At 73.1% G+C, this 115,343-nt stretch carries 101 protein-coding genes and 1 tRNA gene (2 of these 102 running past the window's edge); 70 read left to right on the top strand and 32 right to left on the bottom strand.

The window, feature by feature from the left end; translation table 11 throughout:
- From AC6CH9_RS09115 to AC6CH9_RS09105, 3 genes are all read left to right on the top strand, one after another.
- Positions 1-1,306 carry the 3' portion of a phosphomannomutase/phosphoglucomutase gene (locus AC6CH9_RS09115; protein ID WP_498154590.1) on the top strand. 167 nt of this gene lie to the left of the window's left edge, so only the last 1,306 of its 1,473 coding nucleotides appear in the window; its start codon lies off the left edge, out of view; its stop codon occupies positions 1,304-1,306.
- A complete protein-coding gene (locus tag AC6CH9_RS09110) occupies positions 1,303-1,491 on the top strand; it encodes a Trm112 family protein (protein ID WP_141389178.1) in 189 nt (62 codons plus the stop codon). The genes AC6CH9_RS09115 and AC6CH9_RS09110 overlap by 4 nt, the downstream gene beginning before the upstream one ends.
- 88 nt (positions 1,492-1,579) lie before the next feature.
- The gene (locus AC6CH9_RS09105) at positions 1,580-2,278 is read left to right on the top strand and encodes a phosphocholine cytidylyltransferase family protein (RefSeq protein ID WP_498154589.1); all 699 of its coding nucleotides are present in this window, start codon (positions 1,580-1,582) and stop codon (positions 2,276-2,278) included.
- 67 nt (positions 2,279-2,345) lie between these two features.
- Here the strand turns inward: AC6CH9_RS09105 and AC6CH9_RS09100 are convergent, their stop codons facing one another.
- Genes AC6CH9_RS09100 through AC6CH9_RS09090 form a run of 3 tightly spaced genes read right to left on the bottom strand, consistent with a single transcriptional unit; the run spans position 2,346 to position 5,148 of the window.
- Entirely contained in the window at positions 2,346-3,275 is a 930-nt protein-coding gene (locus AC6CH9_RS09100) for a glycosyltransferase family 2 protein (RefSeq protein WP_498154588.1), read from the bottom strand.
- A 49-nt stretch (positions 3,276-3,324) separates the two neighbouring features.
- Positions 3,325-3,561 carry a DUF6752 domain-containing protein gene (locus AC6CH9_RS09095; RefSeq protein WP_498154587.1) on the bottom strand — a complete coding sequence of 79 codons (237 nt, stop codon included), beginning with the start codon at positions 3,559-3,561 and terminating at the stop codon, positions 3,325-3,327.
- A gap of 12 nt (positions 3,562-3,573) precedes the next feature.
- Positions 3,574-5,148: a LicD family protein gene (locus AC6CH9_RS09090; protein WP_498154586.1), complete on the bottom strand. Its 1,575-nt coding sequence runs from the start codon at positions 5,146-5,148 to the stop codon at positions 3,574-3,576.
- Positions 5,149-5,419: 271 nt separating this feature from the next.
- Between AC6CH9_RS09090 and AC6CH9_RS09085 the strand changes: the two genes are divergently transcribed.
- The 3 genes from AC6CH9_RS09085 to AC6CH9_RS09075 all read left to right on the top strand — a co-directional run bounded on the left by AC6CH9_RS09085 (position 5,420) and on the right by AC6CH9_RS09075 (position 8,922).
- Positions 5,420-7,273, top strand: coding sequence for a glycosyltransferase (locus AC6CH9_RS09085; RefSeq protein ID WP_498154585.1), 1,854 nt, complete (start codon positions 5,420-5,422; stop codon positions 7,271-7,273).
- 78 nt (positions 7,274-7,351) lie between these two features.
- On the top strand, positions 7,352-8,170 hold the full coding sequence (locus tag AC6CH9_RS09080; protein WP_231581751.1) for an ABC transporter permease: 819 nt from the start codon (positions 7,352-7,354) through the stop codon (positions 8,168-8,170).
- On the top strand, positions 8,170-8,922 hold the full coding sequence (locus tag AC6CH9_RS09075; RefSeq protein ID WP_498154584.1) for an ABC transporter ATP-binding protein: 753 nt from the start codon (positions 8,170-8,172) through the stop codon (positions 8,920-8,922). Before AC6CH9_RS09080 ends, AC6CH9_RS09075 begins: the two co-directional genes overlap by 1 nt.
- Before the next feature lie 49 nt (positions 8,923-8,971).
- Here the strand turns inward: AC6CH9_RS09075 and AC6CH9_RS09070 are convergent, their stop codons facing one another.
- From AC6CH9_RS09070 to AC6CH9_RS09055, 4 genes are all read right to left on the bottom strand, one after another.
- Positions 8,972-11,131, bottom strand: a complete 2,160-nt coding sequence (locus AC6CH9_RS09070) for an acyltransferase family protein (protein ID WP_498154583.1) — start codon at positions 11,129-11,131, stop codon at positions 8,972-8,974.
- Between the two features lie 74 nt (positions 11,132-11,205).
- Complete coding sequence (locus AC6CH9_RS09065) at positions 11,206-12,150, bottom strand: glycine betaine ABC transporter substrate-binding protein (RefSeq protein WP_498154582.1); 945 nt, start codon at positions 12,148-12,150, stop codon at positions 11,206-11,208.
- A 104-nt stretch (positions 12,151-12,254) separates the two neighbouring features.
- Positions 12,255-13,124, bottom strand: a complete 870-nt coding sequence (locus AC6CH9_RS09060) for an ABC transporter permease subunit (protein WP_471697397.1) — start codon at positions 13,122-13,124, stop codon at positions 12,255-12,257.
- Positions 13,121-14,479 carry a quaternary amine ABC transporter ATP-binding protein gene (locus AC6CH9_RS09055; protein WP_498154581.1) on the bottom strand — a complete coding sequence of 453 codons (1,359 nt, stop codon included), beginning with the start codon at positions 14,477-14,479 and terminating at the stop codon, positions 13,121-13,123. Before AC6CH9_RS09055 ends, AC6CH9_RS09060 begins: the two co-directional genes overlap by 4 nt.
- Positions 14,480-15,048: 569 nt before the next feature.
- Here AC6CH9_RS09055 and ahcY point away from each other — a divergent pair.
- The 5 genes from ahcY to AC6CH9_RS09030 all read left to right on the top strand — a co-directional run bounded on the left by ahcY (position 15,049) and on the right by AC6CH9_RS09030 (position 21,197).
- Positions 15,049-16,611: an adenosylhomocysteinase gene (ahcY, locus tag AC6CH9_RS09050; RefSeq protein ID WP_498154580.1), complete on the top strand. Its 1,563-nt coding sequence runs from the start codon at positions 15,049-15,051 to the stop codon at positions 16,609-16,611.
- A gap of 35 nt (positions 16,612-16,646) precedes the next feature.
- Complete coding sequence (locus AC6CH9_RS09045; protein WP_498154579.1) at positions 16,647-17,264, top strand: hypothetical protein; 618 nt, start codon at positions 16,647-16,649, stop codon at positions 17,262-17,264.
- A 93-nt stretch (positions 17,265-17,357) separates the two neighbouring features.
- The gene (locus tag AC6CH9_RS09040) at positions 17,358-18,878 is read left to right on the top strand and encodes a sensor histidine kinase (protein ID WP_498154578.1); all 1,521 of its coding nucleotides are present in this window, start codon (positions 17,358-17,360) and stop codon (positions 18,876-18,878) included.
- Between the two features lie 115 nt (positions 18,879-18,993).
- Complete coding sequence (locus tag AC6CH9_RS09035) at positions 18,994-19,653, top strand: response regulator transcription factor (RefSeq protein ID WP_498154577.1); 660 nt, start codon at positions 18,994-18,996, stop codon at positions 19,651-19,653.
- Between the two features lie 335 nt (positions 19,654-19,988).
- Entirely contained in the window at positions 19,989-21,197 is a 1,209-nt protein-coding gene (locus tag AC6CH9_RS09030; protein WP_498154576.1) for an acyltransferase family protein, read from the top strand.
- On the opposite strand, the gene AC6CH9_RS09025 is transcribed toward AC6CH9_RS09030, so the two are convergent.
- A complete protein-coding gene (locus tag AC6CH9_RS09025; protein ID WP_498154575.1) occupies positions 21,170-21,988 on the bottom strand; it encodes an RDD family protein in 819 nt (272 codons plus the stop codon). The two genes, AC6CH9_RS09030 and AC6CH9_RS09025, sit on opposite strands and share 28 nt — an antisense overlap.
- A 138-nt stretch (positions 21,989-22,126) precedes the next feature.
- Between AC6CH9_RS09025 and AC6CH9_RS09020 the strand changes: the two genes are divergently transcribed.
- The gene (locus AC6CH9_RS09020) at positions 22,127-23,116 is read left to right on the top strand and encodes a stage II sporulation protein M (RefSeq protein WP_498154574.1); all 990 of its coding nucleotides are present in this window, start codon (positions 22,127-22,129) and stop codon (positions 23,114-23,116) included.
- A 54-nt stretch (positions 23,117-23,170) separates the two neighbouring features.
- Here the strand turns inward: AC6CH9_RS09020 and AC6CH9_RS09015 are convergent, their stop codons facing one another.
- The 7 genes from AC6CH9_RS09015 to AC6CH9_RS08985 form a co-directional block, all read right to left on the bottom strand.
- Positions 23,171-24,481, bottom strand: a complete 1,311-nt coding sequence (locus AC6CH9_RS09015; protein WP_498154573.1) for a winged helix DNA-binding domain-containing protein — start codon at positions 24,479-24,481, stop codon at positions 23,171-23,173.
- A 7-nt stretch (positions 24,482-24,488) separates the two neighbouring features.
- A complete protein-coding gene (locus AC6CH9_RS09010; RefSeq protein ID WP_498154572.1) occupies positions 24,489-24,611 on the bottom strand; it encodes a hypothetical protein in 123 nt (40 codons plus the stop codon).
- 976 nt (positions 24,612-25,587) lie between these two features.
- Positions 25,588-26,880, bottom strand: coding sequence for a DUF58 domain-containing protein (locus tag AC6CH9_RS09005; protein WP_498154571.1), 1,293 nt, complete (start codon positions 26,878-26,880; stop codon positions 25,588-25,590).
- Positions 26,881-26,890: 10 nt separating this feature from the next.
- The gene (locus AC6CH9_RS09000; RefSeq protein ID WP_498154679.1) at positions 26,891-27,979 is read right to left on the bottom strand and encodes an AAA family ATPase; all 1,089 of its coding nucleotides are present in this window, start codon (positions 27,977-27,979) and stop codon (positions 26,891-26,893) included.
- A 98-nt stretch (positions 27,980-28,077) separates the two neighbouring features.
- On the bottom strand, positions 28,078-29,358 hold the full coding sequence (locus AC6CH9_RS08995; protein WP_498154570.1) for a DUF4350 domain-containing protein: 1,281 nt from the start codon (positions 29,356-29,358) through the stop codon (positions 28,078-28,080).
- Entirely contained in the window at positions 29,355-30,029 is a 675-nt protein-coding gene (locus AC6CH9_RS08990; protein ID WP_498154569.1) for a DUF4129 domain-containing protein, read from the bottom strand. Before AC6CH9_RS08990 ends, AC6CH9_RS08995 begins: the two co-directional genes overlap by 4 nt.
- Positions 30,026-31,408 (bottom strand): glycerophosphoryl diester phosphodiesterase membrane domain-containing protein, encoded by a 1,383-nt coding sequence (locus tag AC6CH9_RS08985; RefSeq protein WP_498154568.1) that lies wholly within the window; start codon positions 31,406-31,408, stop codon positions 30,026-30,028. Before AC6CH9_RS08985 ends, AC6CH9_RS08990 begins: the two co-directional genes overlap by 4 nt.
- 189 nt (positions 31,409-31,597) lie before the next feature.
- Between AC6CH9_RS08985 and mtrA the strand changes: the two genes are divergently transcribed.
- The 7 genes from mtrA to secA all read left to right on the top strand — a co-directional run bounded on the left by mtrA (position 31,598) and on the right by secA (position 42,440).
- The gene (gene mtrA, locus AC6CH9_RS08980) at positions 31,598-32,281 is read left to right on the top strand and encodes an MtrAB system response regulator MtrA (protein WP_047232133.1); all 684 of its coding nucleotides are present in this window, start codon (positions 31,598-31,600) and stop codon (positions 32,279-32,281) included.
- Entirely contained in the window at positions 32,278-34,119 is a 1,842-nt protein-coding gene (mtrB, locus tag AC6CH9_RS08975) for an MtrAB system histidine kinase MtrB (RefSeq protein ID WP_498154567.1), read from the top strand. The genes mtrA and mtrB overlap by 4 nt, the downstream gene beginning before the upstream one ends.
- Positions 34,116-35,846 carry an LpqB family beta-propeller domain-containing protein gene (locus AC6CH9_RS08970; RefSeq protein WP_498154566.1) on the top strand — a complete coding sequence of 577 codons (1,731 nt, stop codon included), beginning with the start codon at positions 34,116-34,118 and terminating at the stop codon, positions 35,844-35,846. The genes mtrB and AC6CH9_RS08970 overlap by 4 nt, the downstream gene beginning before the upstream one ends.
- Positions 35,847-36,007: 161 nt before the next feature.
- Positions 36,008-36,826, top strand: coding sequence for a ComF family protein (locus tag AC6CH9_RS08965; protein WP_498154565.1), 819 nt, complete (start codon positions 36,008-36,010; stop codon positions 36,824-36,826).
- Between the two features lie 272 nt (positions 36,827-37,098).
- Positions 37,099-37,752 (top strand): ribosome hibernation-promoting factor, HPF/YfiA family, encoded by a 654-nt coding sequence (hpf, locus tag AC6CH9_RS08960; RefSeq protein ID WP_047232136.1) that lies wholly within the window; start codon positions 37,099-37,101, stop codon positions 37,750-37,752.
- A gap of 139 nt (positions 37,753-37,891) precedes the next feature.
- Complete coding sequence (locus AC6CH9_RS08955) at positions 37,892-39,136, top strand: winged helix-turn-helix domain-containing protein (protein ID WP_498154564.1); 1,245 nt, start codon at positions 37,892-37,894, stop codon at positions 39,134-39,136.
- Between the two features lie 244 nt (positions 39,137-39,380).
- Positions 39,381-42,440: a preprotein translocase subunit SecA gene (gene secA / locus AC6CH9_RS08950; protein WP_498154563.1), complete on the top strand. Its 3,060-nt coding sequence runs from the start codon at positions 39,381-39,383 to the stop codon at positions 42,438-42,440.
- 100 nt (positions 42,441-42,540) lie between these two features.
- On the opposite strand, the gene AC6CH9_RS08945 is transcribed toward secA, so the two are convergent.
- Both AC6CH9_RS08945 and AC6CH9_RS08940 read right to left on the bottom strand, forming a co-directional pair.
- On the bottom strand, positions 42,541-43,119 hold the full coding sequence (locus AC6CH9_RS08945; RefSeq protein WP_498154562.1) for an Rv3235 family protein: 579 nt from the start codon (positions 43,117-43,119) through the stop codon (positions 42,541-42,543).
- A gap of 28 nt (positions 43,120-43,147) precedes the next feature.
- A complete protein-coding gene (locus AC6CH9_RS08940; RefSeq protein ID WP_498154561.1) occupies positions 43,148-44,158 on the bottom strand; it encodes a LysM peptidoglycan-binding domain-containing protein in 1,011 nt (336 codons plus the stop codon).
- Positions 44,159-44,324: 166 nt separating this feature from the next.
- Here AC6CH9_RS08940 and AC6CH9_RS08935 point away from each other — a divergent pair, with 166 nt between their 5' ends.
- The gene (locus AC6CH9_RS08935; protein WP_498154560.1) at positions 44,325-44,864 is read left to right on the top strand and encodes a hypothetical protein; all 540 of its coding nucleotides are present in this window, start codon (positions 44,325-44,327) and stop codon (positions 44,862-44,864) included.
- Between the two features lie 80 nt (positions 44,865-44,944).
- Here AC6CH9_RS08935 and AC6CH9_RS08930 read toward each other — a convergent pair whose 3' ends face one another.
- Positions 44,945-45,160 carry a helix-turn-helix domain-containing protein gene (locus AC6CH9_RS08930; RefSeq protein WP_087472469.1) on the bottom strand — a complete coding sequence of 72 codons (216 nt, stop codon included), beginning with the start codon at positions 45,158-45,160 and terminating at the stop codon, positions 44,945-44,947.
- Between the two features lie 127 nt (positions 45,161-45,287).
- On the opposite strand from AC6CH9_RS08930, the gene AC6CH9_RS08925 reads away from it, so the two are divergent.
- Genes AC6CH9_RS08925 through AC6CH9_RS08915 form a run of 3 tightly spaced genes read left to right on the top strand, consistent with a single transcriptional unit; the run spans position 45,288 to position 47,897 of the window.
- Positions 45,288-45,989, top strand: coding sequence for a CpaB family protein (locus AC6CH9_RS08925; RefSeq protein ID WP_498154559.1), 702 nt, complete (start codon positions 45,288-45,290; stop codon positions 45,987-45,989).
- Complete coding sequence (locus AC6CH9_RS08920) at positions 45,986-47,362, top strand: CpaE/TadZ family protein (RefSeq protein WP_498154558.1); 1,377 nt, start codon at positions 45,986-45,988, stop codon at positions 47,360-47,362. Before AC6CH9_RS08925 ends, AC6CH9_RS08920 begins: the two co-directional genes overlap by 4 nt.
- A 4-nt stretch (positions 47,363-47,366) precedes the next feature.
- Complete coding sequence (locus AC6CH9_RS08915; RefSeq protein WP_498154557.1) at positions 47,367-47,897, top strand: DUF6912 family protein; 531 nt, start codon at positions 47,367-47,369, stop codon at positions 47,895-47,897.
- Between the two features lie 61 nt (positions 47,898-47,958).
- Here AC6CH9_RS08915 and hisN read toward each other — a convergent pair whose 3' ends face one another.
- The 5 genes from hisN to AC6CH9_RS08890 form a co-directional block, all read right to left on the bottom strand.
- Positions 47,959-48,753: a histidinol-phosphatase gene (gene hisN / locus AC6CH9_RS08910; RefSeq protein ID WP_237843429.1), complete on the bottom strand. Its 795-nt coding sequence runs from the start codon at positions 48,751-48,753 to the stop codon at positions 47,959-47,961.
- Positions 48,754-48,810: 57 nt separating this feature from the next.
- A complete protein-coding gene (gene rsgA, locus AC6CH9_RS08905) occupies positions 48,811-49,881 on the bottom strand; it encodes a ribosome small subunit-dependent GTPase A (protein WP_498154556.1) in 1,071 nt (356 codons plus the stop codon).
- On the bottom strand, positions 49,881-51,236 hold the full coding sequence (gene aroA, locus AC6CH9_RS08900) for a 3-phosphoshikimate 1-carboxyvinyltransferase (RefSeq protein WP_498154555.1): 1,356 nt from the start codon (positions 51,234-51,236) through the stop codon (positions 49,881-49,883). The genes rsgA and aroA overlap by 1 nt, the downstream gene beginning before the upstream one ends.
- Before the next feature lie 71 nt (positions 51,237-51,307).
- On the bottom strand, positions 51,308-52,012 hold the full coding sequence (locus AC6CH9_RS08895; RefSeq protein WP_498154554.1) for a DoxX family membrane protein: 705 nt from the start codon (positions 52,010-52,012) through the stop codon (positions 51,308-51,310).
- A 127-nt stretch (positions 52,013-52,139) separates the two neighbouring features.
- Entirely contained in the window at positions 52,140-52,685 is a 546-nt protein-coding gene (locus AC6CH9_RS08890; RefSeq protein WP_498154553.1) for a ferritin, read from the bottom strand.
- An 88-nt stretch (positions 52,686-52,773) separates the two neighbouring features.
- Here AC6CH9_RS08890 and AC6CH9_RS08885 point away from each other — a divergent pair, with 88 nt between their 5' ends.
- On the top strand, positions 52,774-53,646 hold the full coding sequence (locus tag AC6CH9_RS08885) for a sigma-70 family RNA polymerase sigma factor (RefSeq protein ID WP_498154552.1): 873 nt from the start codon (positions 52,774-52,776) through the stop codon (positions 53,644-53,646).
- Positions 53,643-53,978 carry a mycothiol system anti-sigma-R factor gene (gene rsrA / locus AC6CH9_RS08880; protein ID WP_244286228.1) on the top strand — a complete coding sequence of 112 codons (336 nt, stop codon included), beginning with the start codon at positions 53,643-53,645 and terminating at the stop codon, positions 53,976-53,978. The genes AC6CH9_RS08885 and rsrA overlap by 4 nt, the downstream gene beginning before the upstream one ends.
- 108 nt (positions 53,979-54,086) lie before the next feature.
- Here rsrA and AC6CH9_RS08875 read toward each other — a convergent pair whose 3' ends face one another.
- Entirely contained in the window at positions 54,087-54,161 is a 75-nt protein-coding gene (locus AC6CH9_RS08875; protein WP_099052597.1) for a 50S ribosomal protein bL37, read from the bottom strand.
- Positions 54,162-54,352: 191 nt separating this feature from the next.
- Here AC6CH9_RS08875 and AC6CH9_RS08870 point away from each other — a divergent pair, with 191 nt between their 5' ends.
- The 3 genes from AC6CH9_RS08870 to AC6CH9_RS08860 all read left to right on the top strand — a co-directional run bounded on the left by AC6CH9_RS08870 (position 54,353) and on the right by AC6CH9_RS08860 (position 56,750).
- A complete protein-coding gene (locus tag AC6CH9_RS08870; RefSeq protein WP_498154551.1) occupies positions 54,353-55,276 on the top strand; it encodes a DUF4097 family beta strand repeat-containing protein in 924 nt (307 codons plus the stop codon).
- Entirely contained in the window at positions 55,276-55,875 is a 600-nt protein-coding gene (locus AC6CH9_RS08865; protein ID WP_498154550.1) for a PadR family transcriptional regulator, read from the top strand. The genes AC6CH9_RS08870 and AC6CH9_RS08865 overlap by 1 nt, the downstream gene beginning before the upstream one ends.
- A 71-nt stretch (positions 55,876-55,946) precedes the next feature.
- Positions 55,947-56,750 carry a DUF4097 family beta strand repeat-containing protein gene (locus AC6CH9_RS08860; protein ID WP_498154549.1) on the top strand — a complete coding sequence of 268 codons (804 nt, stop codon included), beginning with the start codon at positions 55,947-55,949 and terminating at the stop codon, positions 56,748-56,750.
- A 95-nt stretch (positions 56,751-56,845) separates the two neighbouring features.
- Here the strand turns inward: AC6CH9_RS08860 and AC6CH9_RS08855 are convergent, their stop codons facing one another.
- Complete coding sequence (locus AC6CH9_RS08855) at positions 56,846-57,469, bottom strand: GDSL-type esterase/lipase family protein (protein ID WP_047232150.1); 624 nt, start codon at positions 57,467-57,469, stop codon at positions 56,846-56,848.
- Positions 57,470-57,563: 94 nt separating this feature from the next.
- The gene (locus AC6CH9_RS08850) at positions 57,564-58,478 is read right to left on the bottom strand and encodes an aldose 1-epimerase family protein (protein WP_498154548.1); all 915 of its coding nucleotides are present in this window, start codon (positions 58,476-58,478) and stop codon (positions 57,564-57,566) included.
- Positions 58,479-58,586: 108 nt separating this feature from the next.
- On the opposite strand from AC6CH9_RS08850, the gene AC6CH9_RS08845 reads away from it, so the two are divergent.
- Complete coding sequence (locus AC6CH9_RS08845; RefSeq protein WP_498154547.1) at positions 58,587-59,582, top strand: aldo/keto reductase; 996 nt, start codon at positions 58,587-58,589, stop codon at positions 59,580-59,582.
- Positions 59,583-59,773: 191 nt separating this feature from the next.
- Here the strand turns inward: AC6CH9_RS08845 and AC6CH9_RS08840 are convergent, their stop codons facing one another.
- From AC6CH9_RS08840 to AC6CH9_RS08830, 3 genes are all read right to left on the bottom strand, one after another.
- The gene (locus AC6CH9_RS08840) at positions 59,774-63,550 is read right to left on the bottom strand and encodes a multifunctional oxoglutarate decarboxylase/oxoglutarate dehydrogenase thiamine pyrophosphate-binding subunit/dihydrolipoyllysine-residue succinyltransferase subunit (RefSeq protein WP_498154546.1); all 3,777 of its coding nucleotides are present in this window, start codon (positions 63,548-63,550) and stop codon (positions 59,774-59,776) included.
- A 395-nt stretch (positions 63,551-63,945) separates the two neighbouring features.
- Complete coding sequence (locus AC6CH9_RS08835; RefSeq protein WP_498154545.1) at positions 63,946-65,148, bottom strand: sensor histidine kinase; 1,203 nt, start codon at positions 65,146-65,148, stop codon at positions 63,946-63,948.
- Positions 65,145-65,948 carry a response regulator transcription factor gene (locus tag AC6CH9_RS08830; protein ID WP_498154544.1) on the bottom strand — a complete coding sequence of 268 codons (804 nt, stop codon included), beginning with the start codon at positions 65,946-65,948 and terminating at the stop codon, positions 65,145-65,147. The genes AC6CH9_RS08835 and AC6CH9_RS08830 overlap by 4 nt, the downstream gene beginning before the upstream one ends.
- A 150-nt stretch (positions 65,949-66,098) precedes the next feature.
- Between AC6CH9_RS08830 and AC6CH9_RS08825 the strand changes: the two genes are divergently transcribed.
- The 4 genes from AC6CH9_RS08825 to AC6CH9_RS08810 all read left to right on the top strand — a co-directional run bounded on the left by AC6CH9_RS08825 (position 66,099) and on the right by AC6CH9_RS08810 (position 70,073).
- Positions 66,099-67,475: a hemolysin family protein gene (locus AC6CH9_RS08825; protein ID WP_498154543.1), complete on the top strand. Its 1,377-nt coding sequence runs from the start codon at positions 66,099-66,101 to the stop codon at positions 67,473-67,475.
- The gene (locus tag AC6CH9_RS08820; RefSeq protein WP_498154542.1) at positions 67,472-68,515 is read left to right on the top strand and encodes a hemolysin family protein; all 1,044 of its coding nucleotides are present in this window, start codon (positions 67,472-67,474) and stop codon (positions 68,513-68,515) included. The genes AC6CH9_RS08825 and AC6CH9_RS08820 overlap by 4 nt, the downstream gene beginning before the upstream one ends.
- Before the next feature lie 132 nt (positions 68,516-68,647).
- Positions 68,648-69,457: a M15 family metallopeptidase gene (locus AC6CH9_RS08815; protein ID WP_498154541.1), complete on the top strand. Its 810-nt coding sequence runs from the start codon at positions 68,648-68,650 to the stop codon at positions 69,455-69,457.
- A gap of 52 nt (positions 69,458-69,509) precedes the next feature.
- Positions 69,510-70,073, top strand: a complete 564-nt coding sequence (locus AC6CH9_RS08810) for a hypothetical protein (RefSeq protein ID WP_498154540.1) — start codon at positions 69,510-69,512, stop codon at positions 70,071-70,073.
- Between the two features lie 13 nt (positions 70,074-70,086).
- On the opposite strand, the gene AC6CH9_RS08805 is transcribed toward AC6CH9_RS08810, so the two are convergent.
- On the bottom strand, positions 70,087-70,719 hold the full coding sequence (locus tag AC6CH9_RS08805; protein ID WP_498154539.1) for a CYTH domain-containing protein: 633 nt from the start codon (positions 70,717-70,719) through the stop codon (positions 70,087-70,089).
- A 119-nt stretch (positions 70,720-70,838) separates the two neighbouring features.
- Positions 70,839-70,911: transfer RNA gene (locus AC6CH9_RS08800), tRNA-Arg, on the bottom strand.
- Positions 70,912-71,062: 151 nt separating this feature from the next.
- Here AC6CH9_RS08800 and argS point away from each other — a divergent pair.
- The 22 genes from argS (at position 71,063) to nucS (ending at position 93,749) form a co-directional block, all read left to right on the top strand.
- The gene (argS, locus tag AC6CH9_RS08795) at positions 71,063-72,748 is read left to right on the top strand and encodes an arginine--tRNA ligase (RefSeq protein WP_498154538.1); all 1,686 of its coding nucleotides are present in this window, start codon (positions 71,063-71,065) and stop codon (positions 72,746-72,748) included.
- Complete coding sequence (gene lysA, locus AC6CH9_RS08790) at positions 72,745-74,133, top strand: diaminopimelate decarboxylase (RefSeq protein ID WP_498154537.1); 1,389 nt, start codon at positions 72,745-72,747, stop codon at positions 74,131-74,133. The genes argS and lysA overlap by 4 nt, the downstream gene beginning before the upstream one ends.
- Positions 74,134-74,296: 163 nt before the next feature.
- The gene (locus AC6CH9_RS08785) at positions 74,297-75,661 is read left to right on the top strand and encodes a homoserine dehydrogenase (RefSeq protein WP_498154536.1); all 1,365 of its coding nucleotides are present in this window, start codon (positions 74,297-74,299) and stop codon (positions 75,659-75,661) included.
- Positions 75,661-76,764, top strand: a complete 1,104-nt coding sequence (gene thrC, locus AC6CH9_RS08780; RefSeq protein WP_498154535.1) for a threonine synthase — start codon at positions 75,661-75,663, stop codon at positions 76,762-76,764. Before AC6CH9_RS08785 ends, thrC begins: the two co-directional genes overlap by 1 nt.
- Positions 76,764-77,690: a homoserine kinase gene (gene thrB, locus AC6CH9_RS08775; protein WP_498154534.1), complete on the top strand. Its 927-nt coding sequence runs from the start codon at positions 76,764-76,766 to the stop codon at positions 77,688-77,690. Before thrC ends, thrB begins: the two co-directional genes overlap by 1 nt.
- A 262-nt stretch (positions 77,691-77,952) precedes the next feature.
- Positions 77,953-80,094: a transcription termination factor Rho gene (gene rho, locus AC6CH9_RS08770; protein ID WP_498154533.1), complete on the top strand. Its 2,142-nt coding sequence runs from the start codon at positions 77,953-77,955 to the stop codon at positions 80,092-80,094.
- A 166-nt stretch (positions 80,095-80,260) separates the two neighbouring features.
- On the top strand, positions 80,261-80,479 hold the full coding sequence (gene rpmE / locus AC6CH9_RS08765; protein ID WP_253053345.1) for a 50S ribosomal protein L31: 219 nt from the start codon (positions 80,261-80,263) through the stop codon (positions 80,477-80,479).
- 161 nt (positions 80,480-80,640) lie between these two features.
- On the top strand, positions 80,641-81,744 hold the full coding sequence (prfA, locus tag AC6CH9_RS08760) for a peptide chain release factor 1 (protein ID WP_498154532.1): 1,104 nt from the start codon (positions 80,641-80,643) through the stop codon (positions 81,742-81,744).
- The gene (gene prmC, locus AC6CH9_RS08755; protein ID WP_498154531.1) at positions 81,737-82,726 is read left to right on the top strand and encodes a peptide chain release factor N(5)-glutamine methyltransferase; all 990 of its coding nucleotides are present in this window, start codon (positions 81,737-81,739) and stop codon (positions 82,724-82,726) included. Before prfA ends, prmC begins: the two co-directional genes overlap by 8 nt.
- Positions 82,723-83,451 carry an L-threonylcarbamoyladenylate synthase gene (locus AC6CH9_RS08750; protein ID WP_498154530.1) on the top strand — a complete coding sequence of 243 codons (729 nt, stop codon included), beginning with the start codon at positions 82,723-82,725 and terminating at the stop codon, positions 83,449-83,451. The genes prmC and AC6CH9_RS08750 overlap by 4 nt, the downstream gene beginning before the upstream one ends.
- A complete protein-coding gene (locus AC6CH9_RS08745) occupies positions 83,448-84,704 on the top strand; it encodes an MraY family glycosyltransferase (RefSeq protein WP_498154529.1) in 1,257 nt (418 codons plus the stop codon). Before AC6CH9_RS08750 ends, AC6CH9_RS08745 begins: the two co-directional genes overlap by 4 nt.
- Positions 84,701-85,195 (top strand): Cg1360 family ATP-synthase-associated protein, encoded by a 495-nt coding sequence (locus AC6CH9_RS08740; RefSeq protein WP_498154528.1) that lies wholly within the window; start codon positions 84,701-84,703, stop codon positions 85,193-85,195. The genes AC6CH9_RS08745 and AC6CH9_RS08740 overlap by 4 nt, the downstream gene beginning before the upstream one ends.
- 229 nt (positions 85,196-85,424) lie before the next feature.
- Positions 85,425-86,219 carry a F0F1 ATP synthase subunit A gene (gene atpB, locus AC6CH9_RS08735; protein WP_313664203.1) on the top strand — a complete coding sequence of 265 codons (795 nt, stop codon included), beginning with the start codon at positions 85,425-85,427 and terminating at the stop codon, positions 86,217-86,219.
- A gap of 108 nt (positions 86,220-86,327) precedes the next feature.
- A complete protein-coding gene (locus AC6CH9_RS08730; RefSeq protein WP_141389322.1) occupies positions 86,328-86,561 on the top strand; it encodes an ATP synthase F0 subunit C in 234 nt (77 codons plus the stop codon).
- Complete coding sequence (locus AC6CH9_RS08725) at positions 86,561-87,163, top strand: F0F1 ATP synthase subunit B (RefSeq protein WP_313664223.1); 603 nt, start codon at positions 86,561-86,563, stop codon at positions 87,161-87,163. The genes AC6CH9_RS08730 and AC6CH9_RS08725 overlap by 1 nt, the downstream gene beginning before the upstream one ends.
- Positions 87,163-87,978 (top strand): F0F1 ATP synthase subunit delta, encoded by an 816-nt coding sequence (locus tag AC6CH9_RS08720; protein WP_498154527.1) that lies wholly within the window; start codon positions 87,163-87,165, stop codon positions 87,976-87,978. The genes AC6CH9_RS08725 and AC6CH9_RS08720 overlap by 1 nt, the downstream gene beginning before the upstream one ends.
- A 108-nt stretch (positions 87,979-88,086) precedes the next feature.
- Positions 88,087-89,718 carry a F0F1 ATP synthase subunit alpha gene (gene atpA / locus AC6CH9_RS08715; RefSeq protein WP_498154526.1) on the top strand — a complete coding sequence of 544 codons (1,632 nt, stop codon included), beginning with the start codon at positions 88,087-88,089 and terminating at the stop codon, positions 89,716-89,718.
- A gap of 2 nt (positions 89,719-89,720) precedes the next feature.
- The gene (locus AC6CH9_RS08710; protein ID WP_047232901.1) at positions 89,721-90,617 is read left to right on the top strand and encodes a F0F1 ATP synthase subunit gamma; all 897 of its coding nucleotides are present in this window, start codon (positions 89,721-89,723) and stop codon (positions 90,615-90,617) included.
- A 91-nt stretch (positions 90,618-90,708) separates the two neighbouring features.
- The gene (atpD, locus tag AC6CH9_RS08705; protein ID WP_047232902.1) at positions 90,709-92,190 is read left to right on the top strand and encodes a F0F1 ATP synthase subunit beta; all 1,482 of its coding nucleotides are present in this window, start codon (positions 90,709-90,711) and stop codon (positions 92,188-92,190) included.
- 102 nt (positions 92,191-92,292) lie between these two features.
- Positions 92,293-92,559 (top strand): F0F1 ATP synthase subunit epsilon, encoded by a 267-nt coding sequence (locus AC6CH9_RS08700; protein ID WP_047232903.1) that lies wholly within the window; start codon positions 92,293-92,295, stop codon positions 92,557-92,559.
- A gap of 13 nt (positions 92,560-92,572) precedes the next feature.
- Positions 92,573-92,989, top strand: a complete 417-nt coding sequence (locus AC6CH9_RS08695; protein ID WP_498154525.1) for a DUF2550 domain-containing protein — start codon at positions 92,573-92,575, stop codon at positions 92,987-92,989.
- A gap of 64 nt (positions 92,990-93,053) precedes the next feature.
- On the top strand, positions 93,054-93,749 hold the full coding sequence (gene nucS, locus AC6CH9_RS08690; RefSeq protein ID WP_498154524.1) for an endonuclease NucS: 696 nt from the start codon (positions 93,054-93,056) through the stop codon (positions 93,747-93,749).
- A gap of 72 nt (positions 93,750-93,821) precedes the next feature.
- Here nucS and AC6CH9_RS08685 read toward each other — a convergent pair whose 3' ends face one another.
- Positions 93,822-97,202: an MGH1-like glycoside hydrolase domain-containing protein gene (locus AC6CH9_RS08685; protein ID WP_498154523.1), complete on the bottom strand. Its 3,381-nt coding sequence runs from the start codon at positions 97,200-97,202 to the stop codon at positions 93,822-93,824.
- Between the two features lie 186 nt (positions 97,203-97,388).
- On the opposite strand from AC6CH9_RS08685, the gene AC6CH9_RS08680 reads away from it, so the two are divergent.
- From AC6CH9_RS08680 to AC6CH9_RS08610, 15 genes are all read left to right on the top strand, one after another.
- The gene (locus AC6CH9_RS08680) at positions 97,389-98,120 is read left to right on the top strand and encodes a TetR/AcrR family transcriptional regulator (protein ID WP_498154522.1); all 732 of its coding nucleotides are present in this window, start codon (positions 97,389-97,391) and stop codon (positions 98,118-98,120) included.
- Positions 98,117-99,169, top strand: a complete 1,053-nt coding sequence (locus AC6CH9_RS08675) for a YndJ family protein (protein ID WP_498154521.1) — start codon at positions 98,117-98,119, stop codon at positions 99,167-99,169. Before AC6CH9_RS08680 ends, AC6CH9_RS08675 begins: the two co-directional genes overlap by 4 nt.
- Positions 99,166-99,687 (top strand): DUF1990 domain-containing protein, encoded by a 522-nt coding sequence (locus AC6CH9_RS08670; protein WP_498154520.1) that lies wholly within the window; start codon positions 99,166-99,168, stop codon positions 99,685-99,687. The genes AC6CH9_RS08675 and AC6CH9_RS08670 overlap by 4 nt, the downstream gene beginning before the upstream one ends.
- Positions 99,688-99,767: 80 nt before the next feature.
- Positions 99,768-101,045, top strand: coding sequence for an N-acetylglucosamine-6-phosphate deacetylase (locus AC6CH9_RS08665; RefSeq protein ID WP_498154519.1), 1,278 nt, complete (start codon positions 99,768-99,770; stop codon positions 101,043-101,045).
- A 332-nt stretch (positions 101,046-101,377) separates the two neighbouring features.
- Positions 101,378-102,433 (top strand): LacI family DNA-binding transcriptional regulator, encoded by a 1,056-nt coding sequence (locus AC6CH9_RS08660; protein WP_498154518.1) that lies wholly within the window; start codon positions 101,378-101,380, stop codon positions 102,431-102,433.
- Positions 102,434-102,540: 107 nt separating this feature from the next.
- Positions 102,541-103,806, top strand: a complete 1,266-nt coding sequence (locus AC6CH9_RS08655; RefSeq protein WP_498154517.1) for an ABC transporter substrate-binding protein — start codon at positions 102,541-102,543, stop codon at positions 103,804-103,806.
- Positions 103,807-103,900: 94 nt separating this feature from the next.
- On the top strand, positions 103,901-104,890 hold the full coding sequence (locus AC6CH9_RS08650; RefSeq protein WP_498154516.1) for a carbohydrate ABC transporter permease: 990 nt from the start codon (positions 103,901-103,903) through the stop codon (positions 104,888-104,890).
- The gene (locus AC6CH9_RS08645; protein ID WP_498154515.1) at positions 104,890-105,819 is read left to right on the top strand and encodes a carbohydrate ABC transporter permease; all 930 of its coding nucleotides are present in this window, start codon (positions 104,890-104,892) and stop codon (positions 105,817-105,819) included. Before AC6CH9_RS08650 ends, AC6CH9_RS08645 begins: the two co-directional genes overlap by 1 nt.
- A 57-nt stretch (positions 105,820-105,876) precedes the next feature.
- On the top strand, positions 105,877-108,174 hold the full coding sequence (yicI, locus tag AC6CH9_RS08640) for an alpha-xylosidase (RefSeq protein WP_498154514.1): 2,298 nt from the start codon (positions 105,877-105,879) through the stop codon (positions 108,172-108,174).
- Positions 108,175-108,294: 120 nt separating this feature from the next.
- Positions 108,295-109,785, top strand: a complete 1,491-nt coding sequence (locus tag AC6CH9_RS08635) for a GH1 family beta-glucosidase (protein ID WP_498154513.1) — start codon at positions 108,295-108,297, stop codon at positions 109,783-109,785.
- 712 nt (positions 109,786-110,497) lie between these two features.
- Positions 110,498-110,743, top strand: coding sequence for a glutaredoxin-like protein NrdH (nrdH, locus tag AC6CH9_RS08630; protein WP_498154512.1), 246 nt, complete (start codon positions 110,498-110,500; stop codon positions 110,741-110,743).
- A 79-nt stretch (positions 110,744-110,822) separates the two neighbouring features.
- The gene (nrdI, locus tag AC6CH9_RS08625; protein ID WP_021480850.1) at positions 110,823-111,254 is read left to right on the top strand and encodes a class Ib ribonucleoside-diphosphate reductase assembly flavoprotein NrdI; all 432 of its coding nucleotides are present in this window, start codon (positions 110,823-110,825) and stop codon (positions 111,252-111,254) included.
- A 14-nt stretch (positions 111,255-111,268) separates the two neighbouring features.
- Positions 111,269-113,428, top strand: a complete 2,160-nt coding sequence (gene nrdE / locus AC6CH9_RS08620) for a class 1b ribonucleoside-diphosphate reductase subunit alpha (protein ID WP_064314889.1) — start codon at positions 111,269-111,271, stop codon at positions 113,426-113,428.
- 137 nt (positions 113,429-113,565) lie between these two features.
- Positions 113,566-114,546, top strand: coding sequence for a class 1b ribonucleoside-diphosphate reductase subunit beta (nrdF, locus tag AC6CH9_RS08615; RefSeq protein ID WP_498154511.1), 981 nt, complete (start codon positions 113,566-113,568; stop codon positions 114,544-114,546).
- 75 nt (positions 114,547-114,621) lie between these two features.
- On the top strand, positions 114,622-115,343 hold the 5' portion of the coding sequence (locus tag AC6CH9_RS08610; RefSeq protein WP_498154510.1) for a fructosamine kinase family protein. Its footprint extends 148 nt past the window's final position; the window shows 722 of its 870 coding nt (coding positions 1-722); the start codon lies at positions 114,622-114,624; its stop codon lies beyond the right edge, outside the window.

Below are 115,343 nucleotides of genomic sequence, written 5' to 3'. Positions count from 1 at the left end.
CGTCCTCGGGCACGACATGCGCGACTCCGGGCCCGAGCTCGTGGACGCGTTCGCCGCCGGCCTCACGGAGGCCGGGGTCGACGTCGTGCGGATCGGCCTGTGCTCCACGGACGGGCTCTACCACGCGTCCGGCGCCCTGGGCGTACCGGGCGCCATGTTCACGGCGAGCCACAACCCGGCCGTCTACAACGGGATCAAGCTGTGCCGTGCGGGGGCGCGCCCGGTGGGCCAGGACTCGGGGCTCGCGGAGGTCCGCAGGCTCGCGGAGGGGTATCTCGACGACGGCCTCCCGGCCGCCGCGGCCGAGCCGGGATCGGTCACGGACCGCGACACGCTCGCCGACTACGCGACGTTCCTGCGCGCGCTCGTGGACCTGTCCGGGATCCGGCCGCTCAAGGTCGTGGTCGACGCCGGGAACGGGATGGGCGGCCACACCGTGCCGGCCGTCCTCGGCACCGCCGCGGGCCTGCCGGCGCTGCCGCTCGACGTCGTGCCCCTCTACTTCCAGCTCGACGGCACGTTCCCGAACCACGAGGCGAACCCGCTCGACCCGAAGAACCTGCTCGACCTCCAGTCCGCCGTCGTGGAGCACGACGCCGACCTCGGGCTGGCGTTCGACGGTGACGCGGACCGCTGCTTCGTCGTCGACGAGCACGGCGACCCGGTGTCGCCGTCGGCGATCACCGCGCTCGTGGGGCTGCGCGAGGTCGCCAAGGAGGTCGAGGCGGGGCGCACGCCGACGGTGATCCACAACCTCATCACCTCGCGTGCCGTGCCCGACTTCCTCGGGGCTGCGGGCGCGCGGACGGTGCGCACGCGCGTCGGGCACTCGTTCATCAAGGCGCAGATGGCCGAGAACGACGCCGTGTTCGGCGGCGAGCACAGCGCGCACTACTACTTCCGCGACTTCTTCTTCGCGGACACGGGGATGCTCGCGGCGATGCACGTGCTCGCCGCGCTCGGGTCGCAGCCGCACCCGCTGTCGGCGCTGGGGGAGATGTACGAGCCGTACGTCGCCTCGGGGGAGATCAACTCGACCGTGGCCGACGTGCCCGCCGCCCGTGCGCGCGTCGTCGAGGCCTACGTGACGCAGCAGGGCGGTGGCCCGGTCGAGGTCGACGAGCTCGACGGGCTGACCGTCTCGCACTGGGACTCCCACCCGCAGTGGTGGTTCAACCTCCGGGCCTCGAACACGGAGCCGCTGCTGCGGCTCAACGTCGAGGCCGCCGACGAGGACATCATGGAGAAGGTGCGCGACGACGTCCTGTCGCTCGTGCGCACGCACGACGACGAGGAGCGAGCATGAGCCTGCAGATCGACCCCTGGGTGCGCGAGGCCCTGCGCTGCCCCGTGACCGGCGCCCGCCTCGTGGACGGCACCGGGCCGTCCGGAGAGCCCGAGCTGCACTCCACCGACCCCGACCGCCCGCTCGCGTACCCCGTGCGCGACGGGATCCCGGTCCTGCTGGAGGACGACGCGCGCGAGCTCTGACCCGGCAGGACATGAGGGGCGCAGTCGGTAGAGTCGGTCCGGTGCTCCGCTCGTCGGCGAGCCGGAGCCAGAGACGAAAGGACACACCGTGAGCAACGCGCCCCAGGTCGTCATCCTGGCCGCCGGGATGGGGACCCGCCTCGGACGGCCGTTCCCCAAGCCGCTGACCGAGCTGAAGGACGGGCGCACGATCCTCGCCCAGCAGCTGGGCAACGTCCGCGGCGCCTTCGGCCGTGACGTCCAGGTGCTCGTCGTCGTCGGGTTCAAGCTCGAGCAGATCCTCGAGGCGGCGCCCGACGTGACGTTCGCGTACAACGAGATCTACGACCAGACGAACACGTCCAAGAGCCTGCTCAAGGCGCTGCGAGCCACCGCGGACCGAGGGGTCCTGTGGATGAACGGCGACGTCGTCTTCGACCCGCGCGTCCTCGAGCGGCTCAAGCCGTACATCGAGTCGGGGCAGTCGTTCGTCAGCGTCAACACGGCGGCGGTCGGTGACGAGGAGGTCAAGTACACCGTCGACGCCGACGGCCGGATCGACGAGCTCTCGAAGACCGTCCAGGGGGCGCTCGGCGAGGCGGTCGGCATCAACTTCGTCGCCCCTGCCGACAAGGCCGCGCTCGTGACGCGGCTCGCCGAGGTCGGCGACCAGGACTACTTCGAGCGCGGCATCGAGGTCGCGATCGAGAAGGACGGGCTCCAGGTGGTCCCCGTCGACGTCTCCGACCTGTACGCCGTCGAGGTGGACTTCGCCGAGGACCTCGAGCGGGCGAACGAGTTCCTCTGAGAGGACCGTCCCAGGACGCGCGAAGGGCCGATCTCCCCCGGGAGACCGGCCCTTCGCGCGCTCGGCGTCAGCTCGCGCTCGGCGCCTTCGGCGACGACCGGGGGAACTCGGGCTGCGGGTTGAAGCGGATGCCGGCGAGGAGCTGCCGGACCATCTGGACCTGGAGGCTGCGAGAGACCCCGCCCTGGCGCATCTTGCCGACCACGTTCTTCACGTAGGTGATCCACGAGAGCTTGCCCTCGTAGTGCCAGCGGTACGACGACTGGTTGCGGGCGCCGTACTTGAACTTCCAGACGTTCTGCGCGGTGATCTGGCCGTAGTTGACGCCCTTGTTGTCGCCCATGTCGTGCACGACGTAGCTGTCGAGCACCTGGATGCCGGGACGCGTGCGGCCCGACAGGCGCTTCGTGTACTCCTTGTCGTCGTACCAGATGAAGTACTCGGCCAGGGGCAGCCCGTGCTCCTCGACCGTCCACCGGGGCAGCAGGACGGAGACGAACGTGCACTCGCGGACCTTGACCGCGTTCAGGCCCTGCACCAGGTAGCGCGGCCAGTCCCAGGTGGTCACGGCCTCGTTCATCTCGCAGAGCTGACCGTCGACGAACTTGACGACGGAGCAGGCGAAGGGCACCCGGTCGTGGACGTGCTCCTCGACCGCACGGTGCTCGTCGAGGAGCCGCTCGAGCGCGTCCGGCTCCGGGTAGCAGTCGTCGTCCATGATCCAGAAGAAGTCCGCCCCGAGCTCGTGGGCGCGGCGCAGCCCGGCGGCGAACCCGCCGGCGCCTCCGACGTTCTTCGGCAGCGACAGGACGTGGATGTCCTCGTCGTCCGCGATGGTGCGCAGGTAGTCACCGGTGCCGTCCGTGGAGTCGTTGTCGACGAGCAGGATCGTCTGCGGCGGGACGCTCGACGCGCGGATCGCGGCGATGCCCTTCTTGAGCTTTTCGAGACGGTTGAACGTCACGACGACGGCTGCCACGTGGGGGGTCTGGGTCATAGGGGTGCTCGCTGTTCCGTCGAGGTCGGGCCGGGGCGGTGCGGGTCGATCAGTCGTCCACCGACCGAGGTGTGGCGAGCCGCGTCTCGACGATGTCGGTCAGCTCGGCGATGCGGACGTTGTCCCGGCGGCACTCGTCGATCTCCGCGCGCAGGTCGCGCACGTCCTCGCGCAGCTGCGCCAGCTCCTCGAGCACCTGCGCGTGGTTCGGCAGCGGCCTGCCCCGCAGGCGTGCCATGAGGGAAGGCGCCACGCGGTCGCCGACGGCGATGATCTTCTGCTTCATGTCGTCCTCGTCTCAGCTCTGGGCTGCGGTGGTCAGGTAGGTGAGCACGGGCCGCCGGACGTCGTCGCGTGCGGTCCCGCGCAGGGGTGTGGTGCCGTCGAGGGAGAGGCCCAGGGGGGCGAGCTCCTGCTCGATCTCCTCGAGCGTCAGGTGCCAGGTCGTCGGGTCGCGGAACGTCACCTCGGGGTCCGGCACGGTGTCGACGACGAGCGCCACGACGCTCCCGGCTCGTGCGTACTGGCGCAGGGTACGCCAGACGGTGGCCCTGCCGTGGTGGCCGAGTCGCTCCAGCAGGTGGTTGGCGAGCACGTGGACACGGCCCTCCTCCTCGGCGAGGAGGGCGATCACGTCCGCGGCCTCGCGGAAGTCGATGAGGTTGCGACGCAGCCACGTGACCCGCTCCGCCTCGGCGGCGCCGGTGAGGCCGCGGGCGCGCAGCAGCGCGGACTCGGCGTAGTCGACGCCGACGACCCGACGACCGTGCGCCGCCAGGTGCCGTGCCGCCGCACCGGCGCCGCAGCCCAGGTCGACCACCAGCTCGCCGTCGTCCGTGCGAGCGAGCAGGGCGTCCGCACCGCGCAGGTCCGTGCCGCTCCCGCTCGTCGGGTCGTAGAGGTAGCGGTCCTCCCAGAAGTCGCGCTGGAAGTTGTACGAGCCGAACCAGTTACGAAAGCGGCGCGCCGTCGCGCGCGGGGTCCGGAGCTTGTACCCCGGGAGCGGCGTGCGCCAGTTCTCGTCGTAGTTGACGACGAGCCAGTCCTCCGGGACGGCCGGCGCCGGGTAGTCGCGGCCCTCGAGCGTGACGGTCGAGAACGGGAGCATCGAGTCCTGGCGCATCGGCCCGCGCACGTGGAACGGCTGGTTGATCTGGCCGTCGGAGGTGAAGAAGGCCGTGAAGATGTCGATGTAGCCGTCGACGAGCCCGTCGTCGCGCCGGAACGTGATCTGGAGGTGCGCGTTGCTGTGCCGGACGACCTCGTACCCGCGCGACGTGAGGTCGGTCGCGATCCGGGCGTTCTCCAGGGAGAGGTCCGCGGGGTGGCTCAGCTCCGACAGGTAGGCGAGGTCGGCGTCGTCGTCGTGCGGGAGGATGTGGCCCGAGCGGACGGCGCCGAGCAGCGTGCCGCCGACCACGAACGGCCGCAGACCGAGCTCGTGCAGGAGCTCGACGAGCACGTCCAGCCGGTCGAGCAGGCGCTGCTGCAAGCCTTCGTCCGCGCCGTCGAACGTCTTCCCGAGCCGGCCCCACTTGTTGAGCGCGACGTGCCGCCCCAGGGCGTCCACGACCTCGACGGGCCGCTCGCTCCGGCCGAACCGGACGGAGGTGCTCCACAGGACGTCCCCGGTCGTGGAGTCAGCGACGTCGATCTGCGCCGTGCCGTCGAGGAACGGCGTGATCGGTGCCGGCCACGAGTGGTCCAGCCGCTCGCGGAGCGTCTCGTCCGAGACGAGGTCGATCGACCACACCCGGTGGTCGTTGACGAGGACGTCGAGGGAGGAGACATGGTCCGGGACGCGTGCGGGGAGTCGGAGGAGGGTGCGGCTCGCGCGCAGCTCACGGGACGTCGCGGTGGGACGACGCGGCATGGGTGCCCTTCGGATCGGAGGTCTCGACGAGTGCCGCGGGTGCAGGAGGACCGCCCCGGGGCCGACCCGAGTTTACGTCAGCGTCGTGCGGCGGACCTGTCCCCGACGTGTTCGTGAACGCGATCTGCACATTCTGTGAACCGCGCCGATTTCGCCCGTCCCGAACGGTCGGCCCGGTAGCCTGTGCCATCGAGCCGACGCGCCGCCTCTGCGGGTGCTGCGCACGTCTTCGGCCGTCCGGATCTTCGACCCATCCTGCGAGGCGCCCACCGTGATCACCGTCCAGCACGTCGTCTACCCCACGGACCTGGACAAGCTCCCGTTGTACGTCGAGAGCCCTCGTGGTGCGACGTCGTCGATCGACGTGGTCTCGCGCCGCACGGCCCGGCTGGTCGCGGGGAGCGACGTCTCGTTCGCCTCCTACTTCAACGCCTTCCCCCTGATGCACTGGGCGGCGAACACCGCGGTGAAGACCGTGACGCTCGAGATCGAGCTGGCCGGACGCGGGCAGGTCCGCCTGGTGCGCACCGACGCCCGCGGGCACGCCACGCGGCTCGAGGCGGTCCGGTTCGACGGCGAGGAGACCGTCCGGCTCGAGGTGGCCACGGCGGGGGCGGCCGACGGCGGCTGGTGCTGGTTCGAGATCACGGCGTCGACCGACGTCGAGATCGGCCCCGGGCGCTGGGACGTGGACGGGACCGCGGCGGACGGCACCGTGACCGTGGCCGTGACGACCTTCAACAAGCCCGACTACTGCGTGCGGACGCTGCGGGCCCTGGGCACGGACGACGACGTGCGCCAGGTGCTGGACCGGGTCGTCGTCGTTGACCAGGGCACCCAGAAGGTCGCGGCGGAGCCGGGCTTCGACGAGGCGCGCGAGGGCCTCGGGGACCGCCTGAAGATCGTGGACCAGCCCAACCTCGGCGGCTCGGGCGGCTTCTCGCGCGGCATGCTCGAGGCGGTCGCGCACGGCTCCACGCACGTCCTGCTCCTCGACGACGACGTCGCGGTCGAGCCGGAGAGCATCTTCCGAGCCGTGCGCTTCGCGGACGCCTGCTCGCGGCCCACCATCGTCGGCGGCCACATGTTCGACATGTACCGGCCCACCAACCTGCACGCGGTGAGCGAGGTCGTGCAGCAGTCCAACTTCATGTGGGGCCCCGCCGACCCCGACCACCGCCTCGTCGACTTCTCGGACGAGTCGCTGCGCGCGACCCGCTGGCTGCACCGCAGGCCGCGTGCCGACTACAACGGCTGGTGGATGTGCCTGATCCCGGTGGAGGTCGTCCGCGAGATCGGGCTGTCGATGCCGTACTTCATCAAGTGGGACGACGCGGAGTACGGGCTGCGCGCCAAGGCGGCCGGCATCCCGACGGTCTCGCTCCCCGGCGTCGCGCTGTGGCACATCACGTGGCAGGACAAGGACGACGCGATCGACTGGCAGGCGTACTTCCACGCCCGCAACCGCGTGGTCTCGGGGCTGATCCACTCGAACGAGGAGCACGGCGGCGCGCTGCTCGCGGACAGCAGCCGGCTCAACCTCAAGCACCTCCTCTCGATGCAGTACTACGCCGTGACGCTCCGCAACGCGGCCCTCCGCGACGTGCTGAAGGGCCCGGGCGAGCTCCACGCGACGATGGGGACGCGCCTCGGTGAGCTGCGGGCGCTGGCCAAGGAGTTCGGCGAGGCCCGGAGCTACACCGTCGATGCCCCGGCCCCGGTGCCGGCCCGCAAGGACGTGCCGCCCACCGCCCGGAGGCACGGTCCCCGAGGTGTAGCGCTCGCCGTCTTCACGCTGCGCTCCGTCGCGCGTCAGCTCCTCGTCCCCGTGCGCCCCGAGAAGCGGAGCCGTCCCGACACCCAGCTCGAGCGGGGCCAGGGGGTCTGGTGGGAGCTGCCGCGGTACGACAGCGTGCTCGTCCTCGCCGGCGAGGACCGTACGGGGAACTGGTACGTGCGAGACCGCAAGGCGTTCGTCGCGCTCTGGCGGGAGTCGTTCGCGCTGCACAGAGAGCTCAAGCGGCGCTGGCCCGAGGTGCAGAAGGCGTACCGCGACCAGGCGTCCGCGCTCGTCGCCCCCGCGGCATGGCGCGCGACGATCGGGATCACCGATGGCGACGACTGACCGTCCGTCCGCGGGTTCCCGCGACGGTAGGGTGTGCGACGGCCTCGGGTGCGAGGCGTCCAGCGCGTGGAGGAACAAGTGAGTGATACAGGCGTCGTCGCGGCCGTGAACAGGCCGATGGCGCTGTGGAAGGCCCGTTCCGTCCTGGGCCTCCTGGTCCGGCGTGATCTCAAGGTCCGGTACGCGGACTCGCTGCTCGGGTACTTCTGGTCGATCCTCGACCCGTTGCTCATGGCGGCCGTCTACTGGTTCGTCTTCACCAAGATCTTCCCGCGCTCGGTCGGGGAAGAGCCCTACATCATCTTCCTGCTGGCCGCGCTGCTGCCCTGGACCTGGTTCCAGAACTGCGTGGGCGACAGCGCGAACTCGCTCCAGCACGACTCCCGCCTGGTGCGGTCGACCCGGCTGCCCCGCGAGGTCTGGCCGTTGCGCGTGGTGATGTCGAAGACCGTGGAGTTCGGGTTCTCGATGCCGGTGCTCGCGGTGTTCCTCCTCATCTTCCAGCCGGAGATCAACGGCCACATCTGGCTCTTCCCGGTGGCGATCCTCATGCAGCTCGTCCTGCTCGCCGGGGTCGGTCTCCTCCTGGCGCCGCTGCAGGTGCTCCTGCGCGACATCGAGCCGCTCATCCGAGTCGCGATGCGTGTGCTCTTCTACGCGTCGCCCGTGCTGTACGGGATCCAGGACGTCTACAACGCGAACATCCCCCAGCTCCTCAAGACGCTCTACCTGCTCAACCCCATGAGCGGGATCATCACGGCGTTCCGGGCGGGGTTCTTCCCCGACGCCGTGCACTGGGACGCGATCGCCATCGCCGGCGGGGTCTCGGTGTTCACCCTCGTGCTCGGCTGGATCGTCTTCGCGCGGACCGAGCGTTCCATGCTGAAGGAGCTGTGATGGCAGCGACCACGTTCTCCGGGCTGCCCGACCCCATCATCTCGGTGAAGGACGTCGGCGTGCAGTTCGACCGCGGCCGCCGCAGCGCGGGCCTGCGGCAGATGATCCTGCGTCGTGACAAGGGACCGGCCCGCGACTCGTTCTGGGCGCTGCGCAACGTCTCGTTCGACGTCTCGCCGGGCGAGGCGATCGGGGTGATCGGTCGGAACGGGCAGGGCAAGTCGACCCTCCTCAAGGTCGTCACGGGCGTCCTCCTCCCGGACGAGGGCCGGGCGACGGTCAAGGCCGACGTCTCCCCGCTCATCGAGATCACGGGAGGGTTCGTCCCCGACCTCACGGGCCGGGAGAACATCTACCTCGCTGCGGGCCTGCACGGGATGTCGAAGAAGGAGATCGACGAGCGCTTCGACGAGATCGTCGACTTCGCCGAGATCCACAAGTTCCTCGACTCGCCGTACCGGCACTACTCCTCGGGGATGCAGGTCCGTCTCGCCTTCTCCGTGGTCTCGCAGCTCGACGGTCCCATCCTGCTCGTGGACGAGGTCCTGGCGGTCGGGGACAAGGCGTTCCGCGACAAGTGCTACCAGCGGATCGGCGAGCTGCTCTCCGCCGGGCGCACCCTGTTCCTCGTCTCGCACAACAACGACGACCTGCGGAGGTTCTGCACCCGCGGGCTCTACCTGCGCGGTGGTGAGCTGCGCGCCGACGGGCCGCTCGACGACGTCCTGGAGCAGTACGCGAAGGAGCGGTGACGCAGGCGGGAATTCCCCGTCTCGGCGGGACCTCTCCGTCAGGGGGCGGTCACCCGTCCAGCCCGGCCCGTGCCGTGATCTCGGGGACGAGGCCCAGGGCGTACTGCTTGTTCAGGTGGTCCCGGTCCGCGTAGACCGGGAGCCCTCCGACGACGGCGTAGCACCGGTCGGCGTCGCAGAAGCGGTCGCTGAGGTCGACGGGGACGAGCCGCCCCGGCCCGTCGCTCGGCGTGCTCGCCGCCTCGAGCATGGGGTCGGCGGGCTGGGCGACGCCCCGGTCGACCGCGCACTCGACCGGTGACTGCGGGTTGAGGATCGCGCAGTCCTTGTCGCGGACCATGCCGTTCATCGGCGGGTCGCCGAGCACGTACACGTCGGTCCCGGCCTCGAGCCACGGCCGCCAGTACGATCGGAAGCCCTCGACGTACTGCTCGGTCGCGCTCCGGCCGGTGCCGTCGTCGACCTGCTCCGCACGGGCGAAGCTCGACGTGAACACCATGTCTGGCCTCTCGGCCGAGATCTCGTCGTGCACGGCGTCGCGCCACTCGTCGCACTGCGCGCGCTTCTCCCGGGTCGCGGGGTTCCCCCGGTACCCGACGTACTCGACGTCGGCCGGCGGACAGGCGCCCAGGAAGCTGAGGGTCACCTGCCAGCCCTGCTCGTCGGCGATCTCCAGCAGCGGTGCCTGCCACTGCTGCGCATGGGAGTCACCCATGACCCACACCCGAGGTGAGTCGGGCCCCCCACCGAAGTCGCACCGCACGGTCGTCCTGGTGCCGTCGATCTCCAGCCAGGACCCGGCCTGCCCGCACGCGTCGGGGTGGTCGAGGACGTAGTACTTGCTCTCCTCGCCCAGGACGGGGTTGACGGCAGGGCCGAACGGGTCGTCGCACGGCGCGCCGGGGGCGAGCGCGGCCGGCCCGTGGCACGCGGCGTCGGCGGCAGCCGCCTCCTGCGCCGCGCGCTCCGCCTCGGCCGCGGACCGTCCCGCGGCGGCGTGCAGCGCCAGGGCGAGCGCGCCGACGACCGCCATGCCCGCCAGCATGAGGACGAACGACCGGCGCGGCCGGACCGACGCCCAGCGCCACGTCCGTCCCTTGTCCTCGACCAGGGTCTTGGTGACCCACGCGAGCGCGACGGACGCGACGGCGATGCCGAGCTTGTCCACGGTCGTGAGCGATCGGCTCAGCGCGAACGGAGCCACGACGATCAGGGGCCAGTGCCACAGGTAGACGGAGTAGGAGACGTCGCCGAGGACCTGGACCGGGCGTAGCGCCGTGACCCGGTCGTGGAGCAGCGGACGCCGTTCGGTGCCGGCCAGGATCACGGCGGCCGTGCCGAGCGCGGGGATCGCAGCGAGCCAGCCGGGGAACGGCGTGGCGTGGTCGTAGACGAGCGCGGTGGCGGCGATGGTCGCGAACCCGACCAGGGCGAGCGCGTTCGCCGCCGCGCCGTGCAGCCGCACCCGGGTCGCGCCGAGCGCCAGGAGACCACCGAGCGCGAACTCCCAGAACCGGACCGGGGTGACGAAGTACGCCTCGCTCGGGGAGCGGACGGTCATGACGACGCTCAGGACGAGCGAGAGCGCGCCGACGGCGAGGACCCCGACGGCGACGACGCGGCGCGGCCGTGCCGCCGTGCGTCCGCCCCGGACGGCCACGAGGTAGAGGCCGAGCAGCAGGAGCGGCCACAGCAGGTAGAACTGCTCCTCGACCGAGAGCGACCAGTAGTGCTGGGCGACGGTGGCGTCGTCGTTGAGCGCGGAGTAGTTCACGGAGCGCGCGGCGAGCGCCCAGTTCTCGACGTAGAACGCGGACGCCGCGATCTCCTGCGCGCTGCGTGACCATGCCGTGTACGGCAGGAAGGCCCACACGGCGACGGCGGAGACCGTCAGGACGAGGAGCGCCGCGGGAAGGAGGCGGCGGACGCGACGCGCGTAGAACGTCGCGAGCCGGACACGTCCCGTCGAGAGCAGCTCCTTGAGCAGGTGCGACGTGATGAGGAAGCCGGAGATGACGAAGAAGACGTCCACGCCGACGTAGCCGCCGGGGAGCCGGTTCGGCCAGAGGTGGTTGAGGACGACCGCCCCGACCGCGATCGCGCGGAGCGCCTGGACGTCCGTCCGGGGCGCTGCCGGCGTGCCGCCGGACGCACGGGGCGCGGCGTGCCGCGGGGGGTGCGTGCGGAGCTCGGTCTGGGGAGAGGTCACCGCACGATGATAGAGAGGCGGCGGCCGTCCCCCGTACGGGAGGCGGCCGCCGCGCTCGTGCTCCGGTCGGGGCGTCAGACGCCCGCGGCCTCCTTGAGGTCGTCGACGAACGTCGGGTTCGCCTCGAGCCAGGCCTGGACGGCCTCGGCCTCGTCGGCGTACTCGTCGGAGTTGAACATCATGTTCTCGAGCGAGAAGAGCTGCTCGTCATCCAGCGTGAAGGCGCCGAACAGCTTGGTCAGCGTCGGGTAGCGCTCCTCGAAGTCGGACGAGCCCCACATGTGGATCTTCTCGGCCTCGCCGAGCGCGCCCTCGGGGTCCTCGAGGTCGCGGACGGGGAACTCGTCGTAGGCCCAGTGCGGGCGCCACAGGGTGACGGCGATGTTCTCGCCGGCGTCGGTCGCGCCCTTGAGCTCGGCGAGCATCGCGGGGGTCGAGGAGATGGAGTAGTCCATGCCCTCGAGCCCGTAGGTCGGGATGACCTGCTCCTGGGTGATCTTGGTGAGGCCGGCGCCCGCCTCGATGCCCACGAGCTTGTTGCCGTACTCGTCGGCCATGCCGGCGAGGTCCTCGAGCGACTGCGCGGGCGAGTCCTCGTTCACCGCGATGGTGAGCTTGGCGTCGTCGTACCAGTACCCGAGGTCGGTGACCTGGTCGCCGTACTCCTCCTCGTAGGAGGCGTGGGTGTAGGGCAGCCACACGTCGAGCGTGACGTCGAAGTCGCCGCCGGCGAGGCCGGTGTAGATGACGCCCACGTCGGCGGTCTGGGAGGAGACGTCGTAGCCCTCCTCCTCGAGGATCGCCGTCCACAGGTGGGAGACGGCGATGCCCTCGTCCCAGCCGGAGGGGATGCCGATGGAGACCGACGTCTCGTCCTCCCCGGTGGAGCCGCCGTCCGAGCCACCGGAACCGGAGTCGGAGGCGCAGGCGGTGAGGGCGAGGCCGAGGACGGCGGTCGCTGCGACGGCGGCGGAGCTGCGGACGGTACGGCGGGTGGTGCGGGTGCGTGCGGGGGTCATGCTGTCCTTCCCTGGGTCCGAGCGGACCCGGTCGGTGTGCCCGACGGCGGGGGCGCGGCGGGCGGCTTCCCGGCGCTTGCGGCCGGGCACGGTGCGGGACGCGCTCAGACGCGCGCGGCGGCGAGGGCGCGCGAGACGGGCGCGCGGTCGCCGAGGGCGGAGGTCACGCGGTCGAGGAACATCGCGAGGATGACGACGGCGAGACCGGCCTCGAAGCCGAGCGCGACGTTGACGCGCTGGAGCGCGGCGACGACGTCGTTGCCGAGGCCGCCGGCGCCGACCATGCCCGCGATGACGACCATGGAGAGCGACAGCATGATGACCTGGTTGACGCCCGCCATGATGGTCGGGAGCGCGAGCGGGAGCTGGATCTGGCGCAGGATGCGCCCCGGGGTCGACCCGAACGCCTGGCCCGCCTCGACGACCTCCTTGTCCACCTGCCGGATGCCGAGCTCGGTGAACCGGACGCCGGGCGCCATGGCGAAGATGATCGTCGCGATGATCCCGGGCACGGGCCCGGTGAGGAAGATGACGACCGTCGGGATGAGGTAGACGAACGCCGGCATGGTCTGCATGAAGTCGAGCACGGGTCGCACGACCGTGGAGACGCGGTCGTTCCGCGCGGCCCAGATGCCGAGCGGGATCGCGACGACGAGGGCCAGGACGGCCGACAGCAGGACGAGCGCGAGCGTGTCCATCGCGTTGTCCCACTGGTCGACGCCGGCGATCACGACGAACCCGACGAGCGATCCGAGCGCGAGCTTCCAGCCCTTCGCCAGGAGCGCGAGTGCGGCGAGCGCGAGCGCGACGACCCAGAACGGCGGGCTCGACAGGACGGCGTCGAGGCCGTCGTAGATGCCGACGAGCACGTCCTTCACGAAGCGGAAGAGCGGTCGGAACGTCGTCGTCATCCAGTCGACGAACGTGTCGACCCACTCGCCGAGCGGGATGCGGGGGACGAGGGTGTCGTTCACGCGGCACCTCCCTCGGTCGTCGGGTCGGCGTCCACGGCGGCGTCCGTCAGGGTCTCGTCCGGCACGACCGGCGTGCCGAGGTCGATCTCGCCGGTGCGCGGCTGGTCCGGCGGGACCATGGCCTCGAGCAGCGTGACGCGGGGGACGACGCCGACGAGGCGACCCTCGGAGTCGGTCACCGGCACGGGGAGCGAGGACTCGGCGGCGGGCGCGAAGATCTCCGCGAGGGGCGTGTCCGGCGAGACCGGGGCGACGCCGTCGTGCACGAGGTCCCCGATGGACTCCTTGCCGGCCTTGAGCGCGGCCACGGCGTCGTCGTCGCGGACGACGCCGTGCAGCACGCGCTGGCGGTCGACGACGTACGCGGCCGACACCTGCGCCTCGCGCATGGCCCGGCTCGCCTGGCGCGGCCCGCCGCTCACCGGCACGACGACCGCGGGGCGCACCATCACGGACGAGGCCGTGAGGACGCGCGTGCGGTCGACGTCGGCGACGAACTGCGCGACGTAGTCGTTGGCCGGGTCGGACAGGATCTGCTCGGCCGTGCCGATCTGGACGATCCGCCCGTCGCGCATGACGGCGATGCGGTCGCCGAGGTGCATGGCCTCGTTGAGGTCGTGCGTGATGAAGACGATCGTCTTGCCGAGGCGCTGCTGGAGGTCGAGGAGCTGCTCCTGCATCTCGCGCCGGATGAGCGGGTCGAGCGCGCTGAACGCCTCGTCCATGAGCAGGACTTCGGTGTCGGCGGCGAGCGCGCGGGCGAGGCCGACACGCTGGCGCATCCCGCCGGAGAGCTGGGACGGGAGCGAGTCCTCCCAGCCGCCGAGCCCGACGAGGTCGAGCGCGGTGCGCGCCTTCTCGCGGCGCTCGGCCTTGCCGACGCCCTGGATCTCGAGCGGGTAGGCCGCGTTGTCGAGCACGGTGCGGTGGGGGAGCAGCGCGAAGTGCTGGAACACCATGCTCACGCTGCGGCGGCGCAGGGCGCGCAGCTGCTTGGCGTCGGTGGACGCGAGGTCGGTCCCGCCGACCACCACGTGGCCGGCGGTCGGCTTCCAGAGGCCGTTGAGCATGCGGATGAGCGTGGACTTGCCGGAGCCGGAGAGGCCCATGACGACGAAGATCTCGCCGCGGCGGACCTCGAAGGACGCGTCGATGACCGCGGCGGTCCCGAGCGCCTTGACGTCGTCGCGCGACGCGCCCTGCTCGAGGCGCCGGATGGCCTCGACGGGCCGGCGGCCGAAGACCTTGTAGACGTCGCGGACGGAGACGGCGACGTCGGCGGCTGTGGTGCTCGGCTCGGGCTGCTCGGGTGCTGCGCTGGTGCTGTCTGGCGGGGTGATGCTGGGGGCAGTCATGCGGGCGGGTCTCGCCACCTTCCGTGCGGGGACCGGCACGCCCCGCGCGAGGACGGCGCCAGAGGGGTCCGGCGGCGGCGTCTCGGGAGCGTGGCACGTGGCCCCCTGATCGCGTCGCGGTCGGGCGCCCGAGGGCGACCTCCGCGCTCGGCGCGCAGCGGGCCACATGCTGGTCCGACGTCAATCGGTACTCCAACACCCTGCCTGATTCGAGGTTCAACTTCTACCTAGAGGTCGTGGATCAGGGGTTGTTCCAGGACGATTCTTGACCGAGCATCGTTGGAACGGTGCGGATGATGAACGATCACGGATCGTTATCCCTTTGTGATCTTGAGATGGTCAAGCATTCGTGTTACGCGCGCGCCCGGGCGCGCGCGCCGGACGAACGGTGTGGCCCGCCGCGGGCGTCCCGCTCGCCGGGGCCGGTCGGCACCGTCGTCGGTAGGCTGGGACCGGGCGGGCCGCGGTCCCGTCCGGCGCGGACGGGAGCCCCCAGCGCAGCCACCGGCCGACCACCGGACCGGCCGGTACCACCGGCCCTACCGGCACCGAGAACGCACAGGAGAACCATGTCCACCACAGCGCCAGCCCCGACGACCGGCACCCCGGGTGCAACCCCCGGCTTCGACGAGGTCCCCGGTCGCTACAAGGTCCGCGACCTGTCCCTCGCCGAGGCGGGCCGCCACCAGCTCCGCCTCGCCGAGCACGAGATGCCCGGCCTCATGGCGCTGCGCGCCGAGTACGGGGAGTCGCAGCCGCTCGCCGGCGCGCGGATCGCCGGGTCGCTCCACATGACGGTGCAGACCGCGGTCCTCATCGAGACGCTCGTCGCGCTCGGGGCGCAGGTCCGTTGGGCGAGCTGCAACATCTTCTCCACGCAGGACGAGGCAGCGGCCGCCGTCGTCGTCGGGCCCCACGGCACGCCCGAGGACCCGCAGGGCGTGCCCGTCTTCGCGTGGAAGGGCGAGAGCCTCGAGGAGTACTGGGACTGCACCGAGCAGATCCTCGTGTGGCCGGGCGACGAGTCGCCGAACCTCATCCTCGACGACGGCGGCGACGCGACGATGCTCGTGCACCTCGGCCTGCAGTACGAGCGCGCGGGCGTCGTCCCGCCGGACACGCTGCCGGGCGAGCCGGACCACACGCACGAGATGAACGTCGTGCGCGCCGTGCTGCGCCGCGCGCTCGAGGCCGACCCGCTGCGCTGGACGACGATCGCCCAGGCGATCCAGGGCGTCACCGAGGAGACGACGACGGGCGTGCACCGCCTCTACCAGCTCGCCGAGGCGGGCGAGCTGCTCTTCCCGGCGATCAACGTCAACGACTCGGTCACCAAGTCGAAGTTCGACAACAAGTACGGCATCCGCCACTCCCTGCCCGACGGCATCAACCGCGCGACCGACGTCCTCATGGGCGGCAAGGTCGCGTTCGTCGCGGGGTACGGCGACGTCGGCAAGGGTGCGGCCGAGGCGTTCCGCGGCCAGGGCGCGCGCGTGATCGTGTCCGAGATCGACCCGATCTGCGCGCTCCAGGCCGCGATGGACGGCTACCAGGTCGCCCGGATCGAGGACGTGCTCGGCGAGGCGGACTTCTTCATCACGACCACGGGCAACAAGGACGTGATCCGCGCCGAGCACCTCGTCGCGATGAAGGACAAGGCCGTCGTCGGGAACATCGGCCACTTCGACAACGAGATCGACATGGCGGGCCTCGCCGAGGTGCCGGGCGTCTCCCGCACCGAGATCAAGGCGCAGGTCCACGAGTGGACGTTCGCCGAGCCCGGTCCGGGCGGGCAGCCCGCGGGCCGCTCGATCGTCGTGCTGTCGGAGGGGCGCCTGCTCAACCTCGGCAACGCGACCGGCCACCCGTCGTTCGTCATGAGCAACTCGTTCTCCAACCAGGTGATCGGCCAGATCGAGCTGTTCCAGGACGCGACCGGCGCCGAGCAGGAGGGCCGCGAGCGCTCGTACGCGCGCCAGGTCTACCGTCTGCCCAAGGTGCTCGACGAGAAGGTGGCCCGCCTGCACCTCGACGCGCTCGGCGTGCGGCTCACCGAGCTCTCGCCGTCCCAGGCCGACTACCTCGGCGTCCCGGTCGAGGGCCCGTACAAGCCCGAGCACTACCGCTACTGAGCGCCGACCACCCGCTCGCGCCACGAGGAGGCCGCATGGACCTGTCGCCCGACGAGCGTCGCTCCGGCGCGCCCTCGCCCGCTGCGGGCGGCGGCACGGCGGGACAGGCCGGTCCGCCGGTCGACGGCGAGCCGGAGGGGCCGCCGCCGGGCGTCCGGCCGCTGTGGCACCGGGTGGGTGACCGGTGGGAGCGCGAACCCCCGCACGACCTGCTCTACGGCGCGATCGTCGCAGGGTTCGTCATGGCGGTGTCGAGCGTGCACGCCCCGACGGGGGACCGGGTGGTCGTCGCGACGGCCCTCGTCGCCGTCGGGTACTGGCTCGCGCACTGCTACGTGGACGCGGTCAGCGGGCGCTTCCACGACAGCGGGCACTCCCTGTGGGACCGCACCCTCACGGCTCTCCGGGTCAACGTCGGGGTGCTGCTCGGTGCGGTCCCCGGGATCCTGGTCTACCTGCTCGCCTCCGCGTTCGGGCTCGACGTGGAGAACGCGGCACTGGTCGCGGTGTGGTTCACCGTGATCCTCCTCGGCGTCGTCGGCTTCCTCGCCGCCTACCGGGCGGGCGCCCGGGGCAGCCGCCTCGTCGGGGAGACCCTGCTCGCCGCCGCGTTCGCGGGCGTGGTCATCGCCGTCAAGTACCTCCTGCACTGACCCGGCCGCGCCGGGTGGCACGGGGGTTGTCCCCACCCCGGCGCGGCGGAGGCCACCCTGTCGCCGTGACCACGGCTCGCCCAGACTGGCACCATGACTGCCGTGACCCCTGACCAGCCGAGCGTCGTGCCCGCGGGCGACCCGACGTCGGGCACCCCGACCTCGGGGCCGGCGCAGGGCCCCCTGCCGGCGCCGACCGCACCCGCGCGGGACGTCGCCGCGACGGCCGCGACGGTGGCGGACCCGACGACGTTCGCCGGCACGCAGCCCGACCCGCGGTACGTCGACCACCGCGAGCGGGTGGCGTTCGCGAGCGCGCCGTTCCACCGGCAGACGTGGCGCGCGTACGGATACCTGTGGCTCGCGATCCTCCTCGCGCCGTTCGCGTTCACCTACGGGCTGTTCGCGGTGGTCTTCCTCGTGGCGATGCTGGTGCCGGTCATCGGCCTCGTCGTCGCCGGCTGGGTCGTGGTCGGCGGGCGGGGCTGGGGCTCGATGTACCGGTCCCTGGCGCGCTCGACGCTCGGCATCGACGTCGCCGCCCCTGCGCCGTACGTGCGGCGGCGCGGGTTCTGGAGCACGCTGTGGAGCGGCATCGGCGACGGGACCGGCTGGCGGGCCGTGCTCTTCCTCCTCGTCACCTTCCCCCTCGCGATCGTGTCGTTCGTCGTGAGCACCGTGTTCCTCGCCGTGGGGCTGGGAGGGACGACGCACTGGATCTGGTCGCGCTGGCTCCCCCTCCAGCAGGCGAGCGACGGGTCGTGGCACCGCGGTGCGTCGTTCGGGGCGGACTGGTTCGTCGACACCCCGGTGCGGCAGCTCGGCCTCGTCGTCGTCGGCCTGCTCTTCCTCTGGCTCTGGGCGCAGATCACGCGGGGCTTCGCGCAGCTCTTCCGCGCGCTCACCGTCGCGCTGCTCGGCCCGACCCTCTCGAGCCTGCGCGTCGCCGATCTCGAGGAGTCGCGCGGCCGTACCGTCGAGGACGCCGACGCGAAGCTGCGGCGCATCGAGCGCGACCTGCACGACGGCACGCAAGCACGCCTCGTCGCCGTCGCGATGCAGCTCGGGGAGGCCAAGGAGCAGCTCGCGGCGGGCGGCGACCCGGACGAGGCGCTCGAGCTCGTCGACCTCGCGCACTCGTCGACCAAGGAGGCGCTCGTCGAGCTCCGCGAGCTCGCGCGCGGCATCCACCCGCCCGCGCTCGACAACGGGCTCGCCGTCGCGCTGGAGACGCTCGCGGCGCGCTCGCCGCTCCCGGTCACGGTCGACGTCGACCCCGCCGTCGAGGCGTCGGGACGGCTCGCGCCGGCCGTGGAGTCGATCGCGTACTTCTGCGTCGCGGAGCTCGTGACGAACGCGGTCAAGCACGCGCGCGCGACGGGGGTGTACGTGCTCGTCGAGCGGCAGGGGAGCGGCCGCGGCGCGCGGCTGCGCCTGCGGGTGCGCGACGACGGCCAGGGCGGTGCCCGCGTCGTGCAGCCCGGGTCCGACGGCCAGCGGTCCGGCCTCGCGGGCCTCGCGGAGCGCGTGCGCTCCGTGGACGGCACGTTCGAGCTCACGAGCCCGGTCGGCGGCCCGACGGTCGTCACGGTCCTCCTCCCCGTGCGGGTCTGACGTGCGCACGGGCGACCGTGTCCTGCCCGGGCGCGCGCACGGCGTCGGGCACGATGTCCCCGGGGCATCCCGCCTGCCGGGGCCGTCGCACGGCCCGCCCGACCGGAAGGACACCATGCGGCTCGTCATCGCCGAGGACTCCGCCATCCTGCGCGACGGGCTCGTCGCGCTCGTCACGCGCCGTGGCCACGAGGTCGTGGCCGCGGTCGCGGACGGCGACGAGCTCGTCGCGCGGGTCGCCCGGCTCGCGGCCGAGGACGCCCTGCCCGACGTCGCGGTCGTCGACATCCGGATGCCCCCGACGTTCACCGACGAGGGCCTGCGCGCGGCCCTCGCGCTGCGCGCGGCGCACCCCGGTCTGGGCGTGCTCCTGTTCTCGCAGTACGTCGAGACGCGGTTCGCGAGCGAGCTGCTCATCGGGGGAGCGCAGGGAGTCGGGTACCTGCTCAAGGACCGCGTCGCGGACGTCGGCGAGTTCGTCGACGCGCTCACGCGCATCGCGGCCGGGCAGACCGTGCTCGACCCCGAGGTCGTGAGCCAGCTCATGGGCGCCTCGCGGTCCGACGACGGGCTGGCGCGCCTCACGCCGCGCGAGACCGAGGTCTTGGAGCTCATGGCGCAGGGGCGGTCGAACTCCGCCATCGCGGAGGCGCTGTTCCTCTCCTACGGCGCGGTCGAGAAGAACGTCACGTCGATCTTCGGCAAGCTCGGCCTGCCCCAGGACGCGGGCGACCACCGCCGCGTGCTCGCCGTGCTGCGCTACCTCAAGGTCTGAGCGGGGGCGGGGGACAACCCCCGTCGGACCAGGTGGCTCGCCGCGACCGGGTCGGGGGACCATCCCGTACCGGGACGAACGGGATGTTTCGAGACTGGTGAGCACCGGGGATCCTCCCGGGCACGCCGACCTTGGAGCATCCCGTGGCCGTCCTGTCGCCGCCGCCGTCCCCGACCCGTGCGCCGTCCCGCGCGCGACCCGTCCCCGCCCGGCCGTCGCCCCCCGGCGGCGCAGGGCCCCACCGGGACCGACCGTCGTCGGGCATCGCGCGGACGCCCGGTCCGGCGCCGGTCCGCCTCAGCGCCCCGGACGATCCCCGCCGCCCGCGGCGCGACGTGTTCGTCGACGCCGTGCGGGCCCTCGCGACGCTCAGCGTCCTCACGGTGCACTGGCTCATGGCGGACGCGACGTGGGACGGCGAGCACCTGCGCATCGGCAACGCCCTCGCGCACGGCGCGGGCTGGACCGTCACCTGGGTGCTCCAGGTGCTCGCGCTCCTGTTCTTCGCCGCCGGCGCCTCGGCCGCGTACGGGCTGCGGCGCGGGCCCGACGGCGGTCGCTCGCCCGTGACGGCGGGTGCCGGGCGGGTGGTGGCCCGCCCGAGCGTCCTCGCCGACCTCGCGGCCGGGGCACGGCTCGCCGGTCGACGCGTGCCCCGGCTGCTGCGGCCCGTCGGGGTGTTCGTCGGAGCGTGGGTCGTCGCGATCGGGGTGCTGCTCGCCGTCGGGCTGCCCGGTGACGCCGTGCGCTCGCTCGCGACGCTCGCACCCCAGCTCCTCTGGTTCCTCGCGGTGTACCTCGGCCTCGTCGTGCTCACGCCGCTCCTGCGCCGCGCGCTGCGCGCCGCGGGCTGGTGGACCGTCGCCGCGCTCGTCGCCGCACCGCTCGCCGTCGAGGCGCTGCGGTTCGGCGCCGGGCTGGAGCGCCTCGCGCTCGTCGACGTCGTGCTCGTCTGGGCCGTCCCCTACGCGATCGGGCTCCTGTACGCCGACGCGCGCTCGGGGACGCGGGTCGTGCGGCGAGGACGCGTGGTGCCCGTCGCCGTCCTCCCGCGGCCGCTCGTGCTCGTCGGGACCGGGCTCGCGGCGGCGGCGCTCGCGGCCCTGCTCGTCGTCGTCGGTCCGTACCCGGTCTCGCTCATCGGCATGCCGGGGGACGCGATGTCGAACCTCGGCCCGCCGACGGCGCCGGTCGTCCTGCACGCGGTCGCGCTCGTCGCCCTCGCGCTCGCCGCTCGGGGTCCGCTCGTGAGCTGGGCGGACGGGCGCGGCTGGGCCGTCGTCGCGGGCCTCGCACGGCGGTCCATGACGGTCTACCTGTGGCACCTCACGGCGATGATCGTCGTCGTCGGGACGGTGCTCGTGGTGCTCGGCCAGCAGCTCCCGGCGCCGGGCAGCGCCGACTGGTGGGCGAGCCGCCCGATCTGGTTCGGCGCCTTCGCGCTCGTGCTCCTGGGCATCTCCGGCGCCGTCGGCCGGTTCGAGGACGCGCGTCCCGTGCGGCGCGCGACGCGGCGTCAGCGCGTGGGGTCGGGGATCGAGTAGGGAAGCCGGTGCAGCAGGTCGGCCTGCTCCCCGGCGATCACCTGCGCGCGCTGCGCCGTCGCCCAGTCCCGGTCGCGCCGCTCGGCGAGCACCGCCAGGAGGAACGTCTCCGGGTGCGTGCCGGGCGGCGGGCCGGGCGCCACGTACCGCTCGACCTGTCCCGCGAGATCCTGGCCCAGCCGGGCCCGCGACGCCGGGTGGAGCTTGTTCGCACGCGCCAGGAACTGTCGCGCGGCGAGCGCGAGGCCGTCGGGCAGGCGGCGCATGTCGGCGTGGGACGCCCACGCGGCGAGGTACGGCGGCATGACGAGCGGCGCGAGCGTCGGCCGCCCGCCCCGCACCCGGATCGCGTACGTCCCCGCCGCCATGTCGCCGAGGCGCTTGCCCTTGTCGTTCGTCAGCGACGCGACGAGCGCGACCGAGCCGAGCGTCAGCCAGATCTCGCCGATGCCGACCAGCGCGCGCAGGAACGCGTGCCGGAAGCGGACCGGGCCGCCGTCGTCGCGCACGACCCGGATGCCCAGCGCCAGCTTGCCGAGCGAGCGGCCGCGCGAGAGCGTCTCGACGGTCGTCGGGATCACGACCATGACGAGGACCGAGAACGCGATGACGATCGCCGTCGCCATGTCGAGCTCGAGCGAGCCGAGCGACCAGGCGAACGCGAAGAGCGACGCGAGGACGAGCACGAGCAGGACCAGCATGTCGAGGAAGAGCGCGAGGCCGCGCGTCGCGAACGACGCGGGCCGAGCGTCGAGGACGACGCCCTCGCCGATCAGGATGCCGTCGCGCACGTCCGCCTCGCTCTCGTCGTCACGGGTCCAGCACCCGCCGTCGTTCGGTGTACCGGTGTGGCACGCCTCGTGTGGCAGGGTATCGGTCGTGGACCTCGACGCTCTCCGTGCGGCACGCTCCCCGGTGGTGCCCGGCTGATGGACATCGACGCCTTCACCGACGTGCACCGCGCGGAGTGGGACCGCCTCGAAGCGCTCACCTCGCGGCGCGCCCTCGACGGTGCCGAGTCGGACGAGCTGGTCCGGCTGTACCAGGCCGTCGCGACGCACCTGTCGACCGTCCGGTCCGTCGCGCCGGACCCTGTGCTCATCTCGCGACTCTCGGTCCTCCTGGGCAAGGCCCGGACGCGCATCGCCGGGGCGCACGAGCCCGCCTGGCGTGACGTCGTGCGGTTCCTCACCGTGTCCCTGCCGGCGGCCCTCTACCGGATCCGGTGGTGGTCGGTCGGTGTGACGGCCGCGTGCCTCGTCGTGGCGCTCGTCGCCGGGATCTGGGTCGCGACGACCCCCGAGGGGCTCGCGTCGATGGGCACGCCGAGCTCCCAGAAGGAGTACGTGAACGACGCGTTCGCCTCGTACTACGACCCTGGCGTGGACTTCGCCGCCGTCGTGTGGACGAACAACGCGAGGATCGCGCTCATCTGCGTCGGTCTCGGGATCACGGGTGTCTTCCCCGTCTGGGTCCTCTTCCAGAACGCCCTCATGGTCGGAGCGACCGGAGGCATGATGGCCGCGCACGGCGAGCTCGGGCTGTTCCTCCAGCTCATCGCGCCGCACGGTCTGCTCGAGCTCATGTCGATCTTCGTGGCCGGCGCCGCTGGTCTCCGCATCTTCTGGGCCTGGATCGACCCGGGTCCCTTGCCACGCTCGCGCGCCCTCGCCCAGGAGGGCCGCGCGCTCGTCACGGTCGCGATCGGGCTCGTCATCGCGCTCGCGGTCTCCGGCGTCATCGAGGGCTTCGTCACGGGGTCGACCATGCCCTGGTGGCTCAAGATCGTCATCGGCGCGATCGCGCTCGCCGGGTTCTGGGTCTACACGATCGTGCTCGGCCGTCGTGCCGTGGCAGCCGGCGAGACGGGCGACCTCACGGCCGACCATGCGGGCGACGTCGCCCCGGTGGCGGCCTGACGGTTCTTCTCGCTCCCGGGCTCCGGCTCTCTGCTCGGTGCTCGTGGGGTTCGGTCAGTCGTGCACGACGACGCGCGCCCGCGCGCCGGGCCACGCGCACCGGACCCAGTCCTCGGCGCGCGCGACGACCGCGTCGCGCACGCCGGGCTCGCGGAGCCGGTCCGCGGGCGATCGGCGGTCACCGGCGTCGCTCGTCCCGTCCGCAGCCGTGCCGCGTCCGGCCACGTCACCCGCCGGGCCGCGCAGCGGGCGCACCTCGACGTGCACGACGACGTCCGCAGTCTCGTCGGGCGACGCCGCCCCGGTCGTCGCCCGCGCGGGGGCGGACGGGGTGGTCGTGGCCGTCGGGCGCGCCGTCCACGCCCCGGCCACGCGTCCGTCGACGAGCACCGTCGCCGCGACCTGGCCGTTGATGCTCACGACGTTCTTGACCGGCACGTCGCCGAGGACCCGCGTCCGGTCGTCGTGCGCGAGGACGAGGTTGTCGAAGTCGCCCGCGAGGACCGTCGGCACGGGCGCGTCGCCGGGCGGGCGGAGCGCGTCGGGGAGGTCGACGAGCTCCTTGCCGTCCGGGCCGGTGAACGTCACGAGCTCGGGACGCAGCACGTCGAACGCGGCCTTGAGCCGGGTCAGGCCCGCCCACCGCTGCGCGTCGACCACGGAGGCCGGGCCGAACGCGGCCAGGTAGCGCCGCACGAGCCCGACGCGGGTCGCGAGGACGGCGTCGGGGTCCGCGTCGTGCGCGACCGCGTCGAGGACCGGGTCGGACCGGCCCAGCCAGGCCTGCGCCGTCGTCCACGTCGTCGTGGTACCCGGCCCGCTCGCTCCCCAGAGCCCGCGCGGTGGCACCTGGACCAGAGGCAGCAGGCAGCGCGCCCCGTACGCGAGGTGCTTGGGGTCGACGTCGGGCCACCGCTCCCCGAGCCGCCTGCCGAGCTCGACCGAGGTGAGCGGCTCGTCGAGCAGGTCGCGCGCGACCCCCTCGAGGTCGTCGAGGTCCACGTCCGCGAGAGCCGCGCCGTGCTGGTTCTTCGCCCGCAGGTACGCGGCGAGCGTCGGCCGCACCAGCGCGGTGAGCCTCAGCGCGTCGTCCGCGGCGACCAGGTGCACCGTGCCCCGCAGCGCGCCCACGCGCACGACCTCGCGGTCGATGAGGAGCGAGCCCAGGTCGTCGGGCGCGAACGCAGCGAGCCGCGACCAGAGCGCCGGGTAGGGCGACGAGGGCACCTGCGACTGGAGCCCGACGAGGTGCCGTACCTCGTCCAGCACCGACGCCTCGCGCGGGGCGTCGAGGTGCTGGCGCGCGAGCAGCGCGCGGTTGAGATCGTCGTGGCTCAGCCGCGGCCCGTACCGCCCGTCGCCCATCGGCGGGTCAGGACAGCACGATCGCGAGCGCGGGGACGAGGAACGTCGCGAGGAGCGCCGCCACGACGATCATCGCGACGCGACGGTTGCGCCGTGCGCGCTGCCGGGGATCGGTCGGCTGCCAGGCCACGGGGTTCTCCTGAGGTCGGTGGAAATACCCGCACGACCCTACCTCTCGGCCCTGACACCAGCGGCCTCCTCTGCCGAGGTAGAACCGTGGTCCCGCGAGGTAGAACCGTGGTCCCGCGAGGTAGAGCCGTGGTCTGGCGAGGTAGAGCCCTGGTCGGGTCGCAGGCCCGCGTGGTCGGGTCTGCGGCGCGGGTGGCCTCGGTGCTCGGGGCTGCGGCGCCGTCGCCCTGGTCCCTCGGCCGCGGGTTCGAGGAGCGCCGCTCTGACGCCCCTTCGCATCCGAGCCCACCCCCACCGCTCGGCGATCGTCTCGCCCGGGGACGTCGATCGCCCACTCGCGACCATCGGGCTCCCCACCGAGGCGGGTACGCCCGTGTCGACTCGGCACGAGCTCGACCAGGCAGTCCTGGTGGGTCGAGCAGGCGAGGTTGGCTCGTCCCGCGCGCCAGACGCGCCCGAACCACCTGCTCGACGTGACGGCGCCGCGACCGGCGACTGTCCCGGCGCGGCGGTGCGGCGACCCGGCCGGTCGCGCGGCATGGCCGGCCGCGCGGCGCGCGCCGAGCCCCACCCCGCGGGCGGTCGCCCGAGGTGAGCAACGACCAGGGTGAGACGACGTCGGGCGGGGTGGGTGGTGGTGCCGCGTCGTGGCGGGCCTGGAACGAGGGATCGTCCGGAGTGAGCCGGCGAACGCAGGACGATCCCGACCGAGAACGCGCGAGCGACGCGAGGAACGAGCGGCGCGGATGGTCGACGCGGCACCACCACCCACCCCGACGCAACCACGCGCCGTCCAGCACGAGAACCACGGCTCTACCTCGGCAGACCAGGGCTCTACCTCGCGCGACCACGGCTCTACCTCGCGCGACCACGGCTCTACCTCGCGGAACCACGGCTCTACCTCGCGCGACCACGGCTCTACCTCGCGCGACCACGGCTCTACCTCGCGCGCTCGCCGTTCTACCTCGGCAATGGAGTCAGAGGCGGCCGGCCGCCTTGAGGGCGAGGTAGGTGTCGGCGAGGCGGGGGGCGAGGTCGTCGGGGAGGGCGTCGACGACCTCGACGCCGCGCTGGCGCAGGACGGTCGTCACGGCGGCGCGCTCGATCTCCCCACGTGCCGCGGCGGCGGCGTCGTAGACCTCGGCGGTGCCGGTGCGGTCGTCGCGCAGGGCGACCACCTCCGGGTCGCCGGCGGCCGCGAGCACGACCTGGTGCTTGGCCGTGAGCTGCCCGACGACGGGGAGCAGCCCGGTCTCGACCGCGGCGGCGTCGAGGGTGGACAGGAGCACGACGAGCGCGCGCTGGGACAGACGCTCGTGGACGGCACCGACGAGACCCGGCCAGTCGGTCTCGAGCAGCGCGGGCTCGAGGGGGGCGAGCGCGTCGGCCATGGCGGGCATGAGGCGCGGGCCGGCGGCCCCGGCGACGCGCGAGCGCACGGTGCGGTCGTACGCGACGAGCTCGACGCGGTCGCCCGCGCGCCCGGCGAGCGCGGCGAGCAGCAGCGCGGCCTCGATGCTCGCGTCGAGGCGCGGCTCGTCGCCGACGCGGGTCGCGGACGTGCGCGACGTGTCCACGACGATGAGCACGCGCCGGTCGCGCTCCGGACGCCACGTGCGCACGACCATGTCCCGACCGCGGGCGGACGCGCGCCAGTCGATCGAGCGGACGTCGTCACCGAGGACGTACTCGCGCAACGAGTCGAACTCGGTGCCCTCGCCGCGCACCTGGACCGCGGCGCGACCGTCCATCTCGCGCAGGCGCGCGAGCCGGCTCGGCAGGTGGCGGCGGGACGCGAACTCGGGGAGCACGCGCAGCCGGCCGGGCACGGTGATCGAGGCCTGGCGCGCGGCGAGGCGCAGCGGGCCGAACGAGCGGATCGTGACCCGGTCGGCGACGCGCTCCCCGCGCCGTGTCGGCACGAGGACGGTGGTGACGCGCGTCGCCTCGCCGGGCGGCAGGTCGACCGGGTGCCGGTTGACCTGGGTCCCGGCCGACGGCGGCCACGCGTCCCGGACGAGCGCGCGCAGCCGCCGCGGTGCGAGGTTGGTGAGCGTGAGGCGCGACGTCGTCGTGTCGGTGAGCCGGACGGAGCCCGGGACGCGGCGCTCGACCGCGACGCGCCGCGGGGACGCGGCGAGCGACGCGTCGAGCGCGCAGAGCGCGACGACGAGCAGCGTCCACACGAGCACCGTCCCCGGCACGGGGAACAGCAGCACGGGGACGATCCCGAGCGCCGTCAGCACGACGGCGCGCCACGTCAGGGCCACGAGCGGCGCCTCAGCGGGGGACGGGGACGGACGCGAGCACGGTGTCGAGCACGCTCTCGGCGGTCACGCCCTCGAGCTCGGCCTCGGGCCGGAGCTGCACGCGGTGGCGCAGCGTCGGGTGCGCGAGCGCCTTGACGTCGTCGGGCGTCACGTAGGAGCGACCGGACAGCCAGGCCCACGCGCGCGCCGTCGCGAGGAGCGCGGTGGCGCCGCGCGGGGAGACGCCGAGCGACAGCGAGGGGGAGTGGCGCGTCGCGCGGCACACGTCGACCGCGTAGCCGAGGACCTCGCGCGCGACCTGCACGCGCGCGACCTCGGCGCGCGCCCGGTCGAGCACGTCGCGACCGGCCACGGCACGCACTCCCGCACCCGCGAGGTCGCGGGGGTTGAACCCGGCGGCGTGCCGCGCGAGCACCTCGACCTCCTGCTCGCGCTCGGGCAGGGGCAGCACGACCTTGAGCAGGAAGCGGTCGAGCTGGGCCTCCGGCAGCGGGTACGTGCCCTCGTACTCGACGGGGTTCTGGGTCGCGATGACGAGGAACGGGTCGGGCAGCGGGCGCGGGGTCCCGTCCACCGACACCTGGCGCTCCTCCATCGCCTCGAGGAGCGAGGCCTGCGTCTTGGGGGGCGTGCGGTTGATCTCGTCCGCGAGCAGGAGGTTCGTGAAGACCGGGCCCTCCCGGAAGGAGAACTCGGCGGTCCGTGCGTCGTACACGAGCGAGCCGGTCACGTCGCCGGGCATGAGGTCGGGCGTGAACTGCACGCGCTTGGTGCCGAGGTCGAGCGACGCGGCGAGCGTGCGCACGAGCAGCGTCTTGGCGACGCCGGGCACGCCTTCCAGCAGCACGTGGCCCTTGCACAGCAGCGCGATGAGCAGGCTCGTCACGGCCCCGTCCTGCCCGACGACGGCCTTGCCGACCTCGGTGCGGACGGCGGCCAGGGCCTGGCGCAGCTCGGGCGACGGCGCGGGCGGCGCGTCGTGCACGGATGCGCCCGGCTGGCCGTAGCCGGCCGGGGGCGCGGCGGCGTAGCCCGGCGCCGGGGCGCCGGGGCCGTGCGGTCCGGGCTCGTGCCCGGGGACTCCGGCGGCCGCGCTCACGCGGTCCGCGACGCCCGGGTCCTGGGGAGCCGGCTGGTCCGGGCGCGGTGGCGGCGTGTAGCGGTCAGGCTGCGGCAGGGAGCCGTCGGGGTGGTGCGTCACGAGTGGTAGACCTCGCTCTCGATCCGGTCAAGGTGACGCGCGAGCTCGAGCAGCGCCGCGTCGTCGGCGGGTGGTGGTCCGTACAGGAGCTGGGCGACCTGCTCGGCCGGGCGGCCCGTCGCGCGGGCGACGGCGTCGACGAGGGCAGGTGCGTCGGCGGAGCGCGGGAGTCCGAGCCGGCTCGCGAGCCGGTCCGCGGCGCTCGCGCGGAGCCCGGCGGCGGCGTGCCCTCGGGCACCGGCCCGCCGGTAGAGGCGGCCGCGGCCGCGCGTGGTCTCGGCGGCACGCACGACGACCGGAAGGTCCTCGGTGACGAGCGGGCCGAGCCGCCGTCCGCGCCACAGCGCGACGACGAGCACGACGACGAGGACCTGGAGCGCGACGACGCCGAACCAGGGCGGCAGCGACAGCGCGGGGGTCTGCGCGTCCTCGCCGCCGCCGAGGGACGTGTCGAACGGGTCCGGCACGAGCCACACCAGGCGGTCGTCCGCGCCGAGCATCCACAGGGCGAGCGCGGCGTTCCCGTCCTCGGTGACCGCGTCGTTGCGCAGCACGGCCGTCGTGTCCACGGCCCGCACGGTCCGCTCGTCGGTCTCGTGCACGAGGTAGGCACCGATGGCGGGGTCGTCAGGGGAGGGGAAGCACAGGACGGCCGTCCGGTCGACGGCGAGGAAGCCGACGCCGTCCGAGCGCAGCGCGCCCGCGGCCTGCGCAGCAGGGTCGTCGCAGCGGGGGGAGCGCGCGGACGTCCCCGAGCCCCAGTCGTAGGCGAGCTCCGCGCTGCCGTCCGTCGCGGGGGAGAGCAGGAAGTCGGGCGGGGCCACGAGGACGAGATCGGTGGGCGTGCCCACGAGCGCCTCGACCTGCTCGTCGAGCAGGAAGTCGCCCTGCGCGACGAGCAGGGTGCCGCCGTCCGCGGACGCCGCGACCGCGTCAGCGACCGTGGTCACGTAGGTGACCTCGACGCCTCGGTCGCGCAGGACCTCTGCGACGGCCCGGGCGCCGGCGGGCCCGGGGTTGTCCGGGGCGAGGGGGATGGACGACGTCGTCGGCCGCGCGATCGCCGACAGGCCGGCGAGCGCGAGGAGGGCGACGACCACGGCCACCGGCCAGCGCGCGCGACGCCACCGGCTGCGGGCGCGCGAGCCCGCCGTGGTGCCGTCGCCCACGACGGGCACGTGCGCGGTCGTGACGGCCCGCGGACCGTCGGCCGTCGGCGCGCCGGTCGGGGAGACGGGCGGCGGGGTTCCCGGCGGGTGGGGCGCGGTCGTGCTCACGACTCCTCACCCCCGGGGGCGGTGGCACCCGCGGTCGCGAGCTCCGAGCGCAGCACGGGGCGCGTCGCGAGCGTGCGCTCGTCGAGCGCACGCAGGAACGCGTCCGCCTCGGGACCGACGGACACCTTGCCGTACGCGACGTCGTCGAACAGGTGCGCGCCGCGCTCGAGGCCGTCGGCGACGTCGGGTACGCGCTCGCCCGCCGCCTCGGCGGCCTCCCAGGCCGTGCGCCCGGGACGGGCGTCGAGGACGGCCCGCTCCTCGAGCGAGCGGACGACGGCGCGGAAGCGCTCGAGCGCGGCGGTCGCCCAGTCCGCGCGGGACGCCGCGGCGTCGGCCGCCGCACGCATCTCGGCGGCGGTCCGCGCGTCGTCGTCGTGCACGACGGCGGACGTCGTCGCCCGTCGCGACAGTCGCACCGGACCCGCGACCCAGTAAGCGATCCCGGCGACGACGGCGACGACCACCACGACGAGCACCGCCGTGAGCGGTCCGCCGAGGTCGAGCACGGGCGCACCGTCGAAGAGTCCCTGGAGCCACTCGAGGAAGCGCTGCAGGAGCGACGGTTCGGTGCGGTACTCCGGCTTCGCGAGCTCCTCGACGAGCCACCGGCGCGCCTCGTCGGCGTCCGGCTGCACGGGCACGTCGGCCGCGAGCGACCGCAGCGTCATGCCGGCGGCTGCGCGTTCGCCGCGGTGGCGAGCTCGACGTCCAGGCCCTCGCGCCGCATGCGCACGTCGATGTAGAGGAGCGCCACGACGCTCCCGAGGAACAGGGCGGTCGCGATCGTGGAGACGGCGACGCCCAGCGTGACGAGGACGTTCCCGGCGAAGCCCTGACCGACGCCGATGAGCACCCCGCCGATGAGGCTGAACGGCGAGACGAGGATCTGCGCGACGAAGCCCATCGCGATGTAGGCGAGCAGGAGGATGCCGAAGAGCCGCCAGTAGCTGCCGCGGGACAGCAGCCACGAGCGCTTCACCGTGGCCCAGAAGGGCTGGCCCTCGAGGGCGAGCGCGGGCGGGACGAGGACGGTCCGGATCCACAGCCACGCGCCGAGGACGGCCAGGCCGGGAAGGGCGACGATGAGGAGCGTGACCCCGAGCCAGGTCGTGACGGCGAACCCGGCGGCGACGAGCAGGACGGCGAGCACGACCAGGACGACCCAGCCGAGGCTGTACAGGAGCGAGAAACCGATGAGGAACCACGCCCGGCGCCCGACCTGCGACCAGACCTCCCCGACCGACACCTTGCGTCCGATGACCGACTGCCCGATCGACACCGTGAGGAGGCCGCTGACGATCGGGGTCGCGAGGCCGGTGGTGAGCGCCGTGCCGTAGAGGTTCGCGTACATGACCGCGAACTCGTTCTCCATGCCCCCGAGCCCGGAGTCGGAGGACATGCCCAGGAAGAAGTCCGCCACGTACCCGGAGAAGGCCCATCCGAGCAGGGCACCGAGGATCGTCGCCACGACGACCACGAGGGAGCTCATGCCGAGCATGACCCGAGGATTGTGGCGGATCGCCCCGAAGGCTCCGTCGAAGATCTCGCCGAGCGACAGCGGCCGCAGCGGGACGATCCCCGGCTTCGCGGCGGGCGGCACGTAGGGCGCGCCCGCGAACCCGGAGGGCGGGCCGTAGCCCGGGGCGCCGTACTGCTGCTGGCCGTACTGCCCCTGGCCGTACTGGCCCTGGCCGTAGCCCGGCTGGCCGTAGCCACCGGGAGCCTGCGGTGCGGACTGCCCGTACTGCGGCTGCCCGTACGACGGCTGCCCCCACCCGCCGGGTGCGGCGGGCGCGGGCGGCTGGTCCGCCGTCGGGACCTGTCCAGGTTCGTACCCGGGGGCGTACTGGCCGTACTGGGGCTGTGCCTGGGGCTGGGGCGGCTGCGGGGCGGCGCTGCCCGGCGCACCGTAGCCGGGGGCGCCGTACGCAGGGGCTCCCCAGCCTCCGGAGTCGCCGCCGGTGCCCGCGGGCGTCGTCGGGCCGGGTGCCGCCGTCGGGTCCGGCGTGGCACCGTCCGGCGTGCCGGAGGTGTCGGGTGTGCTCATGTGCTCGTGGTCCCCCGCGGTCGGCTCGGGCGTCGTTCCAGGCCGCCGGGCGAGGATCGGCAACGGCGGCGAGGCCACCCTAGTACGCGCCCCTGCCCGGCGTGCCGCGCCGCACGGTGCGGCGGGTTCACCCGCGCCGCGGCACCGGGCCCGCGCCGAGGTGAGTCGCGTCGATGGCAAGATGTCCGCATGAAGGTTCGTGTGCTCGTGGTCGACGACGACACCGCCCTGGCCGAGATGATCGGCATCGTCCTGCGCTCCGAGGGCTTCGAACCCGTGTTCTGCGCGGACGGCGACCTCGCGCTCGAGACGTTCCGCAGCACCCAGCCGGACCTCGTGCTCCTCGACCTCATGCTCCCGGGCAAGGACGGCACCGAGGTGTGCCGCCTCATCCGCGCCGAGTCGGGCGTGCCCGTCATCATGCTCACCGCGAAGAGCGACACGGTCGACGTCGTGCTCGGGCTCGAGTCGGGCGCGGACGACTACATCTCCAAGCCGTTCAAGCCCAAGGAGCTCGTCGCCCGCATCCGGGCGCGCCTGCGCCGCACGGAGGAGCCGGCCCCGGAGCACCTGTCCATCGGCGACGTCGAGATCGACGTGACGGGCCACCGCGTCTCCCGCGGGGGCGAGCAGGTCGCGCTCACGCCGCTCGAGTTCGACCTCCTCGTCGCGCTCGCGCGCAAGCCGTGGCAGGTCTTCACGCGCGAGGTCCTCCTCGAGAAGGTGTGGGGCTACCGGCACGCCGCGGACACGCGCCTCGTCAACGTCCACGTCCAGCGTCTGCGCTCGAAGATCGAGCACGACCCCGAGAACCCGGAGATCGTGCTGACCGTCCGCGGCGTCGGGTACAAGGCGGGCGCGACCCGCACGTGAGCGCGACGGCCGGCACCACCGACGGGCGCTGGCGGGGGCTCTGGCGCCGGGTCCGACGACGCGCGCGTGCCACGGTCCGCCGCGTCGTGTGGCGCTGGCGCTCGTCGATGCAGCTGCGCGTCGTGACGTCCGCGCTCGTCGTGGGGGTCCTCACGGTCGGCGCGCTCGGCGCGTACCTCACCGACGCGATGCGCGACGGGCTCTACGAGCGGCGCGCGGCCGAGGTCGACCTGGAGAGCGCGCAGTCGACGCAGCAGGCGCGCAGCACGCTCGACGCGTCGCCCGCCGCGAACGCGACGGAGGCGCAGTCGCTGCTGTTCGACCTGTTCTCGATGCTCCAGACCACGGGATCGTCACGCGACGTCTTCCTGTGGCAGGCCGGGGGGTCGAGCACCGTCGGGTTCCTCGACCTGTCGACGAACGACCAGCTCGCCGACCTCGTCACGCCCGAGATGCGCGCGGCGACGGTCGCCGCCGACGGCGAGCAATACCTCCAGTCCGTCGGGATCCCGGTCGACCCGGCGGACCCGGACTCGCCGGTCGTGCCGGGCATCGTCGTCGGCTCGACGGTCGAGGTGCCCGTCGCCGGGACGTGGGAGCTCTACTACCTCTACGACCTCCAGGAGGACCAGAAGACGCTGCGCTTCCTCCAGTCGGTCCTGCTCGTCGGCGCGCTCGTGCTGCTCGCTCTGCTCGTCGGCATCACCGCGCTCGTCACACGCCAGGCCGTTCGGCCGGTGCGGCAGGCGGCGACCGTCGCGGAGCGGCTCGCCGACGGACGCCTCGACGAACGGCTCCCGGTCAAGGGCCACGACGAGATGGCCTCGCTCGCGCACTCCTTCAACGAGATGGCGCAGAGCCTCCAGGAGCAGATCGGGCGCATGGAGGAGCTGTCGATGCTCCAGCGCCGGTTCGTCTCCGACGTCTCGCACGAGCTGCGCACGCCGCTCACGACGATCCGCATGGCGTCCGAGGTGCTGCACTCCTCGCGCGAGGATTTCGACCCCGTCTCGAAGCGCTCGACCGAGCTGCTACAGACGCAGCTCGACCGGTTCGAGGACCTCCTCGCGGACCTGCTCGAGATCAGCCGGTTCGACGCGGGGGCCGCGGTCCTCGACGCCGAGCGCCGCGACCTGCGCGACGTCGTCAACGCCGCCGTCGACCACGCCGCCCCGCTCGCCGAGCGCAAGGGCGTGTGGCTGTCGGTCCACCTCGGCGACGAGCCCGTCACGGCCGACATCGACCCGCGGCGCGTCGAGCGCATCGTGCGCAACCTGGTCGTCAACGCGATCGAGCACGCCGAGGAGCGGCCCGTGGAGATCACGGTCGAGGGCGACGGGCACGCCGTCGCGGTCGCGGTGCGCGACCACGGCGTCGGGATGACCCCGGACGAGGTCCAGCATGTGTTCGACCGCTTCTGGCGCGCGGACCCCGCCCGTGCCCGCACGACCGGCGGCACCGGCCTCGGCCTCGCGATCTCGCTCGAGGACGCCCACCTGCACGGCGGCTGGCTCGAGGCCTGGGGCCGCCCGGGGCGAGGCGCGAGCTTCCGGCTCACGCTCCCGCGGCGCGCGGGTATCCGGCTCCAGTCGTCGCCGCTGCCGCTCGTGTCGGAGGCGGCGGTCGGCCGAGGGCTCCCCGCCGAGTGGAGCGCCACGACCCCCGTCGTCGAGGACGTCGAGGGGACCGCAGGACCCGCTGACCTGCCGTCCGTCACGGGCGGGATCCCCGTCGTCCTGCCCCGCGACCCCGACGCGCACCCCGGTCGACGTGCCGAGCCCCGGGCCGAGGAGCACCCGGAGCGCCTGACCCCCGACGACGTGCAGGAGGCGCGATGACCACGACCGGGACGCTGCGGCGTCGGACCGTGCGCGCGCTCGCCGCAGGGCTCGCGGCGGCGTTCGTCGCGGCGCTCGGCGCGTGCGCCTCGATCCCGACCTCCGGGCCCGTCACCGAGGGGCAGGCCACCCCGGAGGACCCGGGCCAGCCGTTCGTCAGCGCCGCGGCCCCGCGGCTCGACGCGTCGCCGGCCCAGATCGTCCAGGGCTTCCTCGCCGCGCAGGCCCAGGGCGCCCGCAGCTCGTTCGACAAGGCCAAGGAGTTCCTCACGCCGGAGGTCCAGGAGGAGTGGTCCCCCCTCGCGCAGGTCGCGATCCTGGCGGGCGAGCCCGAGCTCGTCGTGGAGGAGTCGACGCTCGAGGACGGGACGACGACGGTCCGCACGAGTGCGGAGGTCGTCGGCACCGTGGACGAGCACGGGGTCTACACCGAGGAGGTCCCCGGGCAGACCATCGAGATCTCCTACGGGCTCGTGCGCGACGACGACGACCAGTGGCGCATCGGCACGGTCGACGACGGGCTGACGATCACCGAGACGAACTTCGCGCGGACGTACAAGCAGGTCAACCTCTACTTCCCGACCCTCGACCGCGAGTACCTCGTGCCCGACGCGCGCTGGTTCCCCAGCCGCAACTGGCAGGCGCTCGCGGTCAGGGAGACCTTGCGCGGGCCGTCGGAGTGGCTCGCAGGGTCCGTGGCGACCGTCGCCCCGGAGGGCACCGCGCTGAGCATCGACTCCGTCCCGCAGGAGGAAGGCGTCGTCACGGTGCCGCTCAACGAGCCCGTGACGGAGGCGTCGTCCGCCGACCGCGCGCTCCTGCGGGCCCAGCTCCAGGCCTCGCTCGGGGGACGGGTGGAGATCACCATCGGCGTGGGCGGTTCCGTGCTCTCGGCGGACGAGGTCCCGACGATCGGCGTCGCCACGACTCCCGACGACCCCGTCGTCCTGGCCGGCGACCAGATCATGAGGCTCCAGGGCCGCACGACCGAGCCGGTCGCGTCCGCCGCGCCGCTCTCCGGCCTCCAGCCCACGGCCCTCGCGTTCCGGGGGCGCTCCTCCGACGCCGCGTTCGTCGTCCGCGACGGGGGGAGCCGCATCGTCACGGCGCCCACCGCGGAGGCCGGGCCGATCACGCTCCTCACCGGGTCGAACCTCCTTGCGCCGTCGATCGACCGTTACCAGTACCTGTGGAGCGGTCCGCAGGTCCAGGCAGGGTCCTTGCAGGTCGTGAACCTCCGGGAGGCGGGTAAGGACGACGCCGTGACCCCTGTCGCGGCGGCCTGGCTCGAGGGGCGCACGATCATGTCGGTGCGGATCGCTCCCGACGGCGCGCGGGTCGCCGTCGTGAGCGACGCGGGGAGCGGCGCGCAGATCCACGTCGCCGGCATCGTCCGCGACGAGGCAGGTCGTCCCACCCAGCTCTCCGAGCCGGTCCGGGTGGGCCAGCCCGTGCTGGCGGCCACCCAGGTCACGTGGGTCGACCGCGCGCTCCTGGGCGTCCTCGGCAGGACGGCGGGGACGGCCGAGCCCGTGGTGCAGCGCGTCCCCGTCGGCGGGCCCACGGTGCCCTCGTCGCCGGTCGAGGACGCGGTGTCGCTCGCGTCGGCGACGGGCGTCTCGACGACTCTCGTCGGGACGAGCGACAGCAGCCTCTACGCCGCGGGCACCTCGACGCTCTGGACCAGGGTCGCGACCGAGGTGCGCCTGCCCACCTTCCCGGGCTGACCACGGAGGCGACGTCGCGCCGTCCTGGGGGCGGCCAGTCGCGCGTGCGGGGTGGACCACAGGACCGGCGACCGGGTCGGGGACGCGCCCGCGCGGCGCCGTCGTCCACAGGTCTCGCGACGTGCCCCGCACGCGAAGCCCTGAGCGGGCAGGCTGGTCCGGTGCTCCTGCGTGCCCTCGACGACGTCACGCGCCTCGTGCTGCCGGTCGCCTGCCCGGGCTGCGACCGCCCCGACGTCCGCTGGTGCGCCGACTGCCTCGCGCCCCTGGACGCCCCGCTGCGGCGCCGGGAGCAGGCGGCCCCACGTCTCGACCGGCTCGACGGCGTCGCGCCCCTGCCGGTGTGGGCGCCCGCGCACTACGCGGGGCCGGTACGGGGTGTGGTCGTCGCGTGGAAGGACCGCGGTCGGGCCGACCTCGACCGCCCGCTCGCCGTCGTCGCACGTCGCGCGGGCACCGCGCTGGCCGGGCTCCTCGGCACGGGCGTGCGACCCGTCGCGACGCCGCTGACGCGAGCGCGTCCCGGAGTGCCGCCCCGGGCGGTCCTGGTCGTTCCCGCGCCGACGTCCGCCGCGGCGCGGCGCGCCCGCGGCCGCGACCCCGTCGTCGTGCTCGCGCGCGGTGTCGCGGCGGGCCTGAGCGCCTCGGGGGCACCGGCGCGGGTCGCGTCCCTTCTCGTCCAGCGCGGGCGTGCGCGCGACCAGGTCGGGCTGGGCTCCCGGGCGCGCGGCGCACGCCTCGGCGCCGTCGGGGTCGCGACCGGGCCGGTGACGCGTCGTCGGGTGCACGAGGCCGTGCGCGACCGGCTCCCGTGCCTCCTCGTCGACGACGTCCTCACCACCGGAGCGACCCTCGCCGCCAGCGAGGCCGCCCTCGCGCGCGTCGGCCTGCCCGTGCTGGGGGCCGTCGTCCTCGCGGCGACCCCCGCGCCCTCGCAGCGTCGCGAGGCCGTCCGCGGGGCCGTTTCAGAGGCGCCGTGACGCACCGTCCGACGGCCGGGCCGAAGGTCCTCCGGTTCACCTCCCGTTGGTGCTGCCGACACCCCGGAGCGCGGGTTACTCTGAGGGCCAGTCGCCGCGGACGACGGAGGTGCAGGGCACGTCCGGCGCCGCGCGAGCGTACCGAGCGCGCGGCCTCGCGCCGCAAGGAGGTGGTAGCCCACCGCACCCGGAACGGGTGCCCCTACCGAATCCGAACGAGGCGCTCGGACGCACCGAGCCGGGCGCCGCACAAGATCCTCGCGGAGGCTCACATGGAGATCGTCGTCGTCGGCAGGCACACGGAAGTGGCAGACCGCTTCCGCCGGCACGTGGAGGACAAGCTCGCCAAGGTCCAGCAGCTCGCGCCCACGGCGCAGCGCGTGGACGTCGAGGTCACCCACGAGAACAACCCGAGGCTCTCCGGGGTCCGCGAACGCGTCGAGCTGACCGTGCGCGCCAAGGGGCCCGTCGTCCGTGCCGAAGCAGCGGCCGACGACCGGTTCGGCGCCCTCGACCTCGCGATGGACAAGCTCGCCGAGCGCCTGCGCCGTGCCCGCGACCGTCGCAAGGACCACCGCAACCACACCGTCGTGCCGCCCGTCGACGTGCGTCCCTACGACCCGGCCACGCACGCCGCACCCCCGCCGCCGGCGCCGACCGCGCCCAGCGAGCCCGGGGAGGCCGTCGAGACCACCCTCGGCGACTCGCCCGTCGTCATCCGGCAGAAGCTGCACTCCGCGGAACCCATGACCGTGGACGACGCGCTGTACGAGATGGAGATGGTCGGCCACGACTTCTTCCTCTTCGTCGACGTCGAGACCTCGCGCCCGTCCGTCGCCTACCGGCGCCGCGGCTGGACCTACGGTGTCGTCGCCCTCGACACGTCCTGCGACTGCGCCGACGCCGCGGTCGAGAAGACCGCCTGACCCGCACCGACGCGCCCGGCCCCTCCTCGGGTCCGGGCGCGTCGTGCTGTCCGGACCCTGCCGACTCGGCACGGGCGGGCGTGTGGGTGGGACGGGGCAGGATCGGAGGGTGGTCGTCACGCCGTCGAGGTCCGAGTCGATGTCCCTCTCCCAGGCGCGCCGTGTCGCGCTCGCGGCGCAGGGGCTGCACCGCCCGCGCCCCTACGACGGCGGGGGCGCCGGGGCTGCCGGGCGGGCGCCGACGATGCGGCAGGTCCAGGGGGTGATCGACCGCCTCGGGCTGCTCCAGATCGACTCGGTGAACGTGCTCGCGCGGGCGCACCTCATGCCGCTGTACGCGCGGCTCGGCCCGTACGACACGACGCTGCTCGACCGCGCTGCGGGCCGGGCGCCGCGCCGGCTCGTGGAGACGTGGGCCCACGTCGCCTCGTACGTGCCGCCGAGCACGTGGCCGCTGCTCGAGTGGCGTCGCCGTCGGTACCGGACCGAGGCGTGGGGGACCATCAGCGCCGTCGAGATGAGCCACTCGGAGGCGGTCGAGGACGTGCGGCGCCTCGTCACCGAGCGGGGCCCCATCACGGCGAGCGAGGTGCACGAGATCCTGGAGGCGGAGGGTCGGGCGCACCCGCGGGACCGGTCCCAGTGGGGCTGGAACTGGACCGTCGCCAAGCGCGCGCTCGAGTTCCTGTTCTTCACGGGGGAGATCACGTCCGCGCGCCGCAACGGCGCGTTCGAGCGCTGCTACGACCTCACCGAACGCGTGCTGCCGCCGGAGGTCCTCGCGGCGCCGCCCGTCGCGGACGCCGACGCCGTCCGTGCTCTCCTCGAGATCGGCGCGCGGGCGCACGGGGTCGGGACGCTGCGCTGCTTCAAGGACTACTTCCGGCTCCGCGGCCCTGCGGTGCGCACGGCGTTCGACGAGCTCGTCGAGGCCGGCACCTTGCGGCCGGTGACGGTGCGCGGCTGGGACGAACCCACCTACCTGCACGCCGACGCCGCGCTCCCGCGTCGTGCGACGGCGACGACGCTGCTCAACCCGTTCGACCCGCTCGTGTTCGAGCGCACGCGGCTCGAGCGGCTGTTCGACGTGCACTACCGGATCGAGATCTACGTGCCGGCACCGAAGCGTGTGCACGGCTACTACGTCCTGCCGTTCTTGGAGGGTGAGCAGCTCACGGCACGGGTCGATCTCAAGGCCGACCGGCGGGCGGGCGTGCTGCGGGTGCTCTCGGCGCACCGCGAGCAGGCGGCGGGGGAGCAGACGGCGGCGCGGCTCGCGGCAGAGCTCCGGGTGCTGGGCGGGTGGCTCGGCGTGCCCGACGTCGAGGTCGAGCCCTCGGGCGACCTGGCCCCGGCCCTGGCCGCCGAGGTGGCGGCCGTCTGACGGAGCGCCCCTCCCCGGCGGTGGGCGCGACCGCCGGAGAGCTCACCGTCGTCGTACCCTGGCGCGGGGTCTCGCCGGCGAGGTTCGTCGTCGGCGAAACCCGGGCGGGTCCGACGTCGCTCCGACTCGCCTACGATGTTGTGTGACGTTGCCGACGTCCGCTGCCGTGCGCGCCCGCGCGGGAGAGCGTCGGCGCTGCTCCCGGACCACCCGGCCCGGGCACCGATCGATACGGGAGTCCTGCGTGCCTTCGATCCTCGACAAGGTCCTTCGCATCGGCGAGGGCCGGATCCTCAAGAAGCTGTCCGGCATCGCCGACCAGGTCAACAAGCTCGAGCCGGGCTTCGAGGATCTCACCGACGAGGAGCTGCGCGAGGAGACCGACCGCTTCAAGGCGCGCCTCGAGGCGGGCGAGACCCTCGACGACCTGCTCCCCGAGGCGTTCGCCGCGGTGCGCGAGGCGTCCCGCCGCACGCTCGGCCAGCGGCACTTCGACGTCCAGCTCATGGGCGGGGCGGCGCTGCACCTCGGCAACATCGCCGAGATGAAGACCGGTGAGGGCAAGACGCTCGTCGCGACCACGGCCGCGTACCTCAACGCGCTCGAGGGCAAGGGCGTGCACGTCGTCACGGTCAACGACTACCTGGCGAAGTACCAGAGCGAGCTCATGGGCCGCGTCTACCGCTTCCTCGGCCTGACGACCGGCGTCATCCTGTCCGGCCAGACGCCCGCGCAGCGCCGCCAGGAGTACGCCGCGGACATCACGTACGGGACGAACAACGAGTTCGGCTTCGACTACCTGCGCGACAACATGGCGTGGTCCACGGACGACCTCGTGCAGCGCGGCCACCACTTCGCGATCGTCGACGAGGTCGACTCGATCCTCATCGACGAGGCGCGGACGCCGCTCATCATCTCGGGCCCCGCGTCGGGCGACACGAACCGTTGGTTCGGCGAGTTCGCGAAGGTCGTACGGCGACTGAACCCGGGCTCCGACTACGAGGTCGACGAGAAGAAGCGCACCGTCGGCGTGCTCGAGCCGGGCATCGAGAAGGTCGAGGACTACCTCGGCATCGACAACCTCTACGAGTCGCTGAACACGCCGCTCATCGGGTTCCTCAACAACGCCATCAAGGCGAAGGAGCTCTTCAAGCGAGACAAGGACTACGTCGTGCTCAACGGCGAGGTCATGATCGTCGACGAGCACACGGGGCGCATCCTGCCCGGCCGTCGGTACAACGAGGGCATGCACCAGGCCATCGAGGCCAAGGAGGGCGTGCAGATCAAGGCGGAGAACCAGACCCTCGCCACGATCACGCTCCAGAACTACTTCCGCCTGTACTCCAAGCTCTCGGGCATGACCGGTACCGCGGACACCGAGGCCGCCGAGTTCCAGGGCACCTACAAGCTCGGGGTGGTGCCGATCCCGACGAACCGGCCGATGCAGCGCGTCGACCAGCCCGACCTCGTGTACAAGAACGAGGAGGGCAAGTTCGACGCCGTGGTCGCGGACATCGTCGAGCGCCACGCGCAGGGCCAGCCGGTGCTCGTCGGCACGACGAGCGTCGAGAAGTCCGAGCTGCTGTCGTCCAAGCTCAAGAAGCAGGGCGTGCCGCACGAGGTCCTCAACGCGAAGCAGCACGAGCGCGAGGCCTCGATCGTGGCGCTGGCGGGCCGCAAGGGCGCCGTCACCGTCGCCACGAACATGGCCGGCCGCGGTACCGACATCATGCTCGGCGGCAACGCCGAGTTCATGGCGGTCGCGGACCTCGCGGCGCGCGGCCTCGACGCCGCGGAGAACCCGGAGGAGTACGAGGCCGCCTGGCCCGACGCGCTCGAGAAGGCGAAGGCTGCGGTCGCGGCGGAGCACGACGAGGTCCGCGAGCTCGGCGGCCTCTACGTGCTCGGCACCGAGCGCCACGAGTCGCGCCGCATCGACAACCAGCTCCGTGGTCGTTCCGGTCGTCAGGGCGACCCGGGCGAGTCGCGGTTCTACCTGTCGATGCAGGACGACCTCATGCGCCTGTTCAACTCGACCCTCGCCGAGTCGATGATGAACCGCGCCGGGTTCCCCGACGACGTCCCGCTCGAGTCGAAGATGGTCACGCGCGGCATCGCGAGCGCGCAGGGTCAGGTCGAGTCGCGCAACTTCGAGATCCGCAAGAACGTCCTGAAGTACGACGACGTCCTGTCGCGCCAGCGCACCGTCATCTACGACGAGCGCCGCCGCGTGCTCGAGGGCGAGGACCTGCAGGAGCAGGTGCAGCACTTCCTCACCGACGTCGTCACCGCGTACGTCGAGGGCGCCACGGCCGAGGGGAACCCGGAGAGCTGGGACCTCGAAGGGCTGTGGACCGCGCTCAAGGCGGTGTTCCCCGTCTCCATCACGGTGGACGAGGTCGTGGAGCAGGCCGGCGGCGAGACGCGACTCACGAGCGAGATGCTGCTCGAGGAGATCCTCTCCGACGCCCGCATCGCCTACCAGAACCGCGAGGAGCAGCTCGGCGCGGCGAACATGCGCCAGCTCGAGCGACGCGTGACGCTCTCGGTCCTGGACCGCAAGTGGCGCGAGCACCTCTACGAGATGGACTACCTCAAGGAGGGCATCGGCCTGCGCGCGATGGCGCAGCGCGACCCGCTCGTCGAGTACCAGCGCGAGGGCTTCCAGCTCTTCCAGGCGATGACCGAGGCCATCAAGGAGGAGACGGTCGGGTACCTCTTCAACCTCGAGGTCAAGGTCGCCGAGCCGGGTGCGGCACCAGGCCAGGCGCCGGCGATCTCGGTCGCGGCCGCGGCCCAGGCCGCGCAGTCGGCGGCCGGCCAGGCACTCGGCGGGGCCGCGGGCGCGGCCTCGGCCGGTGCCGCCGCAGGTCTCGCGGCGGCGGCCCAGCAGGCCGCCGCCCAGGCGCAGGGCGCCGCCGTGGCGGACGCTCCCGTCGAGGACGCCCCGGCGACGGCCGACGCCCCGGTCGAGGACGCGCCGGTCGAGCCGGAGCCCGCTCCGGTCACGGCCCCGGCGGCGTTCGGCGGGCCGAGCGGTGACCGTCCCGGCACGCTCATCGCCAAGGGCCTCGACGGCCCCGACCGGCAGGTCCCGCTGTCCTACAGCGCGCCGAGCGAGGACGGCACCGGTCAGGCCGTCGTCTCGGGCGACGCGAGCCGGCGCTCGCGCCGGGCGCTGCACGGCGAGGCGAGCGCGGTCGAGAGCGACGGTCGCACGTTCCCCGGCACTCCGCGCAACGCGCAGTGCCCGTGCGGCTCGGGCAAGAAGTACAAGGTCTGCCACGGCCAGAACGAGGAGTGATCCTCGTCCTGTCCGGCGTGTGCCGTGACAGGACCGACGACGGCGGGGCGTGCCACCAGCGGGTGGCGCGCCCCGCCGTCGTGGGTGGGGGCAGGACCGGTCACCCGATCTCGAGCGCGACCACGCGCCACGTGCCGCGGCGCGCCTCGAGCCGTGCCGCGGCGGCCCGCACGCGGGCACCGTCCTCGACCACGACCGTGCCCTCCGCGACGCCGTCGCCGATCCGCAGCACACGGGCGCGGCGCACGGTGACCGGCCGGGTCGTCGTCGGGCGCGGGCCGTCGGCGACGAGCCGCGACCGCCGGGCGAGCGTCTCGTAGATCTCGGGCGACACCCACCGCGCGAGCTGGCCCACGGTGCGTTCGCCGCGGAGGACCTCGACGGCAGCCCGCACGACGGCGCAGCACAGCGCCGTCGGGTCCGGCAGCGGGAGCGGTGCCGTCGGGGGCGCGAGGGGCCGTCCGCGCACGACGTGCTGCGGTGCCCGCGCGGCCGTGACCTCGGTCAGGTCCATCGTCGGGACGGGACGCTCGCCGACGCAGCGCAGCAGGCGAGCGGGCGGCTCGGCGGGCGCGCTCGTGGAGCGGGCGGGCGGCGCGGGGGCGGTCCGACGGCGTGTCGGCGCGACGACGTCGGCCGTGGCCAGAGCGTCGGCGGCGGTCAGCAGGGGAGCGGTCATGGTGGGGATCCTTCGCGGCGGGCGGTCGTCAGGAGGTCGGTGCGACGAGCACCTGGCCCGGGCGGACGAGGTCGGGGTCGTCGCCGACGACCCCGACGTTCGCGGCGTACCAGCGCTGCACCGCGTCGGCCACCTGCGCGTCCGACGCGCCGTCGGGCAGGTGGCGTGCGGCGATGGACCAGAGCGAGTCGCCGCGCACGACGACGACCTCGCGCGGCCCGTCCGCGGCGACGTCCCGCGTCACCGTGAGCGCGGCGTCGCGCTGATCGGTCGGGGCCTTCCGGGCCCCCGACGCACGTGCGGGAGCCGACGGACCAGTCGACGGCGGCGAGGCTGCGGGCGCCGTCGCGTGCGCATCCGCCTCCGCCGGTGCCGGGGCCGGAGCCGACGGCTTGCTCGGAGCGCCCGGGGTGCCCGACGGCATCGACGGCGCGGCCGGTGCGGAGGACACGCCGTCGGTCGGCCCCGGGGCCGGGGCGGTGGCCGCCGGCGCAGGCGGGTCGGAGGTCGTCGCCGGGGCCGCCGGAGGTTGCGGAGGCGCGGGTGACGCGACGTCCGTCGGGAGGGCACCGGGCTGCGCCGGCCCGGCCGGCGCGGGCGTCGAGGTCTGCCACCCCAGGTCGACCGCCACGACGTCGGGTTCGGTGTCTGGGTCGGTGGCGGCCTGTGCGGTCCCTCCGGCGAGGACGAGGCCCGCACCGATGGTCAGCCCCACGCCCGCCCGCGCGGCCCGGCGGACGATGGCGGGAGCCGCACGCAGGAGGAGCCGTTCCCCGGCTCCCCACGAGCGGCCCACGGCGTGCGCGCCGACGCACCCCAGGCCGAGGAGGGCGCTGGCGGCCACCCACGTGGCCGCCACGGCCCCGAGCGCGACGGCGAGAAGCTCGACGTAGGGCTCGGGACGGGCAGCGGGGAGGACCCCCACGAGGTGCTCGGCGCGCAGCGCGAGCGCCGTCACGGCGCCGCCCATGACGAGGAAGAGCGCGAGGAGGACGGCGACGCCTCCGGCTCGTGCGGGTACGGCGGTACGACGGTCCATCGGTCCCCCTGCGGTGCCGTCTCTGGAGGACGGCACTGGATGTCATTTGATCGTGTTTGGTCCTGGTGGATCGATCTAAGCGTGGCCCGCGGTGCGTGTCCAGTGGGCTTCTCGTGATGTGGACAGCGCGCGGGCCGGTGGCGGGGCGGACCGCTACGGTGTCCCGGTGCGATGGGAAGCCCTCTTCGACGACCTCGCGGCGCAGCTCGGCGCCGCGGAGTCGCAGGACCGGGCCGCCGCCGTCGCCGACCTCACCCGAGCGGAGCATGCGACGATCACGCTCGTCGAGCGGCTGCGGGGCACGCCCGGCACGGTCACGCTCGAGCTGCGCGACGGCTCGGCCGTCACCGGAGAGCTGCGCGAGGCGGCGGAGGAGTGGGTGCTCGTGGGCGGGTCCCGGCGTCAGCACCTGGTCCCGACCGGCGCGATCTCCGCCGTCCAGGGCCTCGGCCGCCATGCTCAGCCCGCGCCCTCGGCGAGGTCGGCGCAACTGGGCCTCGGCCACGCCCTGCGCGCGCTCATGCGCGATCGTCGGCCCGTCCAGGTACGGACCCCCGTCGGGATCTTCTCCGGGTGGGTCGCGCGGGTGGGCAAGGACCACGTGGACCTCGAGGCCGCCCCGGGTGAAGGGCACGGCTCGCGGGTCGTGCCCTGGTCCGCCGTCCTGTGCGTCAGCGAGTCGGAGACGGGGTTCGTCTCGCGGTGAGGAGCGTGCAGGGGGAACGCGCGGCACTCACGGCGTCCGTGCAGCCCCGTCGGGTCCCGGGTCGAGGACGCGGCGGGCGCTCAGCCGTCGAAGTCGCCGGCCTCGATGCGCTGGCGCGTCTGCGCGTACATCCGCTGGATGTACGCCTCGAGCTCGCTGACCTCGACACGCCACTGCCCCCGGCCGCCCACCTGGATCGCGGGGAGCTCGCCGGAGCGCACGAGCGCGTACGCCTGCGCCGCGGAGATGTTGAGCTCGTCCGTGACGTCGGCGAGGGTGAGGAACCGCTGGGCCATGGCGTCAGTCTGGCACGCGCACGCCACGTCTCGGCGCTCGTCCACAGGCGCTGCCGCGGGTGGCGCAGACCGGGGATCATGAAGCCGCGGCACGGCTGACGTGCCCGGACGACCAAGGGGGAGAACGATGACGACGACCGCGGAACGACCCGCGCGGGTCGAGCCGGCACCACGGCCCGCCGCGCGCCTGAGGCGACCTGGCTGGAAGGACCCGCGGCTCCTCGTGGGGATCGTGGTGGTCGCGCTCTCCGTGGCTCTCGGGTCGTGGGCCGTGAGCACCGCGAGCCGGACCGTCACCGTCTACGCGGCCGGGACGGCGCTGACGCCCGGGACGACCGTGACCGCGGCGGACCTGCGAGCGGTCGAGGTGCGGCTCGGGACGCAGGCGGACCGCTACCTCCTCGTGGACGACGGGCTCCCCGACGAGGCCGTCGTCCTGCGCACCGTCGCCGTGGGCGAGCTGGTCCCCGCGTCGTCGCTCGGCGCGGCCGCCGACCTCGCGGTGCGCGCCGTCGCGGTCCCCGTGACGACGGGCTTGTCGGAGCGGATCGTCGCCGGGGCGGCGGTCGACGTCTGGTACGTCCCCGAGGCTCCCGTCCCGACGGCGGGCAGCGAGCCGGGCACCGCCGCGGGGGACGTGCCGCCGCAGCCCGCGCTGCTCGTCGGAGGCGTCACCGTCGCGCAGGTCGACGAGGGCGAGGGGACGCTCGTCGTGGGTGGGCCGACGACGGTCCACCTGCTGGTCGGCGTCGACGACCTCCCGGCCGTGCTCGCGGCGGTGGCCGGGGACGGGACGATCGCGCTCGTCCCGGTCGGGGGTGCGGGATGAGCGGCGCGACCGCGGTCGCGACCGTCCTGTGCGCGGTCCGGGGTGCGCGGGAGGCCGAGGTGGTGACGACGCTCGCCGCTCCGGGGCTCCAGGTCACCCGGCGGTGCGCGGACGTCGTCGAGCTGCTTGCCGCGGCAGCGGCGGGTGCGGGCCGGGTCGCCGTCGTGTCGTGCGACCTGCCGGCGCTGGACCGGCAGGTGGTCGTCGACCTGCACGCCCACGACGTCCGGGTCGTCGCGCTCGCCCCGGGCGGGACGTGGGAGGAGGGACGGGTGCGGGCCTACGGGGTCGACGCGGTGGTCGACCTGGACTCCGCCCCGGACGGGCTGTGCGACGTCGTCCGCGCCGTCCTGCCCCCGCGCGAGGCTGCCACGGGCGGACCCGGCGTCCCCCGGTCGGTCGTCGACGCCGACGCCACGGGTCCGGAGAGTGAACCCTGCCGCGGACGGACCGTCGCCGTGTGGGGGCCGACGGGAGCGCCCGGCCGCACGACCGTGGCGACGAACCTCGCCGCCGAGCTCGCGGGACCGGCGCGTGCCCGGCGTGCTCGTCCGCCGCGTCGGGAGCGGCGTTCCGCGGACGTGGACGTCCCCGCCACCGTCCCCTCGGCGCCCGGCGCGGAGGTCCTGCTGGTCGACGCGGACACGTACGGCGGGAGCGTGGCCCAGCGCCTCGGCCTGCTCGACGAGTCACCGGGACTGGCGGCGGCCGCGCGACGCGCGGGTCAGGGTGCGCTCGACGGCGCGGGGCTGGTCGCGCTGGCGCCGACGGTCCTGCCACGGGTCCGGGTGCTGACGGGCCTGAGCCGGGCGGCCCGTTGGCCGGAGCTTCCCGGGGCGTCGCTCGACGCCGTGTGGGAGGTCGGGCGGTCCGTCGCGGACTGGACTGTCGTCGACTGCGGCTTCGGGATCGAGCGTGACGAGCTTCTGACATACGACACCCGCGCCCCGCAGCGCAACGACGCGACGTGGAGCGCGCTCGCGGCCGCGGACGTGGTGGTGGTCGTCGGCGCGGGCGACCCCGTCGGGCTCCAGCGTCTGGTCCGGGCGCTCGACGAGCTCGCCGAGACGGGTGCGTGCGTCGGCGCGGCACGCGTCGTCGTGGTGAACCGCGTGCGCGCGAGCGTCGTCGGTCCCCGGCCCGAGCGGGCGGTGCGCGACGCGATGGCCCGCTACGCGAGCGTCGACGACCTGCACGTCGTCCCCGAGGACGCCGCGGTCGACCTCGGCCTCCGCGAGGGCCGGACGCTCGCGGAGTCGGCGCCCGCGAGCCCTGCCCGACGCGCGCTCGCGAGGCTCGCCGCGCAGGTGCGGGAGGCGGCGCCGCCCGGGCGTGGTGCGGCGCACGGACTCGCGCTGGACGCGGCACACTGAACCCATGCGCATCTACCTCCCCGCGACGCTCGACGAGCTCGACGCCGTCACCGTGACCGCCGACGCCGCCCGCTGGAGCGTCGCCCCGCGCGGCGCCCACGCCGTGACCGCCGCGTTGACGCGCGCGCTGCCCGACGAGGACGAGGAGGGCCTCGAGTACGCGGCCGCGCTCGAGGCGGCGGACGACTCGCTCGCGCTCGTCGCGGCGCGCCCGGACGCGCCGCGCCAGCGGCTCGTCGTGACGCTCGAGGTGCCCGACGGCGCGGTGCAGGTCGTGGGCGCCGACGACTCCGACGACGAGGACGCGCCCGCGCCCAGCGCGGTCGAGGTCCTGCGGACCGTGCCCGACGTCGCGATCGTCTGCGTGCACGTCGACGAGCCCGAGGCGGTCCCGGACGTGGAGGCGGTGCTCGCCGCGGCCGACGACGACGGCCCCGGTGCCGACGAGGCGCTCGACGCCGCGATCGACCGCGTGGGCGAGCGTGACCTGCTCTGGTACGACTGGTCGGAGCTCAAGGACGTGCCACGCGGCTGACGGTCCCGTGGGAGGCGGGCCGACCGGACAGGAGCCGGGCGGGCCCGACGCCGGTCCGGCGTCAGCCGAGGCGGCCGAGCACCTCGTCGTGGAGCAGGCCGTTCGTCGCGACGGCGTTGCCGCCCCACGGGCCGTCGGCGCCGTCGAGCGACGTGAACCGGCCGCCGGCCTCGGTGACGATGGGGACGAGCGCGGCCATGTCGTAGAGCTCGAGCTCCGGCTCGGCGGCCGCGTCGGCGGCGCCCTCGGCGACGAGCATGTACGACCAGAAGTCGCCGTAGCCGCGCGTGCGCCACGCGCCGCGCAGGAGGTCGAGGAACGGCTCGAGCTTTCCGCGCTCCTCCCAGCCGTCGAGCGACGCGTAGGCGAACGAGGCGTCGGACCACGACGAGACGCCCGACACCTGGAGCCGCGAGGCGGCGGCGAGCGACTTGCCCGTCCACGCGCCGGTACCCTTCGCGGCCCACCAGCGCCGACCCAGCGCGGGTGCGGAGACGAGCCCGACGACGACCTCGTCGCCGTCGGCGAGCGCGATGAGCGTCGCCCACACGGGCACGCCGCGCACGAAGTTCTTGGTCCCGTCGATCGGGTCGACGATCCAGCGCCGCGCGCCGTGACCGGTCTCGCCGAACTCCTCGCCGACGATCGCGTCGCGACCGCGCGCCCGGCCGAGCTGGCCGCGGATGATCTCCTCGGCGGTGCGGTCGGCGTCGCTCACCGGCGTCGAGTCGGGCTTGGACTCGACGTGCAGGTCGAGCGCCTTGAACCGGGACATCGTGTGCGCGTCGACCTGGTCGGCGATCACGTGGGCGAGGCGCAGGTCGTCGTCGTAGCCGCGCGTCGAGGGGGGCGTCATGGCTCACACCGTAGCGGTGCCTGCCCGGGGCGAGGGTGGCGCCGCGCGGGCCAGGGCTCAGGCCGCGCCGGTGCGCGAGGCGAGCACGCGGCGGAACGACTCGAGCCGTGCCGCGCGGGCGGCGCGGGTCTCGTCGTCGGGCGACGCCTCCACCCACTCGTCGAGCGCGCAGTCCGGGGCGTCGTCGAGGTGGGTGCACCCGCGCGGGCAGCCCGCGGCGACGGCGTCGAGGTCCTCGAACGCACGCAGCAGGTGGTCGACCTGGACGTGCGCGAGGCCGAACGACCGCACGCCGGGGGTGTCGATGACCCAGCCGCCGCCGGGCAGGCGCAGCGCGACGGCGGACGTGGACGTGTGCCGGCCGCGTCCTGTGACGTCGTTGACGTGGCCCGTCGCGCGCTGGGCGTCCGGGACGAGCGCGTTGACGAGCGTCGACTTGCCGACGCCCGAGTGACCGACGAACACGGACGTGCGCCCGGCGAGCGCCTCACGTACCGCGTCGAGCGGCTCGATCGCCCAGCCGTCCCGTGCGAGGCCGTCGGGCGCGCGGCGCGTCACGACGACGGACACCCCGAGCGGCTCGTACAGCGCGCGCAGCGGCTCCGGGTCGGCGAGGTCCGCCTTGGTGAGGCACAGCAGGACGTCCATGCCGGCGTCGTACGCGGCGACGACGCACCGGTCGATCATGCGCGTGCGCGGCTCGGGCTCGGCGAGGGCGGTGACGACGACGAGCTGGTCCGCGTTGGCGACGATGACCCGCTCGTAGGGGTCGGTGTCGTCGGCGGTGCGGCGCAGCACCGAGGACCGTTCCTGGATGCGGACGATGCGCGCGAGGGAGCCGTCGTCCCCGGTGACGTCGCCGACGAGGTCCACCCGGTCCCCGCACACGATCCGCGTCCGCCCGAGCTCGCGCGCCTTCATCGCGAGGACGGTGCGCTCGTCCTCGGCGCCGACGACCGTCCCGTCGTCGGTCCCGCCCACGAGCAGCGTGTACCGGCCCCGGTCCACGCCCGTGACGAACCCGGTCACCGCGTCCGCGTGCTCGGGGCGCTGCTTGGTGCGCGGGCGGCTGCCGCGCTTGCCGGGGCGCGAGCGGAAGTCGGACTCGTCCGGGACGCGGCGCGCCATCAGCGGGCCGCCGCTCCCGTGCCGGACGCGGTCCCGCCCCCGAGCATGCGCTCCCACATCCCCGCGAACCCGGGCAGCGTCTTGGCCGTCGTCTCGACGTTCTCGACGCCGACCCCCGGGACGCGCAGGCCGATGACGGCCGCCGACGTCGCCATGCGGTGGTCGTGGTACGTGCGGAACAGCGCGCCGTGCAGGGGGCGCGGCGTGATGACGAGGCCGTCGCGGGTCTCCTCCGCCTGCCCGCCGAGGCGCGTGATCTCCGTCGCGAGCGCGGCGAGCCGGTCGGTCTCGTGCCCGCGCAGGTGGGCGATGCCGCGCAGGCGGCTGGGGGAGTCTGCGAGGGCGGCCAGCGCGGCGATCGTCGGCGCGAGCTCGCCGGCGGCGTGCAGGTCCACGTCCACGCCGCACACCTCGCCCGTGCCCGTGACCGACAGCACGTCGCCGTCCAGGGACGCGGTCGCGCCCATCGACTCGAGGAGCTCGGGGACCATCGCGCCGGGCTGGGTCGTCGCCGTCGGCCAGCCCGTGACGCGGACCGTGCCGCCCGCGACGAGCGCGGCGGCGAGGAACGGCGCCGCGTTCGACAGGTCAGGCTCGACCTGCACGTCGCGCGCCGCGATCGGACCGGGCTCGACCCTCCAGATCGCGGGCCGGGAGTCGTCGACGACGACGCCGACCTCCCGCAGCACCTCCACCGTCATCTCGATGTGGGGCATGCTCGGCAGCGTGTGGCCGATGTGCCGCACCGTGAGGCCCTGGTCGTAGCGCGCGGCGGCGAGGAGGAGCCCGGAGACGAACTGGCTCGACGCCGACGCGTCGACGTCGACCGCCCCGCCGCGCACGCGGCCGCGGCCGCGGATCGTGAAGGGGAGCGTCGTCGGCAGCCCGTCGCCGTCGCCCTCCACGGGGACGTCCAGCGCGCTGAGGGCGGCGAGGACGGGGCCCATGGGGCGCACGCGCGCGCCCTCGTCGCCGTCGAACCGCACCGTGCCGTCGGCGAGCGCCGCGAGCGGCGGGAGGAAGCGCATGACGGTGCCGGCCAGGCCGCAGTCCACCTCGACGGGTCCGCGCAGCGGACCGGGGGTCACACGGAGCTCGCTGGGCGACGCGCCCTCCTCGACGCCGACGCCGAGCGTGCGCAGGGCGGCGATCATGAGGTCGGCGTCGCGGCTGCGCAGGGCGCCGCGCAGCGTCCCGGGCCCGTCGGCGAGCGCGGCGAGCACGAGCAGCCGGTTCGTCAGCGACTTCGAGCCCGGGACCTCGACCGTCGCGTCGAGCGGCCCGCCCGCCGTGGGCGCGTCCCAGCCCTCGTCGACGGCGGGGGGCACGGGCGCGGCGGAGGGCGAGGTCGTCATGGCCTCCAGGCTAGTGGAGGGACCACGCCCGACGGCGGAGGGTCCCGCCGCGCGGACGCGCCACGACGGCGTCAGGCGACCTTCGCCCGGACCGCGGCCTCGGCGTCGTGCACGGCCCCGGCGGCGAGGGTCGCGGCGTGCTCCGCGGCCTCCTGGGCGGCCTTCGTGGCGCGCCTCGCGGAGCGCCCTGCCTCCTTCGCGGCGTGCTTCGCGGCGTTCTTCGTGGAGCGTCCCGCCTCCTTCGCCGCCCCCCGGGCCGAGGCCGAGACCTCCTTCACAGAACCCTTCGCGCCCGCGACCACGGCCTCCTGCTTCGCCTGCTTGGCGAGCGCGAGGTCGTGCCGCGCCTTCTCCAGCCGCCACTGCACGCCCGGGCGGCCCTCGTAGTCCGCGCCCGCGATGAGTGCCGCGCCGATCGCGCCGACGTTCGCGACGAACTTGCGCGTGCGCTCGGCGCGCGTCGCCTCGCCCGAGGTGAACGGCTGGTTGACGACCGCGAGCGGCACCGTGAGCGCGGCGAGCGTCAGGGCAGCCGTGCGGGGGGCCTTGCCGACGGCGAGGAACAGCCCGGCGACGGCCGTCGCGGCGCCGTGCGCGCGCACGAGCGTCGCGACCTGCTTCTCGCTGAGCGGGGCCTCGATGCCGGCGCTCTTCTCGACAAGCTCGACGCCCGAGCGCGCGGCTCGCACGTGCTCGGCGGGCTTGAGCGCGGCCTGGAGCCCGTCGTAGACGAACCACGAGGCCAGCATGGGCCTCGCGAGGTGACGCAGCAGCATCGGTTCTCTCCTCATCGCCGGTGACTCGCCGGTGCTCGCCTCGGGCGTCCACCGGTCGGTCCCAGCCTGCCGCGACCGCCGGGACGGCGCCACCCGCGGCCCGTGAGGAACGCCTCACGTCCGAGCGTCAGAGCGCGCCGCCCGCGGCCTCCGGGGCGTCGACCGACTCGCCGGCGTCGCCGATCGTCTCCCGCGCGACGAAGTTCTCGAGGTCGAACAGGTTGTCGCCCGCGCGCTGCGCGACGGTGAGCAGGGTCGTCGCGGAGGCGACCTCCTCCACCTGCTCCTTGAGGAACCACAGGAGGAACTGCTCGCCCAGGGCGTCACCCTCCTCGCGTGCGGCACGGAAGATGGCCTCGATCTGCGCGGTGACCTGCTTCTCCTGGTCGAGCGCGAGCCGCAGCGGCTCGACGACGTCCGCGAAGTCGTTGCGGACCGGTCCGGAGCCGGGGATCTCGACGGGCAGGTCCCGGTCGAGGTGGTACTGCACGATCATCATCGCGTGGTTGCGCTCCTCCACCGACTGCCGGTAGAAGTGCGCGGCGAGCTGCGGCAGGTCGTGCGCGTCGAACCACACGGCGATCGCGATGTACTGCTGGTGCGCGTCGAGCTCGTGCCCGACCTGCTCGCGCAGCAGGGTGAGGAAGCGGGACGGGGTCTGCGTGGTCGTCATGGCGCCACGCTAGCGACGCCGGGTGCGTCGCGCGCGGCGCGCTCCGGGCCGCGGGAATGCGCGCGGGCACGTTCGGGTTGCACCACTCGTGACCGTCCTGCTCGAGACCCCCGCACCCGCCGCCCGGGCCGCGTCGTCGACCCTTGAGGCGTCGACGGCGGACGCGGCGTTCGCCGCCGCGTGGTCGGCACCGGTCACGTCACCGGACACCCAGACGAACAGGGGACTAGGCTCGTTGTTGATGACAGAGCGAATCTCCGGCAGCGACGTCTCCGGCAGCCCCGCGACGACGTCGGGAACGACGCCGGTCGAGGGTACGGCGCTGCCCGTGGACGCGACGGACGCCGAGGACACGAACCGCGCGCCGCAGACCGAGAGCGACGCCGCGCGCGCCGCGCGGTTCGAGCAGGACGCGCTCCAGTACCTCGACCAGCTGTACTCCGCGGCGCTGCGCATGACGCGCAACCCGTCGGACGCCGAGGACCTGGTGCAGGAGACGTTCGCGAAGGCGTTCGCGGCGTTCCACCAGTACCGGCCGGGCACCAACCTCAAGGCGTGGCTCTACCGCATCCTCACGAACACGTTCATCAACACGTACCGCAAGAAGCAGCGCGAGCCGCAGCAGGCCCAGACGGACGACGTCGAGGACTGGCAGATCGCGCGCGCGGCGTCGCACACGTCGCAGGGGCTGCGCTCGGCCGAGGCGGAGGCGCTCGACCGCCTGCCGGACTCGGACGTGAAGCGCGCGCTCCAGGAGCTGCCCGAGGACCGACGCATGGTCGTGTACTACGCGGACGTCGAGGGCTTCCCGTACAAGGAGATCGCGGAGATCATGGGGACACCGATCGGCACGGTCATGTCCCGCCTGCACCGAGGCAGGCGCCAGCTGCGCGAGCTGCTGGCCGACTACGCCGTGAGGCGAGGACTGGTGGGGGCCAAGAGCCCCGGAGGTGAGTCGTGAGCACGTCAGAGAGCCGGATCCCGGGGCGCGGCCCGGTCGAGGAGTCGGTGACGCCCATCCCGCACTCGACGGCGGGCGAGTCGGAGTGCGAGCACGCGCTCACGCACCTCTACGAGTACCTCGACTCGGAGATGACGCCGGACGACGAGCTGCGCATGCGCGCGCACGTCGCGCACTGCTCGCCGTGCCTCGCCGAGCTGAGCGTCGAGGAGCTCGTCAAGCAGCTCGTGCGCCGCTCGTGCCACGAGAAGGCGCCCGCGGGGCTGCGGGAGCGCATCCACACGCAGCTCACCGTCATGGTCACGACGACCACGGTCGTCGAGACCCGCTGAGGACCGCCCGCGAGGCACTGCCCCGGCGGACCGAGAACGAGAGAGGGCCCGTACCGACGTCGTGTCGGTACGGGCCCTCTCGTCGTCCCCCGTGGGGGGCGCGCCGTCTCAGGCGTTGGGGCGCTTGCCGTGGTTCGCGGCGTTGCCCTTGCGGCTGCGACGCTTGCGTCCGCGCTTGCTCATGATGTTCTCCTGACGATCGGGGGGCGTCCCACCGGTCCCGGCGGGTCAAGTCCGCCTCCCATCGTCCCACACGCGACCCCTTGCCACGGTCGAGCACGCGATATATCGTGTCTGACAGAACGAGATATATCGCGACTGTCCCCGTCTGCCGCCCCGCGGCCGCACGGGGCCGACCACGGACGGAGCCACGGATGACGCAGGAGAGCTGGACCGTCACGGGTCCGCAGGCCATCGACCTGGCGCGCGTGCGGACGCTCGACGCGACCGTCATCGGGGGGCGCATCGACGTCGTCGCCCACGACGACCCGGCGCGTACCGACACGCGCGTCGAGGTCCACTCGGTGGTCGGCCGCCCCGTGGAGGTGCGTCTCGAGGGGACCACGCTCCGGGTGGGCTACGGGCCGTTCGTCGCGGGCTGGAAGGGCTTCCTCGAGCGCTTCCGTACGTACACCGGCAAGGACGCGGCGGACGTGCACGTCGCCGTGCCGGCGACGACGCAGGTCAAGGTCGCGACGGTGCAGGGCGAGGCGCTCGTCGCAGGGGTGCGCGACGGCGCCCGGCTGGCGACCGTCTCCGGTTCCGTGATGACGAGCCGCACGCACGGGGAGCTCCGCGTCGACACGGTCTCGGGCGAGGTCTCGGCGAGCGAGCACGACGGCCCGGTCCGGATGGACTCGGTGTCCGGCGGCCTCACGGCGACCGGCTCGTTGCACGCGCTGCACCTCGACTCGGTCTCGGGCTCCGTCACCGTCGACACCCGCACGACCCCGTCCGAGATCACCGTGAGCGCGGTCTCGGCCGACGTGCTCGTGCGCCTGCCGGACCCTGACGCGATGGACTACGCGATCCGCTGCGTGAGCGGGCGCCTCCTCGTGGACGGCGCGGAGCAGCGCGGGTCCGCGCGCTCGTTCCACCAGCCCGCGCGGTACGGGAAGGGTGCGCCGGTCCGGGTCTCCGCCGTCTCCGGTGACGTGACCGTCCTGCGGGGGGCTCCGGACGAGGCCCCGTGGGACGAGAGCCCGGTCGAGGACGCCCCGGCCGGTGCGGACGCCCCCGCGTGGGGGAGCCCGGGGGCCCCGGGAGCCGCGACGTCGGGCGGGCCGGTGGACCGCTGATGGCCACCGTCTTCGCGCACGGCGAGCTCCGGCTCTACCTCCTCGCGCTCCTCGACACCGGGCCCAAGCACGGCTACGAGCTCATCACCGAGCTCTCGGAGCGCTTCGGCGGCACCTACCGGCCGAGCGCCGGGACCATCTACCCCCGGCTCGCGCGGCTCGAGGACGAGGGCCTCGTGCACCGCAGTGCCGACGGCCGCAAGACGACCTACGAGCTGACGCCCGCGGGGCGCGCGGAGATCGAGGCGCGTCGGGCCGACGTCGCCGCGCTGGAGCACGGCATCGCCGAGACGGTGCGCCAGCGTGCCGAGGCGCTGCGCGCCGACGTGCAGGGCTCGCTGAAGGGCTTGCGGGCCGAGCTCGCGGCCGCTGCGCAGACGGCGCGCGCCCGGCCGCGGGACGGCGCGCCCGACCCGCGACGCCGCGAGTCCTACGCGTGGCGCATGGAGGCCGAGGCGCTGCTCCAGCGCTTCCGCGAGGACGTGCGCGCCGACCTGCGCCGCGCCGACGCCGCGAGCGTCGTCTCGGAGCTCACGGTCGACACCCTGCGCACCGTGCTCGACAGCGCGCGCAAGGCCGTGCGAGCGACCCTGCCCTGACCGACGATCACGAGAACCCCTCGACGAACGCACCGCACCCCTGAACCAGAGAACAGAACGAGGAGAAGCGCATGAGCACCGAGTCCTGGGTCATCAACGCCCCCCAGACCGTCGACGTCGCCGACGTCCGGCGCGTCGTCGTCCAGCTCACCGACGGCGCGGTCGACGTCGTCGCCGACCCCGCCCGCGAGGCCGGGGCGCACCTCGACGTCAGCGAGGTGTCCGAGCGTCCGCTCCAGGTGAGCGTGCACGACGGCGAGCTGCGCGTCGGCTACGACTTCGCCGGCGTCGAGGGCCTCGTCGAGCGGGCGAAGGGCCTGCGCGACAAGGACCGCGCCGTGGTGCGGCTGACGCTCCCCGCGCACGTGCCGGTCAAGGTGACGACCGCGCGCGCCGCCGCGAGCGTCCTCGGCACGCAGGCGGACCTGTCCGTGACGACCGCGACGGGCGCCGTCCGCGTCCAGGGCGTGTCGGGCACGGCGTCGATCAAGACGGCGACGGGCGCCGTGGACGTCGGCGAGCACGTCGGCGACGTCCACGTGAGCACCGCGTCCGGCGCGGTCACGCTCGGCGGGACGCTCGGTCGCGTGTCCGTGAACACCGTGACGAGCGGCGTCGAGGTCGTCGCGCGCGAGAGCACCCCGCTCGTCGACGCGCGCACCGTCTCCGGCGACGTGGCCGTGCGCCTCGGTGCCGGCTCGCCGGTCAACCTCAAGGCCCGCAGCGTCACGGGCAAGGCCGTGCTCGACGGCGTCCGCCTCGACTCCAGCGCGCAGCGGACGACGTCGGTCGACCACGTCGACCAGCCCGGCGCCCGCGGTGCGTACGTCTCGGCGAACACCGTCTCGGGCGACCTCACGGTCTCGCGCGGCTGAGCCGTCCCGCGAGGTAGAGGCCTGGTCGTGACCGGGCCTCTACCTCGTGTGTCTCGGCCTCTACCTCACGTGACCAGGCCTCTACCTCGCCGGGGTCAGACCGTGTCGTCCGGCAGGCCCAGCCACGCGTGCCAGCCCGTGTGCAGCACGAGCCAGGCCATGAGTCCGTATCCGGCCTGGCCGGGGAAGCCGTTGCCGCTCTGCGCGAGGTCCGCGAGCCACTGCTCGTGCGTCACGAGCGGGCTGAACGTGTCCACGTACGGCACGCGGCGCCGGTTCGCGACGTCCGAGAAGGCATGCGAGAGCTCGGCGAGCCGCTCGGCGTCCTGCGCGTGCCCCGGCGGGGGGCCCACGACGAACGTCGGCAGCCGGTGCGACTCCGCGACGTCGAGCACGTTCGCGAGGTTGAGGCGCGAGCGGGCGACCGACAGTCCCGCGTCGAGGTCGTGACGGCCGAGGCCGATGACGAGGCGGTTGTCCACGTCCGGCTCCGGGGCGAACCGCCGCGCGGTCTCCGCCTCCCAACGCTGGCTGAGCGCCGTCGTCGTCTCGCCGGGGATGGCGAGCGGGAACACGTACGCCGGCTGGGGGAAGCGCGTGCGCGCGACGACGCGCCCCGCCCACCCCAGGGCCTTCGCGTCGCCGACGCCGGCGCTCAGCTCGTCGCCGACGACGCAGATCCGTACCTCTCGACTCACCGCGTCTTCCACGGGCGCCATTCTCCCCGACGCGGGCGGCGCGGGTCGAAACGGGCTCGTGGGGACGGCGTGTCCAGCCGGACATAGGGGACGGACCGCCCGGGACGGGGGCTGGTCAGAGCAGCGTCGCGCCCCAGGTGACCTCGTGCGAGGCGCCCGGCTCGAGCCGCACGAGGCGCTCGCCGGTGCGGAACGCGTCCGCGATGCAGCTCATGGGCTCGGCCGCGACGCCGGACCGGCGGAACGCGACGTCCCCGACGTGGTCGCCCGTGCAGACCTGCCACGTGTCCATCGAGCCGTCCATCCAGACGGCCGACGTGCGGCCGTCGGGAGCGGCCAGGCGCATCCAGGACAGTCCGTCGGCGTCGCGCAGCACGTCGACGTAGGCGTCGTCCAGGTCGACGCCCGCGAGCAGGCGCGGCTCGCGCAGGTCGTAGCTCCCCGCGGCGGGCTCGGTGCCGGTGGGCAGGAGCCGCTCGTCGGTCGTGACGCGCGTCTCGGCGTCGAGGCGCAGCGTGCACGCGTCGAGGTTCGCGCCGTCGGCGGACAACCACGGGTGGAAGCCGATGCCGTACGGTGCGGTCGCGGCTCCGACGTTGGTGGTCCGCACGTGGACGCGCAGGCCCGCGTCGTCGAGCGAGTAGGTCACGCGCGTGACGAGGTCGAACGGGTAGCCGGGCGACGGCGGCAGGTGCAGCTCGAGCGTCGCGTGCGACGGGCCGTGCTCGACGACGACCCAGCGCTGCCAGCAGGCGAGCCCGTGCAGCGCGGTGCCGCGGTCGGGCTCCGACACGGGCACCTGGTACGCCGTGCCGTCCACCTCGTACGCGCCGTCGCGCAGGCGGTTGGGCCAGGGGAGCAGGACCGCGCCGTTGAACGCGGGCGCGACCTCGTCCTCCGCGAAGGGCGTGAAGACGGGCCGGCCGCCGACCGTGTACTCGCGCACGGCCGCTCCCACCTCGGTGATCGTCGCTGCGTGCTCGCCGTGGGCGATGCGGACCTGGGTCCCCGAGGGGGCATGGGTGTTCACGCTCACATACGGTACTCGGCGTGCGAGCGTGCGCGATGCGCTCTCGGCAGTCAGACTCGGTGCCCGGGTGTGTCTCCCGGCGTACCCGACGCAGCACGAGGAGGAACGATGGAACGACAGGTGCTCGGACGCACGGGACGGCTCGTCTCGGTCGTCGGACTGGGAACCTGGCAGCTCGGCGCCGACTGGGGCGACGTGAGCGAGGACGACGCGCGCGCCGTGCTCGACGCCTCCGCCGAGGCCGGCGTGACGTTCTTCGACACCGCGGACGTCTACGGCGACGGGCGCAGCGAGCAGATCATCGGTGACTACCTCGCGGACAACCCGGGGCACGCGATCACCGTCGCGACGAAGATGGGTCGCCGCGAGGAGCAGGACGCGGACAACTACACGCTCGCGAAGTTCCGCGAGTGGACCGACCGGTCGCGCCGCAACCTGCGGACGGACCGTCTCGACCTCGTCCAGCTCCACTGCCCCCCGACGGCGGTCTACTCGCGCGACGAGGTCTACGACGGCCTCGACACCCTCGTCGCCGAGGGCGCGATCGCGAGCTACGGCGTGAGCGTCGAGACGGTCGACGAGGCGCTCACCGCCATCGCGCGCCCTGGTGTCGCGACCGTGCAGATCATCCTCAACGCGTTCCGGCTCAAGCCCCTCGACGCCGTCCTGCCCGCCGCGTCCGCCGCCGGGGTGGGCGTCATCGCGCGCGTCCCGCTGGCGTCCGGCCTGCTGTCGGGGAAGTACACGAAGGACACGACCTTCGCGGCCGACGACCACCGCACGTACAACCGCGACGGCAGCGCGTTCGACGTCGGCGAGACGTTCTCGGGCGTCGACTTCGAGACCGGCGTCCAGGCAGCGGGCGAGTTCACCGCGCTGGTGCAGGACGTCGTCGGGCAGGACCTCACGCCCGCCCAGGTCGCGATCGCGTGGGTGTGGCAGCAGCCCGGCGTGTCGACCGTCATCCCTGGCGCGCGCAACGTCGAGCAGGCCCGCTCGAACGCCGCCGCGGGCGACGCGGACGTCCTCGGCCCGCTCTTCACCTCCGGCGTGCGCGAGATCTACGACCGCTACCTGCGCGAGAAGATCCACGACCGCTGGTAGGCGCACGCGAGATCGACCCGCGCGTCGCCACGTCGGCCTCCTGAGGGCCGATCTCGGGCGCTCGGGCCGATCTCGCACCGCTCCCCGGCCGCGGCCCGCGCGAGCCGCGGCCGCAGGCGACGGACGCACCGACGACGAAGGCCCCCTCCCTGCGGAGGGGGCCTTCGTCGTGCGCGGGTCGTGCGGGCCGGTCAGCGCGCGAACGCCTGCTCGAGGAGCACGGCCTGCTGCGCCTGGTGCTTCTTCGCCGTGCCGGCGGCGGTCGACGCCGACGCCGGTCGGGAGACGACGCTCACGCGCGGCAGGTCCTCCGGCAGGTTGATGTGCACGAACGACCAGGCGCCCTGGTTCTCCGGCTCGTCCTGGACCCACACGACCTCGGCGCCCGGGTACTTCGCGAGCTCGGCCCGGATGCCGTCGACGTCGAGCGGGTAGAGCTGCTCGAGGCGGACGAGCGCCACGCCTTCGTCGCCACGCTTGGTGCGCTCGGCGAGGAGGTCGTAGTACACGCGGCCCGTGCAGAGGAGCACGCGGTCGACCTTCGCCGGGTCGGCCGTCGCGTCCGCGATGACGGGCTGGAACGTGCCGGTCGTGAAGTCCTCGACGCTCGACGCGGCGGCCTTGAGGCGCAGGAGCTGCTTCGGCGTGAACACGATGAGCGGACGACGCGGGCGGGCGTACGCCTGCTGGCGCAGCAGGTGGAAGTACGACGCGGGCGTCGACGGCTGCGCGATCGTCATGTTGTCCTCGGCGGCGAGCTGGAGGAACCGCTCGATGCGCGCGGACGAGTGGTCCGGCCCCTGGCCCTCGTAGCCGTGGGGGAGGAGCATGACGACCGAGGAGTACTGGCCCCACTTCTGCTCGGCGGACGAGATGAACTCGTCGATCACCGTCTGGGCTCCGTTGACGAAGTCGCCGAACTGCGCCTCCCACAGCACGAGCGCGTCGGGACGCTCGACCGAGTAGCCGTACTCGAACCCGAGCGCGGCGTACTCCGAGAGCGACGAGTCGTAGACCCAGAACTTCGCCTGGTCCGCCGACAGGTACAGCAGCGGCGTCCACTCGGCGCCCGTCTCGCGGTCGTGCAGGACGGCGTGACGCTGCACGAACGTGCCGCGACGCGAGTCCTGGCCGGCGAGGCGCACCGGGGTGCCCTCGACGAGGAGCGAGCCGAACGCGGCGAGCTCGCCGAAGCCCCAGTCGATGCCGCCCTCGACGGACATCTGCCGGCGCTTCTCGAGGAGCTGCGCGAGCTTGGGGTGGACGGTGAAGCCCTCCGGCGGCGCGACGTGCACCTGGCCGACGCGCTCGAGGACCGAGCGGTCGATCGCCGTCTTCCAGCCGACCATCGTGCCGGCGTCCTCGAGCTGGGACTCCGGGCGCTCGAGACCGGCGACCGGCTCGCGGTCCGCGGCGGGCGTGAAGCCGCCCTCCTTGGTCTCGGTGAACACGCGCTCGAGCTGGGCCTGGTAGTCCTGGAGGACGTGCTCGGCCTCCTCGAGCGTGATGTCGCCGCGCGCGACGAGGTTCTCGGTGTAGAGCTTGCGCACCGAGCGCTTGGCCTCGATGAGGTTGTACATGAGCGGCTGCGTCATCGACGGGTCGTCGCCCTCGTTGTGCCCGCGGCGGCGGTAGCAGATCATGTCGATGATCACGTCGCGGTCGAACTGCTCGCGGAACGCGAAGGCCAGCTCCGCGACGCGCACGCACGCCTCGGGGTCGTCGCCGTTCACGTGGAAGATCGGGACCTGGTAGCCCTTGGCGACGTCGGTCGCGTAGGTCGTCGAGCGCGACGACGACGGGCCCGTGGTGAAGCCGACCTGGTTGTTGATGATGACGTGCACGGTGCCGCCGGTGCGGTACCCGCGCAGCTGCGCGAGGTTGAGCACCTCGGGCACGACGCCCTGGCCCGCGAAGGCCGCGTCGCCGTGGATGAGGATCGGCAGGACGGAGAACCCGTCGCCGCCCAGGTCGATGCGGTCCTGCTTGGCGCGCACGATGCCCTCGAGCACCGGGTCGACCGCCTCGAGGTGCGACGGGTTCGCCGCGAGGTAGACCTTGGTCGTCGCGCCGCTCTCCGCGGTGAAGACGCCCTCGGTGCCGAGGTGGTACTTCACGTCGCCCGAGCCCTGCACGCTCTTCGGGTCGAGGTTGCCCTCGAACTCCGCGAAGATCTGCGCGTAGCTCTTGCCCGCGATGTTGGCGAGGACGTTGAGGCGACCGCGGTGGGCCATGCCGATGCCGACCTCGTCGAGGCCGTTCTCCGCCGCCTTCGACAGGATGGCGTCGAGCAGCGGGATCACCGACTCGCCGCCCTCGAGCGAGAAGCGCTTCTGCCCGACGAACTTGGTCTGGAGGAACGTCTCGAAGGCCTCGGCCGAGTTGAGACGGCGCAGGATGCGGAGCTGGTCCTCGCGCGGCGTGCGGGCGTAGCCCGACTCGAGCCGCTCCTGGAGCCACTTGCGCTGCGTGCGGTCCGCGAGGTGCATGTACTCCACGCCGACCGTGCGGCAGTAGGAGTCGCGCAGCAGCCCGAGGATGTCGCGCAGCGAGGACTTCGTCCTGCCGCCGAAGCCCCCCGTGGGGAACGTGCGGTCGAGGTCCCACAGCGTCATGCCGTGGTTCTGGATGTCGAGGTCACCGTGCTTGCGCTGGCGGTATGCGAGCGGGTCGGTGTCCGCCATGAGGTGCCCGCGCGAGCGGTAGGAGTGGATGAGCTCCGCGATCTTCGCGGGCTTCGCCGCCTCGATCTCGGCGTCCGTCGTGTTGTCGCGGACCCAGCGCACCGGCTCGTAGGGGATGCGCAGCGCGGCGAACACGCGGTCGTAGAAGCCGTCCTCGCCGAGGAGCTTCTGCGACAGGATCCGCAGGAACTCGCCCGACTGCGCACCCTGGATGATGCGGTGGTCGTAGGTCGACGTGATCGTCAGGACCTTCGAGATGCCCAGGCGGGCGAGGCGCTCGGTGGACGCGCCCGCGAACTCGGCGGGGTAGTCCATCGCGCCGACGCCGATGATCGTGCCCTGGCCGGCCATGAGGCGCGGGACCGAGTGCACGGTGCCGATGCCGCCCGGGTTGGTGAGCGAGATCGTGGTGCCGGCGAAGTCGTCGACGCCGAGCTTGCCGCCGCGCGCCCGGCGCACGAGGTCCTCGTAGGCCGCCCAGAACTGGGCGAAGTCCATCGACTCGGCCTTCTTGATGCTCGGCACGAGGAGCTGGCGCGACCCGTCCGGCTTGGCGAGGTCGATCGCGAGACCGAAGTTGACGTGCGCAGGCTGGTTCACCGCGGGCTTGCCGTCGAGCTGGGTGTAGCTGGCGTTCATGACCGGCATGTCCGCCAGTGCCTCGACGAGCGCGAACCCGATGAGGTGCGTGAACGAGATCTTGCCGCCGCGGCCGCGCGCGAGGTGGTTGTTGATGACGATCCGGTTGTCGACCATGAGCTTGGCCGGCACCGCGCGCACCGACGTCGCCGTCGGCACCTGGATGCTGGCCTCCATGTTCGTCACGACGCGCGCGGCGGGACCGCGGAGCTTCTGCACGTCGTCCGCGACGGTCTCCGCCTCGGCCGCCGGGGCGCCGGCGACCTTGCGGGCCGGGACCTGGGCGTACGGCGCGGTCGCGGGCTGGGCGGTCGCGACAGGACGCGTCGCCCGGACCGCCTCGGCGGCGGCGTTGACCGCGGGATCGGCCGGGAGCTTCGGGGGCTTGACGCGCTGCGCCGCCTCGGCGGCGGCCGAGCCGTCCGTCACGGCGGCGGGGACGGTCGGCGCGGCGGGGGCCGCCGGCGCCGCGGGGGCCCCGTTCACGGGCGTCGACGGCGCGCCGGCCGTCGTCGTGGCCTGCTCGGCACGCTCCGCCGGACGGTAGTCCTCGAAGAAGTCCCACCACGCGGGGTCCACCGCGTTCTTGTCCAGGAGGTACTGCTCGTACAGCTCGTCGACCAGCCACTCGTTCGCTCCGAACACGGAGCTTGCGTCGCTGATCGCCTCTGACTCAGCCTTCGGGGACACGCGAGGATCGCCCACTTTCACACACAGGTCGCTGTCGGTCACAGTCTGCGAGCAGACGCGTGGCAGCACGCGCGAGGCGTGGCGCCCGACGTCGGCGCAGACTCGTCCGGATTCCGGACCACTCCAGCCTAGGCCCTCGGCGGCGGCCCAGGGGGCTGCGGGGGACGTTCGCGCGCGGCCTGTTCGCGGGTTCTTCACGCCGCGTCTGGGCCAGGCAAACATGACCCCACGCGGACCTCGTAGGACGGCAAGATCGCGGAATTCCAGGCCATCGCGAGGTATCCGGGCTGCACGGTGTGATGGATCTCACTCGGCGTCGCTCGCTGATGACCGCGCTCTCGAGGTCGGTCTCAGCGCGTGGTCGGGTCCTCGGCGCCCGGGTCACCGAGCAGGTCGGGCTCGACGGGGTGGCCGTGCGCCGGGAGCGTGACGCGCATCGTCGCGCCGCTGCGCGAGTCCGCGACCTCGATCCGCCCCCCGTGCAGGTCGATCGCCCACCGGACGATCGCGAGGCCGATGCCCGTCCCGCCCGTCGAGCCGCCCGTCGTCGTGTGCGTGCCCGTCGCGCTGGCCCGGGCGAAGCGCTCGAAGATGCGCTCGCGGTCCTCCTTCGCGATCCCCGGGCCCTCGTCCACGATCTCGAGCACGACGTCGTCGTCCACGGGGTACGCCTCGAGCCGGATCTCGCCGCCCTGGGGAGAGTGTCGGATCGCGTTCTGGAGGAGGTTCGTCACGACCTGGTGCAGGCGCTCGCGGTCCGCCTCCAGCACGAGGTCGGGCGGCGTGACGTCGACGACGTACCGCAGCTGCTTGCCTGCCTCCACCATCGACACGGCCTCGGCGTTCTCCTCGAGGAAGTCGCCCACGTCGATCTCGGTGACGTTGAGGGCCGCCGCGCCGGCCTCGATGCGCGACAGGTCCAAGAGGTAGGAGACGAGGCGCGTGAGGCGCTCGGTCTGCGCCAGGGCCATCTCCATGGTCGCGGGCGTCGGCTGCGTGACGCCGTCGACGACGTTCTCGAGCTGCGCCTGGAGCGCCGCGATCGGGGTCCGCAGCTCGTGCGAGACGTTCGCGATGAGCTCGCGGCGCACCTGGTCGCTCGTCGCGAGGTCCTCCGCCATGACGTTGAACGCGACGGCGAGCTGTCCCACCTCGTCGCGGCTCGTCGCCCGCACGCGCCGTGTGTAGTCGCCGTCGGCCATGGCGCGAGCCGCCGCCGTCATCTCGCGCAGCGGCGACGTCATGCCGCGCGCGAGGAGCTGGGTGAGCAGCAGCGACAGGACGATCGCGAGCGGGAAGGTGCGCGACGGCCCGAGCTGGTTCTGGAGCCCGATCCACGTGATGAGGACCGCGAGCGTGACGGTCGCGGCCACGAGCACGCCCAGCTTGATCTTCAGCGAGCGGAACGAGTCGAGCGGCCGGACGTCGGGCAGGTGGGGGCGGATCGTGTGCGCACGGTGCACGCCGTTCCGCGCCGGGGCGCTCGTCGACCCGCCCGGGCCGCGGCCCGCGCCGTCGACCGGGTCGGCAGGGCCAGCGGGGTGGGAAGTCATCCGGCGGGCGGCTCGAACGCGTAGCCGACGCCGTGCACCGTGCGGATGAGGTCGGCGCCCAGCTTGCGGCGCAGCGCCTTGATGTGCGAGTCGACCGTGCGCGTCCCGCTCGCGTCGGCCCAGTCCCACACCTCCGCGAGGAGTCGCTCGCGCGTGAGCACGGTCTTGGGGGAGCTCGCCAGCATGACGAGGAGCTCGAACTCGGTGGGCGTGAGGTGGACCTCCTCGCCGGCACGGTAGACGCGGCGCTGGGCCTTGTCGATCGTCACGTCGCCGACCGACATGGGCGGGTCGGTCGGGGCTGCGCTCGCGGCCTGCGTGGCGCGGTCGACCCGGCGCAGCAGCGCCTTGATGCGTGCGACGAGCTCGCGCATCGAGAACGGCTTCGTCATGTAGTCGTCCGCGCCGACGCCGAGCCCGATGAGCATGTCGGTCTCGTCGTCGCGCGCGGTGAGCATGAGGATCGGCACGGGCTGCTCGGCCTGGATGCGCCGCGTCACCTCGAGGCCGTCGATGCCGGGCAGCATGACGTCGAGCACGATGACGTCCGGGCGCAGCCGCGTCGCGGCGTCGACGCCGGAGAGCCCGTCGCGTGCCACCTCGACGCGCCAGCCCTCCGCGCTCAGGCGCTGCGCGATCGCGGTCGCGATGGCGGGCTCGTCCTCGACGACGAGGACCGTCGCCGTCTGCTGCTGCGTGCCGCCGGCCAGGGGTGCCGTCGTGGGCACGGGCCCGCGGCCCGGGACGGGACCGGCGCCCGCGCCGGTCGGTGATGCGCTCGCTGCCCTCGGATCTGCCATGGGATACAGCGTGGCACACGTCGGCCCAGGTCGGCCGGATTTCGCCGCCGCCCGGCACCCGGGCGCCGCACGGCCGGGCGGCCCGGGAGGAGGGGACGCTAGCATCGTCGGCACGATGAAGAGCACCTCTCGATATCGGTGGAGCACCTCGTGGTAGGCGACTGGGTCATGGTCGCGCTCGGGGTGCTCCTCACCGCAGGCACCGCCGTCTTCGTGGCCAGCGAGTTCTCCCTGGTCACCCTCGACCCCGCCGTCCTCCCCGCCGGCGACGACCCCGACCAGGAGGGCGACAGACGCGGCTCCCCGCCGTCGGGCAGGAAGACTCGCGCCGACCGGCGCGACCGGAGCGTCCGGGCCGGACTCAAGCACCTGTCGACCGAGCTGTCGTCGGCACAGGTCGGCATCACGCTCACCACGATCCTCCTCGGCTACACGGCGCAGCCCGCGCTGCTCTCGCTGTTCGGCGCAGGGCTGAGCGCCACCGCGCTCGGGCAGGCGGCGTCCGCCGTCCTCGCCGGGGTCCTGGCCCTCCTCGTCGTGAACTTCGTCTCGATGCTCTTCGGCGAGCTCATCCCGAAGAACTTCGCCCTGAGCGCGCCCTACGCCACGGCCCGGCAGGTCGTGCCGGTGCAGCGCCAGTTCACCAAGCTGTTCCGGCCTGTCATCGCCGTGCTCAACGGCTCCGCCAACGCGATCCTGCGCCGGGTGGGGGTCGAGCCGCGCGAGGAGCTGTCGGGTGCGCGGTCGGCGTCGGAGCTCGCCGCGCTCGTGCGCCGCTCGGCGCAGGAGGGCACGCTGGACGTGTCCGTCGCGACGCTCCTCACCAACTCCATCGAGCTGGACGAGCTCAGCGCCGTCGACGTCATGACGGACCGGATGCGGATGGTCGTGGTCGGCCGGGACGCGACGGCCGCGGACGTCGTCGACGCCGCGCGGCGGACCGGGCACTCCCGGTTCCCCGTGATCGGCGAGGACCGCGACGACGTCGTCGGACTCGTCCACCTGCGTCGCGCCGTCGCCGTCCCGTACGAGCGTCGCGAGGAGGTCCCGGCGGCGGCGCTCATGGTCGAGGCGCCCCGGGTCCCCGAGACCGTGCGCCTCGGCCCGCTGCTCGTCGAGCTGCGTGGGTTCGGGCTCCAGATGGCGGTCGTCGTCGACGAGTACGGCGGCACCTCCGGCGTCGTGACGCTCGAGGACGTCGTGGAGGAGCTCGTGGGCGACGTGGCGGACGAGCACGACCCCCGCCGCTCCGGCGCGGCCCGCCGCGCGGACGGCTCCTGGCTGGTCCCCGGCGTCATGCGCCCCGACGAGCTCACCGAGGTCACCGGGCTCCGCGTGCCCGAGGACGGTGCGTACGAGACGCTCGGCGGCCTCGTCATGGCGCGGCTCGGGCGCGTGCCGGAGCCCGGCGACGAGGTGGTCGCGGGCGACGCGCGCGACCGCGTCGTGCTGCGCGTCGAGGCGATGGAGGGGCGGCGCGTCGAGCGGCTCTCGGTCCGCGCGACGCCCGTGGAGGTGGAGCAGTGAGCTCGACCACCGCCCTCCTCGTCGCAGTCCTGCTGCTCGCGGGGAACGCGTTCTTCGTCGGCGCCGAGTTCGCCGTCATCTCCGCCCGCCGCTCGGCGATCGAGCCGCTCGCCGCGCAGGGGAACCGCCGGGCGCAGACCGTCCTGTGGGCGATGGAGAACGTGTCCCTCATGCTCGCGTGCGCCCAGCTCGGCGTGACGGTCTGCTCCACGGGCCTCGGCGTCGTCGCGGAGCCGGCGCTCGCGCACCTCATCGAGGACCCGCTGCACGCCCTCGGGGTGAGCACGTCGCTCGCGCACCCCATCGCGTTCGTCGTCGCGCTCGCGATCGTCGTCTACCTGCACGTGGTGCTCGGCGAGATGGTCCCCAAGAACCTCGCCGTCGCGGGGCCGGAGACGGCGGTCATGTGGTTCGGCCCACCGCTCGTGTGGATCGGGCGGGTGCTACGGCCCGTCATCGTCGCGCTCAACTGGCTCGCGAACCACGCGGTCCGGGCGACGGGCGTCGAGCCCAAGGACGAGGTTGCCTCCGCGTTCACCGCCGAGGAGGTGCAGTCGATCGTCGAGCACTCCCAGGCCGAGGGCGTGCTCCGGGACGAGCAGGGCCTCCTCTCGGGGGCGATCGAGTTCTCCGAGCGCACCGCGCAGGACGTCATGGTGCCCGTCGGAGACCTTGTCACGGTCACCGAGGGATGCACGCCCGAGGAGGTCGAGCGCCTCGTCGCGAAGACCGGGTTCTCGCGGTTCGCGGTCGCCGACGCCTCGGGCGAGCTCGTGGGCTACCTCCACGTCAAGGACGTGCTCTACGCGGACGAGACGACGCGCGGGGCGCCGGTCCCGTCCTGGCGCGTGCGGGCGCTCGCGACCGCCGCTCCGGGCGACGAGGTCGAGGACGCGCTCCGGGCGATGCAGCGCTCGGGAGCGCACCTGGCGCGCGTCGACGCGCCCGAGGGCGGCGGCGCCCTCGGTGTCGTGTTCCTCGAGGACATCCTCGAGGAGCTCGTGGGGGAGGTGCGCGACGCCATGCAGCGTCGTCACTGACGAGCTCCCTCGCGCCCGGCACCGGCCCTGAGCAGGGGACTTGGCATCGTCGGAGTGCTTCGTTACTGTTCCGTGATTGATCGGTCGTCGGTGGCCCGAGTGCCACCCCGAAGGGTGAGAGGCAGGTGGCGGGTGGAGTCGCAGCAGACCGACGCACCTGCCCTCGAGTCCCGACGGGCACGGCGCGAGGCGGAGCAGGGCTCCCGCCGTCGTCGCCCCCAGGCACAGGTCTCCAGCCAGCACCGCTGGATGCCGCGCATCGCCGTCCTCGGGACGCTCGCCGCCGCGACGATCGCGATGCCCCTCTCCGCCGGCGCCGACGACGGCCTGGGCACCGGGTCCCCCTTCGAGCCCGAGACCCGACCGCTGGGCCCGAGCGCGCTCGACCTCGCGACCGCCGGGTCGACGGCCCCTGCGGTCTCCCAGAGCGTCGCGGCCGCGCCCCGCGTCGAGGTGCGACGCGAGGCCGCCTCCCGGTCCGCCGCGCGCGACCCGCTCCCCGGCTGCGACCCCACGGTCCGCCCCGCGGGCAGCAACGGCAAGCTCGACGAGCACGCGCTGTGCGAGCTCTGGCAGGCGGGCGAGCACCTGCGGCCCGACGCGGCGGTCTCGCTGTCCGCCATGAACGAGGCCTTCCGCGCGACGTTCGGTCGCGACCTGTGCCTCGTCTCGTCGTACCGCACGCTCTCGACGCAGGTCTCGCTCAAGTCCTCCCGCGGCGCGTTCGCCGCACCTCCCGGCTGGTCCATGCACGGGTGGGGGCTCGCGATCGACCTGTGCTCGGTCGAGACCGGCTCGCGCGAGGTCTACGCGTGGATCAACCAGAACGGTGCCACCTACGGCTGGGCCAACCCCGCCTGGGCCAAGCGCGGCGGCAGCGGCGCCTACGAGCCGTGGCACTTCGAGTTCGTCCAGGGCGTCGAGGAGATCCAGAGCTCCTGACGCGCGGCCCGTCTTCCCCCGCGGCGGCCCTCGCCGCCGTATCGTCGTAACCGTGGCCGACCTGCTCCTCGCCGCGGTCGTCCTGCGCCGTCCCGAGCACGCGCTCGCCGCGCAGGTGCTGAGCCTCGCGCTCTCCGGACTCGTCCGCGTCGAGCCCACGGCGCCCGGCTCGCCCCCGGCTCTCACCCTCCTCGACCCGGTCCCCGGCTCCGAACGCGAGCGCGTCGCCGTCTCCGCGGTGTTCGGGGACGGCGCCGGGCCGGGGGCGCGTGTCGTGCTCGACCCGGCCGACGGCGGCCTCCGCGCCCGGGTGCGCGCTGCGGCGCGCGACGTCGTGCGGGCCGCGCGCCACGACGGCTACCTCGAGCCCGGGCAGGCGCGCCGTCTCACGGAGAAGGGCGAGGCCGTGCGGGCCGAGCTCGTCGCGCTCGAGGACGCGGTCGAGCGGGAGGTCACGGACGCCCGCGCGCACGACCAGGCGCGCGAGCACGTCTCCTCCGGTGCGCTGCCGTGGGCCGTGCTGTTCGGGCACGAGCCGGGGTGGGTGCCGGTCGACCGCCGGACGGTCCGGTTCGACGTCGCGGCCGTCTGCGCGGCGGCTGACGCGCTGCGCTGACGACTGTGGCGGTCTACGGCTCCGACAGCCGCTCGTTGCGGCCGAAGTCCTGGAGGAACCGCGGTCCCGACGCCGCGAGCTCGGCCTCGAACTCGTCGCGCCACGAACCGTAGGGCCGGCTCGCGAGGGCGTCGTTGGAGAAGCGCGGGTCGTCGGTGAGCTCCGTGACGCAGAACGCCGGGATCTGGAGGTCCGTGACGGGCCCGGTGCGCTCGCACTCCGCGACGACGAGCGGGTGGTTCGCCCCGCCGAACACGTCGACGACCCAGCCGTCCGCCCCGACCCACACCGAGTACCGCGTCTTGACGACGCGCGCGCCGCCACGCCGGATCATCTGCACGCCCACCGCGACGTCCACCTCGCGCTCGGCCTCGTACCGTGTACCGCCGGCCATCGGCCCCTTCACCGTGAGCGTGCACAGGTCGACGGCGGGCGCGAACCGGTCGAGCAGGCGCACCGGGTCCGTCTCCGCGTCCATCGTCGCGTCCACCGTCGGTACCTTGGCGCGCAGCCGCAGCGCGTAGCCCTCGTCCGCGAGGTAGTAGCTCTGCACGATGAGCGCCGGTGCGTCGCGCAGGTCCTCGGGCAGGTCGCGCACGAGGAACCGGCGCTCGAACTCGAAGTCCCCGTAGCCGCCGTCGGTCATGGCCCCACCGTAGCGGGCGCGCGGGACGGGGGCCGTGCGCGGGCGAGGTCGAGGGGTCCCCGGAGACGGCGCGAGCCCGGTCGCCGGAGGCGGGCCGGGCTCGTCGCAGCGGAGCAGGGTGCCCTCGATAGGATTCGAACCTACGACCTTCTGCTCCGGAGGCAGACGCTCTATCCACTGAGCTACGAGGGCGAGCGCCGACGGTGTCCGTCGACGCGATGCACGAGACTACCAGCACGTCCGGGGTGCGTGGGTCCGACCTCGGGCCGGCGGTCCGGGCGCCCCGCGGCCCGCGCGCGAAACGCCGCGACGGGGGGTGCGCCCATCTCGGTAGAATCGCCCGGTGACCCCCGACGAGCTCTCCGAAGCGCTGAGCGCTGCCCTGGCCGCCGCCGTCGCCGACGGCACCCTCGCCCTGGACCCCGCCGCGGTCCCCGAGCGCGTCCACGTGGAGCGACCCCGCCAGCGCGAGCACGGCGACTGGGCCACGAACGTCGCGCTCCAGCTCGCCAAGAAGGCGGGCACGACGCCGCGCGCCCTCGCCGAGGACCTCGCGACGCGGCTCGCCGCGACCCCGGGCGTCAAGGCCGTGGACGTCGCGGGCCCGGGCTTCCTCAACATCACGCTCGACGCGGCGGCCGCGGGCGAGCTCGCGCGCGCGATCGTCGAGGCCGGCCCGGCGTACGGGCGCGGCGACTCCGAGGCGGGCAAGAAGGTCAACCTCGAGTTCGTCTCCGCGAACCCGACCGGTCCCATCCACATCGGCGGCGTCCGCTGGGCCGCCGTCGGCGACTCGCTCGCGCGCGTGCTCGAGGCGAGCGGCGCGGACGTCACCCGCGAGTACTACTTCAACGACCACGGCGCGCAGATCGACCGCTTCGCGCGCTCGCTCCTCGCGCGCGCCCGCGGCCTGGAGGCGCCCGAGGACGGGTACGGCGGCGAGTACATCAGCGAGATCGCGGACGCGGTCATCGCGGACGCGGTCGCCGCCGGCGACCCCGACCCGCGCACGCTCCCGGACGCCGAGGCGCAGGAGGTCTTCCGGGCGCGGGGCGTCGAGCGCATGTTCGGCGAGATCAAGGCGTCGCTGCACGACTTCGGCGTCGACTTCGACGTGTACTTCCACGAGGACTCGCTGCACGAGTCGGGTGCGGTGGAGCGGGCCGTCGAGCGCCTGCGCGAGTCGGGCCACATGTTCGAGCAGGACGGCGCGACGTGGCTGCGCACGACCGACTTCGGTGACGACAAGGACCGCGTCGTCATCAAGTCCGACGGCGACGCCGCGTACATCGCGGGCGACATCGCCTACTACCTCGACAAGCGCGAGCGCGGCTTCGACGAGGTCATCATCATGCTCGGCGCCGACCACCACGGGTACGTGGGCCGCATGATGGCGGTGTGCGCCGCGTTCGGCGACACCCCGGGGAAGAACCTCCAGCTCCTCATCGGGCAGATGGTCAACCTCGTCAAGGACGGCCAGCCCGTCCGCATGTCCAAGCGCGCCGGGACGGTCGTGACGCTGGAGGACCTGGTGGGCGCCGTCGGCGTCGACGCCGCGCGCTACTCGCTCGCGCGCTCGTCGGCGGACCAGAACATCGACCTCGACCTCGACCTGCTCGCACGGGCGACGAACGAGAACCCCGTCTACTACGTGCAGTACGCGCACTCCCGGACCGCGGCGGTGGACCGCAACGCGGCCGACCGCGGGGTCGTGCGCACCGACGGTTTCGAGCCCGCGCTGCTCGACCACCCGAGCGAGGCCGCGCTGATCGGGCGCCTCACGGAGTTCCCGCGCATCGTGGCCCAGGCGGCGGAGCTGCGCGAGCCGCACCGCGTCGCGCGCTACCTCGAGGCGCTCGCCGGCGACTACCACACGTGGTACCAGCAGAAGTCGCAGCGCGTCCTGCCCTACCCCGACGAGGAGGTCACGGACACGCACCGCACGCGCCTGTGGCTCAACGACGCGGTGCGTCAGGTGCTGGCCAACGGCCTCGGCCTGCTCGGTGTCTCCGCGCCGGAGCGCATGTGAGCACGGGCCTGCCGGGGCACCCCGGCGAGCCGTGGTCGCGAGGCGTGCGCCGTCGGGAGGACGGGGTCGTCGAGGTCGCGGGCGTCGCCGTCCACGACCTCGCGGCGGAGCACGGGACGCCCGCGTACGTGCTCGACGAGGCGGACTTCCGCGCCCGGGCGCGCGCGTACCGCACGGCGTTCGAGACGGCGTTCCGCGCCGTCGGTTCCGACGTGGACGTCTACTACGCGGGCAAGGCGCTGCTCACGGTGGCCGTGGCGCGCTGGGCCCGCGAGGAGGGGCTGCGGGTCGACACCGCGAGCGGGGGAGAGCTCGCGGTCGCGCTGCGCGCGGGCGTCCCCGGTCCCGAGATCGGGCTGCACGGCAACAACAAGTCCGACGCGGAGGTCGGCCGGGCGCTCGACGAGGGCGTCGGTCGGATCATCGTCGACTCGCTCGTCGAGGTCGAGCGCGTCGCGCGCCTCGCGGGGGAGCGCGGCGTCGTCGCGCCCGTCATGGTGCGTGTCACGACGGGCGTCCACGCGGGCGGGCACGAGTACATCTCCACGGCGCACGAGGACCAGAAGTTCGGGCTGTCGATCGCGGCGCCGCGCGCGGCGGACGGCAGCGAGGCCGGCGACTCCCCGGCGATGACCGCGCTGCTCGACGTGGTTGCGCGGCCCGAGCTGCACCTGCTGGGGATCCACTCGCACATCGGGTCGCAGATCCTCGACCCGTCGGGGTTCGAGGTCGCGGCCCGCGCGGTGCTGGAGCTCCGGGCCCGGCTCGCCGCGCGGACGGGCGTGCTCGTCGACGAGGTCGACGTCGGCGGGGGCTACGGCATCGCCTACCTCCCCGGCGAGGTCGCGCTCGACCCCGAGCGCGTCGCGAAGGACGTCGCCGCCGCGGTGGACGCCGTGGCGGCGGAGCTCGGCACGCCTCTGCCCCGGTTCTCGATCGAGCCCGGCCGGGCGATCGTCGGGCCGGCCGGCCTCACGCTCTACACCGTGGGCACGGTCAAGCCGGTGACGCTCGACGACGGCCGTGTGCGCACGTACGTGTCCGTCGACGGCGGCATGAGCGACAACATCCGTCCCGCGCTCTACGCGGCGCAGTACCACGCGGAGGTCGTCGGCCGGTCCTCGGACGCGGAGCCCGTGCTCGCGCGCGTCGTCGGCAAGCACTGCGAGAGCGGCGACATCGTCGTGCACGAGGTGCGGCTCCCCGGCGACGTGCGCGCGGGGGACCTCCTCGCGGTGCCGGCGACGGGTGCCTACGGCCGCTCGATGGCGTCGAACTACAACCTGCTGACGCGCCCGCCCGTGGTCGCCGTGCGCGACGGCGCGAGCCGCGTGCTCGTGCGCCGGGAGACCGTCGAGGACCTGCTGGCGCTCGACGAGGGCTGACCGTGCGTCGCGCCCAGGAGGTCCGGCATCCGACCCGTGGGCACCCCCTGGGCGGTCGCACGGGGCGCCGTATCCTGTGCCTGCGGCTCCCGAGCCACCCGGGCACGACCCGGGCCGCGTGCACGGCGCCGCACCCGTCCTGACCACCCGAGGAAGGTCCGTCGTGCCCCCTGCCGCCGAGTCCCACCCGCCCCTGCGCGTCGCCCTGCTGGGGTGCGGCGTCGTCGGCACCCAGGTCGCGCGGCTGCTGACGGAGCAGGCCGACGACCTCGCGTCGCGCGTGGGCGCCCGCCTCGAGCTCGTCGGGATCGCGGTGCGGAACGCGGCCGCGCCGCGCGCCTCGTCGGTCGACCGCTCGCTGCTCACGGAGGATGCGCAGGGTCTCGTCGCGCGTGCCGACATCGTCGTCGAGGTCATGGGCGGCATCGAGCCCGCCCGCTCGCTCCTGCTGCGCGCGATCGACGCCGGCGCCGCCGTCGTCACGGCGAACAAGGCGCTGCTCGCCGAGGACGGACCCACGCTCTACAAGGCCGCGGACGCGGCCGGCGTCGACATCTACTTCGAGGCCGCCGTCGCGGGCGCGATCCCGATCGTGCGCCCGGTGCGCGAGTCGCTCGCGGGCGACCGCGTGCGCCGCGTGCTCGGCATCGTCAACGGGACGACCAACTACGTCCTCGACCAGATGGCGACCACGGGCATGGACCTCGAGGAGGCCGTCAAGGAGGCGCAGGACCTCGGCTACGCGGAGGCGGACCCGACGGCCGACGTGGAGGGCTACGACGCCGCGGCCAAGGCCGCGATCCTCGCGAGCCTCGCGTTCCACACGCGCGTGTCGCTGGACGACGTCGCGCGCGAGGGCATCATGTCCGTCACGGCCGAGGACGTCGCATGGGCCGCCCAGACCGGCCACGTCATCAAGCTCCTCGCCATCGCGGAGCTGCGCGAGGGCACCTCGGCGGGCACCTCAGCCGGCGCAGCGGCGGGGGCGCCCGCGGGCGTGTCCGTGCGCGTGCACCCGGCGCTCGTGCCCACGTCGCACCCCCTCGCGAACGTCCGCGGGTCGTTCAACGCGGTGTTCGTCGAGGCGGAGTCCGCGGGCGAGCTCATGTTCTACGGGCGCGGCGCGGGCGGCGCCCCGACGGCGTCGGCCGTCCTGGGTGACGTCGTCTCGGCCGCGCGGCACCGCGTGCTCGGGGGCAAGGGCCCGCAGGAGTCCACCTACGCGGAGCTCGCCATCCTCCCCGCGAGCGCGGCCGTGACCCGCTACCAGGTGCGCCTCGACGTCGACGACCGCCCGGGCGTCCTCGCTCAGGTCGCGCACGCCCTCGCCGAGCACGGCGTCTCCATCGAGGCGGTCCGGCAGCCGACGGCGCCAGGCGTCTCCGACGTCGCCGAGCCCGGGGTCGCCGAGCTCCTCATCACCACGCACGCGGCGCCGGAGTCGGCGCTGTCGGCGACCGTCGCGGCGGTCGCCGGGCTCGAGCCCGTCCGCACGATCACGTCCGTCCTGAGAGTCGAGGGAGCCTGATGGCCCACCAGTGGAGAGGCATCATCTCCGAGTACCGCGATCGTCTGCCGGCGCACGTCGCCGAGCGGATCGTCACGCTCGGTGAGGGCGGCACGCCGCTCGTCGAGGCACCGGCGCTCTCCGCGCGCACGGGCGCGCAGGTGTTCGTCAAGGTCGAGGGCATGAACCCCACGGGGTCGTTCAAGGACCGCGGCATGACGACGGCGATCTCCGCGGCCGCCGGCCGTGGGGCGAAGGCTGTCGTCTGCGCGTCGACGGGCAACACGTCCGCGTCGGCGGCCGCGTACGCGGTGCGTGCCGGGATGACGTGCGCGGTGCTCGTCCCGGACGGCAAGATCGCGATGGGCAAGCTCAGCCAGGCGATCGCGCACGGCGCGCGCCTGCTCCAGGTCGACGGCAACTTCGACGACTGCCTCGTCGCGGCGCGCAAGCTCGCCGAGGCCTACCCGGTCGAGCTCGTGAACTCGGTCAACCCCGACCGCATCGAGGGCCAGAAGACCGGCGCGTTCGAGATCGTCGACGCGCTGGGGGACGCGCCCGACGTCCACGCGCTGCCCGTCGGCAACGCGGGGAACATCACGGCGTACTGGAAGGGCTTCCGGGAGTACGCCGGCCAGGGCGCCCCGGGGCACGCGGGGGAGGGCCTGCCGGCCGTCGCGACGCACGTGCCGCAGATGTGGGGCTTCCAGGCCGCGGGCGCCGCACCGATCGTCGCGGGCCACCCGATCACCGAGCCGGAGACTATCGCGACCGCGATCCGCATCGGCAACCCCGCGTCGTGGGAGCTCGCCGAGTCGGCGCGCGACGAGTCGGGCGGCGTCATCGAGGCCGTCACGGACGAGCAGATCCTCGCGGCGCACCGGGTCCTGTCGAGCGAGGTCGGCGTGTTCGTCGAGCCCGCGTCGGCGGCCGGCGTCGCCGGGATCCTGTCCCGCGCCGAGCGCGGGCTCGTGCCCGCCGGCGCGCGCATCGTCGTCACGGTCACCGGCCACGGGCTCAAGGACCCGCAGTGGGCGCTGCGCACGCTCGACGGCAGCGAGGTGACGCCGACGCGCGTGAGCGCCGACGTCGTGTCCATCGCCGACGCCCTCGGGCTCGACTGATGCAGCTCGGCGCGGACCACGTGCGGGTGCGCGTCCCGGCGACGAGCGCGAATCTCGGCCCCGGCTTCGACGCGCTCGGCCTGGCGCTCGCGCTCCACGACGTGCTCGAGGTGCGCGCGCTCGCGACCGACGAGGTCGTGGTCGACGTCGAGGGCGAGGGCGCCGGCGAGGTGCCGGGCGACGAGACGCACCTCGTGGTGCGGGCGCTGCGGGCCGCGCTCGACGTGGCCGGCGCGCCCCAGACCGGGTTGCACCTGACCTGCGTCAACCGCGTCCCGCACGGGCGGGGCCTCGGCTCCTCGGCGGCCGCCGTCGTCGCGGGCATCGTGGCGGCGCGAGCGCTCGTCGCCGACCCGTCGGTCCTCGACGACGACGTGGCGCTCGGCCTCGCGACCGCCATCGAGGGGCACCCGGACAACGCGGCGCCCGCGCTCCTGGGAGGCGCCACCGTCGCGTGGGACGCGGGCCAGGGCGCCGGGCCTCGCGCCGCGCGGCTGGACGTGCACCCCGACGTCCGGGCGACCGTGCTCGTGCCCTCGGCCCGGCTCGCGACGAGCCGGGCACGGGGGGTGCTCCCGACGCACGTGCCGCACGCCGACGCCGCCTTCAACGCGGGGCGTGCGGCCCTCCTCGTCGAGGCGCTCACCCGGCGGCCCGACCTGCTGCTCGACGCGACGGACGACCGTCTGCACCAGGCGTACCGGGCCGACGTCATGCCGTCGTCGTTCGAGCTCGTCCAGGCACTGCGGGCACGCGGACTCGCCGCGACCGTCTCGGGGGCGGGACCGACCGTGCTGGTGCTCTCGACGCCGGACGACCTGGAGGAGGTCGTTCGCGTCGCGGACTCCCTCGTCGGGGGCACCGCCGACTGGGCGGTGCACCGCCTCGACGTCGACACGCGTGGTGTCGTGGGCGAACGGCTCTGACCTCGGGCGCGCCGGTGCTAGGATGATTCCCAGCCTTCGGTCACGCTCTCGCACCAGTACATCCGCACGCGGAGCGCGCTCTCACCCACCGGGTGTGCTGCGACCGAGCAGTCCGAGAGAAGGCAATCCAGCCCCGCGTCAGATGACGTCGTCGTACCACTGACGCGTGGCGACACCTACGCTCCGGCCGTCACGGCCGGGCGTCGACCACCCGCGGCCCGCCCTCTGAGCGGCGGGCGCAAACGAGGGGGAAGGGTCCTTCGTGACAGACACCATCGACACCGCCACGAGCAGCGCGACCGGTTCGGCCGCTGCCGGCGGGAACGCCCGGACCGGCGCGCTCTCCACGCTGCGCCTCCCGGAGCTGCAGGCTCTCGCCTCGCAGCTCGGGGTCAAGGGCACGTCCAAGATGCGCAAGGGCGATCTTGTGGACGTCATCCGCGCCCGCACGGGCGAGCAGGGCGCGTCCGAGCGCCCCGCCGCGCCGCGGCGCGACACGGACGGGGCGAACGCCGCGGGCCGTGAGACGAGCGAGGCGCCTGCCGCCTCCGGGCGCGGCCGCAGCCGCCGCGCCGAGCGCCCCGCCGCGAGCCCGGCGGGCACCACCACCGACGCCGCGGCGACGGCGCGTCAGGACGCGCCCTCGGCCGCGAGCCGCGAGGAGCGCACCGCCGCTCCCGTGCTCGACCTGCCCGTGCGCGCCGACGAGCAGCGCACGGAACAGCGGGGGGAGCGTCGCGACGGCCGTCGCGACTCCCGCTCGGAGGCTGCCGCGGCGGTCGCCGAGGCTCTCGGCGAGCAGGGCGTACGCACGCGCGACACCGCGAACGAGTCCGCCGACGAGCGCGCCGCGCGCGCCGCCGCCGCGGTCGGCCTCGTCACGGGCGAGCGGGGCTCGCGCCGCGCGGGCCGTGGTGCCGGCGCCCCTCGGAACGGCGAGGGTGACGGCGACGCGCCGCGCGCCGACCGTCAGCGCGACCAGCAGGGCGGCGAGCGCCAGCGCGACCAGCAGGGCGGGCAGCAGCGCGAGCAGCAGAGCGGCGGCCAGCAGAACCGTGGCGAGCGTCAGGCGGACCGGCGGGACGACCGCCAGCTGCTGGACGACGAGCGCGGCGGCCGTCGGCGCCGGGGTCGTGACCGCGGCCGCGAGCGCGACCGCAAGCGCGGCCGCAACCGTCAGGGACCGGACGTCGCGGGTCTCGACGACATCGAGGTGAGCGAGGACGACGTCCTGCTCCCCGTCGCAGGCATCCTCGACATCCTGGACAACTACGCGTTCGTCCGCACGAGCGGGTACCTGCCGGGCCAGAACGACGTCTACGTCTCGCTCGGCCAGGTGAAGAAGGCGGGCCTGCGCCGCGGTGACGCCGTCACGGGCGCGGTGCGCCAGCCGCGCGAGGGCGAGAACCAGGGCAACACCGCGCGCCAGAAGTTCAACGCGCTCGTGCGTCTGGACACCGTCAACGGCATGTCGCCCGACGAGGCGCGCCAGCGCCCCGAGTTCACCAAGCTCACGCCCCTGTACCCGCAGGACCGCCTGCGCCTGGAGAACACCGAGGCGACGCGCCTGACGCCGCGCGTGATCGACATCGTCGCGCCGATCGGCAAGGGTCAGCGCGGCCTCATCGTCGCGCCGCCCAAGGCCGGCAAGACGATCATCATGCAGCAGATCGCCAACGCGATCACGGCCAACAACCCCGAGGTCCACCTCATGGTGGTGCTCGTGGACGAGCGGCCCGAAGAGGTCACGGACATGGAGCGGACGGTGAAGGGCGAGGTCATCGCCTCGACGTTCGACCGTCCCGCGTCCGACCACACGATCGTCGCCGAGCTCGCGATCGAGCGCGCGAAGCGCCTGGTCGAGCTCGGTCAGGACGTCGTCGTGCTCCTCGACTCGCTGACCCGCCTGTCGCGCGCGTACAACCTCGCGGCGCCCGCCTCGGGCCGCATCCTGTCCGGTGGTGTGGACGCGTCCGCGCTCTACCCGCCCAAGCGCTTCTTCGGCGCGGCCCGCAACATCGAGAACGGCGGCTCGCTGACGATCCTGGCCTCGGCGCTCGTCGAGACGGGCTCGAAGATGGACGAGGTCATCTTCGAGGAGTTCAAGGGCACGGGGAACATGGAGCTGCGCCTCTCGCGCAACCTCGCGGACAAGCGCATCTTCCCGGCGGTGGACGTCAACGCGTCCGGCACGCGCCGCGAGGAGATCCTCCTGTCGCAGGACGAGCTGAAGATCATCTACAAGCTCCGCCGCGTGATGGGGGCGCTCGACCAGCAGCAGGCCATCGAGCTGCTGCTCGGCCAGCTCAAGAAGACCCAGACGAACGTCGAGTTCCTGCTCCACGTCCAGAAGACGACGCCGGGCGGTCTCGCGGACGACGACACCGTCGGCCGCACCGTCTGACGGTCGTCCGACAGGAGCCGACGGCGGGCGGCCCCGGGAAGTTCTCGGGGTCCCCGCGCGTTCTGGCACAATGGTTCGTCGGCCTGCGATCGTCAGGCCGCCTGTCGCCGGTTCACAGGAGCGGTCGCCGCACCTGACCCGGAGACGTCACCCCAAGGAGAAAACCGTGAAGTCTGGTATCCACCCCGAGTACGTCGTCACCGAGGTGACCTGCACCTGTGGGAACACCTTCGTGACGCGCAGCACCGAGGCGTCGGGCAAGATCAGCTCCGACGTGTGCAGCGCCTGCCACCCGTTCTACACGGGCAAGCAGAAGATCCTCGACACCGGTGGCCGTGTGGCTCGCTTCGAGGCCCGCTACGGCAAGAAGGCCGCCGACAAGTAGCGACACCGCAGCGCCGGTGGTCCGATCCCGACAACCTCTCCAGGGGCAGTCGGCGAGATCGGACCACCGGCGCTGTTGCTTTGCCCGAGCGATCCTCCCGATCCTCACGCGGTCGCGCCCGTGCCGACGACCGCGACCCGCCCGTCACCCAGGAGCCGTCCGTGACCGAGTCGTTCGCCGCCGTCGAGCCGTTGCTGGCCGAGCACGCCGACATCGAGACCCAGCTCGCCGATCCCGCCGTCCACGCCGACGCGGGCCGGGCGCGCACGCTCGGGCGGCGTTACGCCGAGCTGAACCAGGTCGTGGGCGCGTACCGCGCGTGGCGCGAGGCGAGCGACGACGCCGAGGCCGCCGCCGAGCTGGCCTCGCTCGGGGGCGATGACGGGGACGCGTTCGCCGCGGAGCTCCCGGGCCTGCGTAGCGCGGAGGAGGAGGCGCGCGAGCGCCTGCGCCGCGTGCTGGTACCGCGCGACCCCGACGACGGCCGCGACGTCATCCTCGAGATCAAGGCAGGGGAGGGCGGCGAGGAGTCCGCCCTGTTCGCGGGGGACCTGCTGCGCATGTACCTGCGGTACGCGGAGCGCCGGGGCTGGAAGACCGAGGTCCTCGAGTCGACCGAGTCTGACCTCGGCGGCTACAAGGACGTCCAGGTGGCGGTCAAGGCGCGCAGCACGCCGTCAGACCCGGCCGATGGCGTCTGGGCGAACCTCAAGTACGAAGGCGGCGTCCACCGGGTCCAGCGCGTCCCGGTGACCGAGTCGCAGGGACGCATCCACACCTCCGCGGCCGGCGTGCTCGTGTTCCCGGAGGTCGAGGACGCGGGCGAGGTGGAGATCGACCCCAACGACCTGCGCGTCGACGTCTACCGCTCGTCCGGCCCCGGCGGGCAGTCCGTCAACACGACCGACTCCGCCGTGCGCATCACGCACCTTCCCACGGGCATCGTCGTGTCGATGCAGAACGAGAAGTCCCAGCTCCAGAACCGTGAGCAGGCCATGCGCGTGCTGCGCGCGCGCCTGCTCGCCGCGCAGCAGGAGGCCGCCGCCGCCGAGGCCGCGGACCTGCGTCGTTCCCAGGTCCGCACGGTCGACCGCTCCGAGCGCATCCGGACGTACAACTTCCCGGAGAACCGCATCGCGGACCACCGCACCGGGTACAAGGCCTACAACCTCGACCAGGTGCTCGACGGCGATCTCGACCCCGTCGTGCGCTCGGCGGTCGAGGCCGACGAGGCGGCCCGCCTCGCGAGCGCCGGCGATGCCTGAGCCGGTCGGTCCGAACCCTCCGTCGGACGCCCGCACCTCCGCCTGGCTGCGCTGGGCGACGGCCGTCCTCGACGCCGCGGGGGTGCCCTCGGCGCGCGCGGACGCCGAGATCCTGCTCGCCCATGCGCTCGCGGTGCCTCGGAGCGACGTGGCGCGCCGCGCGATCCTCGGCACGCCCGTCCCCGACGACGTCGCGCCCGCCCTCGCGGAGCTCGTCGCCCGGCGCGCGCAGCGCGTGCCGCTCCAGCACCTCGTGGGCACCGCGCCGTTCCGGCACCTCGAGCTGGCCGTCGGGCCGGGCGTCTTCGTCCCGCGACCCGAGACCGAGCAGGTCGCGCAGGTCGCCGTCGACGAGGCGCGCGCAGTCGTTGCCCGAGCGGGGCGCGCCACCGTCGTCGACCTGTGCACCGGCTCGGGGGCGATCGCGCTCGCCGTCGCGACGGAGGTCGCCGGGACCGACGTGCACGCCGTCGAGCTCGATGCCGCCGCCCACGCCTGGGCCGAGCGGAACGTGACGGGCGCGCGCGAGTCGAGCGACGTCGTCGTGCACCTGGTGCGGGGCGACGCGCGCACGGCGCTCGCCGGTCCGTCGGCCGACGGTGGTCTCGACGGCACGGTCGACGTCGTCGTGTCCAACCCGCCGTACGTGCCCCCCGGCGCGGTCCCGCGCGACCCGGAGGTGGCCGACCACGACCCCGGCGTGGCGCTCTACGGGCTCGGACCGGACGGTCTCGAGGTGCCGCGGGGGATCACGGCAGCGGCCGCGCGGCTCCTGCGCCCCGGCGGTCTCTACGTCATGGAGCACGCCGAGGTCCAGGCCGCGGCCGCGCGGGACATGGTCGCGGCGACCGGCGCGTTCGTCGACGTCCGCACCGTCGTCGACCTCACGGGACGCGACCGCATGGTCGTGGCCCGGCGCTCGGGACCCGAGCGCGCCGGTGACCCGGAGCCCGCCCGCGAGCGTGGAAGGATGGACCCGTGAGCTCCGTCCACCCCGTGACCGACCCGAACACCTGGGGAGCCGGCATCGACGAGGCGGTCAACGCGATCTCCCGCGGTGGCCTCGTCGTGCTGCCCACCGACACCGTCTACGGCATCGGCGCCGACGCCTTCGACGCCGAGGCCGTCGCCGCGCTCCTCGCGGCCAAGGGCCGGGGCCGGCAGATGCCCCCGCCCGTGCTCGTGCCGGACGCGCGCACGCTCGACGGCCTCGCGACGGACGTGCCCGACGCCGCGCGTCGCCTCGTCGAGGCCTTCTGGCCCGGCGGCTTCACGATCATCCTGCGTGCGCAGCCCTCGCTCGCGTGGGACCTGGGGGAGACGCACGGGACCGTCGCGCTGCGCATGCCCGACCACCCGGCCGCGCTCGCGCTCCTGCGCCGCACCGGGCCGCTCGCGGTGTCGTCGGCGAACGCGACCGGCCGTCCCGCGGCCCTCGACGTCGACGACGCGCAGGCGCAGCTCGGCGACTCCGTGACGGTCTACCTCGACGGCGGCGTGGCGCCCGGTGGGGTGGCGTCGACCATCGTCGACGCGACGTCCGACGCGTTGCGCGTCGTGCGCCAGGGCGCGGTCACGCTCGACCGGCTCCGCGAGGTCGCGGACGTCGCCGGCCCGGACGACCCGCCCGCCGACGCTCCCACCGACGCGCCTACCGACGCTCAGACCGCCGACGACGCCGGGGGGCCGGAGGCGAACGGCGGGTGAGGGTCTACCTGCTCGTGATGCTCGTCGCCGCCGTGGTGACGTTCCTCGCGACGCCCTTCGCGCGCTGGGTCGCGCTGCGCACCGGCGCGATCACCGCGGTGCGCGACCGCGACGTCCACACGATCCCGACCCCCCGGCTCGGCGGTCTCGCCATGCTGCTGGGCCTCGTGGTGGCGGTGGTCTTCGCGTCGCAGATGCCGTTCCTCGAGAGCGTGTTCGTCAGCGAGGTCGCAGGCAGCCTCGTGGCCGACTCGCGGGCGTGGGGGATCGTCGGCGCGGCCGCGATCGTCTGCCTGCTCGGGATCGCCGACGACATCTGGGACCTCGACTGGATGACGAAGCTCGCGGGGCAGGTGCTCGCCGCGGGCTTCATGGCGGCCCAGGGCGTCGTCCTCTTCACGCTTCCCCTCGGGATCGGCGAGCAGCAGCTCATCTGGTCCTCGCGCCTTCAGCTCGCCGCGACGATCCTCGTGGTCGTCGTCGCGATGAACGCCGTGAACTTCGTCGACGGCCTCGACGGTCTCGCGGCCGGGCTCGTCGCGATCGGCGGTGCCGCGTTCTTCGTCTACTCCTACGTGCTCACGCAGAAGGCGAGCGCCGACGACTACTCGAGCCTCGCGACCCTGGTGATCGCCGCTCTCGTCGGCATCTGCGTGGGGTTCCTGCCGCACAACTTCCATCCCGCGCGCATCTTCATGGGTGACTCGGGATCGATGGTGCTCGGGCTCGTCTTCTCCGCCGCGGCCATCGTCGTGACGGGCAAGATCGATCCCGACGCGCTCTCGGGCGCCCAGCAGATCCCGGCGTTCATCCCGATCCTGCTGCCGCTCGCGGTGATCCTCCTGCCCCTGCTCGACATGGGCATGGCGGTGGTGCGCCGCGTCGCCCGCGGGAAGTCGCCGTTCCACCCGGACCGCATGCACCTGCACCACCGCATGCTCGCGATCGGGCACTCGCACCGGCGCGCCGTGCTCATCCTCTACGTCTGGACGGCCGTGTTCGCGTTCGCTGCGGTCGCGCTCGTCCAGTGGCACTGGCACGGAGTGGCCGTGGGCCTCGCGGTCGCCGTCCTGGTCTCCGCGGTCCTCACGCTCGGCCCGCTGCGCACGCGCGGCCGGTTCCTCGACGACGACGCCGCGGCCCCGACGGCGTCCGTGCCTGCCACCACCACCACCTCCGACGACGACCCGAGCGGGGCCGCCTCGCTGTCCTCGCCCGCCGTCACGACCCCGCCGAAGGAAGCACTGAGATGACCACGAGCCTGCCCGAACCCGCCCAGCCGGACGGCGCGGAGCCCGCCGGGCAGTCCGCCGAGCAGACGATCGGCCCGCACGGGCAGGCCGTCCGCGCGGTCTTCCGGACCGCGCTGCGGGACGTGCTCGTCCTGCTCGGTGCGCTCACGGTCCTCGGCGTGGCGATCGGTGCGCTCGTCGCCGGTCTGCCGGGCGTGTGGGGTGCCCTTCTCGGGGTGGGCGTGGCGCTGCTCTTCTCGGCCACCACGGTCTGGGCGATGCTGCGCACGGTCGACGCGAGCCCGACGACGACCGCGGCGGTCGTCATGGGGAGCTGGCTCGCGAAGATGGTCGTGCTCATCGTGATCCTCGTGGTCCTGCGCGGCATGGACTTCTACGACCGCTGGGTCTTCGCGGGGGTCCTGCTCGTCGGCGTCATCGGTTCCGCGGTGCTCGACTACCGGGCCGTGAGCAGGGGGCGCATCCCCTACGTCGAACCCGACGCCCGCTGACCGACCACGCCTCTACCAGGCGGGCGGCGCCCGGGCCAGGGACCAGTTGCCCGGAGCGCATGAGCAAAATGTCACAAGCGCCGCCAGATCGGCGTGAGCACGCCGTTCCATACGTTAGGCTACTGGCGAATCCATGACGGCCAGGTCCGACGGCGTGCCCACCAACGAGTGACGGCTGCCCGGACCACACGACCATTGGGAGTCCACCCTGTCCACGCTTGCGACCCCCGTGCTCCTCGCTGCTTCCGAGAGCGAAGGTGGCTTCCACGCGCCGTCGATCGCCGACTTCTTCCCGCCGGCCATCCTCTTCGAGGGCACGATCTTCCAGATCGACCGCATCTGGATCATCCGGATCGTCGCCACCGTCGTCCTGCTGACGATCTTCGTCATCGGGGCCCGTCGGGCGCGACTCGTCCCCGGACGCCTCCAGAACGCGCTCGAGATGCTCATCGACTTCGTGCGCGTCCAGATCGTCGAGGAGATCATGGGGAAGGAGACCGCTCGGCGGTTCGTCCCGATGATCGCGACGATCTTCTTCGCCGTGCTGGCCTTCAACATCACGAGCGTGATCCCGTTCCTCAACCTGGCCGGGACCTCGCGCATCGGACTTCCGATCGTGCTCGCGCTCTGGGTCTTCGCGACCTACTGGGCGGTCGGCATCAGGAAGCACGGCCTCGGCGGATACCTGAAGAACAACCTCTTCCCGCCCGGTATCCCGTGGCCCATCTACCTCATCGTGACGCCGATCGAGCTGCTGCAGATCCTCATCATCCGGCCGGCCTCCCTGGCCATCCGACTCGCGGCCAACATGATCGCCGGTCACATCATGCTCGTCCTGTGCTTCGCCGCGACGCAGTACTTCGTCTTCGAGGCGGTGCCCGCGATGAAGGCCTTCGGCGCGCTCACCCTCGTCGGCGGCTTCGCGATCACGCTCTTCGAGATCCTGGTCGCCTTCCTGCAGGCCTACATCTTCGCCCTCCTCGCGGCGGTCTACATCAACATGTCGCTCGAGGAGGAGCACTGACCTCCGGGTCGTGCACCGACTCCGCTCCACCAGACACACCCATCAAGCGCAGTACCAACGCGACGCCCGGTCACCCGGTCGGGCGCCCAACGGAAGGAACGAGCAATCGTGGACGTCACCACTCTCGCTGAGGTCACCGGCAACATCGGCACCGTCGGTTACGGCCTCGCCGCGATCGGCCCGGGCATCGGCCTCGGCATTCTCATCGGCAAGACCATCGAGGGCATCGCCCGCCAGCCCGAGGTCGCCGGCCAGCTTCGCGCCACCATGTTCATCGGTGTCGCGTTCGTCGAGGTGCTCGCGCTGCTCGGTCTCGTCGCCGGCTTCCTCTTCACGGCGTGATGTCGGCGCTGGCGACCGCCGCGCTGAACGTCGCGGCGGAGACGGGCGAGGAGCCGCAGGGCATCGACCTGTTCCTCCCCGCTGGGTACGACATCCTCTGGTCGTCCGTCATCATGATCGTCATCGCGATCGTCTTCTACAAGGCGATCCTGCCCAAGTTCCAGGCGGTGCTCGACGAGCGGACCGCCAAGATCGAGGGTGGCCTCGCCAAGGCGGAGTCCGCCCAGGCGGAGGCCGCGGCGGCGCTGGCGGAGTACCACCAGCAGCTCCAGGAGGCGCGCACGGAGGCGGCGAAGATCCGCGAGGAGGCGCGGGCCGAGGGCTCGGCCATCGTCTCGGACCTGCGCGCGAAGGCGTCGGACGACGCCGCGCGCATCGTCGAGACGGCGCACCGCCAGATCGAGGCCGAGCGCCAGCAGGCCGCGGTCTCGCTGCGCAACGACGTCGGTCTGCTCGCGACGGAGCTCGCCTCGAAGATCGTCGGCGAGTCGCTCGCCGACTCGGCGCGCCAGAGCCGCGTCGTCGACCGCTTCCTCGACGAGCTCGAGGCCGCGGGTCCCGCGGCGGCGAGCGCGGCGGGCACGGCATCCGAGGAGCGCTGATGCGCGGAACGAGCGGCGAGTCCCTGACGCAGGCGCGGGACCGGTTCGAGCCGGTCCTGCGCTCGGCGGGCGAGGGCGCGCTCGCGCTGGGCGAGCAGCTCTTCGCGGTCACCGCAGCGTTCGACGAGTCGGCGCCGCTGCGGCGCTCGCTCGCGGACCCGTCGCGGTCCGGCGCGGACAAGGCGGCCCTCGTGTCCGCGGTCCTCGCGTCGGGCTTCGACGAGCGCGTCGTGGACCTCGTGTCCGGCCTGGTCCGGTCCCGCTGGACCCGCGAGGGCGACCTCGCGGACGCGACCGAGCACCTGGGCCTGGACGCGGTCCTCGCGTCGGCCGAGGCCCGCGGTGCGCTGGAGAAGGTCGAGGACGAGCTGTTCCGGACCTCGCGCGCGCTCGTCGGGCAGCGCGAGGCGCGGCAGGTCCTCTCCGACGACACGACCGACCCCGAGCGCCGCGCCGCGTTCGTGCACGCGCTGCTCGACGGCAAGGTCGACCCCGTCACCGAGGTGCTCGCGGTCCACGCGACGCGCGCGCTGCGCGGTCGTCGGTTCGTCCCGACGCTGGGGTGGATCGGGGAGATCGCGGCCGAGCGTCGCCAGCGCCTCGTCGCCTCGGTCACGTCGGCCGCGGTGCTCACGCAGGCGCAGCTCGACCGCCTCGCGGGACTGCTCGAGCGGGCCTACGGGCGCGCCGTGCAGCTCAACGTGACCGTGGACCCCACGGTGCTCGGCGGGCTGCGGGTCCAGGTGGGTGCCGACGTCGTGGACTCCACCGTGCTCTCCCGGCTCGCCGACGCGCGCCGTCGCCTCGTGAGCTGACGAGCGACCCTTCCGACCGACGACCGTCCTGCCGGCCACCGGCCGCACAACCGACAAACGTTCGACCGCACCCGAACCACGAGGTGCGGCCACGACAGGAGAAGAGCAATGGCTGAGCTGACGATCCGGCCGGAGGAGATCCGGGCCGCTCTGGACAGCTTCGTGAAGTCCTACGAGCCCGAGGGCGCCGTGTCCGAGGAGGTGGGCCGGGTCACCCTGGCCGCCGACGGCATCGCCCAGGTCGAGGGTCTGCCGGGCGCGATGGCCAACGAGCTGCTGCGCTTCGAGGACGGGACCCTGGGTCTCGCCCTCACCCTCGACGTCCGTGAGATCGGTGTCGTCGTCCTCGGCGAGTTCACCGGCATCGAGGAGGGCCAGGAGGTCCGCCGGACCGGCGAGGTCCTCTCGGTCCCCGTCGGCGACGGGTACCTCGGTCGCGTCGTCGACCCGCTGGGCAACCCGATCGACGGCCTCGGCGAGGTCGCGACGGAGGGCCGTCGCGCCCTCGAGCTCCAGGCGCCCGGCGTCATGGACCGCAAGTCGGTCCACGAGCCGCTCCAGACCGGTCTCAAGGCGATCGACTCGATGATCCCGATCGGCCGCGGCCAGCGCCAGCTGATCATCGGTGACCGCCAGACGGGCAAGACGGCGATCGCGATCGACACGATCATCAACCAGAAGGCCAACTGGGAGTCGGGCGACCCCGAGAAGCAGGTTCGCTGCATCTACGTCGCCATCGGCCAGAAGGGCTCCACGATCGCGTCCGTGCGCGGTGCGCTCGAGGAGGCCGGCGCGCTGGAGTACACGACGATCGTCGCGGCTCCCGCGTCCGACCCCGCGGGCTTCAAGTACCTCGCCCCGTACACCGGCTCGGCCATCGGCCAGCACTGGATGTACGGCGGCAAGCACGTGCTCATCGTGTTCGACGACCTGTCGAAGCAGGCCGAGGCCTACCGTGCCGTGTCGCTCCTGCTGCGCCGCCCGCCGGGCCGCGAGGCGTACCCCGGTGACGTCTTCTACCTGCACTCCCGCCTGCTCGAGCGTTGCGCGAAGCTCTCGGACGAGCTCGGCGCCGGCTCGATGACGGGCCTGCCGGTCATCGAGACCAAGGGGAACGACGTCTCGGCGTACATCCCGACGAACGTCATCTCCATCACCGACGGCCAGATCTTCCTCCAGTCGGACCTGTTCAACGCCGACCAGCGCCCGGCCGTCGACGTCGGTATCTCGGTGTCCCGCGTCGGTGGTGCCGCGCAGGTCAAGGCGATGAAGCAGGTCTCCGGCACGCTGAAGCTCGAGCTCGCGCAGTTCCGGGCGCTCGAGGCGTTCGCGATGTTCGCGTCCGACCTCGACGCGGCGTCGCGCGGTCAGCTGAAGCGCGGCGCAGCCCTCATGGAGCTGCTCAAGCAGGGTCAGTACTCGCCGTACCCGGTCGAGGACCAGGTCGCGTCGATCTGGGCGGGCACCAAGGGCAAGATCGACGACGTCCCGGTCGAGGACGTGCGTCGCTTCGAGTCCGAGCTGCTCGACCACCTGCGCCGCAACACGGACGTCCTGTCCACGATCGCAGAGACCGGGAAGCTGTCGGACGAGACCGAGGCTCAGCTCTCCTCGGCGGTCGACGCGTTCCGCTCCGGCTTCCTCACGGGTGACGGCTCGCCGCTCGTCGGTGGGGACACCGAGGACGAGGCCGAGACGGAGATCGAGCAGGAGCAGATCGTCCGGCAGAAGAGGGCCTGACGATGGCCGGATCCCAGCGCGTCTACAAGCAGCGGATCAAGTCGACGCAGTCGCTCAAGAAGATGTTCCGCGCGCAGGAGCTCATCGCCGCGTCGCGGATCGGCAAGGCGCGCGACCGCACGGCCGCCGCGTCGCCGTACGCCCGGGCGATCACCCGGGCCGTGTCGGCCGTCGCCACCCACACGTCGACGAAGCACCCGCTGACGAGCGAGCGCACGGACACCAACCGCGTCGCAGTGCTCGTCGTCGCGTCCGACCGCGGCATGGCCGGCGCCTACTCGGCGTCGATCATCCGAGAGACGGAGCGCCTCGTCGAGCGCCTCGTGGCCGAGGGCAAGGAGGTCGCGCTCTACGGGGCCGGTCGTCGTGCCATCTCGTACTACACGTTCCGCGGGCGCGAGCTCGCCGGGTCGTGGTCGTACGGGTCGGACGCGCCCAACTCCGAGGTCGCGGGCGAGATCGCGGACGCCCTGCTCGGGGCGTTCCTCGCGCCGGCGGCCGAGGGCGGCGTGAGCGAGCTGCACATCGTGTACACGCAGTTCGTCAACATGGTCACGCAGCGCCCGCGCGTCGTGCGGATGCTCCCGCTGGAGGTCGTCGAGGGCGTCGCCCCGGCGGGCAAGCACGACGTGCTCCCGCTGTACGACTTCGAGCCCTCGCCTGAGGCCGTGCTCGACGAGCTGCTCCCGCGCTACGTGCGCAGCCGGATCTTCAGCTGCCTCCTCGAGGCGGCGGCGTCCGAGCTCGCCGCACGTCAGCGCGCGATGCACACGGCGACGGACAACGCGGAGGACCTCATCCGCAACTACACGCGGCTGGCGAACCAGGCGCGTCAGGCGGACATCACCCAGGAGATCAGCGAGATCGTCTCGGGTGCCGACGCCCTGGCGGCGTCATGACGGGCCGCACGGCCCGCGCGGCCAGCACCATCACCGACATCCTGACCGACACCGCCGGGGACCACTCCGGCACTGCGAAGCGAGGCCAGCAATGACCGCCACCACCGTGGAAGCACAGGTCGAGCACTCCAGCGGTCCCGGCGTGGGCCGGGTCGCTCGTGTGATCGGCCCCGTCGTGGACATCGAGTTCCCGGCGGACGCGATCCCCGACATCTACAACGCGCTGACCGTCGAGATCGACCTCTCGTCGCAGGGCGAGGGCGAGAAGTCGTTCACGCTCACGCTCGAGGTCGCCCAGCACCTGGGTGACTCGCTCGTGCGCGCCATCGCCCTCAAGCCGACGGACGGCCTCGTCCGCGGCGCCCAGGTCACCGACACCGGCGCGCCGATCAGCGTTCCCGTCGGCGACGTCACCAAGGGCAAGGTCTTCAACGTCACGGGCGACGTGCTCAACGGCGCTCCGGGCGAGACGGTCGAGGTCACCGAGCGCTGGCCGATCCACCGCAAGCCCCCGGCGTTCGACCAGCTCGAGTCGAAGACCACGATGTTCGAGACGGGCATCAAGGTCATCGACCTCCTCACCCCGTACGTCCAGGGTGGGAAGATCGGCCTCTTCGGTGGTGCGGGCGTCGGCAAGACGGTCCTCATCCAGGAGATGATCCAGCGCGTCGCGCAGGACCACGGTGGCGTGTCCGTGTTCGCCGGCGTCGGCGAGCGCACGCGTGAGGGCAACGACCTCATCGTCGAGATGGAGGAGGCCGGCGTCTTCGACAAGACGGCGCTCGTCTTCGGCCAGATGGACGAGCCCCCGGGCACGCGTCTTCGCGTCGCGCTCTCCGCGCTGACCATGGCGGAGTACTTCCGCGACGTGAAGAAGCAGGACGTCCTCCTGTTCATCGACAACATCTTCCGCTTCACGCAGGCGGGCTCCGAGGTGTCGACGCTGCTCGGCCGCATGCCGTCCGCGGTGGGCTACCAGCCGAACCTCGCGGACGAGATGGGTCTGCTCCAGGAGCGCATCACCTCGACGCGTGGTCACTCGATCACGTCGCTCCAGGCGATCTACGTGCCGGCGGACGACTACACCGACCCCGCGCCGGCGACGACGTTCGCGCACCTCGACGCGACGACGGAGCTCTCCCGTGAGATCGCCTCGCGCGGTCTGTACCCCGCGGTGGACCCGCTCGCGTCGACGAGCCGCATCCTCGACCCGCGCTACGTGGGGCAGGAGCACTACGACGTCGCGACGCGCGTGAAGTCGATCCTGCAGCGCAACAAGGAGCTCCAGGACATCATCGCGATCCTCGGTGTGGACGAGCTCTCGGAGGAGGACAAGACGGTCGTCGCGCGTGCGCGCCGCATCCAGCAGTTCCTCTCCCAGAACACCTACATGGCCGAGAAGTTCACGGGTGTCGTCGGCTCGACGGTGCCGCTGAGCGAGACCATCGAGGCGTTCAAGAAGATCGCGGACGGCGAGTTCGACCACGTCGCCGAGCAGGCGTTCTTCAACATCGGTGGCCTCGAGGACCTCGAGCGCAACTGGGCGCGCATCCAGCAGGAGTACGGCGCCTGATCCGACGCAGACGCGGGGCCGGGCCGCTCGGCCCGGCCCCGCGGGCGTCGCACCCGGACCCGGACACCACGCCGGGCATGAACCGCCCATGAAGGAGTTCCCGTGGCACAGCTGAACGTCGACCTCGTGGCGGCGGACCGCAAGATCTGGTCGGGCCGCGCGCAGCGGGTCACGGCCCCTGCGGCGGACGGTGAGATCGGCATCCTCGCGGACCACTCGCCCCTGCTCTCCGTGCTGCGCGAGGGCTCGGTGCGCATCGTGGCCGAGGGTGAGACCCTCGACGTACGCGTCAGCGGAGGGTTCCTCTCCGTCGACTCCAACCAGGTCACGATCGTCGCGGACTCGGTCGAGTCCGTACCGGCCCGCTGACCCTCGCACGACCATGACGCCCCTGGCCTGGCTCGCGATCGGACTGCTCGTCCTCGTCCTTCTCGCGATCGGGCTGGGGGCGTGGCGTCTGCGTGCCCTGTCCCACCGCGTCGGCTCGTTCGAGTGCGGTGCACGGCGCGCGGGCGCGGCCGGCGCGCCCTGGGTCGCGGGCATCGCGCACTACGGCGTCGGTCGCATCGACTGGTGGCGGCTGTGGTCGGTGTCGGTCCGCCCCGCCCGGACGTGGTCCCGCTACGACCTCGTCATCGCGGGCCGCGAGCCGTTCGTCGGCGACGGCCCCGACACCTACCTCGTCCGGTGCCGCTACCACGGCCAGGACTTCGAGCTCACGATGTCGCGCGCCGCGTACGAGGGCCTCGCCTCCTGGCTCGAGGCCGCGCCGCCCGGTCGGCGCGACGTCGTCGTCTGAGGCGTCGCCCGTGGGCTGACGCCGCGTCCCGGACCGCCCACCACCGACCCGGAGGACCTGCCTCATGCGTCTCGTCGTCGCCCGCTGCTCCGCCCGCTACACCGGCCGCCTCTCGGCCCACCTGCCGCTCGCGACGCGCGTGCTCATCGTCAAGGCCGACGGGAGCGTGCTGCTGCACTCCGACGGCGGCTCGTACAAGCCCCTCAACTGGATGAGCCCTCCGTGCTCGCTCGCGGTCCGCGAGCCGTCCGACGAGGCGCGCGAGCGCGGCGTGACCGAGGTCTGGGCCGTGCAGCACGCCAAGAGCGACGACCGCCTCGAGATCGAGCTCCACGACGTCCAGCACGACAGCTCGCACGAGCTGGGCGTCGACCCGGGCCTCGTCAAGGACGGGGTGGAGGCGCACCTCCAGGAGATGCTCGCCGCGCAGATCGAGCTGCTCGGCTCGGGGCACACGCTCGTGCGCCGCGAGTACCCGACGGCGATCGGCCCCGTGGACATCCTCGCCAAGGACGCGAGCGGCGCGACCGTCGCCGTCGAGATCAAGCGCCGGGGCGACATCGACGGCGTCGAGCAGCTCACGCGGTACCTCGAGCTCCTCAACCGCGACCCGCTCCTGGCCCCCGTGCGCGGCGTCTTCGCCGCACAGGAGATCAAGCCCCAGGCCCGCGTGCTCGCGACGGACCGGGGGATCGGCTGCCTCGTGCTCGACTATGACGCGATGCGCGGCGTCGACGACGTGGACTCCCGCCTCTTCTGACGCTCGAGTCCTGTGACGCGGGCGCCGCACGCACCCGCTCGGGCAGTCACGATCGTGGGACCGGCCGACCGATCAGCAGGTGAGAGCCGCGAACGGTGCCGCGTGCTCGGTGGCCCGCCCCGTCGCGTCGGTCACCCGGACGGACGCCGTGCCCGCCGCGAGCGACGCGGCGCGCGCGGAGAACGACTGGTAGGCGTTGGCACCAGGGGCGACGCCCGTGACCGTGCGCGACCCGAACCGCGTCACGAGCTCGACGTCCACCGGGTCGCCCGCCCCGGCGCCGCCCGTCCCGACGTACGCCGCCCGGACCGCGACGTACGCCGTGCCGGCGAGGCAGCGCGGGACGGCGGTGACGTCGACCTGGGGCGTGGGCGCGTCGGCGGAGCGCGACCGCACCTCGAACGACGCGATGCTCACGGTCCCGCGGTCGGCCCGGAAGCCGATCGTCGGCAGGAGCCCGGCGAGCACGTCGGGGTCGGACGTGTCGAGCGCGCCGCCGGTCGTCGTGCCGCCGTACCAGGTCCACTCGTCGTCCTCCTCGGCGAACACGTCGACGCGCGCGCCGTTCACCTGGAGGGCGACCCGGTCGCCGGGGCCGTAGCCCCGGAGACCGAAGTAGGGCGACGACCCGTCCGCGCCGCCGACGTAGTCGAGGCCCGAGGCGACGTTCGTGTGGTTGAACCACGCGAGCGCGTAGGTGCGGTCCGCCGCAGCGAGGCCGAGGAACAGCGAGTCCTCCTGCGTACCCGCGCCGGAGAACGCGCCGATCTCCGCGATGACCACGGACGACGGCGTCGCGCGGGCCGTGCGGTGGCCGTACAGCCCCCAGTAGCGCGCGTCGCCGGTCGCGGTGAGCACCCCGTCCCCGGCCGCGACGGCGGGCAGCGCCTCTCCGGAGGGTCGCAGGGTCGCGTAGTCCGCGGTCGTGTCTGCCTCGAAGTCGTCGTGCAGCGCGATGTCGTCGTACCAGGCCGGGTCGAACGCGAGCCGGGTAGTCGTGGTCGCGCGCGCCTCCTCGGGGGCGCTCGACCCGCCCCAGCGCGCGACGGCGCCGATCCGCGCCTCGCTGCCGGGGACGGCGTCGGGCCCAGGTGTGACGTCCCACGACCGGGTCGCGCGGTCCCACGCCCCGAGGTCGAGCGAGCCCGCCGCGCCCACGGCGACCGCCGTCCAACCGGCCGGGAGGTCGGGCGCGACCTCGACGCCGGCGACGGCGTCCGCGCGCGTCGACACGGTCACGTCCACGCGGGAGGCGCGCCCGACGGCGGGCTCCGCAGCCTCGACGCGCGTCGAGACGGCCCGTGACGCGGGAGTCCACGACTCGAGCTCGGTCACACCGACGGACTTCCCGGGCGCGGCGTCGAACGTGACGCGATAGCTCGTCGTCTCGAGCGGCGGGAACGTGATGCGGTTCAGGCCGTTGCCCACGGGCTGCTCGGGCACGCGCGTCTGGTCGGGGACGACCCGCCAGGCGGCGCCGTCCCAGTACTCGAGCTCGTAGCCGACGGCGGGCTGGACGGCGTCGGCGTCCTGGTAGCCGTGGAAGCGGATGTCGCCGATCGTCGTCGGCTCGGCGAACTCGACCCCGAGCCAGTCGCGCGCGTTCGGCGAGGAGTAGTTCGACCAGCGCGTGTTCTGCGGCACCTCGTCGTACCAGACCTTGCCGTCGAGGACCCGCCACGCGTCGTCGTACCGCCACGTGTAGGAGGCGACCGGGCGCGGGTAGGCGTTCCGGAGCGGGTTCGCGGACGTGTTGACGGCGTGGGGGAGGCGCTGCGGGTCGACGCTGGGCACCGGCACCTGGACCGGGTCGGCGCCCTCGGCGACAGCGTCGGCGTCGGCGTGCAGCGCCAGCTCGCCGTCGACGTAGACGCGCAGGCCCGCGCCGGCCCCGTAGCGCGAGCCGTCGCGGTCGAACAGGACCGTGACGTTGCGCCCGTGGTACGGCACGTTCTCCGCGGCGAACCAGTCCCAGTCGGCGGGCACGAGCGGGTCGAGCACGAGCGAGTCGTCGGACTGCGGCTGGAGGCCGAGGAGGTCCTGGAGCACGAGGTCCACGTAGCTGGAGTGCAGGTAGTCCTCGGAGTGGTTGTTCCCGTCGTAGATCCAGCGGTCCTCGTCGGGGTGGTGCGCCTCGGCGACGTACGGCTGGCCGTCGCGGAACTGCGTGCGCACGTAGGTGTCGAACAGGTCGAGGTAGTCCGCGCGCGTGAGGTCGCCCGCGGCGTCGTCGCGCAGCGCGGTCGCGACGCCGTCGAGCGTGAGCGACGTCGAGAAGGGCCACGACGGCCCGTCCCACTTGCAGCAGCCCTGGTCGGAGGAGCGCCAGAAGTCGGGGGAGCGGCGCTCGGTCACGGTCGGGCCGTACGGCGCCGCGAACCCCTGCGGGTCCAGGAGCTGGTCGAGGGCGACCGCCTGCTCGGGCGAGGCGAGGCCGAACTTCCACGGGACGAAGCCGACGTCGAGCCGGTCGCGCAGCGGCTCGTGGTCCGGGTTCTCCCAGTCCACGACGTCGTAGAAGAAGTCGCGCTCGTCGTCCCAGAGGTAGGTGTCGACGGCCTCGCGCAGCGCTGCGGCGCGGGCGCGGTACTCCGTCGCGGTGGTCTCGTCGCCGTTGAGCGTCGCGACCTCGGCGAGCGCGAGCATGTCGCCGTAGAGGTAGGCGTTGATCGACGGCCGGAACGTGTGGCGACCCGCGTAGTCGCGGTCGGTCACGTACGACGCGGGCGAGCTCTCCTTGGCGTCGTACTCGGGCGTCTGCCAGTAGAGTCCGAGGTCGGCGTCGAACTGGTTCCCCCAGTCCTCGACGAAGGTCTCCAGCTCGGGCTGGAGCGAGCGGAGGCGGTCGAGGTTCCCGGTGACCTTCGCACGCTCGACGATCGCGGACACGGCCCAGAACGAGTACTGGTGTGCCCAGTCGGCCGCCTCGGGGTTCTGCGCGGGCTCGATCTGGCCGGGGCCGGTGAGCCAGTAGTCCTCGTAGTCGTCGAGGTAGCGCTGGTCGCGCAACCAGCGGCCCTCGGCGAGCTGATGGCCCGCCGCGGCGTTGATCGCCTGGTACGGCGCGGCGTAGCCGCAGCAGTCGAGGAACTCCGTGAGGACCCAGCCCGTGCCGGGCTCGGTGTAGCGCAGGTGCTCCTTGAGAACGCGCCAGCGGTAGTAGTAGACCGCCTCGGCGTCCGCGTCGGGGAGGTCCACGACGGCGACGTTGGCCGCGTACCAGTCGGGGTCGGCGTAGCCGTCGAGCTTCTCGCGGACGTCGACGAACGAGGTCCCCGGCCCGACCTCGGGCCGGTCGAGGGAGGTCGTCGGGTCGACGGTCGTGGCGTCCAGGGGTGTGGTCGGAGCAGCCGCGGAGATCGGCGGCGTCGCCGCGACCGCCGGTGCCGCGAGGGCGAGGGCCAGGAGGCCGGAGGCGAGCGCCAGGGCGCCCGTCGAGCGTGGTCGTCGCATGCGTGTCCTTCGTCGTCGAAGAGCGGGTCCCACGTGGTCCAGGGCACGGGGACGTGACTGCGCTGTCGGCCACAGATTCCCACAAGAGCCAACAGAAAACAACAGTCGGGCACGGGTCGATCGACCGCGCTCACCCCGGGCGTCTGCATGGTATTTTTTGAACATGTTCAAAAAAGCACCACCCGCATGAGCGCGACGCCGAAGTCCGAGCGCACGCGCGCGCACCTGCGCGAGGTCGCGATCCGGATGCTGCGCGACGTCGGGTACGAGCGCACGACCATGCGTGCGGTGGCTGCCGCGGCCGGCGTGAGCACGGGGAACGCCTACTACCACTTCCCGTCCAAGGACGCGCTCGTCCAGGAGCTCTACCTCGAGGTGCAGCGCGAGCACGCCGAGCGTGCCGCGCCTGTGCTCGCGGCGGGCGGCTCGCTCGCCGACCGGTTGCGCGGTGTCTGGGGGGCGTCGGTCGACGCGTTCGCCCCCTTCCACGCGTTCGGCGGCGAGTTCGTGTCGGTCGCGATCCGCCCCGGCTCGGACGCGAGCCCCTTCTCCGCCGCCTCCACGGACTCGCGCGACCTCTCCCGCGCCCTCTTCGAGGAGGTCGTCGCCGGGACGTCCACGCGCGTGCCCGAGCGGCTGCGCGCCCAGCTTCCCGAGCTGCTGTGGCTGGCCCAGCTCGGCATCACGCTCTACTGGGTGCACGACGCCTCGCCCGGTTTCGCGCGCACCCGCCGGCTCGTCGACGGCGGGGCGGCGCTCGTCGGCAGCCTCGTCCGGCTCGCGCGCCTGCCCGTCGCGCGCGGCGTGGTCGACGACGTCCTGCGCCTCGTGCGTGCGGTCCACCCGGGCGTGCCCTGGGCGTCGGTCCCTCAGGATGCGGCCGGCGAGCGCGCGGGCGAGCCGGAGCCGGGCGCGTGAGCCCCGCCGGCGCGGCCCTCGTCTCGGGACTGGTGATCCTCGGCATGGTCGTGGTCCTGCCGCTCGGCCTCCGGCTCCTGGGGCCCGGCGTCGTCCCCGCGGCGCGCAGCGTGGCGTGGCCCCTCGCGGGGGTCGCGGGGGCGGGCGGCCTCGTGCTGCCGCGCGGCACCACGTCCGTCCTCCTCGCGCTCGTCTTCGCGGCGTCGACCGTCGTGCTCGCCGGCACCGGAGCGCGGCTGGCGGTGCGCACGGCGCGCGACGTGCGCCACGGGCGGCTCGCCGTGGCACGTGGTGCCGCGCGTGCAGCGACCGTGACCGCGCTGGTCATGCCGGCGGTCGGCGCGAGCGCGCTGGTCGCCGAGCGCGCCGGGTGGGGGCTCCTCGGGTTCTCCGGGACGTATCTCGCGCTCACGGTCCCGCACATGCTCTACGCCGGGTTCGGCGCGGCGCTGGTCGCGGGCACGGTCGCGCGCCTCGCGGCCACCGACCGGCTCGCTGTCGCCGGAGCGTGGGGCGTGCCGCTCGGGACGGTGCTCGTCCTGGTCGGCTACTTCGTCGGCGACGTGGCCGAGCTCGTCGGCGCGGGGGTGCTCACGCTCGCACTGTGGGCGACGGCGGTCGCGGCGGTCCGCTCGCTCGCCCGGACCGTTGCTCCGGCCCGCCCGGTCGGCGCCGCCGGCCCGGACGGCGGGCGCCCGGCTGACGGTGCGCACCGCGCCCGGTCCGTGGGCGCGGGGAGCACCGCGGGTGCCCGTGCGCTGCTCGGCACGGGCGCGGTCGTCGTCGGGCTGTCGATGCTGCTCGCGCTCTGGTGGGCCGGGGGCGAGGCGCTCGGGTTCGCCCACCCGAGCCTCGACGTCATGGCGGCGACGCACGGCGTCGCGAACGCGCTCGGGTTCGTGCTCTGCACCCTCCTCGGGCTGCGGGTCCTCGCGGCCCGGTCGGCGCCCCCGCACGAGGGAGCGAGCACGGACGAGGAACGCTGCGGCGACGCAGGACAGGACACGAGACGCGGGCCCGGACGGGCCCCGGAGGGGAGTGCGGTATGACGTTCACGTACCCGGAGGTCGGGGCGACCCGGACGGACACCTGGCCAGCGGGCTATCGCCACCTGCACGTGCGTCGGCGGCTCACGGACCGGCCCCGGACTCCCGACGATCTCGCCTGGCTCGGCGAGCAGCTCCTCACCTGGCGCGTGCACGCCGCGGCGCGCGTGCGGCTCGAGACGGCGGCGCCGGTGGCCGAGCCCGGCGTGCGCGTGACCACGCTGCTCGGCGTCGGGCGGCTGCGGCTGCACGAGCCGTGCCAGGTCGTGTGGGTCGAGCGGTCCGCCCGACGGGTCGCGTTCGGGTACGGCACCCTCCCCGGGCACGCGTTCGTGGGCGAGGAACGCTTCGCCGTCGAGCGCGACGACGCGGGCGACCTGTGGTGGTGCATCGACGTGTTCAGCCGTCCGGTGCTGTGGTGGGTGCGCCCGCTCGCGTTCGCCGTGCCGACGTTCCAGCGGATCTTCGCCCTGCACCTCGGCCGCGGCGCGAAGCGTCTCCTCGGGGCCCGCGACCGCTGACGTCTCGCCTCCCGACCCCCGCGCGTCCACGGGCGCACGAGTTTGCACGCCCGGTGTACGAAGTGCGCCAGAATGAGCCCATGACCGACGCCCGGAGCCCTCGTCCCGACCAGCAGCCCGGTACCGCACGCGTCCTCGTGGGCCGCGTCGTCACCCCGACGGGAGTGCTCGTCGACGGCGTCCTGGCCGTGCAGGACGGGCGCGTCGCATGGGTGGGCGACCGGGCGGACGCCGCGGCCGCCGGGTACGGCGACCTGCCTGCCGGCGACGGCGCGACGCTGCTCCCGGGGCTCGTCGACGTGCACGACCACGGCGGCGGCGGGTCGAGCTTCCCCGACGCGGAGACGCTCGACGCGGCGCGCGTCGCCGCGCGGGAGCACCTCCACCACGGGACGACGAGCCTCGTCGCCTCGCTCGTCACCGCGCCGCGCGACGTCCTGCTCGAGCGCACCGCGAACCTCGCGGACCTCGCCGACGCGGGCGAGATCGTCGGCATCCACCTGGAAGGCCCGTTCCTCTCCGAGGTGCGGTGCGGCGCGCAGAACCCGCACGACATGCTCGAGGGCGACCCGGAGCTGGTGCGCGCGATCGCGGCCGCGGCGCGCGGGTACCTGCGCACCATGACTGTCGCGCCCGAGGTGCCCGGTGTCGTCGGTACCGGGGGAGTGATCGAGACCCTCGTCGAGGTCGGGGCGCTCCCGTCGATCGGGCACACCGACGCGAGCACCGAGCAGACCGAGGCGGCGATCGCGGCGGGCATCGCGGCGCTCGCGGCCGCCGGGAGGTCCGGTGCGCGGCTGACCGCGACGCACCTGTTCAACGGCATGCGGCCCCTGCACCACCGTGAGCCCGGCCCGATCGCGGCGTGCCTCGCGGCGGCCGCGCGCGGCCAGCTGGTCGTCGAGCTCGTGGCCGACGGCACGCACCTCGCGCACGGCACGATCCGCAGCGTCGTGGAGCTCGTCGGGTCGCACGTCGGTGCCGACGGCGACGTCGCCGGGCCGGACGCGGTCGCGCTCGTCACCGACGCGATGGCCGCTGCGGGCATGGCCGACGGCGCGTACGAGCTCGGGCCGATGCGCGTCACCGTCGCGCACGGCGTCGCGCGGCTCACCGAGGGCGGTGCCATCGCGGGGGGCACGTACCACCTGCTCGACGTCGTGCGCGAGACGGTCCAGGCCGGCGTGCCGCTGGTCGACGCCGTCCGTGCCGCGTCGTGGACCCCGGCAGGTGTGCTCGGCCTCGACGACCGTGGCGGCCTCGTCGCAGGCCGCCGCGCCGACGTCGTCGTCACGGACGCCGACCTGCGCGTGCGCGAGGTCCTGCGCGCGGGCCACCCGGTCGACCTCGCGCCCTGACCCGCCCGCGCGCACCCGTCGCGCCGCGCGACCCGATCCCGGTGTCGTCCGGTCGGGGGAGCGCGGCGAGCCCGGGGTTGCGGGCGACCTCCGGGTCGAACCCATCGATATGCCCGGGTTCGGCGCGTCGTAGGGGTGGGGGATCGTCTCCCGCGTCGGCGCAGGTCGGCGGGCGTGCCCACAACCGGAGAGCGCGTTCTTGCTCCGCGGGCTTGACTCCTCTCATTTGTTCATCCAATACTCGTAACAGGGAAGCGCTTCGACGATGCGTTTCGACGAAGCGCTTCGACGGACGAGGCGACGGACCGGACCACAGGGGAGTGGCGACGACGATGGCGACGATGCAGGACGTGGCGCGACGCGCGCAGGTCTCGTTGAGCACGGTCTCCTACGCGCTGTCCGGGACCCGTCCCGTGTCGGACGCCACGCGCCGCCGCATCGAGGACGCGATGGCCGAGCTCGGCTTCCAGCCCAACGCGATGGCCCGTGGGCTCGCGTCGCGCCGCAGCCACGTGCTGGCGCTGATCTACCCCGCGATGGAGAAGGGCCTCGGCGGCACGGTCGCCGAGTTCGTCTCGTCCGCCGCGGAGACGGCGCGCGAGAACGGCTACCACCTCGTGCTGTGGCCCTTCCGCACGACCCAGGCCCCGGAGGTCCGCGACCTCGTGCGCCAGGGGATGGCGGACGGCGTCCTGCTCATGGAGGTCGCGCTCGACGACGACCGGGTCGACGTGCTCGACGAGGCCGGTGTCCCGTACACGATGATCGGACGGACGCGCGACGTCACGGACCGGCCGTCGGTGGACATCGACTTCGAGCGCACGACGGACGACGCGGTCCAGCACCTCGTCGACCTCGGGCACCGGCACGTCGCCCTCGTGAACCACTCGCAGGCGACGGCGGACGACGGCTACGCGCCGACCTTCCGCGCCGAGGAGGGCTTCGAGGCGGCCATGCGTCGCCGCGGGCTCGAGCCGATCGCGCTGCGCGTCGACGAGTCCCCGCGTGCGGGCCGCGACGCCGTCGCGACGCTGCTCGAGCGGGAGCCGCGCCTGACGGCCTTCGTCACCATGAACGAGATCGCGACGTTCGGCGTCGTCGCCGAGCTCCAGCAGCGCGGCGTCGCGATCCCCGCCGACATGTCGATCCTGTCGATCGTCACGTCGCCCGGCGTCGGGGAGATGAGCAACCCGCCGCTGACCACCATGCACGCGCCCGGGGCCGAGCTCGGCCGCCTGGGCGTGCAGAAGCTGCTGTCCCTCGTGGACGGCTCCCGTCCGAGCACGCCGAACGTGCTCATCCCGTGCGTCCTCGAACCCGGCAGCAGCGTCGCCCCCGCGGCCGGCCGGCCCCCGGACGACGACGACCGCGAGCCCGAGGCTCGCTGAACCGACCGGCCGGGCGACGCCCCGGTCACCCTCCGGCTCCAGCGCCGGAACTCGATGAGGAGGACACGCACATGCTGCGATCCCGGAAGATCTCTCTCGTCGCTGCCGTGGCAGCGCTCCCACTCGCCCTGGCGGCGTGCGGGGGCTCCGGCGGCAGCGGGGGGTCCGACGACCAGACCCTGACGATCTGGCACTACGAGAACGAGGACTCCGCCATGGGGCAGGCGTGGGCCAAGGCGATCGAGATCTTCGAGGAGGAGAACCCGGACGTCGACGTCGTCGTCGAGAAGCAGACGTTCGAGCAGATCCAGAAGAACGCCAAGATCGTCCTCACCGGCGACGACGTGCCCGACGTCATGGAGTACAACAAGGGCAACGCGACCGCCGGCCAGCTCGCGGCGCAGGGCCTGCTCACCCCGCTCACCGACGCGGCGACCGAGCGCGGCTGGGACGAGAAGCTCGGCGGCTCGCTCCAGGCCACCGCGACCTACGACGACCAGGGCCTCATGGGCTCGGGCGAGTGGTACGGCGTCCCGAACTACGGCGAGTTCGTGCAGGTCTACTACAACAAGGACATGTTCGCCCAGTACGGGCTCGAGGTGCCGACGACGCTCGAGGAGCTCGAGACCGTCATGCAGGCGTTCAAGGACCAGGGTGTGACCCCGCTGGCCGAGGCCGGCGCCGAGTACCCGATGGGCCAGCTCTGGTACGAGCTCGTGCTCGCGGGCTCCGAGCGCGACTTCATCGACCAGTACCAGCTGTTCGACGGCGACCCGGACTTCCACGGCCCCGAGATGACGCAGGCGACCGAGAAGCTCGACTCCTGGATCAAGTCCGGCTACGTCGCGTCCGACTCCGCCGCGCTGACCGCCGAGGACATGGGCGTGTCGTTCATCAACGGCACCTACCCGATGATGGTCTCCGGCTCGTGGTGGTTCGGCCGCATCGTCGAGGAGATGGACGCCGACTGGGGCCAGTTCAACTTCCCCGGCAACACGCTCCAGGTCGGCTCGTCCGGCAACCTCTGGGTCGTCCCTGCGAACGCGGACTCGCCCGACCTCGCCGAGGAGTTCATCGACATCACGCTGCGCCCCGAGGTGCAGAACATCCTCGCGGAGAAGGGCGGCCTGCCCGTCGCCGGCGACGCGTCCGTCATCACGGACGAGCGCACGCAGCAGCTCACCGAGAACTTCCAGGCGATCCTCGACGACGACGGTCTGGCGTTCTACCCGGACTGGCCCGTGCCCGGCTACTACGACGTGATCGTCAGCGAGCTGCAGTCGCTCATCAACCAGTCGAAGTCGCCGACCGAGGTGCTCGACGGCCTCGAGTCCGCGTACGTGGACGGCAAGGCGGACCTGCTCGACAGCTGAGCGGACGCACGCGCCCGGCCGGTCGGGGCCGATCCCAGGATCGCCCCGGCCGGCCCGGGCCCCCACCCGAGGACCTCCCGCGAAAGAGACCGTCATGACCACCCGCACCGACACCGTGCCCGAGGCCGGGCCCGGCCCCGCGCGCGAGGCGTCGCGCGCGACCGCGGCGCCCCGCCGCCGTCGCCGGCCCGCCTGGCTCCCGTACCTGCCCTACCTCCTGCCCGGCGCGGTGGCGTTCGTCGTCGTGATCGGCTACCCGTTCGTGATGAACGTCTACTACAGCCTGTTCAAGTGGCGCGGCGGCATGGCGCCGATGCGCTGGTACGGGCTGGGCAACTACGCCGACCTCCTGCACGACTCGGCGTTCTGGACCTCGTTCCAGAACTCCATCGCGATGATCCTCGCGATGGTCGTCGCACCGACCCTCATCGGGCTCGTGCTCGCAGCCGTGCTGTTCGACTACCTCGGACGGCGCTTCGGCCCGCGCGTCGCGGCCTTCCTGCGCGCGACGTACTACCTGCCGCAGATCCTGCCCGTCGCCGTCGCCGGCGTGCTGTGGAACTGGATCCTCAACTCCCAGACCGGCGCGCTCAACGTGATCCTGCGCGGGATCGGCATCGAGAACCCGCCCAACTGGCTCGGCGACACGACGACCGCGCTGCCGAGCGTCATGCTCGTGCTCATCTGGGTGCAGATCGGCTACCCCGTCGTCATCTTCATGTCCGCGCTCCAGCGCGTGGACCCCGAGCTGTACGAGGCGGCCGAGCTCGACGGCGCGGGCTGGTGGCGTCGCTTCGGGGCGATCACGATCCCGCAGATCCGCCCGGAGACGTTCGTCGTCACGCTCACGTGCACGGTCGCCGCGCTCAAGGTGTTCGGTCCCATCTACGTGCTCACGCGCGGCGGGCCCGAGAGCTCGACGCTCGTCCCGAGCTACTACTCGTACCTCAACTTCTTCGACAAGTCGAAGGTCGGCTACGGCGCCGCGGTGGCGACCGTGCTCACCCTCGTCATCATCGTCGTCGCCGTCGTGATCCTCGCGTTGCAGAGCCGCGCCGAGCGTCGTGAGCAGGAGGGCCGCTGATGTCCACCGTCACCACCACCCCGACCGCGGACGGCACGCCCGCGGCGCCCGCGTCGTCGTCCGGGTTGCACCGCCCCCTGCGGGCCACGCGCCAGGACGAGCGCTACCGCCGCGGCGTCGGTCGCTGGTTCGTGCTCGCCGCGGCGATCCTCGTCGCCCTGCTCATGCTGTCGCCGTTCGTCATCATGGTGCTCAACGCGTTCAAGTCGCCGGCGGAGTACTCCCAGGACGGCCCGCTGAGCATCCCGAAGGAGCTCTACCTCGAGGGCGTGCAGAACTTCTGGACGCGCACGAACTTCCCGCAGAAGCTCTGGAACTCCGTCTTCATCTCCGCGCTCGTCGCCGTGTTCGGCACGCTCCTGTCGCTGCTGAGCGCCTACGCGATCGGCGTCGGCCGCATCAAGGGCCGCCTCTGGATCGTCACGCTCTTCCTCGTGGCCAACATGCTGCCGCAGGAGGCGCTCATCTACCCGCTGTTCGACATGGCGCAGAAGGTCGGCCTGTCGAACTCGCAGTGGTCGATCATCATCATCTTCACCGTCATCCAGGCGGCGTTCGGCACGTACCTGCTTGCGTCCGTGCTCGGCACGTTCCCGCCCGCGCTGCTCGAGGCCGCGCAGCTCGACGGCGCCGGCCGCTGGCGCATCCTGTGGCAGGTCGTCTACCCGATCGTCAAGCCCACGCTCGGCGTCCTCATGATCTTCTTCTTCATCTGGACGTGGAACGAGTTCTTCATCCCGTTGGTCATGCTGACGACCAACGACACCCAGACGATCCCCATCGCCCTCGCGTCGCTCCAGGGCGACCGGATGATGGACGCCCCGACGACCAACGCGGGCGCGCTCGTCTCCCTGGTCCCCGCGCTGATCTTCTTCCTCATCTTCCAGCGCACGCTCACCCGCGGCGTGACGGCCGGCGCCGTCAAGTGAGGCCCCCGGCCTGACGCCCCGAGACACCGATACGCACCGACGAAGGAAGCACCACCCATGAAGTTCACCGACGGGTACTGGCAGGTCCGACCGGGCATGCACCCGCTCTACGCGGTCGAGGTCGACGACGTCCGCGCGGACGAGGCGGCCGGCACGCTCACCGTGTACGCGCCGACGGCGAAGATCCGCGGTCGCGGCGACACGCTCAACCGCCCGATGCTCACGACGACCTACTCCTCGCCCGCGCCCGGCGTGATCCGCGTGCGCGTGGAGCACCACCAGGGCGCGGTGCGCCGCGGCCCGGCGTTCCAGGTGACCGGCGAGCCCGGGTTCCGGCCCGAGGTCGAGGTGCACGACGACGTCGCGGTCCTGCGGTCCAAGGACCTCGCCGTGCGCGTGCACCGTGGCGACCGGTGGCGCGTCGACTTCGAGGCGGACGGCGAGGTGCTGACGTCCTCGCTGCCCAAGTCGGTCGGGCACGTCACCGCCGACGACGGCCGCGCCTGGACGCACGAGCAGCTGGCGCTCGAGCCGGGTGAGCTCGTCTACGGGCTGGGGGAGCGGTTCGGCCCGTTCGTCAAGAACGGTCAGGTCGTCGACATCTGGAACGAGGACGGCGGCACGTCGAGCGAGCAGGCGTACAAGTCCGTCCCGCTCTACCTCACGACCAAGGGCTACGGCGTGTTCGTCGAGCACCCGGAGAAGGTGTCGTTCGAGGTCGCGTCCGAGGTGAACACGCGCGTCCAGTTCTCCGTCGAGGGCCAGGCGCTCGAGTACCTGGTCATCCAGGGCCCGACGCCCAAGGACGTGCTGCGCCGGTACACCGCGCTCACCGGCCGTCCGGCGCGCGTGCCCGCGTGGTCGTTCGGGCTGTGGCTCACCACGTCGTTCACGACGAGCTACGACGAGCAGACGGTGAACGGGTTCATCGACGGCATGGCCGAGCGCGACCTGCCGCTGTCGGTGTTCCACTTCGACTGCTTCTGGATGCGCGAGTACCAGTGGGTCGACTTCGAGTGGGACCCGCGCACGTTCCCCGACCCCGAGGGCATGCTGCGCCGCCTGCACGACCGCGGGCTCAAGGTGTGCGTGTGGATCAACCCGTACGTCGCGCAGCGCTCGCCCCTCTTCGCGGAGGCTGCGGAGCAGGGCTTCCTGGTCAAGCGTGAGGACGGGTCCGTGTGGCAGTGGGACCTGTGGCAGGCGGGCATGGGCCTGGTGGACTTCACCAACCCCGACGCGACCGCGTGGTACGTGGGCAAGCTCGAGGGCCTGCTCGACCAGGGCGTCGACTGCTTCAAGACCGACTTCGGCGAGCGGATCCCGGTCGACGGCATCGTGTGGCACGACGGCTCCGACCCGCGCAAGATGCACAACTACTACGCCCAGCTCTACAACGAGGCGGTCTTCCGGCTGCTCGAGCGCACGCGCGGCGAGGGCGAGGCGGTCCTGTTCGCGCGGTCCGCGACGGCGGGCGGCCAGCAGTTCCCCGTGCACTGGGGCGGCGACTGTGACTCGACCTACGCGTCGATGGCCGAGTCGCTGCGCGGCGGCCTGTCCATGTCGATGTCCGGCTTCGGCTACTGGAGCCACGACATGGGCGGCTTCGAGGGCACGCCCGACCCGGGCGTGTTCAAGCGCTGGACGGCGTTCGGCCTGCTGTCGTCGCACTCGCGCCTGCACGGCTCGGGCTCGGTCCGCGTGCCGTGGGCGTTCGACGACGAGGCCGTCGACGTCACGCGCAAGTTCACGCACCTCAAGCTGTCCCTCATGCCCTACCTCGGGCGGGTGGCCGAGGAGGCGCACACCGACGGCGTGCCGATGATGCGGCCGCTCGTGCTCGAGCTGCCGCACGACCGTGCCGGCTTCACGGCGGACACGCAGTACCTGCTGGGCGACGCGCTCCTCGTCGCGCCCGTGTTCCGCGCGGACGGCCGCGTGGAGTACTACGTGCCGGAGGGCACGTGGACGCGCCTGGTCCAGCCCGACGACGGCCCGGCCCTGAGCGAGACCGTGACCGGCCCGCGCTGGGTCACCGAGACGCACGGGTTCGACTCGCTCCCGGTGCTCGTGCGCCCGGGGACCGTCCTCCCGGTCGGCGCCCGTACCGACCGGCCGGACTACGACTGGGCCGACGGCGTCACGCTGCACGCGTTCGAGCTGCCCGACGGCTACGACGAGCTCGTGGTCGTCTCGCCGTCGGCCGGCGCGGCCGGGGCCACGTTCCGCGTGCGCCGGTCGGGTGCGACCCTCACCGTCTCGTCCGACGACGCCCCCGCGGCCTGGTCCGTGCGGGCCGGCGCGGCCTCGGCCGAGGCGCACGGCGCGACGAGCGTGACGATCGACCTCGGCTGAGGACGTATCCTGGGCGAGCATGTCATGGAAGCGCTCCCATGGCATGCTCGCCCTCTTGCTACACCCACCGACCACCCGTCGCGGACCACGTCGTCCGACGACCGAGCAGCGAGGACCCTCGTGACCACCGACACCACCGCCCCCGTCGACGTCGACGCCCAGGCCGCACCCGCGTCGTCGGGCCGCCGCACGTTCCCCACCGACTTCCTCTGGGGCTCAGCCACCGCCGCGTACCAGATCGAGGGCGCCGCCGCCGAGGGCGGACGCACGCCGTCCATCTGGGACACGTACTCCCACACCCCGGGCCGCACGCTCAACGGCGACACCGGCGACGTCGCGGACGACCACTACCACCGGTGGCAGGAGGACGTGCAGCACATCGCCGACCTCGGCCTCGGCGCGTACCGGTTCTCCATCTCGTGGTCGCGCGTGCAGCCGGGCGGCACCGGGCCGCTCAACCCCGAGGGCGTCGCGTTCTACTCGCGCCTCGTCGACGCGCTCCTCGAGAAGGGCGTCAAGCCCGTCGTCACGCTCTACCACTGGGACCTCCCGCAGGAGCTCGAGGACGCCGGGGGCTGGGCGAACCGCGACACCGCGTACGCGTTCGCCGAGTACGCCCGCCACATGGCCCGCGAGCTCGGCGACCGGGTCGACACCTGGACGACCCTCAACGAGCCGTGGTGCTCCGCCTACCTCGGCTACGGCTCCGGCGTGCACGCGCCGGGCCGCACCGAGCCCGCCGCGGCGCTCGCGGCAGTGCACCACCTCAACCTCGCGCACGGTCTCGCCGTCCAGGCGATCCGCGACGAGCTCGGCGAGGACGCGAAGACGTCCGTCACGCTCAACCTGCACGTCATCCGGCCCGACGACCCGTCGTCGGCCGCGGACCTCGACGCGGTGCGCAAGATCGACGCGCTCGCCAACCGCGCGTTCCTCGCGCCCATGCTCGACGGCGAGTACCCCGCCGACCTGCTCGCTGACACCGCGCACGTGAGCGACTGGTCGTTCGTGCGGGAGGGCGACCTCGAGACGGTGCGCCAGCCGCTGTCGATCCTCGGCGTCAACTACTACTCGACCGTGCGCGTGCGCCACTTCTCCGGCGAGGGCGAGCGGTCCGAGAACGACGGCCACGGCGCGTCGAGCCACAGCCCGTGGATCGGCGTCGACGACGTGGAGTTCGTCCAGCAGCCCGGCCCGTACACCGCGATGGGCTGGAACATCGAGCCCGGCGGCATGACCGAGCTGCTCGTCTCCGTCGCCAAGACCCACCCGCACCAGCCGATGATGGTCACCGAGAACGGCGCCGCGTTCGCCGACGAGGTCACGGTCGACGCCGACGGGACCGCCCGCGTGCACGACGACCGCCGCGTCGCCTACCTGCACGACCACGTCGACGCCGTCGGTGCCGCGATCGACGCGGGCGCCGACGTGCGTGGCTACTTCGCGTGGTCGCTGCTCGACAACTTCGAGTGGGGCTACGGGTACGAGCGCCGGTTCGGCATCATCCGCGTCGACTACGACACGCTCGAGCGCACGTGGAAGGACTCCGCGCACTGGTACCGCCGGCTCGCGACGTCGAACGCGCTCCCCACAGTCGCCGAGACCGCCTGACGGTAGTCGCCGGCGCCGCCCGTCGCTGAAACAGACGGTCGTTCGACGAGGGCCCGCCCGGTCGCACCGGGCGGGCCCTCGTGCGCCCAGGTCGGCCGAGGTAGAGCCCTGGTCTGCCGAGGTAGAGCCCTGGTCTGCCGATGGAGCGCGGTGGTCGCTGATCGGCGCGACCGGGTGGTGACCTTTCTCGCATGCCGCGCGCTCGCCGTGCGACACGCCGAAGGAGCGCGACACGCCGACGAGTTCGACGTTCGTCGTGTCCCAATTGGGCTGTTTCGCGGGGTGGCCGGGTGGAGCCGCGCGACGGCGGAGGTGGCCTCGTGAGGCACCCTCCCCGGGCCTCACAGGGTGTGGACCGGCGCCGTCCCCACCCTGTGGACGATGCCCCGCCGTCCGCGAGAGGACGCCGTTCCTGATGCCTCCGAGCGGTGGACGAGGGGCTGTGGACGACGCCCTCCAGGGGAGTGTCAGAGGGCGGTGGGACCATGGTTCCATGGCTCCTACCACATGCCGACGGGTGAAGTGCGACCACGACATCTAGTGCGGTGGCGCGGTCTCGACCACTAGGTATAGTGGTTGCACACCCAGGGGGCCGGAGGCCTCCTGGCGAATCACATAGACGTAGTTCCACCGGTGTCCTTCGAGGTCAGAGACGTTTCTCCCTCCCCGAGGACCGATCCCGGACAGAGCGCGAGAGACGAGGAGTCACCCCATGAGCGTCACGGTCTACAGCAAGCCGGCTTGCGTTCAGTGCGACGCGACGTACCGCGCTCTGGACAAGAAGGGCATCGAGTACTCCGTCGTGGACATCAGCCAGGACGCCGAGGCGCTCGAGCTCGTGCGCGGGCTCGGCTACCTGCAGGCGCCCGTGGTGATCGCCGGGGACGAGCACTGGTCCGGGTTCCGTCCCGACCAGATCAACGCCCTCGCGCAGAAGGTCTCGCCGGTCGTCGCCTGACCGGCCTCCCGGGGCGCCGTGAGGCGCCCCGACCACGTACGGAAGCAGGCGGAGCAGGGCAGGACGGAGGTGCGTCCCCGTGGGGTCGCTCGTGTACTTCTCCAGCGTCAGCGAGAACACGCACCGGTTCGTCCAGCGGCTCGACCTGCCGGCCCTCGGCATGGACGTGCAGCGCATCCCGCTGCGTCCGACCGAGGGCTTCCTGCGCGTCGAGGAGCCGTACGTGCTCATGGTCCCGACCTACGGGGGCGGCAACGAGGGCGGTGCCGTCCCGCGCCAGGTCGTGAAGTTCCTCAACGACGTGCACAACCGGTCGTTGATCCGCGGCGTCATCGCCGCGGGCAACACCAACTTCGGCGAGGCCTACTGCATCGCCGGCGACATCATCTCCGCGAAGTGCCAGGTGCCCTACCTGTACGCCTTCGAACTCCTGGGAACAGCCGAGGACGCCGCGCGCGTCCGCGACGGATTGGGACGATTTTGGCAACGACAGTCACGGATTCCGGCGTGAACTCCGCGAGCGCAGTGGCGGGTGACGTCGAGCTCGCGCCCCAGCAGGTGCCGCTGGCGAGCACCCAGCTCGACTACCACGCGCTCAACGCGATGCTGAACCTCTACGGCCCGAACGGCGAGATCCAGTTCGACAAGGACCGCGAGGCCGCGCGCGCGTACTTCCTCCAGCACGTCAACCAGAACACCGTCTTCTTCCACGACCTCCAGGAGAAGCTCGACTACCTCGTCGAGAACAAGTACTACGACCCGGCCGTCCTGGCGAAGTACGACCGCGCGTTCGTGAAGTCCCTCTTCGAGTTCGCGTACGCCAAGAAGTTCCGGTTCGAGACGTTCCTCGGCGCGTTCAAGTACTACACGTCGTACACGCTCAAGACGTTCGACGGGAAGCGGTACCTGGAGCGCTTCGAGGACCGCGTGTGCATGGTCGCGCTCGGTCTCGCGGACGGGAACGAGCAGGCCGCTCTCGACATCGTCGAGGAGGTCATCTCGGGCCGCTTCCAGCCCGCGACCCCGACGTTCCTCAACGTGGGCAAGGCGCAGCGCGGCGAGCCCGTGTCCTGCTTCCTGCTGCGCATCGAGGACAACATGGAGTCCATCGCACGCGGCATCAACTCCGCGCTGCAGCTCTCCAAGCGCGGCGGCGGCGTCGCCCTGCTCCTGTCGAACATCCGTGAGCACGGCGCGCCCATCAAGCACATCGAGAACCAGTCGTCCGGCGTCATCCCCGTGATGAAGCTGCTCGAGGACTCGTTCTCCTACGCGAACCAGCTCGGCGCGCGCCAGGGCGCCGGCGCCGTGTACCTGCACGCGCACCACCCGGACATCCTGCGGTTCCTCGACACCAAGCGCGAGAACGCCGACGAGAAGATCCGCATCAAGACGCTGTCGCTCGGCGTCGTGATCCCGGACATCACGTTCGAGCTCGCCAAGAAGAACGAGGACATGTACCTCTTCTCGCCGTACGACGTCGAGCGCGTGTACGGCAAGCCGTTCGCCGACATCTCGGTCACCGAGAAGTACGACGAGATGGTCGACGACTCGCGCATCCGCAAGACGAAGATCAAGGCGCGCGACTTCTTCCAGACGATCGCCGAGCTGCAGTTCGAGTCCGGCTACCCGTACATCATGTTCGAGGACACGGTGAACAAGGCGAACCCGATCAAGGGCCGCATCACCCACTCGAACCTGTGCTCGGAGATCCTCCAGGTCTCGACGCCGTCGACGTTCAACGAGGACCTCTCGTACGACCACGTCGGCCGCGACATCTCCTGCAACCTCGGCTCGCTGAACATCGCGAAGACGATGGACTCGCCGGACTTCGCCAAGACGATCGACACTGCGATCCGCGCGCTCACCGCGGTCTCGGACCAGACGAGCATCGAGTCGGTGCCGTCGATCAAGCGGGCGAACGAGGCGGGCCACGCGATCGGCCTCGGCCAGATGAACCTCCACGGCTACCTCGCGCGCGAGCGGATCCACTACGGGTCCACCGAGGGCGTGGACTTCACCAACATCTACTTCTACACGGTCGCCTACCACGCGATCGCGGCGTCGAACCGCCTCGCGATCGAGCGCGGGCGCGCGTTCGGCGGCTTCGAGGACTCGAAGTACGCGAGCGGCGAGTACTTCGACAAGTACACGGACCAGGTGTGGGAGCCGGAGACCGAGCGCGTGCGCCAGCTCTTCGCCGACGCCGGCGTGCACGTGCCGACGCAGGACGACTGGAAGGCCCTCAAGGCCTCGGTCATGGAGCACGGGATCTACAACCAGAACCTCCAGGCCGTCCCGCCGACCGGCTCGATCTCCTACATCAACAACTCGACGTCCTCCATCCACCCGGTGCCGTCGAAGATCGAGATCCGTAAGGAGGGCAAGATCGGGCGTGTCTACTACCCGGCGCCCTACCTGACGAACGACAACCTCGAGTACTACGAGGACGCGTACGAGATCGGCTACGAGAAGATCATCGACACGTACGCCGCCGCGACGCAGCACGTCGACCAGGGCCTGAGCCTCACGCTGTTCTTCAAGGACACGGTCACGACGCGCGACGTCAACCGCGCGCAGATCTACGCGTGGCGCAAGGGCATCAAGACGCTCTACTACATCCGCCTCCGCCAGATGGCCCTCGAGGGCACGGAGGTCGAAGGTTGCGTCAGCTGCATGCTGTAGTCGCCTGAGGCAACTGTCGGTTGCCTCGATGCCCGACGCCGTCGGCCACGTCCTGGAGAGGCGTGGCCGACGGCGCAGGGTCCGGTCCCACGAAGTCGTCCCGGTCGGTCCGGGGTCAGCAGGAGAGAAGAAGGCAGATGTCGCCCACGGGGAAGCTCAAGCTCATCGATCGCGTGAGCGCGATCAACTGGAACCGTCTCGAGGACGAGAAGGACCTCGAGGTGTGGGACCGCCTCGTCGGGAACTTCTGGCTGCCCGAGAAGGTGCCGGTGTCGAACGACATCCAGTCGTGGCACACGCTCACGGCGGAGGAGCAGCAGCTCACGATGCGCGTGTTCACCGGTCTGACGCTGCTCGACACGATCCAGGGCACGGTCGGCGCGGTGTCGCTCATCCCCGACGCGATCACGCCGCACGAGGAGGCGGTGTACACCAACATCGCGTTCATGGAGTCGGTGCACGCCAAGAGCTACTCGTCGATCTTCTCGACGCTGTGCTCGACGCGCGAGATCGACGACGCGTTCCGCTGGTCGGAGGAGAACCCCAACCTCCAGCGCAAGGCCGAGATCGTCATGGAGTACTACAAGGGCGACTCGCCGCTCAAGCGCAAGGTCGCGAGCACGCTGCTCGAGTCCTTCCTCTTCTACTCCGGCTTCTACCTGCCGATGTACTGGTCGTCCCGCGCCAAGCTGACGAACACGGCCGACCTCATCCGCCTGATCATCCGTGACGAGGCCGTGCACGGGTACTACATCGGCTACAAGTTCCAGAAGGGCCTCGAGAAGCTCTCCCCGGAGGAGCGCGACGAGCTCAAGGGGTACACGTTCGAGCTGCTCTTCGAGCTGTACGACAACGAGGTGCAGTACACGGAGGACCTCTACGACGGCGTCGGGCTCACCGAGGACGTCAAGAAGTTCCTGCGGTACAACGCCAACAAGGCGCTCATGAACCTCGGCTACGAGGCGCTCTTCCCCAAGGACGAGACCGACGTCAACCCGGCGATCCTCTCGGCGCTGTCGCCGAACGCCGACGAGAACCACGACTTCTTCTCCGGCTCCGGCTCGTCGTACGTCATCGGCAAGGCCGTGAACACCGAGGACGACGACTGGGACTTCTGACCGTCGCGCGCCCCCGAGGGCCCGGACCTGCACATACTGCGGGTGCGGGCCCTCGGCGTCTGGCATAGTCCCGCCATGGGCATGCTCAGGGAGCGGCTGCGCGCCGCGGGCCTCGACGACGTGACCTCCGTCGAGCCGGTGAGCGGTGGGCTCGCGGCGACGGCCGGGCTGGCCCGGCGGGCCGACGGCGAGCCGCTGTTCGTCAAGGCGTTCGACGCGGACGCCCCGGGCGACGACGTCTTCGCCGTCGAGGCCGAGGGCCTGGCTGCCCTCCGTGCCGCCGGGCTGGAGACCCCCGAGGTGGTTCACGCGGGACCGGACCTGCTCGTGCTGTCGGCGCTCGCTCCGCGGCCCTCGACGCCGGACTTCTGGGAGGAGCTCGCCCGCTCGCTCGCGCGCCTGCACACCACGACGCGGAGCGACCGCTTCGGGTGGCACCAGGACGGCTGGCTCGGCCGCCGTCGGCAGGTGAACACGTGGACGGAGGACGGCTTCGAGTTCTTCGCGGAGCACCGGCTGCTGCGTTGGCTCACGGAGCCCCGGGTCCACGCCGCGCTCGACGCCGCCGACCGCGCGGCGCTCGAGCACCTGTGCGCGCGGCTCCCGGAGGTCCTCCCGGGAGGGCCTGCCTGCCTGACGCACGGCGACCTGTGGGCGTCGAACGTCATGGCAACCGTCGACGGCCGCCCGGCGTTGATCGACCCGGCCGTCTCCTACACGTGGGCGGAGGTCGACCTCGCCCACGTGTGGACGACCGCGCCCCCGCCCGAGGCAGATGCCTTCTTCGGGCTCTATGC

Source organism: Cellulosimicrobium sp. GQ32, from assembly GCF_059758455.1.
Note: the sequence above shows the minus strand (reverse complement) of the source record. Positions and strands in the feature narration are given on the sequence as shown.

Bases quoted from the DNA above. Each gene is read 5' to 3' on its own strand.
- AC6CH9_RS08930 (WP_087472469.1), bottom strand. From the start codon at position 45,160: ATGGCCCAGCGGTTCCTCACCCTCGCCGACGTCACGGACGAGCTCAAC.
- AC6CH9_RS08720 (WP_498154527.1), top strand. From the start codon at position 87,163: ATGCGCGGAACGAGCGGCGAGTCCCTGACGCAGGCGCGGGACCGGTTC.
- AC6CH9_RS09065 (WP_498154582.1), bottom strand. From the start codon at position 12,150: ATGACCCCCGCACGCACCCGCACCACCCGCCGTACCGTCCGCAGCTCC.
- AC6CH9_RS08990 (WP_498154569.1), bottom strand. From the start codon at position 30,029: ATGACGCTGCGGTCGCTCGCGGCCGACGTGCCCGTGCAGCCGGACGCC.
- AC6CH9_RS09055 (WP_498154581.1), bottom strand. From the start codon at position 14,479: ATGACTGCCCCCAGCATCACCCCGCCAGACAGCACCAGCGCAGCACCC.
- AC6CH9_RS08830 (WP_498154544.1), bottom strand. From the start codon at position 65,948: ATGGCAGATCCGAGGGCAGCGAGCGCATCACCGACCGGCGCGGGCGCC.
- AC6CH9_RS09100 (WP_498154588.1), bottom strand. From the start codon at position 3,275: ATGACCCAGACCCCCCACGTGGCAGCCGTCGTCGTGACGTTCAACCGT.
- atpD (WP_047232902.1), top strand. From the start codon at position 90,709: ATGACCGCCACCACCGTGGAAGCACAGGTCGAGCACTCCAGCGGTCCC.
- AC6CH9_RS08860 (WP_498154549.1), top strand. From the start codon at position 55,947: ATGAGCACCGAGTCCTGGGTCATCAACGCCCCCCAGACCGTCGACGTC.
- AC6CH9_RS09020 (WP_498154574.1), top strand. From the start codon at position 22,127: ATGGACATCGACGCCTTCACCGACGTGCACCGCGCGGAGTGGGACCGC.
- AC6CH9_RS08835 (WP_498154545.1), bottom strand. From the start codon at position 65,148: ATGACTTCCCACCCCGCTGGCCCTGCCGACCCGGTCGACGGCGCGGGC.
- AC6CH9_RS08695 (WP_498154525.1), top strand. From the start codon at position 92,573: ATGACGCCCCTGGCCTGGCTCGCGATCGGACTGCTCGTCCTCGTCCTT.
- AC6CH9_RS08685 (WP_498154523.1), bottom strand. From the start codon at position 97,202: ATGCGACGACCACGCTCGACGGGCGCCCTGGCGCTCGCCTCCGGCCTC.
- nucS (WP_498154524.1), top strand. From the start codon at position 93,054: ATGCGTCTCGTCGTCGCCCGCTGCTCCGCCCGCTACACCGGCCGCCTC.
- AC6CH9_RS08645 (WP_498154515.1), top strand. From the start codon at position 104,890: ATGTCCACCGTCACCACCACCCCGACCGCGGACGGCACGCCCGCGGCG.
- AC6CH9_RS08845 (WP_498154547.1), top strand. From the start codon at position 58,587: ATGGAACGACAGGTGCTCGGACGCACGGGACGGCTCGTCTCGGTCGTC.
- AC6CH9_RS08665 (WP_498154519.1), top strand. From the start codon at position 99,768: ATGACCGACGCCCGGAGCCCTCGTCCCGACCAGCAGCCCGGTACCGCA.
- AC6CH9_RS08855 (WP_047232150.1), bottom strand. From the start codon at position 57,469: ATGGCGCCCGTGGAAGACGCGGTGAGTCGAGAGGTACGGATCTGCGTC.
- AC6CH9_RS08970 (WP_498154566.1), top strand. From the start codon at position 34,116: ATGACCACGACCGGGACGCTGCGGCGTCGGACCGTGCGCGCGCTCGCC.
- AC6CH9_RS08660 (WP_498154518.1), top strand. From the start codon at position 101,378: ATGGCGACGATGCAGGACGTGGCGCGACGCGCGCAGGTCTCGTTGAGC.
- AC6CH9_RS08650 (WP_498154516.1), top strand. From the start codon at position 103,901: ATGACCACCCGCACCGACACCGTGCCCGAGGCCGGGCCCGGCCCCGCG.
- thrC (WP_498154535.1), top strand. From the start codon at position 75,661: ATGGCCCACCAGTGGAGAGGCATCATCTCCGAGTACCGCGATCGTCTG.
- AC6CH9_RS09035 (WP_498154577.1), top strand. From the start codon at position 18,994: ATGCGGCTCGTCATCGCCGAGGACTCCGCCATCCTGCGCGACGGGCTC.
- AC6CH9_RS09075 (WP_498154584.1), top strand. From the start codon at position 8,170: ATGGCAGCGACCACGTTCTCCGGGCTGCCCGACCCCATCATCTCGGTG.
- AC6CH9_RS08865 (WP_498154550.1), top strand. From the start codon at position 55,276: ATGGCCACCGTCTTCGCGCACGGCGAGCTCCGGCTCTACCTCCTCGCG.
- AC6CH9_RS09110 (WP_141389178.1), top strand. From the start codon at position 1,303: ATGAGCCTGCAGATCGACCCCTGGGTGCGCGAGGCCCTGCGCTGCCCC.
- AC6CH9_RS08680 (WP_498154522.1), top strand. From the start codon at position 97,389: ATGAGCGCGACGCCGAAGTCCGAGCGCACGCGCGCGCACCTGCGCGAG.
- AC6CH9_RS08940 (WP_498154561.1), bottom strand. From the start codon at position 44,158: ATGGACCGTCGTACCGCCGTACCCGCACGAGCCGGAGGCGTCGCCGTC.
- ahcY (WP_498154580.1), top strand. From the start codon at position 15,049: ATGTCCACCACAGCGCCAGCCCCGACGACCGGCACCCCGGGTGCAACC.
- aroA (WP_498154555.1), bottom strand. From the start codon at position 51,236: ATGACGACCTCGCCCTCCGCCGCGCCCGTGCCCCCCGCCGTCGACGAG.
- AC6CH9_RS08895 (WP_498154554.1), bottom strand. From the start codon at position 52,012: ATGCTGCTGCGTCACCTCGCGAGGCCCATGCTGGCCTCGTGGTTCGTC.
- rsgA (WP_498154556.1), bottom strand. From the start codon at position 49,881: ATGGCGCGCCGCGTCCCGGACGAGTCCGACTTCCGCTCGCGCCCCGGC.
- AC6CH9_RS09090 (WP_498154586.1), bottom strand. From the start codon at position 5,148: ATGCCGCGTCGTCCCACCGCGACGTCCCGTGAGCTGCGCGCGAGCCGC.
- AC6CH9_RS08725 (WP_313664223.1), top strand. From the start codon at position 86,561: ATGTCGGCGCTGGCGACCGCCGCGCTGAACGTCGCGGCGGAGACGGGC.
- AC6CH9_RS08870 (WP_498154551.1), top strand. From the start codon at position 54,353: ATGACGCAGGAGAGCTGGACCGTCACGGGTCCGCAGGCCATCGACCTG.
- yicI (WP_498154514.1), top strand. From the start codon at position 105,877: ATGAAGTTCACCGACGGGTACTGGCAGGTCCGACCGGGCATGCACCCG.
- hisN (WP_237843429.1), bottom strand. From the start codon at position 48,753: ATGACGCCCCCCTCGACGCGCGGCTACGACGACGACCTGCGCCTCGCC.
- AC6CH9_RS09040 (WP_498154578.1), top strand. From the start codon at position 17,358: ATGACTGCCGTGACCCCTGACCAGCCGAGCGTCGTGCCCGCGGGCGAC.
- AC6CH9_RS08670 (WP_498154520.1), top strand. From the start codon at position 99,166: ATGACGTTCACGTACCCGGAGGTCGGGGCGACCCGGACGGACACCTGG.
- AC6CH9_RS08915 (WP_498154557.1), top strand. From the start codon at position 47,367: ATGCGCATCTACCTCCCCGCGACGCTCGACGAGCTCGACGCCGTCACC.
- AC6CH9_RS08985 (WP_498154568.1), bottom strand. From the start codon at position 31,408: ATGAGCACACCCGACACCTCCGGCACGCCGGACGGTGCCACGCCGGAC.
- AC6CH9_RS08955 (WP_498154564.1), top strand. From the start codon at position 37,892: ATGTCCCTCTCCCAGGCGCGCCGTGTCGCGCTCGCGGCGCAGGGGCTG.
- hpf (WP_047232136.1), top strand. From the start codon at position 37,099: ATGGAGATCGTCGTCGTCGGCAGGCACACGGAAGTGGCAGACCGCTTC.
- AC6CH9_RS08710 (WP_047232901.1), top strand. From the start codon at position 89,721: ATGGCCGGATCCCAGCGCGTCTACAAGCAGCGGATCAAGTCGACGCAG.
- nrdF (WP_498154511.1), top strand. From the start codon at position 113,566: ATGTCGCCCACGGGGAAGCTCAAGCTCATCGATCGCGTGAGCGCGATC.
- nrdH (WP_498154512.1), top strand. From the start codon at position 110,498: ATGAGCGTCACGGTCTACAGCAAGCCGGCTTGCGTTCAGTGCGACGCG.
- AC6CH9_RS08890 (WP_498154553.1), bottom strand. From the start codon at position 52,685: ATGACGACCACGCAGACCCCGTCCCGCTTCCTCACCCTGCTGCGCGAG.
- AC6CH9_RS09015 (WP_498154573.1), bottom strand. From the start codon at position 24,481: ATGGGCGACGGGCGGTACGGGCCGCGGCTGAGCCACGACGATCTCAAC.
- AC6CH9_RS08740 (WP_498154528.1), top strand. From the start codon at position 84,701: ATGACCACGAGCCTGCCCGAACCCGCCCAGCCGGACGGCGCGGAGCCC.
- mtrA (WP_047232133.1), top strand. From the start codon at position 31,598: ATGAAGGTTCGTGTGCTCGTGGTCGACGACGACACCGCCCTGGCCGAG.
- AC6CH9_RS08945 (WP_498154562.1), bottom strand. From the start codon at position 43,119: ATGACCGCTCCCCTGCTGACCGCCGCCGACGCTCTGGCCACGGCCGAC.
- atpA (WP_498154526.1), top strand. From the start codon at position 88,087: ATGGCTGAGCTGACGATCCGGCCGGAGGAGATCCGGGCCGCTCTGGAC.
- AC6CH9_RS08920 (WP_498154558.1), top strand. From the start codon at position 45,986: ATGAGCGGCGCGACCGCGGTCGCGACCGTCCTGTGCGCGGTCCGGGGT.
- AC6CH9_RS09045 (WP_498154579.1), top strand. From the start codon at position 16,647: ATGGACCTGTCGCCCGACGAGCGTCGCTCCGGCGCGCCCTCGCCCGCT.
- AC6CH9_RS08805 (WP_498154539.1), bottom strand. From the start codon at position 70,719: ATGACCGACGGCGGCTACGGGGACTTCGAGTTCGAGCGCCGGTTCCTC.
- AC6CH9_RS09095 (WP_498154587.1), bottom strand. From the start codon at position 3,561: ATGAAGCAGAAGATCATCGCCGTCGGCGACCGCGTGGCGCCTTCCCTC.
- thrB (WP_498154534.1), top strand. From the start codon at position 76,764: ATGCAGCTCGGCGCGGACCACGTGCGGGTGCGCGTCCCGGCGACGAGC.
- AC6CH9_RS08925 (WP_498154559.1), top strand. From the start codon at position 45,288: ATGACGACGACCGCGGAACGACCCGCGCGGGTCGAGCCGGCACCACGG.
- prmC (WP_498154531.1), top strand. From the start codon at position 81,737: ATGCCTGAGCCGGTCGGTCCGAACCCTCCGTCGGACGCCCGCACCTCC.